At 60.5% G+C, this 114798-nt stretch carries 107 protein-coding genes and 2 tRNA genes (1 of these 109 only partly in view); 51 read left to right on the top strand and 58 right to left on the bottom strand.

The window, feature by feature from the left end:
- Window positions 1-2945 carry the 3' portion of an Ig-like domain repeat protein gene (locus tag DHV10_RS15520; protein WP_109487304.1) on the top strand. Its footprint begins 1474 nt before the window's first position, so only the last 2945 of its 4419 coding nucleotides appear in the window; the start codon falls outside the window, past its left edge; it ends in the stop codon at window positions 2943-2945.
- A 72-nt stretch (window positions 2946-3017) separates the two neighbouring features.
- On the opposite strand, the gene DHV10_RS15515 is transcribed toward DHV10_RS15520, so the two are convergent.
- From DHV10_RS15515 to DHV10_RS15505, 3 genes are all read right to left on the bottom strand, one after another.
- Window positions 3018-4775: an aminotransferase class I/II-fold pyridoxal phosphate-dependent enzyme gene (locus DHV10_RS15515; RefSeq protein ID WP_162601574.1), complete on the bottom strand. Its 1758-nt coding sequence runs from the start codon at window positions 4773-4775 to the stop codon at window positions 3018-3020.
- A 193-nt stretch (window positions 4776-4968) separates the two neighbouring features.
- Complete coding sequence (locus DHV10_RS15510) at window positions 4969-6489, bottom strand: phospholipase C (protein WP_162601573.1); 1521 nt, start codon at window positions 6487-6489, stop codon at window positions 4969-4971.
- 49 nt (window positions 6490-6538) lie between these two features.
- Complete coding sequence (locus DHV10_RS15505; RefSeq protein ID WP_109487301.1) at window positions 6539-8236, bottom strand: GH39 family glycosyl hydrolase; 1698 nt, start codon at window positions 8234-8236, stop codon at window positions 6539-6541.
- A gap of 81 nt (window positions 8237-8317) precedes the next feature.
- Between DHV10_RS15505 and DHV10_RS15500 the strand changes: the two genes are divergently transcribed.
- From DHV10_RS15500 to DHV10_RS15490, 3 genes are all read left to right on the top strand, one after another.
- Window positions 8318-8659, top strand: coding sequence for a PadR family transcriptional regulator (locus DHV10_RS15500; RefSeq protein WP_239461769.1), 342 nt, complete (start codon window positions 8318-8320; stop codon window positions 8657-8659).
- Window positions 8660-8670: 11 nt separating this feature from the next.
- A complete protein-coding gene (locus DHV10_RS15495) occupies window positions 8671-11184 on the top strand; it encodes an ABC transporter permease (protein WP_109487300.1) in 2514 nt (837 codons plus the stop codon).
- 62 nt (window positions 11185-11246) lie between these two features.
- On the top strand, window positions 11247-11990 hold the full coding sequence (locus DHV10_RS15490) for a methyltransferase family protein (protein ID WP_109487299.1): 744 nt from the start codon (window positions 11247-11249) through the stop codon (window positions 11988-11990).
- Here the strand turns inward: DHV10_RS15490 and DHV10_RS15485 are convergent.
- The 5 genes from DHV10_RS15485 to DHV10_RS15465 all read right to left on the bottom strand — a co-directional run bounded on the left by DHV10_RS15485 (window position 11968) and on the right by DHV10_RS15465 (window position 15952).
- Complete coding sequence (locus DHV10_RS15485) at window positions 11968-12408, bottom strand: DUF4260 domain-containing protein (RefSeq protein WP_109487298.1); 441 nt, start codon at window positions 12406-12408, stop codon at window positions 11968-11970. The genes DHV10_RS15490 and DHV10_RS15485 overlap by 23 nt on opposite strands.
- 133 nt (window positions 12409-12541) lie before the next feature.
- A complete protein-coding gene (locus tag DHV10_RS15480) occupies window positions 12542-12838 on the bottom strand; it encodes an HU family DNA-binding protein (protein ID WP_109487297.1) in 297 nt (98 codons plus the stop codon).
- A 357-nt stretch (window positions 12839-13195) separates the two neighbouring features.
- Window positions 13196-13939 carry a DUF2461 domain-containing protein gene (locus DHV10_RS15475; protein ID WP_109487727.1) on the bottom strand — a complete coding sequence of 248 codons (744 nt, stop codon included), beginning with the start codon at window positions 13937-13939 and terminating at the stop codon, window positions 13196-13198.
- Window positions 13940-14140: 201 nt separating this feature from the next.
- Window positions 14141-14731 carry a Holliday junction branch migration protein RuvA gene (ruvA, locus tag DHV10_RS15470; protein ID WP_109487296.1) on the bottom strand — a complete coding sequence of 197 codons (591 nt, stop codon included), beginning with the start codon at window positions 14729-14731 and terminating at the stop codon, window positions 14141-14143.
- Window positions 14732-14737: 6 nt separating this feature from the next.
- The gene (locus DHV10_RS15465) at window positions 14738-15952 is read right to left on the bottom strand and encodes a glycine C-acetyltransferase (RefSeq protein ID WP_109487295.1); all 1215 of its coding nucleotides are present in this window, start codon (window positions 15950-15952) and stop codon (window positions 14738-14740) included.
- Window positions 15953-16185: 233 nt separating this feature from the next.
- On the opposite strand from DHV10_RS15465, the gene DHV10_RS15460 reads away from it, so the two are divergent.
- From DHV10_RS15460 to DHV10_RS15450, 3 genes are read left to right on the top strand one after another with little or no spacing between them, the layout of a single operon-like run.
- Window positions 16186-16512: a PadR family transcriptional regulator gene (locus DHV10_RS15460; protein WP_109487294.1), complete on the top strand. Its 327-nt coding sequence runs from the start codon at window positions 16186-16188 to the stop codon at window positions 16510-16512.
- A 25-nt stretch (window positions 16513-16537) separates the two neighbouring features.
- Window positions 16538-19162, top strand: coding sequence for an ABC transporter permease (locus DHV10_RS15455; RefSeq protein WP_109487293.1), 2625 nt, complete (start codon window positions 16538-16540; stop codon window positions 19160-19162).
- An 18-nt stretch (window positions 19163-19180) separates the two neighbouring features.
- The gene (locus tag DHV10_RS15450; protein WP_109487292.1) at window positions 19181-21820 is read left to right on the top strand and encodes an ABC transporter permease; all 2640 of its coding nucleotides are present in this window, start codon (window positions 19181-19183) and stop codon (window positions 21818-21820) included.
- Window positions 21821-21965: 145 nt separating this feature from the next.
- Here DHV10_RS15450 and DHV10_RS15445 read toward each other — a convergent pair whose 3' ends face one another.
- From DHV10_RS15445 to DHV10_RS15430, 4 genes are all read right to left on the bottom strand, one after another.
- Window positions 21966-22436, bottom strand: a complete 471-nt coding sequence (locus DHV10_RS15445) for a hypothetical protein (protein ID WP_162601572.1) — start codon at window positions 22434-22436, stop codon at window positions 21966-21968.
- Window positions 22437-22444: 8 nt separating this feature from the next.
- Entirely contained in the window at window positions 22445-23077 is a 633-nt protein-coding gene (locus tag DHV10_RS15440) for a DUF4252 domain-containing protein (protein WP_109487290.1), read from the bottom strand.
- A gap of 107 nt (window positions 23078-23184) precedes the next feature.
- A complete protein-coding gene (locus tag DHV10_RS15435) occupies window positions 23185-23553 on the bottom strand; it encodes a hypothetical protein (RefSeq protein WP_109487289.1) in 369 nt (122 codons plus the stop codon).
- The gene (locus DHV10_RS15430; protein WP_109487288.1) at window positions 23543-24061 is read right to left on the bottom strand and encodes an RNA polymerase sigma factor; all 519 of its coding nucleotides are present in this window, start codon (window positions 24059-24061) and stop codon (window positions 23543-23545) included. Before DHV10_RS15430 ends, DHV10_RS15435 begins: the two co-directional genes overlap by 11 nt.
- Window positions 24062-24283: 222 nt before the next feature.
- Here DHV10_RS15430 and DHV10_RS15425 point away from each other — a divergent pair, with 222 nt between their 5' ends.
- The gene (locus DHV10_RS15425) at window positions 24284-25435 is read left to right on the top strand and encodes a lactonase family protein (RefSeq protein ID WP_109487287.1); all 1152 of its coding nucleotides are present in this window, start codon (window positions 24284-24286) and stop codon (window positions 25433-25435) included.
- A gap of 63 nt (window positions 25436-25498) precedes the next feature.
- Here DHV10_RS15425 and DHV10_RS15420 read toward each other — a convergent pair whose 3' ends face one another.
- From DHV10_RS15420 to DHV10_RS15410, 3 genes are all read right to left on the bottom strand, one after another.
- On the bottom strand, window positions 25499-26878 hold the full coding sequence (locus DHV10_RS15420) for a DNA polymerase Y family protein (protein WP_109487286.1): 1380 nt from the start codon (window positions 26876-26878) through the stop codon (window positions 25499-25501).
- Window positions 26879-27208: 330 nt separating this feature from the next.
- Window positions 27209-27601 carry a nuclear transport factor 2 family protein gene (locus tag DHV10_RS15415; protein WP_109487285.1) on the bottom strand — a complete coding sequence of 131 codons (393 nt, stop codon included), beginning with the start codon at window positions 27599-27601 and terminating at the stop codon, window positions 27209-27211.
- Window positions 27601-29814, bottom strand: coding sequence for a S9 family peptidase (locus tag DHV10_RS15410; protein WP_109487284.1), 2214 nt, complete (start codon window positions 29812-29814; stop codon window positions 27601-27603). Before DHV10_RS15410 ends, DHV10_RS15415 begins: the two co-directional genes overlap by 1 nt.
- A gap of 153 nt (window positions 29815-29967) precedes the next feature.
- Here DHV10_RS15410 and DHV10_RS15405 point away from each other — a divergent pair, with 153 nt between their 5' ends.
- Window positions 29968-31287 carry a DUF2252 domain-containing protein gene (locus tag DHV10_RS15405; RefSeq protein WP_109487283.1) on the top strand — a complete coding sequence of 440 codons (1320 nt, stop codon included), beginning with the start codon at window positions 29968-29970 and terminating at the stop codon, window positions 31285-31287.
- On the top strand, window positions 31284-32174 hold the full coding sequence (locus DHV10_RS15400; RefSeq protein WP_109487282.1) for a hydroxypyruvate isomerase family protein: 891 nt from the start codon (window positions 31284-31286) through the stop codon (window positions 32172-32174). Before DHV10_RS15405 ends, DHV10_RS15400 begins: the two co-directional genes overlap by 4 nt.
- Before the next feature lie 173 nt (window positions 32175-32347).
- Here the strand turns inward: DHV10_RS15400 and DHV10_RS15395 are convergent, their stop codons facing one another.
- The 3 genes from DHV10_RS15395 to DHV10_RS15385 form a co-directional block, all read right to left on the bottom strand.
- The gene (locus DHV10_RS15395) at window positions 32348-33109 is read right to left on the bottom strand and encodes an outer membrane lipoprotein-sorting protein (protein ID WP_109487281.1); all 762 of its coding nucleotides are present in this window, start codon (window positions 33107-33109) and stop codon (window positions 32348-32350) included.
- 115 nt (window positions 33110-33224) lie between these two features.
- Window positions 33225-33770, bottom strand: coding sequence for a cupin domain-containing protein (locus DHV10_RS15390; protein ID WP_109487280.1), 546 nt, complete (start codon window positions 33768-33770; stop codon window positions 33225-33227).
- A 161-nt stretch (window positions 33771-33931) separates the two neighbouring features.
- A complete protein-coding gene (locus DHV10_RS15385) occupies window positions 33932-34804 on the bottom strand; it encodes a pepsin/retropepsin-like aspartic protease family protein (protein ID WP_109487279.1) in 873 nt (290 codons plus the stop codon).
- 251 nt (window positions 34805-35055) lie between these two features.
- Here DHV10_RS15385 and DHV10_RS15380 point away from each other — a divergent pair, with 251 nt between their 5' ends.
- From DHV10_RS15380 to rplI, 8 genes are all read left to right on the top strand, one after another.
- On the top strand, window positions 35056-36177 hold the full coding sequence (locus DHV10_RS15380) for a 4-(cytidine 5'-diphospho)-2-C-methyl-D-erythritol kinase (RefSeq protein WP_109487278.1): 1122 nt from the start codon (window positions 35056-35058) through the stop codon (window positions 36175-36177).
- Between the two features lie 84 nt (window positions 36178-36261).
- Window positions 36262-36335 (top strand) — tRNA-Gln (locus tag DHV10_RS15375).
- Window positions 36336-36401: 66 nt separating this feature from the next.
- Complete coding sequence (locus DHV10_RS15370; RefSeq protein WP_109487277.1) at window positions 36402-37505, top strand: ribose-phosphate diphosphokinase; 1104 nt, start codon at window positions 36402-36404, stop codon at window positions 37503-37505.
- Window positions 37506-37735: 230 nt separating this feature from the next.
- Entirely contained in the window at window positions 37736-38434 is a 699-nt protein-coding gene (locus tag DHV10_RS15365; protein WP_109487276.1) for a 50S ribosomal protein L25, read from the top strand.
- Window positions 38435-38446: 12 nt separating this feature from the next.
- Window positions 38447-39070: an aminoacyl-tRNA hydrolase gene (pth, locus tag DHV10_RS15360; RefSeq protein WP_239461766.1), complete on the top strand. Its 624-nt coding sequence runs from the start codon at window positions 38447-38449 to the stop codon at window positions 39068-39070.
- 195 nt (window positions 39071-39265) lie between these two features.
- Window positions 39266-39703, top strand: a complete 438-nt coding sequence (rpsF, locus tag DHV10_RS15355; protein WP_109487275.1) for a 30S ribosomal protein S6 — start codon at window positions 39266-39268, stop codon at window positions 39701-39703.
- Window positions 39704-39822: 119 nt separating this feature from the next.
- Complete coding sequence (rpsR, locus tag DHV10_RS15350; RefSeq protein ID WP_109487274.1) at window positions 39823-40188, top strand: 30S ribosomal protein S18; 366 nt, start codon at window positions 39823-39825, stop codon at window positions 40186-40188.
- A 196-nt stretch (window positions 40189-40384) separates the two neighbouring features.
- Entirely contained in the window at window positions 40385-40870 is a 486-nt protein-coding gene (gene rplI, locus DHV10_RS15345) for a 50S ribosomal protein L9 (protein WP_109487273.1), read from the top strand.
- 338 nt (window positions 40871-41208) lie between these two features.
- On the opposite strand, the gene DHV10_RS15340 is transcribed toward rplI, so the two are convergent.
- Entirely contained in the window at window positions 41209-41616 is a 408-nt protein-coding gene (locus tag DHV10_RS15340; RefSeq protein WP_109487272.1) for a hypothetical protein, read from the bottom strand.
- A gap of 107 nt (window positions 41617-41723) precedes the next feature.
- Window positions 41724-42302, bottom strand: a complete 579-nt coding sequence (locus tag DHV10_RS15335) for a hypothetical protein (RefSeq protein ID WP_109487271.1) — start codon at window positions 42300-42302, stop codon at window positions 41724-41726.
- A 321-nt stretch (window positions 42303-42623) separates the two neighbouring features.
- Here DHV10_RS15335 and DHV10_RS27215 point away from each other — a divergent pair, with 321 nt between their 5' ends.
- The 3 genes from DHV10_RS27215 to DHV10_RS15320 all read left to right on the top strand — a co-directional run bounded on the left by DHV10_RS27215 (window position 42624) and on the right by DHV10_RS15320 (window position 44917).
- Window positions 42624-43052 (top strand): hypothetical protein, encoded by a 429-nt coding sequence (locus DHV10_RS27215; RefSeq protein ID WP_162601571.1) that lies wholly within the window; start codon window positions 42624-42626, stop codon window positions 43050-43052.
- A 201-nt stretch (window positions 43053-43253) separates the two neighbouring features.
- A complete protein-coding gene (locus DHV10_RS15325; RefSeq protein ID WP_109487269.1) occupies window positions 43254-43868 on the top strand; it encodes a hypothetical protein in 615 nt (204 codons plus the stop codon).
- Window positions 43869-44059: 191 nt separating this feature from the next.
- Window positions 44060-44917 (top strand): aldo/keto reductase, encoded by an 858-nt coding sequence (locus tag DHV10_RS15320; protein WP_109487268.1) that lies wholly within the window; start codon window positions 44060-44062, stop codon window positions 44915-44917.
- Between the two features lie 60 nt (window positions 44918-44977).
- Here the strand turns inward: DHV10_RS15320 and DHV10_RS15315 are convergent, their stop codons facing one another.
- Window positions 44978-45160, bottom strand: coding sequence for a hypothetical protein (locus DHV10_RS15315; protein WP_109487267.1), 183 nt, complete (start codon window positions 45158-45160; stop codon window positions 44978-44980).
- Between the two features lie 251 nt (window positions 45161-45411).
- On the opposite strand from DHV10_RS15315, the gene DHV10_RS15310 reads away from it, so the two are divergent.
- Both DHV10_RS15310 and DHV10_RS15305 read left to right on the top strand, forming a co-directional pair.
- Window positions 45412-46173: a PIG-L deacetylase family protein gene (locus tag DHV10_RS15310; RefSeq protein ID WP_109487266.1), complete on the top strand. Its 762-nt coding sequence runs from the start codon at window positions 45412-45414 to the stop codon at window positions 46171-46173.
- A 167-nt stretch (window positions 46174-46340) separates the two neighbouring features.
- Window positions 46341-46733: a hypothetical protein gene (locus DHV10_RS15305; protein WP_109487265.1), complete on the top strand. Its 393-nt coding sequence runs from the start codon at window positions 46341-46343 to the stop codon at window positions 46731-46733.
- Window positions 46734-46742: 9 nt separating this feature from the next.
- Here the strand turns inward: DHV10_RS15305 and DHV10_RS15300 are convergent, their stop codons facing one another.
- Entirely contained in the window at window positions 46743-47243 is a 501-nt protein-coding gene (locus DHV10_RS15300) for a thioredoxin family protein (RefSeq protein ID WP_109487264.1), read from the bottom strand.
- 117 nt (window positions 47244-47360) lie between these two features.
- Between DHV10_RS15300 and DHV10_RS15295 the strand changes: the two genes are divergently transcribed.
- Both DHV10_RS15295 and DHV10_RS15290 read left to right on the top strand, forming a co-directional pair.
- Entirely contained in the window at window positions 47361-47798 is a 438-nt protein-coding gene (locus tag DHV10_RS15295; RefSeq protein WP_109487263.1) for a hypothetical protein, read from the top strand.
- A 193-nt stretch (window positions 47799-47991) separates the two neighbouring features.
- Entirely contained in the window at window positions 47992-48225 is a 234-nt protein-coding gene (locus DHV10_RS15290) for a twin-arginine translocase TatA/TatE family subunit (protein ID WP_109487725.1), read from the top strand.
- Between the two features lie 129 nt (window positions 48226-48354).
- Here DHV10_RS15290 and DHV10_RS15285 read toward each other — a convergent pair whose 3' ends face one another.
- Window positions 48355-49674, bottom strand: coding sequence for a tRNA (adenosine(37)-N6)-threonylcarbamoyltransferase complex transferase subunit TsaD (locus DHV10_RS15285; protein WP_109487262.1), 1320 nt, complete (start codon window positions 49672-49674; stop codon window positions 48355-48357).
- 83 nt (window positions 49675-49757) lie between these two features.
- Between DHV10_RS15285 and DHV10_RS15275 the strand changes: the two genes are divergently transcribed.
- Entirely contained in the window at window positions 49758-51338 is a 1581-nt protein-coding gene (locus tag DHV10_RS15275; protein ID WP_239461764.1) for a CCA tRNA nucleotidyltransferase, read from the top strand.
- Here DHV10_RS15275 and DHV10_RS15270 read toward each other — a convergent pair.
- Both DHV10_RS15270 and DHV10_RS15265 read right to left on the bottom strand, forming a co-directional pair.
- Window positions 51296-52546, bottom strand: coding sequence for an MFS transporter (locus DHV10_RS15270; protein WP_109487723.1), 1251 nt, complete (start codon window positions 52544-52546; stop codon window positions 51296-51298). The two genes, DHV10_RS15275 and DHV10_RS15270, sit on opposite strands and share 43 nt — an antisense overlap.
- A gap of 176 nt (window positions 52547-52722) precedes the next feature.
- Window positions 52723-54063 (bottom strand): hypothetical protein, encoded by a 1341-nt coding sequence (locus DHV10_RS15265; protein WP_109487261.1) that lies wholly within the window; start codon window positions 54061-54063, stop codon window positions 52723-52725.
- Between the two features lie 109 nt (window positions 54064-54172).
- Here DHV10_RS15265 and DHV10_RS15260 point away from each other — a divergent pair, with 109 nt between their 5' ends.
- The 3 genes from DHV10_RS15260 to DHV10_RS15250 all read left to right on the top strand — a co-directional run bounded on the left by DHV10_RS15260 (window position 54173) and on the right by DHV10_RS15250 (window position 57219).
- The gene (locus DHV10_RS15260; protein ID WP_109487260.1) at window positions 54173-54781 is read left to right on the top strand and encodes a hypothetical protein; all 609 of its coding nucleotides are present in this window, start codon (window positions 54173-54175) and stop codon (window positions 54779-54781) included.
- Between the two features lie 179 nt (window positions 54782-54960).
- Complete coding sequence (locus DHV10_RS15255; RefSeq protein WP_109487259.1) at window positions 54961-56142, top strand: BaiN/RdsA family NAD(P)/FAD-dependent oxidoreductase; 1182 nt, start codon at window positions 54961-54963, stop codon at window positions 56140-56142.
- 90 nt (window positions 56143-56232) lie between these two features.
- On the top strand, window positions 56233-57219 hold the full coding sequence (locus tag DHV10_RS15250; RefSeq protein WP_109487258.1) for an MBL fold metallo-hydrolase: 987 nt from the start codon (window positions 56233-56235) through the stop codon (window positions 57217-57219).
- 35 nt (window positions 57220-57254) lie between these two features.
- On the opposite strand, the gene DHV10_RS15245 is transcribed toward DHV10_RS15250, so the two are convergent.
- The 3 genes from DHV10_RS15245 to DHV10_RS15235 form a co-directional block, all read right to left on the bottom strand.
- On the bottom strand, window positions 57255-59726 hold the full coding sequence (locus tag DHV10_RS15245) for an endonuclease MutS2 (protein ID WP_109487257.1): 2472 nt from the start codon (window positions 59724-59726) through the stop codon (window positions 57255-57257).
- Window positions 59727-59760: 34 nt separating this feature from the next.
- Window positions 59761-60126 carry an FmdB family zinc ribbon protein gene (locus tag DHV10_RS15240; RefSeq protein ID WP_109487256.1) on the bottom strand — a complete coding sequence of 122 codons (366 nt, stop codon included), beginning with the start codon at window positions 60124-60126 and terminating at the stop codon, window positions 59761-59763.
- A gap of 88 nt (window positions 60127-60214) precedes the next feature.
- Window positions 60215-60757: a DUF2911 domain-containing protein gene (locus DHV10_RS15235; RefSeq protein WP_109487255.1), complete on the bottom strand. Its 543-nt coding sequence runs from the start codon at window positions 60755-60757 to the stop codon at window positions 60215-60217.
- Window positions 60758-60908: 151 nt separating this feature from the next.
- Between DHV10_RS15235 and prpB the strand changes: the two genes are divergently transcribed.
- The 7 genes from prpB (at window position 60909) to DHV10_RS15200 (ending at window position 68587) form a co-directional block, all read left to right on the top strand.
- Window positions 60909-61811, top strand: a complete 903-nt coding sequence (prpB, locus tag DHV10_RS15230; protein ID WP_109487254.1) for a methylisocitrate lyase — start codon at window positions 60909-60911, stop codon at window positions 61809-61811.
- 47 nt (window positions 61812-61858) lie between these two features.
- Entirely contained in the window at window positions 61859-63022 is a 1164-nt protein-coding gene (gene prpC, locus DHV10_RS15225) for a bifunctional 2-methylcitrate synthase/citrate synthase (protein WP_109487253.1), read from the top strand.
- A 45-nt stretch (window positions 63023-63067) separates the two neighbouring features.
- Window positions 63068-63565, top strand: coding sequence for a hypothetical protein (locus DHV10_RS15220; RefSeq protein ID WP_109487252.1), 498 nt, complete (start codon window positions 63068-63070; stop codon window positions 63563-63565).
- A gap of 33 nt (window positions 63566-63598) precedes the next feature.
- The gene (locus DHV10_RS15215; RefSeq protein WP_109487251.1) at window positions 63599-65047 is read left to right on the top strand and encodes a bifunctional 2-methylcitrate dehydratase/aconitate hydratase; all 1449 of its coding nucleotides are present in this window, start codon (window positions 63599-63601) and stop codon (window positions 65045-65047) included.
- Between the two features lie 172 nt (window positions 65048-65219).
- Complete coding sequence (gene glpK / locus DHV10_RS15210; protein WP_109487250.1) at window positions 65220-66710, top strand: glycerol kinase GlpK; 1491 nt, start codon at window positions 65220-65222, stop codon at window positions 66708-66710.
- Between the two features lie 9 nt (window positions 66711-66719).
- A complete protein-coding gene (locus DHV10_RS15205; protein WP_109487249.1) occupies window positions 66720-68300 on the top strand; it encodes a glycerol-3-phosphate dehydrogenase/oxidase in 1581 nt (526 codons plus the stop codon).
- A gap of 26 nt (window positions 68301-68326) precedes the next feature.
- Window positions 68327-68587 carry a UBP-type zinc finger domain-containing protein gene (locus DHV10_RS15200; RefSeq protein ID WP_109487248.1) on the top strand — a complete coding sequence of 87 codons (261 nt, stop codon included), beginning with the start codon at window positions 68327-68329 and terminating at the stop codon, window positions 68585-68587.
- A gap of 21 nt (window positions 68588-68608) precedes the next feature.
- On the opposite strand, the gene DHV10_RS15195 is transcribed toward DHV10_RS15200, so the two are convergent.
- A complete protein-coding gene (locus DHV10_RS15195) occupies window positions 68609-70474 on the bottom strand; it encodes a 30S ribosomal protein S1 (RefSeq protein ID WP_239461761.1) in 1866 nt (621 codons plus the stop codon).
- Between the two features lie 72 nt (window positions 70475-70546).
- Window positions 70547-72295: a coagulation factor 5/8 type domain-containing protein gene (locus DHV10_RS15190; RefSeq protein ID WP_162601570.1), complete on the bottom strand. Its 1749-nt coding sequence runs from the start codon at window positions 72293-72295 to the stop codon at window positions 70547-70549.
- A gap of 172 nt (window positions 72296-72467) precedes the next feature.
- Here DHV10_RS15190 and DHV10_RS15185 point away from each other — a divergent pair, with 172 nt between their 5' ends.
- Complete coding sequence (locus DHV10_RS15185; RefSeq protein ID WP_109487246.1) at window positions 72468-73331, top strand: TIM barrel protein; 864 nt, start codon at window positions 72468-72470, stop codon at window positions 73329-73331.
- A 107-nt stretch (window positions 73332-73438) separates the two neighbouring features.
- Here the strand turns inward: DHV10_RS15185 and DHV10_RS15180 are convergent, their stop codons facing one another.
- The gene (locus tag DHV10_RS15180) at window positions 73439-76075 is read right to left on the bottom strand and encodes an ABC transporter permease (RefSeq protein ID WP_109487245.1); all 2637 of its coding nucleotides are present in this window, start codon (window positions 76073-76075) and stop codon (window positions 73439-73441) included.
- A complete protein-coding gene (locus DHV10_RS15175; RefSeq protein ID WP_109487244.1) occupies window positions 76072-76437 on the bottom strand; it encodes a PadR family transcriptional regulator in 366 nt (121 codons plus the stop codon). Before DHV10_RS15175 ends, DHV10_RS15180 begins: the two co-directional genes overlap by 4 nt.
- Window positions 76438-76579: 142 nt before the next feature.
- Here DHV10_RS15175 and DHV10_RS15170 point away from each other — a divergent pair, with 142 nt between their 5' ends.
- Window positions 76580-76864 carry a hypothetical protein gene (locus DHV10_RS15170; protein WP_109487243.1) on the top strand — a complete coding sequence of 95 codons (285 nt, stop codon included), beginning with the start codon at window positions 76580-76582 and terminating at the stop codon, window positions 76862-76864.
- 27 nt (window positions 76865-76891) lie between these two features.
- On the opposite strand, the gene DHV10_RS15165 is transcribed toward DHV10_RS15170, so the two are convergent.
- Window positions 76892-76968: transfer RNA gene (locus DHV10_RS15165), tRNA-Arg, on the bottom strand.
- Between the two features lie 135 nt (window positions 76969-77103).
- On the opposite strand from DHV10_RS15165, the gene DHV10_RS15160 reads away from it, so the two are divergent.
- Window positions 77104-77883 carry a hypothetical protein gene (locus DHV10_RS15160; RefSeq protein ID WP_109487242.1) on the top strand — a complete coding sequence of 260 codons (780 nt, stop codon included), beginning with the start codon at window positions 77104-77106 and terminating at the stop codon, window positions 77881-77883.
- A gap of 589 nt (window positions 77884-78472) precedes the next feature.
- Here the strand turns inward: DHV10_RS15160 and DHV10_RS15155 are convergent.
- From DHV10_RS15155 to DHV10_RS15130, 6 genes are all read right to left on the bottom strand, one after another.
- Window positions 78473-79981, bottom strand: a complete 1509-nt coding sequence (locus DHV10_RS15155; RefSeq protein WP_109487241.1) for an RNB domain-containing ribonuclease — start codon at window positions 79979-79981, stop codon at window positions 78473-78475.
- 111 nt (window positions 79982-80092) lie between these two features.
- Window positions 80093-81532 (bottom strand): NapC/NirT family cytochrome c, encoded by a 1440-nt coding sequence (locus DHV10_RS15150; protein ID WP_109487240.1) that lies wholly within the window; start codon window positions 81530-81532, stop codon window positions 80093-80095.
- Window positions 81533-81631: 99 nt separating this feature from the next.
- A complete protein-coding gene (locus DHV10_RS15145) occupies window positions 81632-81940 on the bottom strand; it encodes a c-type cytochrome (RefSeq protein ID WP_109487239.1) in 309 nt (102 codons plus the stop codon).
- A 266-nt stretch (window positions 81941-82206) separates the two neighbouring features.
- Complete coding sequence (locus DHV10_RS15140; protein ID WP_109487238.1) at window positions 82207-82530, bottom strand: c-type cytochrome; 324 nt, start codon at window positions 82528-82530, stop codon at window positions 82207-82209.
- A gap of 162 nt (window positions 82531-82692) precedes the next feature.
- Window positions 82693-85035, bottom strand: a complete 2343-nt coding sequence (locus DHV10_RS15135) for a hypothetical protein (protein ID WP_109487237.1) — start codon at window positions 85033-85035, stop codon at window positions 82693-82695.
- A 76-nt stretch (window positions 85036-85111) separates the two neighbouring features.
- On the bottom strand, window positions 85112-86032 hold the full coding sequence (locus DHV10_RS15130; RefSeq protein ID WP_239461758.1) for a DmsE family decaheme c-type cytochrome: 921 nt from the start codon (window positions 86030-86032) through the stop codon (window positions 85112-85114).
- Window positions 86033-86676: 644 nt separating this feature from the next.
- On the opposite strand from DHV10_RS15130, the gene DHV10_RS15120 reads away from it, so the two are divergent.
- The gene (locus tag DHV10_RS15120; RefSeq protein ID WP_162601569.1) at window positions 86677-87426 is read left to right on the top strand and encodes a Crp/Fnr family transcriptional regulator; all 750 of its coding nucleotides are present in this window, start codon (window positions 86677-86679) and stop codon (window positions 87424-87426) included.
- Window positions 87427-87567: 141 nt separating this feature from the next.
- Window positions 87568-88122, top strand: a complete 555-nt coding sequence (locus DHV10_RS15115; protein ID WP_162601568.1) for a nuclear transport factor 2 family protein — start codon at window positions 87568-87570, stop codon at window positions 88120-88122.
- Between the two features lie 341 nt (window positions 88123-88463).
- Here the strand turns inward: DHV10_RS15115 and DHV10_RS15110 are convergent, their stop codons facing one another.
- On the bottom strand, window positions 88464-89648 hold the full coding sequence (locus DHV10_RS15110) for a DmpA family aminopeptidase (protein WP_109487232.1): 1185 nt from the start codon (window positions 89646-89648) through the stop codon (window positions 88464-88466).
- A gap of 253 nt (window positions 89649-89901) precedes the next feature.
- Here DHV10_RS15110 and DHV10_RS15105 point away from each other — a divergent pair, with 253 nt between their 5' ends.
- A complete protein-coding gene (locus DHV10_RS15105; RefSeq protein ID WP_109487231.1) occupies window positions 89902-90240 on the top strand; it encodes a hypothetical protein in 339 nt (112 codons plus the stop codon).
- Window positions 90241-90436: 196 nt separating this feature from the next.
- Window positions 90437-91066 carry a hypothetical protein gene (locus DHV10_RS15100; protein WP_162601567.1) on the top strand — a complete coding sequence of 210 codons (630 nt, stop codon included), beginning with the start codon at window positions 90437-90439 and terminating at the stop codon, window positions 91064-91066.
- Window positions 91067-91126: 60 nt separating this feature from the next.
- Here DHV10_RS15100 and mnmG read toward each other — a convergent pair whose 3' ends face one another.
- From mnmG to mltG, 3 genes are all read right to left on the bottom strand, one after another.
- Entirely contained in the window at window positions 91127-93148 is a 2022-nt protein-coding gene (gene mnmG / locus DHV10_RS15095) for a tRNA uridine-5-carboxymethylaminomethyl(34) synthesis enzyme MnmG (protein WP_109487229.1), read from the bottom strand.
- A 130-nt stretch (window positions 93149-93278) separates the two neighbouring features.
- Window positions 93279-94166, bottom strand: coding sequence for a DUF4292 domain-containing protein (locus DHV10_RS15090; RefSeq protein ID WP_109487228.1), 888 nt, complete (start codon window positions 94164-94166; stop codon window positions 93279-93281).
- Window positions 94163-95200 (bottom strand): endolytic transglycosylase MltG, encoded by a 1038-nt coding sequence (gene mltG / locus DHV10_RS15085; RefSeq protein ID WP_109487227.1) that lies wholly within the window; start codon window positions 95198-95200, stop codon window positions 94163-94165. The genes DHV10_RS15090 and mltG overlap by 4 nt, the downstream gene beginning before the upstream one ends.
- A 132-nt stretch (window positions 95201-95332) precedes the next feature.
- On the opposite strand from mltG, the gene ruvX reads away from it, so the two are divergent.
- Window positions 95333-95788, top strand: coding sequence for a Holliday junction resolvase RuvX (ruvX, locus tag DHV10_RS15080; protein WP_109487226.1), 456 nt, complete (start codon window positions 95333-95335; stop codon window positions 95786-95788).
- 133 nt (window positions 95789-95921) lie between these two features.
- Here the strand turns inward: ruvX and DHV10_RS15075 are convergent, their stop codons facing one another.
- The gene (locus tag DHV10_RS15075; RefSeq protein WP_109487225.1) at window positions 95922-96740 is read right to left on the bottom strand and encodes an anti-sigma factor; all 819 of its coding nucleotides are present in this window, start codon (window positions 96738-96740) and stop codon (window positions 95922-95924) included.
- Window positions 96737-97348, bottom strand: coding sequence for a sigma-70 family RNA polymerase sigma factor (locus tag DHV10_RS15070; RefSeq protein WP_239461756.1), 612 nt, complete (start codon window positions 97346-97348; stop codon window positions 96737-96739). The genes DHV10_RS15075 and DHV10_RS15070 overlap by 4 nt, the downstream gene beginning before the upstream one ends.
- 194 nt (window positions 97349-97542) lie before the next feature.
- Here DHV10_RS15070 and DHV10_RS15065 point away from each other — a divergent pair, with 194 nt between their 5' ends.
- The gene (locus DHV10_RS15065) at window positions 97543-98454 is read left to right on the top strand and encodes a ferritin-like domain-containing protein (RefSeq protein WP_109487224.1); all 912 of its coding nucleotides are present in this window, start codon (window positions 97543-97545) and stop codon (window positions 98452-98454) included.
- A 1400-nt stretch (window positions 98455-99854) separates the two neighbouring features.
- On the opposite strand, the gene DHV10_RS15050 is transcribed toward DHV10_RS15065, so the two are convergent.
- The 6 genes from DHV10_RS15050 to DHV10_RS15025 form a co-directional block, all read right to left on the bottom strand.
- Complete coding sequence (locus DHV10_RS15050; RefSeq protein ID WP_109487221.1) at window positions 99855-100223, bottom strand: hypothetical protein; 369 nt, start codon at window positions 100221-100223, stop codon at window positions 99855-99857.
- 185 nt (window positions 100224-100408) lie between these two features.
- Window positions 100409-101158, bottom strand: a complete 750-nt coding sequence (locus DHV10_RS15045) for an anti-sigma factor family protein (RefSeq protein ID WP_109487220.1) — start codon at window positions 101156-101158, stop codon at window positions 100409-100411.
- Window positions 101155-101673, bottom strand: a complete 519-nt coding sequence (locus DHV10_RS15040; protein WP_109487219.1) for a sigma-70 family RNA polymerase sigma factor — start codon at window positions 101671-101673, stop codon at window positions 101155-101157. The genes DHV10_RS15045 and DHV10_RS15040 overlap by 4 nt, the downstream gene beginning before the upstream one ends.
- Window positions 101674-101693: 20 nt before the next feature.
- A complete protein-coding gene (locus DHV10_RS15035; protein WP_109487218.1) occupies window positions 101694-102113 on the bottom strand; it encodes a c-type cytochrome in 420 nt (139 codons plus the stop codon).
- On the bottom strand, window positions 102110-102607 hold the full coding sequence (locus tag DHV10_RS15030) for a heme-binding domain-containing protein (RefSeq protein WP_109487217.1): 498 nt from the start codon (window positions 102605-102607) through the stop codon (window positions 102110-102112). The genes DHV10_RS15035 and DHV10_RS15030 overlap by 4 nt, the downstream gene beginning before the upstream one ends.
- Window positions 102607-103614, bottom strand: a complete 1008-nt coding sequence (locus DHV10_RS15025; protein ID WP_239461754.1) for a metallophosphoesterase family protein — start codon at window positions 103612-103614, stop codon at window positions 102607-102609. The genes DHV10_RS15030 and DHV10_RS15025 overlap by 1 nt, the downstream gene beginning before the upstream one ends.
- Before the next feature lie 247 nt (window positions 103615-103861).
- Here DHV10_RS15025 and DHV10_RS15020 point away from each other — a divergent pair, with 247 nt between their 5' ends.
- From DHV10_RS15020 to DHV10_RS15010, 3 genes are all read left to right on the top strand, one after another.
- Window positions 103862-104374, top strand: coding sequence for a GreA/GreB family elongation factor (locus tag DHV10_RS15020; protein ID WP_109487216.1), 513 nt, complete (start codon window positions 103862-103864; stop codon window positions 104372-104374).
- 10 nt (window positions 104375-104384) lie between these two features.
- Window positions 104385-105014 carry a CDP-alcohol phosphatidyltransferase family protein gene (locus DHV10_RS15015; RefSeq protein ID WP_109487215.1) on the top strand — a complete coding sequence of 210 codons (630 nt, stop codon included), beginning with the start codon at window positions 104385-104387 and terminating at the stop codon, window positions 105012-105014.
- Between the two features lie 261 nt (window positions 105015-105275).
- The gene (locus DHV10_RS15010) at window positions 105276-106091 is read left to right on the top strand and encodes an SDR family oxidoreductase (protein ID WP_109487214.1); all 816 of its coding nucleotides are present in this window, start codon (window positions 105276-105278) and stop codon (window positions 106089-106091) included.
- 132 nt (window positions 106092-106223) lie between these two features.
- Here DHV10_RS15010 and DHV10_RS15005 read toward each other — a convergent pair whose 3' ends face one another.
- On the bottom strand, window positions 106224-106685 hold the full coding sequence (locus DHV10_RS15005; RefSeq protein WP_204101433.1) for a hypothetical protein: 462 nt from the start codon (window positions 106683-106685) through the stop codon (window positions 106224-106226).
- Between the two features lie 151 nt (window positions 106686-106836).
- Here DHV10_RS15005 and DHV10_RS15000 point away from each other — a divergent pair, with 151 nt between their 5' ends.
- Window positions 106837-107247, top strand: a complete 411-nt coding sequence (locus tag DHV10_RS15000; protein WP_109487212.1) for a DUF3592 domain-containing protein — start codon at window positions 106837-106839, stop codon at window positions 107245-107247.
- A gap of 396 nt (window positions 107248-107643) precedes the next feature.
- On the top strand, window positions 107644-107898 hold the full coding sequence (locus DHV10_RS27210; protein ID WP_162601563.1) for a hypothetical protein: 255 nt from the start codon (window positions 107644-107646) through the stop codon (window positions 107896-107898).
- Between the two features lie 79 nt (window positions 107899-107977).
- Here DHV10_RS27210 and DHV10_RS14990 read toward each other — a convergent pair whose 3' ends face one another.
- Window positions 107978-108658 (bottom strand): hypothetical protein, encoded by a 681-nt coding sequence (locus tag DHV10_RS14990; protein WP_162601562.1) that lies wholly within the window; start codon window positions 108656-108658, stop codon window positions 107978-107980.
- A 233-nt stretch (window positions 108659-108891) separates the two neighbouring features.
- Between DHV10_RS14990 and DHV10_RS28310 the strand changes: the two genes are divergently transcribed.
- On the top strand, window positions 108892-109242 hold the full coding sequence (locus tag DHV10_RS28310) for an energy transducer TonB (protein ID WP_109487209.1): 351 nt from the start codon (window positions 108892-108894) through the stop codon (window positions 109240-109242).
- 84 nt (window positions 109243-109326) lie between these two features.
- Here DHV10_RS28310 and DHV10_RS14980 read toward each other — a convergent pair whose 3' ends face one another.
- The 5 genes from DHV10_RS14980 to DHV10_RS14960 all read right to left on the bottom strand — a co-directional run bounded on the left by DHV10_RS14980 (window position 109327) and on the right by DHV10_RS14960 (window position 114574).
- Window positions 109327-109878, bottom strand: coding sequence for a CbrC family protein (locus DHV10_RS14980; protein ID WP_162601561.1), 552 nt, complete (start codon window positions 109876-109878; stop codon window positions 109327-109329).
- 127 nt (window positions 109879-110005) lie between these two features.
- Window positions 110006-110368 carry an Lcl domain-containing protein gene (locus DHV10_RS14975; RefSeq protein WP_162601560.1) on the bottom strand — a complete coding sequence of 121 codons (363 nt, stop codon included), beginning with the start codon at window positions 110366-110368 and terminating at the stop codon, window positions 110006-110008.
- A gap of 592 nt (window positions 110369-110960) precedes the next feature.
- Window positions 110961-113543: a glycoside hydrolase family 2 TIM barrel-domain containing protein gene (locus DHV10_RS14970; protein ID WP_109487206.1), complete on the bottom strand. Its 2583-nt coding sequence runs from the start codon at window positions 113541-113543 to the stop codon at window positions 110961-110963.
- Complete coding sequence (locus DHV10_RS14965; protein ID WP_162601559.1) at window positions 113540-114265, bottom strand: TetR/AcrR family transcriptional regulator; 726 nt, start codon at window positions 114263-114265, stop codon at window positions 113540-113542. The genes DHV10_RS14970 and DHV10_RS14965 overlap by 4 nt, the downstream gene beginning before the upstream one ends.
- A gap of 18 nt (window positions 114266-114283) precedes the next feature.
- Entirely contained in the window at window positions 114284-114574 is a 291-nt protein-coding gene (locus tag DHV10_RS14960) for a hypothetical protein (RefSeq protein ID WP_109487204.1), read from the bottom strand.
- Window positions 114575-114798 lie beyond the last annotated feature (224 nt).

Here is a 114798-nt window from a genome sequence, read left to right as displayed (position 1 = left end):
GGTGGAATGCAACCAACTCCGCTTCAACCGGAGCCAGCGCCGCAAATTACGTCCCTGAAGTCCCCTGGAACGACACCTGCGCCAGTTCGCCCGGAGCAGCTTACCTGGAATCTCTCGCAAAGTATCTTGGCTACGCCGGCGTGACCGATCCCGAGACGGCCTGCAACTTCGTCGTCAACAACTACTCCTCCATCTACCAGCGCTACGGCATCAACCTCTCCTTCTTCGTCAACTCCGTCGGCGGGGGCGGTGGCGCGAGCACCTGCACCACCAGCAACACCAGCGGCACCACCACCACTCCCGATCCCTCCAGTTGTTCCGGCGGCTATGCCAAACCGAGTTGGCAGTCCGGCATCTCCGGCATGCCCTCAGACGGAAAGCGCGACCTTCCCGATCTCTCGTTCTTTGCCGGCAACGGCCTGTGGAACAGCGCAACTCTCGTCTGCGTCTCCGCCACTGGAAGCTGCGTCACCGGAACGACAACCTCGGGCGAGCCGGTCTCGCAGGAGGTTGGCGGAACATCGGTCGCAAGTCCGCAGATGGCCGGCGTAATGGCTCTCATCAATCAGAAAGCCGGTGTCAACCAGGGCAGCCCGAATCCCGAACTCTACGCGCTTGCCGCCAAACAATCCTGGACCGCCTGCACCGCTGAATCCGTAAAGACCAGCAGCGCCTGCTACTTCAACGACGTCGACTCCAGCACGATCTCCTCGCCCTGCCAGGCTGGCTCTCGCGACTGCACCGTGACGCACACTGGCGACACGTGGGGTCTGCTCTCCGGATTCAGCGCCGGCAGGGCTTACGACCAGGCCACTGGACTCGGCTCGCTCAACGTCGCCAACGTCGTCAACGGTTGGACATCGCTTCTCGGCACCACCCCCGCCAGCATCACCCTCACTCCCGCGCAGAACACCCTCGTGCTCGACCAGCCTCTGCAGGTCGCAATAACCGTCGCAGGATCGTCCGGCACTCCCAGCGGAAACGTCACCATCGTCGGCGGCGGATACGACGGCGGAGCACAGACGCTGGCCTCCGGCGCTTACACCTTCACCATCCCGCCTTTCTCCCTCGCTGCAGGCAGCTACAAGCTCACCGGAAGCTACCAGGGCGACTCCACCTATGCACAGGCCAGCGCCACTGCGTCCATCACGGTCAACAAAATCACGCCGACTGTCTCAGTGACCCTCAATCCCACCTCTATCGGCGCAAATACGCCCATCACTGCGAACATCACCGTGGCGGGAGCCGCGACCGATCCCAAGCCCACAGGAACAGTACAACTGAGCGGCGGAGGCTACACGTCCTCTGCCTGCACGCTCTCGAGTGGAGCCTGCTCGATCACCATCCCGTCCAACAGCCTTTCCAACGGAAATATCACCATTACGGCTACATACGCGGGCGACACCAACTATCAGACAGCGACCGCCACCGCAACCGAAACAGTCAACGCCCTCAAGCCTGCGGTGACAATCACGCCAGCGGTCAGCTCGCCAGATACAGTGACCCCACTCCCGATCACAATCACCGTCACCGGCAGCGGACCCACCCCGACCGGTTCCATAGGTCTCGCCGGTGCTCTCGGCGGTACTCTCGGCAACGGCCTTCAGCTCACATGCACCCTCTCCGGCGGCTCCTGCTCCATCACCATGCTTGCCGGTTACTTGTATGGTGGCGCAGATACGCTGACAGCCGCATACTCGGGGGATACCACCTATCTACCCCAGACTGCGACAACCGTAGTCACCGTAAACAAAGCGAACCCGGTATTCGATGTCACTCCTTCCTCGGCCAGCATCTTCACGAACAACGCGCTTACGCTGACCGGATCCATCGCTAGCCCCGTGCAACAGCCCGTCGGAGCCCCGTGGGTGACACCCACCGGATCGATCTCTGTCACTGGCGGCGGGTACTCCGGTAGCTTCGGGGGTGTTGGACCTTGGACCCTTGACTCTCCGTACACCTTCATCATTCCCGCGGGAAGCCTCGCCGCGGGAACCGATATGATCACTCTCACCTACTCGGGCGATCGATTCTTCAACGCGGCCACAACATCGACAACCCTGGTCGTCAATCAGTGGACTAAGGTTGCATCCACTCTCTCGCTCACACCGGCATCCCCATCGTCAAATACCGGACAGTTGCTCAACGTAACAGCAGTCGTGACCGGCGGGAACGGCCCCGCTACTGGAACCGTGACTCTGACCAGCGGAACCTACAACTCCGGTCCGTGGCCGGTATTTGCCGGCACCGTCACCATTCCCATCTATCCCAATTCACTTACGGCTGGCGACGACACCATCAACGCCACCTATAGCGGCGATCCCACGTATCTCTCCTCCACCGCTGCCTTACCCATCACCGTCACCGCGTCAACATTCTCGATCGCGGCACAACCACCGGCTCCTTCCATCAAGGCGGGACAGTCGGCTGTTGTGAACATCGGGGTCAACACAACGACTGGCTACACTGGGACGGTCAGCTTTACATGCGCACTCACAACCCACCCAACGAGTGCGATCAACTTGCCTTCCTGCACTCAGGGTATATCCGCTTACCTGGACAACTCTCACATCACCACGATTGGCGAAGTGCAGATCACCACGACCGCTACCAACGCGTTCCTCACTCGCCCGGTCTTTCCCGGTTTCGGCGCTGTCAGCGGTGCAGCATTCGCAACCTTTGTGTTTTGGTTCCTACCCGTGCGTCGCCGCAGCTCGCGCGCTTTCCTGGGCCTCACCGTCGTTCTCTTTGTCTTTGCAGGACTCAACGCCTGCGGCGGAGGCGGAGGCTCAAACACTACTGGAAGCACAGGAAACTCCGGTAGCGGAGGAGGCACGAACGCCACCGGCACCACACCCGGCGTCTACACCTTTACCGTGACCGCGACGGGCAACCCCGCCGTTTCCCCAGCACCCACCACTACATTCAACGTCACCGTGAACTGATGCGCCCCCTCCGGTCTGACTCGGGGCTGTGCCCCGTTCGTCGCGAAGCGATGAACGGGCGCGCATCCCCCTTCATCTGGCGATCGCTATCGCTTCCCCGACCGGCCCTGAAACCTTCTTTCGCGACAGAATTCTTTCGAGCACCTGCAGCACCCGCTCATTGCTCGCACGGTCCTTGATTGCGATCCGCAGCGCCCGCTCACCAAGCCCCGTACCCATGCCGGCGACATCGCGCATGAATACATCCGCCTTCTTTGCGGCCTCGATCACCGCCTTCGCGCTAAGCTGCGAATCATCGAGATGAAACATCAGGAAGTTCGCCTCGCCCGGCACAATCTCGTTAATCCCGAGCCTCCGAAGGCTGTCCTTCATCTCTAGCCGCAGCCGATGCGTCTCCGCGTAGCGTTCCGCGTAGTAGGCTGGATTCTCCAGCGCGCGAACCGCTGCCACTTGCGCTGGCAGACCGACAATCCACGGCGGCGTAATCGTCTCGAGTTCCGCCAGCTGTCGCGGAGATCCGCACATATACCCCACGCGCATCCCGCTCAGCGCATATCCCTTCGACATGGTCTTGCACACCACCACGTTCTCGCTCTCCGCGGCCAAACGCTCCAGTGACTCCGCGGAGCCGACGTAATCGATATAGGCTTCGTCAATCCACACGCGCGTCTCAGCCGGCGCTCTTCTGACTACCCGCTCCAACTCTGCCCGCTGAACATGCCGCCCCGTTGGATTGTTCGGATTCACCAGCACCACGAGATCGAAGCCCTCACGGATCTTCCATGCAAGTTCGTTCGCATCGACCTGGTATCCATCGCGGCGCGAAAGCATCAGCCGTTCCACCCGGCATCCGATTACTCTTTCAAGCACGTGCTGATACTCGCCGTACATGGGATCGAGAATCAGCACGCGCGATTTGCGATCGAGCCAGTGCCGGAACGCTCTATAGATCAAATCCGATGACCCCGCACCGGGAAGCACGTTCTTTGCTCTCACTGCCCGATACCTGGCGATGGCATCGCGCAATCCCTCGCACTGCGTCGGCGGCGATGTCCGCATCAGCCACGGAAGATGCTCGTCGAGCGTAGCCAGAGCGCGCGGCGATGGCGGGAACCACGCATCCAGAACATCGGCGTTCATCACCTCTGCACGGCGGCTCAGCGTTTCGAATCCCGCCCCGATCGACTCGAAGAATGCTCCGCCATGAAAACAGCAGGGCGCCTTCGAGAAAGAAAAACCGAGCTCCCACTCGACCCGCGCTTGAAGCCGCTCAAGCAGCGCGCGCTCTCGCATCGAGAACCTCTGCAGCTCGGACACCGACGTCTTCATCAGTTCGTAGTAGACCGAGCCCGCAACAATGCGCCGCCCGAGAAGCTGTGCACCAAAATTCTGATAGATGCTCAGCACCTCGTCGCGGCCCATGGCGATGATCTGTTCACCGCCGTGCTCTTCGACCCACCGGAATGCGCCGTACATCAGGTAGGACGCGATGCCGCTGTTCCGGTGTGCCGGCGAAACCGTGAGTACCCTTACCTCATACGTGCGGTCATCCAACATAAGGGGTAACTCGTCGCGTCGCACGTACTTCTCAATCGAGTACCTGCCTAGCTCCGGCGGTGTGATGCTGATAAAGCCGGCCAGCTCTCCAGCGATCTTCGCGACGATGTAGACGTTGCCCCCGTCCAGCCCGTCAGACAACATCCCATCCTGCCGCACCTCGCACTGTCCCAGTTCGGCGGCGTACACATCGTGCCGCATGCGATAGATCAGCGGGCGATCATCTTCCTCCGCCAGCGCGATGCGGACCTTCTCCGCGCTTTCCTTACACACTGAGGGCTCTCTTCCGTCCTTACCGATTGACCTCTGCATGTGCCTAGAATAAGAGCCCTAACCGCCGCGAAGAACCCCTCCTGTGTCACTTCCCAAAGTGCTCGCATCCTCAGTGATCAGACGGCAGAGGTACACCTCTGGAGGACTTCACGTCCCTCACTGACAACTGAAAACTGGCAACCGACAACTGCTTCTAGCAGCTCCCGTTCGGCCGTACCGGGCTACCCGCCTCTTGCGTCGGCATTGTCTGCTGCGCCGGCAGCTGCGGCGGTGAGAATCCGAGCAGGTTCCCTGCGCATTCCGTAATGGTGCTTGCAGTTGCCGTCTTGATCGGCGGCAATGAGGGCACGGACGTATCCACCTTGCTGAAGTTGAATGCCGTCGTAAGATCTCCCACAGCCGATCTGCGCCACGCCGACAGGTTCGGCACCTCGGCCCCGAACCGCGTCTCTAGAAACCGCAGCATCGACGTATGGTCAAACACATCCGACGACACCAGTCCGCCCCGCGTGAAGGGCGACACGATGATCATCGGCACGCGGAACCCAAGCCCGATCGGTCCCGTAAGAAGCGGCGTTCCACCATACGAAGGGTCCGGTACCGGCGCAGCCGTCAGGTACTCCCCGGCAGTTCCCGCCGGCGCAGTCGGCGGCGGCACATGGTCGAAGAAGCCGCCGTTTTCGTCGTACGTAATAAACAGCACCGTCTTGGCCCACGCGGCCGGATTCGCAGTCAGTGCCGTGATCACGGCCGAGACCGTCCCCTCTCCAAAGAGCGCGGGCGACGGTGGATGATCCGAATCCACCACCGATGGAACGATCCACGACACCTGAGGCAGATTGCCCTTCGCGGCATCCGCCACGAAATCCGTTGGAAACTGCGGCACGAACGCATTCTTGTAGAGCACACCGCCTGGATCTTGAAAGTTCTTGAAATACGGCAGAACGTTGTCGCTGTAGACACCGTTCAGCACGCTCGCGTCCGGTGAGTTATACACCTTCCACGAAATTCCCCGGGCCTGCAGCTGCTCCGGCATGGTCGTATAGGTCAGCTTACCGATCATGGAAGAACGAGTAGACACCAGAGTCTGCACAATGGGGCCGCCATTCTTGCCATCGGGATCAATCGACGCGGCCATCGTGTATAGCCGGTTCGGATCCGTGGGCCCAATCACGGAGCAGAAGTAGTTGTCACAAAGCGTGAACGCATCGGCTAGCCCGTAGTAGTACGGCACGTCGTCGCGCGTGTAGTAGCCCATCGACAACACAGCATCGTTCGCATTGATCGCCAGGCGCGACGTGACAAACCCATCCATCTTTCCGCCGTCCCAGCTCTGGTGCTGCGGAACCCAGTCATGCGTAATGTCGTGCGTACAAGACGCATTGGTCGTCGCCGTATCCAGGTGATACGGCAGCAGCACGCCCGCTGGCGCACTCGAAGTATTGTTCGGATAGGGCTGGTTGTAAGCCGCGCTCTGATCGTTGAACCCGCGCACGCCTTTGTACGACCCAAAATAGTGATCGAACGACCGGTTCTCCAGAACCATGATCACCACGTGCTCGATATCCGTGAGCTTCCCGCAGGAACTGGTGCCCGGCAGCCCGATTTTCGTGCCGGCCTTTGATCCGCATCCCGGAATCAGCGAGCCGGCTAACCCCGCTGCGCCCGCGATCGCCCCTGTTCTCAGTACTTCACGCCTTGAGACTCTCTTCATAGACATATGGACGTTTGGATGCCGATTCCATACCCTTCGCGGCGTATCCTCACCACGAGAACCGAAGCAGCGAAGTGGCCTGCCGCGGCAACTCCATCTCGATCAGCAGCTTGCCATCGCGAACATCCACCCACTGCGGCGAACTCAGCAGTTCCAGGTGCCCCGCTGCCGTCAGACGTGCATACTGCTCCGGGGTCGGCGATTGCGGCGACCCCATCTGCTTCCACACCGTGTACGCATTGCTGTGTGTCTCATCGATGCGGTAGTGCTGCAGCAACACCCGGCTCACACCCGCCGGTATTCCGGTCACCGAAACCTTCACAGAAGCTGGCGCAGCCGGTAGATCGTCGTCGTGATAGTTCCACAACATCACAGCTGCCTGGCGCTCTGCCTTCGTGGCCTGCGCATCCACATCGGCCTCGCCGCGCACGCCGTTCTTCAGGACATCGTCCGTCGGCACGCGTCCTGTGCTGCTCACCAGTACGCGGTCACCTCCCATCAGACCCGCCATCCTGAAGACATTCAGCACCGGCTTGTCGATCCCATTCGTCGCCAGCGTCCGAAATCCCTCGAAGTAATCCTTCCCCTCGAACTCGAACGACCACGACAGCATCCCCGCCAGATTTACATGCGCCTCATCCTCCAGATCGAAAATTCCCTTCATAGCCGCCGCCGTATACGTCGCATACAGCGGCCCATTACGGTAGGCATTCGCCGGGTTCTCCTTCATCGAACATGCCGCGCACCCCTCCGGATCCGCTTCGCTCAAAACGATCGGAAGTCTGCGCAACCGCGGATATTTCGCGACAATCTCGAAACCTGCTTTCGCCGCTTTCAGCTCCGCCGCAAAGCCCATTCGCACGTGGCCGTCCACCGTCTCCGGATGCCCCTTGGGATGGAACGAAATGAAATCGAGCGGCACGGGCCTGCCATCCGCAGCGCTCTTATCGTTCAAGCAATGCCGCAGAAACGCATCCAGATACGCCGAGTTCTTCTCCGAACCCGGCCCCGTGGTCGCCGGACCGCCCACCTTCGCCTCCGGCAACACCCGCCGCACCCCCGCCACCGCATAGTCATAAAGCTTCAGATACTCGGCTTCCGTTCCATGCCAGTAGATGATGTCCGGCTCGTTCCACACCTCGAAGTACCACGTCTTTACCTGCTCTTTCCCATACCGCTGCACCAGGTGCTCCGTGAACTTCCGCACGAGCTCGCCCCACATCGCATAGTCCTTCGGGGGATTGTTCGACGACCCGCCCATGGTGGGCTTCGGATAGTGCAGCTGATATTCGCTGATGCCCGGCACCTCCGCCGCCAGATCCTTCGGCATAAAGCCAAGCTCAACAAACGGACGAACGCCGGCCTTCTGATACTCGTCAAAGGTCTGGTCCGTGATCGTAAAGTCGTACACCGGCTGCCCGTTCGCATCCAGCCGGAACACGTTCGACGAGCTCCACTTCAGCTCCGCGACGCCATTACCCGATGTCAGCAGATGATGCGCGCGGATATACACCGGCTCGGGACTCAGATCGTGCAGCTCCCGCAGCAACTGCTTGCCGTACTTCATCGTCGTGTAGTTCGACTCGTCGTAGCCGAACCACCGGTACATCGGCGTATACGGCCCCACGCTCTTCGCCAGATCCACCCGAACAAATACCGGCTCATTCGGTCCGCCCTGCGCCGTCGCGCCCGAAACACTCAACATTCCCGCAATCACCGCAACCAGAAACGTCCCCATCAACCTCATCCCCTCATCGCTCCGTTCCCGCTCCACTCGTCACATCAGCACCTTAAACCCTTGACTCTCCTCAAGAGGCATAAGATCATTATGCCTATGTCCTTTAGGCCTAAAGAGGGAATGCCTCCCGGCGCGCTTCCTATGCTCATCCTCCGCGTCCTCCAGTCAGGCTCGCTTCACGGCTACGCCATCGCCCAGCGCATTCACGTTCTCTCCAGTGAAGTGCTTGCCGTTGAAGAGGGTCTGCTCTATCCCACGCTTCAGAAGATGCTTGTCAAAGGCTGGGTTGTCGCGGATTGGGGCACCTCCGAGACCAACCGCAAGGTCCGCTTTTACAAACTCACCCCACAGGGCCGCGCTCAGCTCAAAGCCGAACTGGCAGGCTACGACCGCATGACCCAGGCCATTCAAGACGTTCTTCGCACTGCCTAGGAGGCTTCCCCATGGGCGAACTATGGCGCCGCATCTCGTACCTTTTTAACCGCCGTCGTCTCGACTCCGAACTTGAGTCGGACATGGAGTTCCACCGCGAGATGGCCACCCGCGCAGGCCGGAACAATTTCGGCAACACCCTCCGCATGCGCGAACAAGCCCGAGAAGCCTGGGGCTGGACCTGGCTCGATCGCCTCCTGCAAGACATTCACTACGGCGCCCGCATCCTCGCCCGCTCCCCCGGATTCACGGTCCTTGCAGTCCTTGTCCTCGGCATCGGAATTGGCGTCAATGTTGCCGCGTTCAGCTTCTTCAACATGGTCGCGCTCAAGCCTCTCCCTGTACGCGATCCCGCATCCCTTGTGCGTCTCGAGCGGCGCTCTTCCGATTCCTACACCAGCGAGATGGCCTACCCATCCTTTGCTTTCTATCGTGATCACGCCCGGACCCTTTCAGCCGCGATGGCCATCCTTGGCGTGCCTCCCATGCAGATCGATGACGATCTGCAGCCCACCAGCGCCTCCTTTGTCACGCCGAACTACTTCACCGAGCTCGGCACACCTGCCGCATTCGGACGCCTGTTCACGCCCGCTCTCGACGACTCGCCGGCTTCGCAGCCCTCCGTCGTCCTCAGCTACGAGCTATGGCAGCACCGCTTCTCCGCCGACCCCGCCATCATTGGCCGCACCATCCGCATCAGCAAGCGGCCCGCCACCGTCATCGGCATACTCCCGTACGACTTCGCCAGTCTGGGCGGGCAGCACCCCGCGCTCTGGATGCCGATCGCCCAGCAACCATATTTCATTCAAGGCAGTAAGGTACTCACCGACTGGAACGATTCCACCCTCCACATGTGGGGCCGTCTTGCTCCGGGCATCAGCTCGAAGGTTGCGGAACAGGATCTTCGCGCACTCACAGACGAGATCCGCAAGCAACATCCCAATGCCGTCTGGGATAACGAGTTCATTCAGAGCTCCCCCGGCGGTCATCTGCAGATCATGCAGCCCAGAATGTACGAAGCGGCCGTGATCGTAGGCGTGCTCACGCTCCTCATTCTCGCGGTCTCCTGCGCCAATCTCGGCGGTCTCATGCTGGCCCGTGCAGTTGCCCGCGAGCGCGAGATCGGCATTCGCATCGCCATCGGAGCCGGCCGCTCGCGCATCCTCCGCCAGCTCTTCACCGAGAGCCTCATGCTTGCTTCGCTCGGTTCCGCGGCGGGCCTTGCCCTCGGGTGCGTGACCATGCGCGTACTCCTCTCGCTGCCCGATACGCCTCAATGGGTGAGCGCAGTTCCGGACTGGCGCATCCTGCTCTTCACCGCAGTGCTTACCTTCCTTGCAGCAACTTTCTTCGGTCTGGCTCCGGCTTTGCAGATCGCCCGCCAGCGTCAGCAGAAGACCATCGTTCGCCAGATCCTCGTCGCTGCCCAGGTCGCTGCCAGTTGCGTTCTGCTCATTGTTGCCGCGCTACTCGTTCGCGCCACGCAACACCTCATCTACACCGATCCCGGCTTCGGGTACGAACAACTCATCTCCATCGATTCACAGCTTGGCAGGCATGGCTACTCGCCCGAGGCTGCTCGCGCTTACCTCCAGCAGATGCAGACCCGTCTCAGCTCCGTTCCCGGAATCACCTCAGTCGCACTCGTAAGACTGCCGCCCCTGGGCCACACCATTTCCAACAGCACCACCCAGATCAACGGCCGCACCGTCACCATCTACCAGAATTGGGTGGAACCCGGGTTCTTCACCACCATGAGGATCCCACTTATCACGGGCCGCGACTTCATGCGAGGAGAGAAGCGCGCAGTCATCGTAAGCGAATCCTTCGCCCGGCAGCAGTGGCTAGGCCAGAATCCGCTCGGAAAAGAGATCGGCGAGGGCGCCGCGAAAGATACCGTCGTCGGCGTAGCTGGTGATGCGCACATCAACGCACTCAACGACGACGATGCCGCCGAGCAGTACTGGTCCGCGCAGCCGGACGACATGCCCGGCATGGTCGTGATTGCACGCGCTTCCGGTGAACCCGGCTCATTCACTCCCGCGATCAAGTCCATCAGCCAGAGCCTCGATCCCAAAACACTGCCCGAGATACGCCAGATCAAATTGCTCTACCGCGAGAGCGTGTCGCATCTTGAATTGATCGCAACCGCGGTCAGCGCCGTCGGCATCGTCGCGGTCGCCATGGCCGGCATCGGCCTCATCGGCCTTGTCGCGTTCACGGTATCGCAGCGCACCAAGGAGATCGCCATCCGCATTGCTCTCGGCGCACGCCCGGCCGCCGTACTCGCCGCAGTCCTCCGCCAATTCTCGTGGCCGGTACTGCTCGGCCTCATTGCCGGAACCGTCGCGGCAGGTTTCGGCTCGCGTCTGCTACGCATCGTGCTCTACGGCGTCAGCAACCTCGATCCGATCGGCTACGCCGCCGCACTCATCGTCCTCGCTGCAATCGTCGCAATTGCTGCGCTGCTGCCGGCGCGCCGCGCACTCCGCCTCGATATCGCACGCACCTTGCACTACGACTAGCCATCCACTCAGCCGCTCAACGATCGCCTCTCGCCGGATGGTACACTCCGGCGAGGAGCTGCATGCAGGCAACAGCCATTGAGTTTCGCCTTCGCATGGCGATCAATTCCGTCATCATCATTCTCGGCTTCTGGGCGCCGTGGATCGAGGGATGGAATTTCGGCAGGCGCAGCCCGGTGATTGAGTTGCTCGCACTTCAGCTCAGCCGCTTTGGCATCGGCAGCTTTAGCGCCGGCACCACCGCTCTTCTGATTATCGCCCTCGTTCTCGCGCTCATCGCGGCGCTCCTGCGCATCTCTGGAGCAGCCTGGCTCAGCCCCGGCGTCGTCAACAGCATCAACATGGTTGCGGGTCGCGTGATGGCCGACGGCCCATATCGCTACGTCCGCAACCCGCTCTATATCGGACTTTGGTGCATGGTTGCTGCACTCGCGTTTCTCATGCCTGCCACCGGCGCGATCTTCTCGCTCGTGCTGATCACCGTGTTCATGATCCGGCTCACCTTGGGCGAAGAAGCTTTCCTATCCACGCAACTCGGCGAGCCGTATGAAGCCTACCTGCGTGCTGTCCCGCGCTTCATTCCGCGCCTACGCGGTGCTCCGACCTCATCCGGCGCCACGCCGCAATGGCTGCGGGCTTGCGTGGCGGAACTCATCCCCATCGGCACCGTCGTCGGCATCATCGTATACGCGCGCAACTACGATCTGGCGCTCGCCGGACGCATCATCCTGATCGGATTCGGCGCCTCAGTGATCGTGCGCGCCTTCCTGCCCGGAAGCGTCCTTAGCTCTGCGCCGCAGAAATAGAAGTGGACGCTTCGCGTTTACCAAGACGACCTAGGTGCGTAAACCCGAACCCATCCGAGTACTTCAGCCCATAGCCCAGCAGCCGATCCACTCCAATGTGATTCACCCAGATCAGCGCGATCGGCAGCAGAGCGTACGCGTGCAGCAGCCACCCCAACAGCGCAAGTACGCCCGGCAGCAGATAGGTATGCGCCACGTTGTAGTAGCGCGCGCCAAGGCACGGCCGCTTGAGATAGGCCAGCATCGAAAGATCCGGCGCAAGCCATAGGCCGGCAAATAACCACCAGCTCGCACCCGTCCGCGCATACAGCACTGCGGACGCCCCCGCTGCCACCAGGCCCTCGAGCCGGAGCAGTATCGCCACCGACCCCGTCACCGCTCCGCCCGTAGCCGACAGATTTTGAACCTGCGTCGCCATGCTCTTTGGATGTCCTCACATATAAAAGTTGCGCAAACTTTCCGTCCGGGCTGCGCCTCATTCCAACGCAGCGAAAAAGGGGAAGAGCTTTCGCCCTTCCCCCAGCTTGTACTGCACCCCTCAGGAAATGAAACTACTTCTTCGGCGGCGCAATGGTGTCCTTGGCCGACTTCGCCACGCGGAACTTCACCACGGTCTTCGCCTTGATCTTGATTGCCTCGCCCGTCTGCGGGTTGCGGCCCATGCGCGCCTTGCGCTCTGCCTTTACGAGGCGCCCGATCCCGGGGATCACGAATACGCCGTTCTTCTTGGTCTCCTTGATCGCGGTCTCTGCCAGAAGATCAAGGAATCCTGCTGCCTGCTTGTTGGTCAGTTCGAGCTTCTCGGCCATATGCCGGGTCAGCCCAGTCTTCGTCAGTCCTGTTGCCATGTGATGTTCTCCTTCGCTGGTTGTTGCCTGGTATCCCGCCGCCCTGCCCTTTCAGCAATCCATCTGAGAGCTTTAAGCGACCGCATGGGGGAGGTGCGACCTCGGGCGTTTCTCAGCCTCTGTTCGAAGCGCCCGGAGGCAACGTAGTGCACGAAACCCCTTTATTCATGCGGGTTCTCGAGAACCCTGTCGTTCGTAACAATGCGGCCTGGGATGGCTCCAAGTCAATCGAAATCTTCGGCTTTTCCACAGTTTTCTTGGGTTTTTGGCCGTTTTGAGCCGAAAAAGCCTGTTTTTATCGGGTTTCTAGTACCTTTGGGTCAGAAAACCCTCGTAAAACCGCCCTCCCCCGCTTCTCTAGTGCAGCCCGAAAAGCACCTTCCGCTTCGGCGCAACCGACGCGGCTATCGGCGTATTCAACGCGTCCACCATGGGCGCCAGCAGTTTGAAGTGCTTCACCAGCACCTTTGCGAAATCCTTCCGCTGCGCCGCCCCCGCAGGCAGAGTCGTGCTCATCCCCCACTGCTTGCAGCGGATCAGATCCATCCCCGGATGCTCCGCGGGAAATCCCTTCGGCGGCCTCGTCAACGCCTCGCCCTCGAAATCGCTGAACGTCTTCCGCACCGACGGCTTCTTCAGAATCTTGCGAAATTCGTCATGGTTCTCCAGCAGCCAATGCCGGATCGCGGCCAGCTGCTCTTTCTCCGGCATGTATGCGCCCGCCGCAATCACCACTCCCTTCGGACTCACCTGGAAGTAGTAACCCGCTCCTGACGTCTTATCGAAACCCGTATGCGTCCACCACGCAGCAACGTGTGTCTTGTACGGACGCTTGTCATGGCTGAACCGCGTGTCGCGATAGATCCGGAACAGGCTCTTCTCCGCCGGTCGCACATGATCCGGAGCGAAGTCCAGCATCGCCTCAGTCACTTTACGCACAATCGCCAGCATCGGCTCCTTCAGCAACGCGTCGAAATCCGCCTTCCGCGGCTGAAACCAGTCGCGATCGTTGTGCTTGGCAAGATTGCGCAGAAACGTAATCGCTTCCGGCCGCAAATACGCCGCCGGTGCTGCTGCAGAAGCCTTCTTTGTGCTTGGCATACGATTGCCAGTGTAGAAAAGCGCAAGCCCCAGTGCATGCACAGCCGGCGTAATTCCTGAGGAAATCGGATTGACTGTTGATAAGCAATAGAAGCGGATGCCCCAGAGCCTGCTCTGAGCAAAGTCGAAGCGTCTCGCTTCTGAAACCTGGGACGATCGTGCGTTGTGGATGCTGAAAGCTGAGAGCTGAAGGCTGACAGCTCAACGAATGATCTTCAACGCCGCCCTGAACAGCCCGTCGAAATCCGCAGCCAGTTCCTTCTCCTTCGCCACGGACTGCTCGATCGCCTTCTCCGCGGCAGGCCTCTGATATCCGAGATTCGTCAGCGCTGAAAGCACATCGTCCACTGCCGGTCCAGCCACTGCGCTCGGCGTCGGAGCCACCGCGAAATCTTCCAGCTTGTCTTTCAACTCGACGACAAGCCTCTCCGCGAGCTTCTTCCCCACCCCTGGAATCCGCGTTAACTGCGCATGATCCTGCGATCGAATTGCCTGCACCGTGCGCTCCGGTGACAGCCCGCTGAGAATCTTGATCGCCAGCTTCGGCCCAACGCCGCTCACCGTAATCAGCCGCTCAAAGAGCCGCTTCTCCTCGCGATCGAGAAACCCGAACAGCGCAATCTGGTCTTCGCTCACCTGTGTGTGAACGTGCAGCGACGTATCCGCGCCAACGCTCGGCAGCGCCGTAAACGTCGGCACCGAAATCGCAACGTCGTAGCCAACGCCGGCGCACTCCACAATCGCCTGCCCCGGTTCTTTCTGAATCAGCTTGCCCCGCAGATGCGCGATCATTGCGTTCTATTGTAGAAGTCCCATCCGCTTCGCAACGCGCTCCAGTGTCTCTAGCGCGCGATCCATCTGCGCCATCGTGTGCTCGCTGGTCAGGATAAGCCGAATGCGCGCCTTCCCCTCCGGCACCGTCGGAAACGCAATGCCCGTCCCCATCACGCCTTCCTCAAACAGCGCGCGCGAGTACTCCATCGCCGCACGACCCTCGCCGATAATCACCGGCGTGATCGGCGTCTCCGTTGCCGGAGTATTCACCCCGCCGATGTTGAAGCCCGCCTGCTTCAACTCGCCCTGGAAGTACCGCGTATTCGACCACAGCCGCTCGATCCGCTCCGGCTCCTGCTCCAGAATGTCGAACGCCGCAATGCAAGTCGCCGCCACCGACGGCGGATGCGAAGTCGAAAACAAAAACGGCCGCGCGCGATGATACAGATAGTCAATCAGGTCCTTCGAACCGCATACATATCCGCCCAGCGCTCCGATTGCCTTCGACAGCGTGCCCACCTGCACATCCACACGCCCGTGCATTCCAAAGTGATCAACAGATCCGCGCCCGTTTCGCCCCAGCACGCCCGAAGCATGCGCATCATCCACCATCATGATCGCGCCGTACTTCTCCCCCAGCGCCGCCAGCTTGTCCACCGGCCCAATGTCGCCGTCCATTGAAAACACGCCATCGGTGATCACCAGCTTGTGCCCCGGCTCATTCTCGATCTCTTTCAGCAACTCCTCGCAGTGCGCGACGTCCTTGTGGCGAAACACCTTGATCTTCGCCCGCGACAGCCGCGCTCCATCAATAATGCTCGCGTGATTCAGTTCGTCCGACAGGATGAAGTCTTCCTTGCCAAGAATCGCGCTGACTGTCCCTGCATTCGCTGCGAACCCGCTCTGAAAGACAACGCACGCCTCAACGTTCTTGAAGCGAGCAATCTTCTCCTCCAGCTCCATGTGGATCCGCATCGTCCCGGCAATCGTTCGTACCGCGCCCGACCCCACACCCAGCTCCCGCGTCGCCTTCAGCGATGCCTCAATCAGCTTAGGATGATTCGCTAGTCCGAGATAGTTATTGCTCGCCAGGTTGATGACTTCCTTGCCGTCGTAGTGGCACACCGGTGCCTGCTGGTCATCCAGCACGCGCAAGCGGAAGTGCGTTCCTTTCGCCTTCAGTTCATCCAGAACGCCAGTCAAATAAGCAAGCTGCGGACGCGTAGCAGTCTCAGTCATATTCCTCACCCCAACCCCAGAAGAATACCGCGCCGACCATTCATCGCGCGCAACGCAAACAGGAACCACCCGAAACTGATTTCTGCCTCTAGTCCCTAAACCTCAGTCCTTAGTCCCTAGTCCCTAGTCCCCTGACAACTGATTACCAGCCCGCTCGTCACTACTTCCTTGACACCCCTATCTATCTAGGCCTAGGTTTCTATGTACAAAGAAATCTAGGGGTCTACCCGCACATGGCCAAAAACGATCTTCAGGGAACGCTCGACCTCCTCGTCCTCAAAACGCTCGACCAGAACGGCACACTGCACGGCTACGGCATCGTCCTCCACATCCAGAGCGCGTCGAACGACCTCCTGCGCGTCGAAGAAGGCTCCCTCTACCCCGCTCTCCACCGCATGGAGCAGAACGGCTGGATTTCCTCCGAGTGGTCGCTCACCGAAACCAATCGCCGTGCCAAGTACTACAAGCTCACCCCGCAGGGCCGCCGCCAGCTCGAGGCCGCACAGGAAAGCTTCGACCAGCTCGTCCGCGGCGTTCGCGCCGTCCTGCGTTACGCCTGAACGCCCACCAATCCGGAGTCCTCCCATGGCCCTCTTCCGTCGACTCACCAATCTTTTCCGACAGCGCGACCTCGACCGCGATATCGCCGACGAGCTGCAATCGCACATTGACCTCCGCGTTGAATCGAATCTCGCCGACGGCATGTCGCCTGAAGAAGCCCGCCGCGACGCACTCCTCCGTTTCGGCAATCCCACCAGCACCCGCGAACGCGTAGCCGCCTTCGACGCCAGCCTCGCTCTCGCCGGCTTCGGCCGAGACATCCGATATGCAGCCCGCCAGCTTCGCAAGTCACCCGGCTTCACCTTCACGGTCATCGCTACCCTGGCCATCGGCATCGGCGTCAACGTCGCCATCTTCAGCAGCATGGACGCAGTCGTTCTCCGCCCTCTCGCCGTTCCCGCACTCGATCGCGTCATGGTCTTGTCCGAGCAGCAACAGCGCGGCAAGCAGCCAGTCACCCTCGCCGACTTCACCGATCTCCAGCGCCAGAACCGCTCCTTTGAAGATCTCGCCGTACTTCAGGGCGCGGACTACACCCTCTCCGGTGCAGGCGACGCCGCGCAGATCAACGCCGATCTTGTCTCCGCTTCGTTCTTCAGCGTCCTTCGCACGCAAGCCTTTGTCGGCCGCGTGTTCGACCAGAGCGAGTGCCAGCCCGGCCGTGATGCCGTTGCCGTCCTCAACTACGGTTTCTGGAAGCGTCACTTCGGCGCAAACTCCAGCATCATCGGCCAGAAGATCCAGCTCGACCAGCACGACTACACCATCATCGGCGTGCTCCCCCGCACCATGCAGTACCCGCCCGCCGTCGATATGCTCTTGCCCTTCGCTCCGACTCCTGCTCAGCTCTCCGACCGCACTGATCACGCGTACCTCGTCATCGGCCGTGCGCGCGATGGCGCCACGTTGAAATCTGCGCAGTCCGAAATGCAGATCATCTCCGAGCGACTTTCGAAATCCTACCCCGCAACGAACCAGGGCTGGACCATTCACATTGAGCCGCTTCTCAACGACATCAATGGCGACCTCACGCCGCTCTATTACAAGCTCATCATGGGCGCCACCATGTTCGTGCTCCTCGTCGTCTGCGCCAACGTCGCCAACCTCCAGCTCGCCCGGGGCGTCGCGCGCCGATCCGAGATCGCCATGCGCACCGCTCTCGGCGCGACCCGCAGGCGCATCATCCGACAGCTGCTCACAGAGAACATCCTGCTCGCGCTTGCAGGCGCTGGTCTCGGCATCGCCTTTGCGGCGATCTACCTGCACCTCACGCTCGTCCTCATGCCCGCGCGCGTTGCCCGCTACATTCCCGGCTGGGACAACATCTCCGTCAACGGCCGCGCTCTGACCTTCTCCGTTCTTCTCGCCGTGTTCTCCGGCATTGTCGCCGGGCTGGCACCATCAATCGAAGCGCTCCGCATCCGGCTTGTCGACCAGCTTCGCTCCGGCTCGCGTCAGGCAACAGGCCACAGCCGTCTCCGCAGCATCTTCGCCGTTGCCCAGATCTCGCTCGCCGTTGCGCTTGTCATCGGCGCCGCGCTCATGGCCAAAGGCATGAGTTCCATGTTCCATCAGGCCGACGTCTACTCGCCCGAGAAGATCCTCACGCTGCACCCCGAATTGCCCGCAAAGCGCTACGACACTCCCGAAAAGCAAGCCGACTGGTATTCGAACGCGCTCGATCGCCTTCGCTCCCTTCCCGGCACCTCGCGAGTGGAACTCGCCTCAGCCCTCCCCTACACCGACTCCGGCTGGCAGCTCGACCTCACTATCGAAAACCGCCCCACCGCTCCCGGCAAGCTTCAAACTGCCGTTCGTCTCGCCGTCACACCCGGCTACTTCGACGCCTTTCACATTCCCATCCTCGATGGCCGCAACTTCACGCAGGGCGACTCCATGCATTCCACACCGGTCGCGATCGTAAGCCGCCGCTTCGCCGATCTCTACCTGAGCGGCGCCAGTCCCATCGGTCACCGCATCAGGCTGGGCGACAACAAGACTCCGCAACCCTGGCTCACCATCGTCGGCGTTTCACAGGAAGCAAACTACGGGCTCTGGGAGAATGATCTTCCCCCTGCCGTTTACACGAGCTTCGCCCAGCAGCCTCTCTCTGGCTCAGTCATCACGGTGTTCGCAAAGAGCGAGCCCATGTCTCTCGCCACACCCGCTCGCAAAGCTCTCGCATCGATCGATGCCGCCGTGCCTCTCGACCCTGTCCTGACGTATCGCAATCTCATTCGCGACAACCTCGTCGGCCTCATATATGCAGACTCGATGCTTGCGCTCGACGCGTTCATCGCACTGCTTCTCTCCGCCATCGGCATTTTCGCCGTAATGGCGAACCTCGTAGGCGAGCGCACACGCGAGATCGGCGTAAGACTCGCCATGGGTGCAACCAAAGAAGACGTGCTCCGCATGATTATCCGGCGTGCCTCATGGCTCACCGGCACGGGGCTTGTCATCGGCCTGGCCCTCGCTTTCGCACTCGCTCGCCTCGTCGCTAATCTTCTCCGTGGTGTTCGCCCCGACGATCCCATGACATTTGCCGCCGTCACCATCACCGTCGTCGGCATCGCTCTCGCTGCGAGTTGGTTCCCGGCGCGTCAGGCATCGCGCGTCGAACCCATGAAGGCCCTGCGCTCCGAATAACGAAACAGGAGATTCCCCATGTCCGTCCTCCGCCGTTTCACCAATCTCTTCCGCCGCTCCGCAATGGACCGCGACATCGCCGATGAGCTTCAATCGCACATCGACCTCCGCATCGAATCGAATCTCGCCAAAGGCATGTCGCCCGCGGATGCGCGCCGCGAAGCCCTTCTTCGCTTTGGCAACCGCACCGCGACTAAGGAACACGTGACAGCATCCGACACGACGTTGAGCCTCGCCGGTCTTACGCGCGACATTCGTTACGCATCGCGTCAGCTTCGCCGCTCTCCCGGCTTTGCCTTAACCGCGATCGTCACGCTTGCTCTCGGCATCGGCGCCAACGTCATCGTCTTCGGCGTTCTCAACGCCATGATCCTGCACCCGCTGAACATTCCCAATCCTGACCGGTTGATGGAAATAGCCAACGAGCAGCCCGGCGACGACAACCAGTCCTACCCGGACTTCCTCGACTACAAAGCGCGCAACTCAACCTTCTCCGACATGGCCGCCTATCGCATGGGCTTGACCGGCCTGAGCACCGCGGGCAGCGCGCAGATCACATGGAACTTCGAGGTCTCAACCAATTACTTCGATATGCTGGGCGTTCAGCCGCAGATCGGCCGCTTTTTCCATCCCAACGACGAACACGGTCCCAACTCCGCCCCGTACATCGTGCTGAGCGACTCGCTCTGGCACAACCGCTTCAACGCCGACCCGCGCGTGATCGGAACCACCGTCGACCTCAACAAACACCCCTTCACCATTCTTGGCGTTGCGCCGAAAGACTTCCACGGAACCGAGCTCTTCTTCTGGCCTGAATTCTGGATGCCCATGGTGAACGAAGAGCAGGTCGAGGGCTACAGCTTCATCACCAGGCGTTCAAGCCACGGCATCTTCGTCATCGGCAGCCTCAAGCCCGGCGTCAACGCGCGACAGGCACAGGACAACCTCAATGCAATTGCCCATCAGATGAAGCGCGAGAACCCAACCGACGATGACACGCTTGTCGCTCGCCTCGTCAAGCCAGGTCTGCTCGGCGACACCCTCGGCGGACCTGCCAAGCCTTTTCTCGCCGCGCTCATGGGCCTCGCCCTGCTTGTTCTCGCCGCCGCGTGCGTCAACCTCGCCGGTGTCTTCGCCGCGCGGTCCGCAGATCGCAGCCGCGAACTCGCCATCCGTCTCTCTATCGGCTCTTCTCGCTGGCGCATCCTTCGCCAACTGTTAACCGAAGCCGTTTTGATTTCCCTCGCTGGCGGCCTCCTGGGGACTATGCTCTCCGTCTTCATGCTCCGCGCTCTGAGCCACTGGCAGCCGATCTCCGAGTACCCCATCCACGTCACCGTTGCCGCCGACGCTACCACCTACGCGCTTGCTCTGGCACTCTCACTCGCAGCCGGCATCCTGCCCGGTCTCCTGCCTGCACGACAGGTCTGGCGCACGGATGTCAGCGATGCTCTAAAGAGCGGATCAAATTCCGCAAAGGCAATCCATCGCATCACGCTCCGTGATCTGCTCCTCGGAATACAAATCGCTCTCTGCGCGCTTCTCGTCACCGCCTCGCTCGTCGCTGTCCGCGGCATGAACCGATCGCTGCACGCCCCGTTTGGCTTCGTTCCCAGCGGCGTGATGATCGCTCAAACTGACATGCATATGGCCGGATACGCAAACAAATCAGCTCTTCCCGTTCAGCGACAGATCCTCAATTCCGTTTCGCAGATACCGGGCGTCACCGACGTCGCAATCATCAATGCCCTTCCACTCAGCGGCAGCGGCAGCAACTGGTCCGTTTACAAGGAAGGAACAGCAGACCTGCGCGCCTCCAACAGCATCATGACGCCCCGCGTCTACCAGGTCACGCCCGGCTACATCAGAGCTGCCCGCACCGCCCTGCTTCAAGGCCGCGACTTCACCTGGGATGATGGCCCGCAGAAGCCCAATGTCGCGATCGTCAACAGCACCTTCGCCCGCAAGATGTTCGGTGACCGGCCCGCCGTCGGACTTCACTTCCTCGGTGGAGACAAAACCAAATACGAGATCGTCGGCGTCGTTGAAAACGGCAAGTACGAGATGCTCACGGAGGACCCAAGCCCGGCCATGTTCTTCCCGCTCGCCCAAATCCCAGACGCGACAACAAACGTGCTCGTTCGCTCCAATCTCTCCTCCGCTGAAAGTGCCTCCGCCCTCAATCGCGCCCTCACGAGCATCGACCCCAATCTGCCATTCAACTTCCGCGGCTGGAGTGACCGCCTCTCCCCCGTCCTCTTCCCCGCACGCATCGCCACCGCCTCTCTCGGCGTCATGGGACTGCTCGCCGCCATGCTCGCCATCACCGGAATCTTCGGCATGGCTGCCTACACCGTCTCGCGCCGCCTGCGCGAACTTGGCATTCGCATCGCACTCGGCGCACTGCGCGGACAGCTCATCCGAGCCGCCCTTGCCCGTCCATTCCTGGTCCTCATCTCCGGATCGCTCGCCGGCCTGATCCTCGGCGTTCTCGCCAGTCGCCTGCTCGCCGCGTTGGTCTACGAAGCATCCCCGCGCGACCCGCTCGTACTCCTCGGCGCCGTGGCGTCGATGGTCCTTATCGGCCTCATCGCCACCTGGATCCCCGCCCGCCGCGCCCTCTCCATCAACCCCGCTCAACTCCTCCGCCAGGACTGAAGAACGAACCAAGACAAACGGGCTCGCCAAGCCATCCGCTCGACGAGCCCTTCCCTGCTCACTACTCACTACTCACTACTCACTACTCACTACTCACTACTCACTACTCACTAATCCCTAATCCCTAATCCCTAATCCCTAATCCCTAATCCCTCTCATGATGTTCATACTTACCAATCCTCTCGCTCAAATGCTCCGGATCCACCGACATCTGCACCACGTCCATCTCGTGCCCGCCCAGGTCAATCACAAACATCCCCATCCGCGAGCCCTCAGGCCGCATGAAGATCAGCGTCTGGTCGCCGCCGTTGCGGCTGGTCTCGCGAATCACGCGCTCCCAACCCGAACCCAGCTGTTGTGCGACGAGCTTGTTCAGCTCCTCTCCATCTACATCGGCATGGAAGTCCTCGATCTCGGCCACGTGCAGGCCGCGAACTCCGTCGTGCGTTGACGCCTGCGCTACCAGGCTGACGAACCCCAGCACGGGGATGCGATCGGCGTGCACGTGATAACGCGTCTCAATGGAATTCACCACCTGGTCGAACCCGCCCGACACTCCTTTCGCCAGCACCACCACTGGAACCGCCAGCGCCAGGAAGCAAATCGGAATCAGCACCAGCTCTCTCATTCCTCACCCCCGGTCTTCCCCTGCGGGGACTTCGCCTTCGACTTGTCCTTGTCCTTATCCTTGTCTTTGTTCTTGTTCCCGTTCGCGTTCCCTTCCACATCGCCCAGCACGCCAAGGCCGCCGATCCCCGACAGCTTGCTCAGGTCCTCCATCTTCACGGGACCGAGAATCAGCACGATGCTCAGTTCCTTCGGCTCTGCATCCAGAACAAACAATCCATGCGGCTGGCCGTTCACCATCTTCATCATCACATCGGTGCTCTCACCGCTCTTCTTGTCGCGCTCCCGCACAATCGATGACCACTCGCCGCCCGTCTCGAAGTACGACCGCAGCTTCTCCACGTCCACAGCCGTGAACTGCCCTTCTTTATCGAACTCGTACTCCCGCACGTAGATCCCGTCGAGACCCTCGATCAGGTGCTTCGTCGCTTGATCGTCCTTATCCTTGCCGTCCAGAAACTTCGCCGCGAAGCCCAGCATGTTCTTTCCCAGCGTCACCTCGGTCACGTTGGAGGCACGCGCAGCGAGTTCCTTCTCGATCGGCGACGGCATCGGCAACCCGCTCTGCGCCATCGCCGGAACCGCCATCGCCGCCAGCGCCAACACCCAACCTCCCACCCTGTTCTTCATCGAGCTCTCCTTAACTTCCAATCCACTCACCGCGTCCAACCTTCATCTCTGGGTGCCCCATCCTAACCGCGCTTTTGCAGTTAGGGTGGGATACGAAACAGTTCGACCTACTTGTCGTCCCGGTCGTGCTCCACCAGCTTCCGGTTCATATTGTTCAATACCTGATTCGTAATCCGCAGCGCCGTCATCAACTGTTGTTTCGCTTCTTCACCCTTGCGCCGCTCTTCCATCTGTCGCCACCCAAATCCGCCTGCCAGCACCGCGCCGGCAACCAGCGACGCCGCCAATCTCTGCCACCAGATCATCGTCGTGTGGTGACGCTCTGTCCTGCGCGCGCTCCGCTTCTGCAGGATCCGCCGTTTCAATCCCGGAGGAGCGGGCCGCCGCACCATCGCCTGCGTCAGCTCCTTCTCGAACTCCCGGTCCTGTTCGGAGCCGTCGATTCTTTCCGGCCGATCAGTCCAATCAAAGTTCACGGATGTACTCCTTCAAATGCGTTGTCGCCTTCGCCCGCAGCAGCTTCAATCCCCGGTGCAGATTGCTCTTCACCGTTGCAACCGGAGCTTCCACTGTCGCCGCAATCTCCTCCGGCGTCATGTCCTCCTGGTACCGCAGCACAAGCGCCGCACGCTGTGCCTCCGGCAACGTCGAGAGCAATTGCTCCAGCCGCGTCTCCAGCGGGGACTGCCTCTCTTCGATTGGCGCCCCGTGCTTATCCTCAATCTCGATCCACAGGTCAACGCCTCTCACCCGCTGGCGCCGCAGAGCGTCGGCCGACCGGCTCATCGCCACGCGCCGCAGCCAGTTCAACGCGTGTTCCGGGCTCTCGATCCGCTCCATATGCCTGTCCAACTCCAGAAAGACGTCCTGCGCAACCTCTTCCGCCAGTCCACGGTCGCCGGTCATGCGCCACGCCAGCGAAAACACCATGGACTGGTGTTCATCCACCAGCTGCTCGAACTCCGGCTGCCATCTCTGCGCCATCGGTTTCGCTTCTACCTTTTAATCCGCAGAACATCGCGGAACGGGATGCAGAAACTACGCGAGCGAAAGAAAAAATGTTCAGGTGAACTTTTCTGGGAACCTCTTCCACTTGGCGGGACGCTCCCGCCTCTGCATACAACCACCAGTGAGCAAAATGTTTCGAATGAGGTGAGTAGTACCCGGGCCAGTGTGCGGGTCTGCCCTCCAGAGGAGACTCCCCCCATGAAACGCAGTTTGCAGTTCTTTGCCTCCCTGAGCTTTGCCTTGGTCGCCAGCAGCGCATTCTCCCAGGCAGTGGCTTACGTTTACGTCGCCAACAATCCTAGAAACAGCAGCACCAACGAAGTCACCGCTTTCACTGCTGAAGCCAACGGAAAACTCAAGCCAGTCTTCGGCTCGCCCTTTCGCGAAGACGTTGTGAACATGGCCGTCGATGGAAGCCACCTCGTCGCGGTCAACCGCTCCAAGCCCAGCCTCGAAACTTTCACAATCGAGTCCGACGGCACGCTTCACTATCAGGCTTCCACCAACTACGCGACTCATGCGCCGCACGAAGATTGCCCCGCAGCCAACCAGATCTTCTTCGACCACACGGGCTCTTCGCTATACGTGCAGGAGTTCAGGGCGGACTGCTCCAACACGGGTGTCGCTTCGTTCGCTCTCAATAAGAGCACTGGAAACCTCCACTACCTGGGCGTAGACATCACCGGCGCCTTCCCCGGCGACAACAACGCCGCCTTCTTCACCGGCAACAATAAGTACGCCTACACCGCCGTGAACTCCGACTGCATGTACTACACGATCTACGGGTTTAAACGCGGCAGCAACGGGCTTCTCATGGATCTGCCCAATTCGTTCGGGAACCTGCCCACCCCGCCTCCCAACTTCCGCGGGTTTGTGCCAGACCTCATCGCCGCTGACCCCTACAACAACCTCGCAGTGCTCATGCAGCCGGCCAACCCTCCGGGATGCAGCAACGAACCGCTGCAAATCGCAACCTACACGGCCAGCTCGTCAGGCGTCCTCAGAACCAAAAGCACCTATGCCGACATGCCCTCGACGCTCATCGCCAATCCCACCGACATGAAGATGTCCCCCTCGGGCAAGCTGCTCGCCGTCGCCGGGCAGGAAGGCGTTCAGGTCTTCTTCTTCAACGAGAGTGCCGGTGCGGCCAGGTACACAGGCCTGCTCACCAAAGAACCAATCAGCCAGATCTTCTGGGATAACAGCGATCACCTCTACGGCATCAGCCAGGCCACCAACAAGCTATACGTCTTCACCGTGACCCCGACGCACACTTCGCACGCGCCCGGCTCGCCCTATGCCGTCAGCGGCCCTCAGTCCCTCATCGTCCAGCCGCTCGTACGCCGTTAATCTCCACACTCCACTCAACCGAGAGCCGCGCCCTGCGCGGCTCTTCTGCTTTCAAGCGGACATTCAGAACAAGTCCGGAATACTATGAAACGCGATCCGCGTCGGCGCAGCCTTGTACGCCGCCAGCATCGTCGCGGGAGCCAGCGTGCTCATCCCATACTTCTGATTCAGCCGGTCCATCTCCTGCAAAAGTTTCGCCCGGCTCTTCGCGTTCTCCAGCGAGTCGAACAGGTTCAGCGAGTGCAGCCTGTCCGGCACCAGCCCATTCAGGCTCACCCCGACAAAATATGGTTGGTCGTAACCCTTGCCCTTCGGCTTCTCGTTCCACAATCGGCACAGCGCTCCGATCAGCGTCTGATTGTCCTGGCACTCCATCAGCCGGATCTCGTGGTGCCACCCACGCGTCGGCACCCCAAACCGGCTCACCGGCGCATTCATGTTGCGCGGCACCGAGAACCCGACCGCAAGCCCGATCGAACTTGCCCACAGCTTGTGCGACCGCAGCCGCATCGCCGCCTTGTGCAGCAGCTTGTGCGCCACTGCCCATGCCTTCTCCGGCGTCCGCATCTCCGGCGAGAGCACATGCGAGTGGCTGATGGAGTTCAGATGCTCCGTCTCCGACATCTCGAAGTCTTCGCCCCGAAGCCAGTACCACAGCCGCTGCCCCCACACCGATCCCCACATCTCACCCGCCTGCTCGCAATCGAGCTCCAACAGGTCATCCATCGTGTGGATGCCCTTCTCATTCAGCCGTTTCTCCGTCTGCACGCCGATCCCTGGCAGATCGCGCAGACCCAGCCTGCGCAGCGCGTCGGGAAGCATGTCGAGGGTCAACGCCACCAGCCCGTCCGGCTTCTCCATGTCGCTCGCCACCTTGGCCAGATAGCGGCTCGTCGCGAGGCCCACCGAACTGCTCAGCATCGGCCCCACCTTCTCCTTGATGGTGGCCTTCACCTTGCGCCCAAGCTCCAGCGCTGACAGCAGCGGCCGCTCCCGCCCCATCAGCCGGCACGCCATCTCATCGATCGACATCACCGCGGTCACCGGGACGCAGCTCTCCACCGCCTCCACAATTCGGTGGTGGTAGTCGACATAGAGCTCATGCCTTCCCTCGACGAACACCATGTTCGGACACATGCGCTTCGCGTCTGCGACGATAGTCCCCGTCTTCACTCCATGCGCCTTCGCTTCGTAGCTCGCCGCAATGCAGCACGTCGTGTCCGCCAGCATCGGTACCACGCCCACCGGCTTGCCCCTAAGCTCCGGCCTGTCCTGTTGCTCAACCGACGCGAAGTAGGAATTCAGATCGACGAAAAGCCAATTGACCGCCGGGGCTCCCCCGTTCCTATCCGGCACATTCCTCTCGCCCGGATGAGGCACCGTCCCCTCGGGCCAATCGTCCCGTGTCGATTCAGTTCCCGGATTTCCACTGCCTGATTCCATAGATCCTTTATATTCGCTCTTTGTTCTCCCATTTACAACTAACGGTCACGTCTTGGTCATCTCAATAAGTGGTAGACTTGGGCTGCCACAAATCTGACAACGAAACCGTTTTACTCGCCAAGGGTTCTAAGTTTTAGGCTGTTTCGGACAGCCCAGCTGGGGATATGCACTCGATTACTCAAATCATCGGTTCTTACGCGAGTGTGCTGGCCATTCTGGTCACACTGGGTGTAGCGGTGTTACTCGTCTGCTGCCTTGAATGCACCAACTGCCCAAAGCGCGACAAAGACGAGTTCTTCAGCCGCCACGAACTATAGCGGCTCCCTCAGACTAAGGAGTCGCCGTCATTCGCGTTCCCTGGTGGAAGCAGATGCGCCATCCCGCACCATCTTTCCTCCAGATCGAACTCCGCACAACTTCTTTCGTCTCGCGCGCGTCAACGCTCGCATGAACGGTCCTGTAAGTAACCAGAGCGACCGAATCGCATAACATCCGGCATACAAAATCCCTCACATCGGGCCGACTGTAAATTACTTCCATCTCGAGAAGCGAAAGTATCCCGTCGCGGCTCCAGATGGTCCCAGACGAGCCGAACTCCACAAAATCGGGCGCAAGCAGTTCTGCCACTCGATTCCGATCGCGGCGGAACTCCGGCTCCATCAGCTGTAACTCCAGTCGGAGGAGTTCTTCCCGCGCGTCTTCTTCGCTTTGTTCGCTGCTCATCAGTCCTGCGCCTCCTTGAGGTACTCCTCGAAGTGCGCCAGGATGCGTCCGTACAAATGTACGCGCACGTCGCTCCCCGCAAACGAGTGCGTCTTGCGCGGATAGATCTGCAGATCGTAAGGCACGTTTGCCTCAATCAGCTTCTGCACAAACTGCACAGTGTTCCCCAGGTGCACGTTATCGTCCCCGGTCCCATGCACCAGCAGAATCCGCCCCTTCAACTTCGCTGCCGCATTCACCACTGAAAAGTCTTTGTAGCCCTCCGGATCTTCCTGCGGCCTGCTCAAATAGCGCTCTGTGTACACCGAGTCGTAATCGCGCCAGTCCGTCACCGGTGCCAGCGCCACGCCGGCCTTGAAGCGGTCCGAGTGCGTCATCGCATATAACGTGAACGTGCCTCCCCAACTTCCGCCCCACCAACCCAGCCGCTGCCCGTCCAACTCCGGATGCTGCGCCAGCACCGCGTCAATCATCGTCAGCTGATCTTCCAGCTGCACCGGGCCGAAGTTGTGATACGCAGCCTGCTCGAACTCGCGTCCACGAAAACCCATTCCGCGATTGTCCCCGTGCAGCACCGCAAACCCATGTTGAACCAGCAGCTCATCGAACAACACCGAATCGTTCCAGCGATCCACAACCGTCTGCACATACGGACCGCCGTAGGGATTCACAATCAGCGGTACGCTCCCCGGCCCCGCAGCATCTGCGGGCATCAGAAGCGTCCCATACAGAACCGTTCCGTCTTTGGTCTTCGCCTCGATCGGCGTCGGAGCGCGCAGAGCGAGCCCCTCCACTGGGCTGGAGCCCCAGAATGCCACGCATGCCGTTCCCACACCGCACATCTTCACGACTGGCGGGCTTTTTCTCGTTGAGAACTTATCAACATAATTTCCGCCCATCGACGCAAACTGCACATCGTGAAAACCCGCGCCCTCCGTCAACTGCTTCCGTTCTCCATCGAAGCTTGCGCGCCACGCCTGCCGCTCCTGCGGATCGCTTTCGTTCGACGAGTACAGCACCTCTTTACGCGATGGATCGACGCGATAGATCTCCGCGACATCGAAGTCTCCCTTCGTCAGCTGCTTTTCCAGCGTCGCGCGCGTCGAATCCGTTTTCCCCTCGTCATACCGGTACAGATAAATGTGGTTGTGCCCATCCTCCCAACTCGTCAGCGCAATGTACCCGTGCGCGACAAACACATCCATATACTCATTCACGAACTTCTCATCGTTGATTTCGAGAACCAGGTGCGCCGTACCCATCCGAGGATCAGCGAAATAAATCCTGCGATGCTTCTGGTCGCGGCTCAACGCCTCGGCCCACAGCGTCTTCTGATCCACCCACCCAAACCGTGGAATGTAGTCCTGGCCCTGCTCGATCGGGATGTGAACCCAGGCCGTCTTGCCGCCCTTCACGCTCACTACTCCCAGTCGCACGTCGGGATTCGGATCTCCCGGCTGGGGATACCTCTGTTTTTCAACACTCGCATGAGTAGGGATCCAATCCGTGAGCGGATACTCCGGGACGTTCTCTTCCAGCGTCTGCAGGTAGGCGATGTTCTTCGAGTCAGGCGACCAGAAGTAATTGCTGCGCGTTCCCAGTTCCTCCAGGTACACCCAGTCCACCTCGCCATTCAGCACATTCGCATTCGGAGATCCTGCCAGCGTAATCGTCGGCGTATCTGCGCTCCGCAGCGGCACAATCGCCAGCCCGTGATTGCGCACAAACGACACAAACTCTCCGTTCGGCGAGAACTTCGGATCGTCCCCCGCCGCCGAACCCGTCGTTCCAATATCGACGCCCGTCCCATTGCCCAATTCGTAGTACCAGAGGCTTCCATTCGAGTCGAAGAGCAGATGCTTCGAGTCGGGAGCCCACAGATAGCTGGCCATCCCGTACCGTTGGCGGTGATCCTTGTCCTCTTCGTTCACATCGCTTTTGGCGCGCAGCGTAGCCAGCTTCGAGTGGCCTACCAGAATGTGCGGCTTTCCAACTCCCGCATCGATCTCGATCAGCTCGCGATTATCGATGTACGTCAGGTGCTGCGCGTCGGGCGACCACGCAACACCGCTCGGCGGCGTCCCGGTCATCGGCCCGTGGCCGAAGATCTTCTCCACCGTCAACTCATTTGCAGGCTCCTGCCCCTGTGCTCCGAACCCAGGCAACACCACCGCAGTCGAAGCAATCGCAAGCCAGCAGAGAAGAGACCTCAAGGAACCTCCTTCAGGCGGCCACCACCCTTGGGATCAGGTCTGTGAGCTGTGCCGGGCTCCAGTTTACCCGAGCAAATCCGTACCGATTGTCACCACATTTCATCCCGTCGAACCCCGCTTCAAGCGACTATCCTTCCTTGTGGAGAGGTGACGATGTCCTGGGCAACACCCGAAGAGCGGCGCAATCTCGGCCACTCGCGCCGCAAGCAACTCGGCCGCCAGCAGAACGGCCAGCTCAATATCAAGGCCCGCAAATCACCCCTTGCTCTGCTCGATCGCGCCGAACGCGGCCGTGTTCCGGCGCTCCTAAAGCTCAAGCACCAGCTCATGGCGCAATCGCCCTTCGTCTTCTTCCGCGGAGCAGCGCCCATCATGGCCGCCGATCTTGCTCTCGTCCCAAACACCGGCATCGAAGCCCAGATCTGCGGCGACGCCCACGTCCGCAACCTCGGCGCCTTCGCCGCGCCCGACGGTCGCCTCGTCTTCGACATCAACGACTTTGACGAAACCATCCGCGGCCCCTTCGAGTGGGACCTCAAACGCATGGCCGCCTCCATCGTCCTCGCCGGACGCGAATCGCGCCACAAGGAAGCCTCAGCCCGCGATGCCGTTCAGCACTGCATTATGCGCTACACCGAGCAGATGCGCGCCTTCGCCCGCCTGCCCCTGCTCGAAGTCGCCAGGTTCCAGGTGCATCGCATCGGCAATGTCGTACCAGTGCACTCAGCACTCGTCAAAGCCGAACGCGCCACTCCCCTCCACAGCCTCGACCTGCTCACGGAGCCCGTTCCCGGCAAGCCCGGCACGCGCCGCTTCAAGGAAATCAAGCCGAACCTCACGCGCATCACCGGAACTCAGGCCGAAAAGATCCTCAACTCCCTCGCGCCCTACCGCGAAGTTCTCGAGCCCCAGCGCCAGCATCTGCTCTCCCTTTACCGTCCCGTCGATGTCGCTTTCAAAGTTGTGGGTACCGGCTCCGTAGGCCTGCGCGACTACTGCATCTACTTCGAAGGCAACGGACCGAACGATCCCCTTTTCCTCCAGATCAAGGAAGAAGCACCCTCCGCTTACACCCCTTATCTTCAGCACGCGCACCCCGCCAATCACAACGGGCAGCGCGTCGCCACCGGGCAGCGCGCCATGCAGTTGCAATCAGACCCCTTCCTCGGCTGGACGCACATCGGCTCGCGCCAGTTCCTCGTTCGCCAGCTCAACGACCACAAAGGTTCCATCGACCTCACCGATCTTGCCGGAACCGGCCTCACTGCATTCGCTGAAGTCTGCGGCGAACTCCTCGCTCGCGGCCACGCCCGCTCCGGCGACCCGCTCGTCATCTCCGGCTACCTCGGCAACGGAGAAGCATTCGCCGAAGCTCTCACCCACTTCGGCTCCCGTTACGCCGACCAGACCGAAAAAGACTGGCAGACACTGCGCCGCTCCGGCAAGGTTGAAGTACCAAAGAGGACACGATGAATCGTCGTCAATTCGCTCAGAGAATCGCTTCCGCCGCCCTCGCTGCCTCGACCCTTCCTACCGAAGCTGCCGCCGCTACCGAGAGCACCGCTCCACCCTTCCCGCTCTCCATCATGCTCTGGACCGTCTTCACCGACCTGCCCTTCGAGGAGCGCCTCGCCAAAGTGGCCGAAGCCGGCTACACCAATGTGGAACTCGTCGGCGAATACGCGAAATGGGCCGAAGCTGACTACCCGAAGGCTATCGCGGCCGCGAAGCAGCACGGCATACGATTTGACGCAACCGCCGGGTTGCACAATGGCGTTGCCAATCCCGCCGTGCGCGATGCCTTCCTCGCCGAACTGAAGGACGCCCTCACTCCGATGAAGCGGCTCTCCTGCCCGGCCATGATCATCCTCTCCGGCAACGTCGTTCCCGGCCTATCCCGTGACGACCAGCACGCCAGCTGCATTGAGGGCCTTAAGCGCGCTACTGCTCTGGTTGAAGGCAAGCAGATCGACGGCCAGCCTGTCCGCCTTCTACTCGAGTGCATCGACCCCGAAGAGAACCCCAAATACTTCCTGACCTCAGCCGCCGAGGCCATCGAGATCGTCCGGGCCGTCAACCACCCGCAGGTCCAGTTCCTCTACGACCTCTTCCATGAACAGATCGCCGAAGGAAACCTCATCGAGAAGCTCGACAATCACATCGACGTCATCGGCCTCATTCACATCGCCGACGTCCCCGGGCGCCACGAGCCCGGCACCGGCGAAATCAACTTTGCAAATGTCTATTGGAAGCTCGCACAGCTCAAGTACCGCCACCACGTCGCGATGGAGTTCAAGCCGACTGGCGACCCGGTAGCCTCCCTTCGCAAGGCCAGAGAGATGGTCGCGAACAGCCTCTGAGATCGAGGTACTGTTGAGCTTGCGCGAGAGCGAGACGGGCACTCCGGAGGGAGCGGCAGCCTTCAGGCTGCCGAATCAGACCTCAACGACCAGAGCGCCTTCAGCCTCGGATCCTTCACAAAAACATCAGGGCGCGACCGAAGCCGCGCCCCATACATTCAACCCCACAAAGATTACATCGCCGGCTTCGGCGCTTCCGCCGCCTTCGGCATCTGGAACACCGCCGGATCGATCGTCTTGTTTACTTCCACCTTCTTAACCGCCACGGACAGCTGGAACTGCCCAAGATCGATGTCCATCGCGTAAGGAATCATGTACCCCGCATCGGTCTTCCGGTAGTCGGAGAACTTCGTCGTAATATCCACGTCCTGGTCCTGCATCTTCGCCTTGCCCATGGCTGCGGTGATTAGGTAGCTCGTCCCATCGATCAGAAACGTCGTCTCGGCATTCTCTTTCGAGGTCAGCTTGATCTTGTACGCATTCCCGTCTTTGCCCATCAACTCGACCTTGCTGCCCTTGGCCGCATAGTCGTAAAGCGGACCGCCAACGTAGATCTGCCCCTTGCCCTGGTTGTACTGGTCCTCCGGCATCGGCGTCGGATCCGAAGCACCCGCCATCGGGTTCACCATCCAGCCGCCCTTGTCGTTGTAGCACTGCACAATCTTCGTGCCGTTGAAGTCGGTCTCGTTCTTGTAGCCCACGCCATCCACAACCGTGGTCACCGTGGGAGCATCATTGCCCATCACTGAGGTCGAACTCTCAATCGTGAGCGACTTCACTTGGCTGATCGCGGCCTTCCCGCCGATCGCCTCAATGTGCTTCGCCACAATCTCATCTGCCGTAGGAGTGCTCTCCGCCGCTGCCGGTGCCTGCGCCTGCAGTGCAACCGCAGCGCCTAAGAATGCGACCGCTGCCATCCCGTGAATGATCTTCATTGTCCTGTAACACCTTTCCGTGCCCGTAGACACAGGTCTCCTGTGCGGCACCAGTGTAGCTCTACCACCAGTACGCGCAACATGTACACTTTGTTTCAGTAATCTTCAGTTCGATTCAGCTTGCGAACGGCGACTGTCCCACCAGCTCGATATCAAACGTCCGCCAAAATGCCGCATCCTGCTTCGGCGGGTTCGGAACCGCCGTTGCCCGTAGAAACTCCTCCATCTTACCCGCCGGCGAGAATGCAATCAGCATATGGCTCGGCTTCCCCTCTACAGCCGCAAAAGTATGCGGTATCCCGCGAGGCCCCAGCACGGAATCACCGGCCTTTAGGACCACGCGCTGATCTCCGAGCGCAAAACGCACCTCGCCCGAGATCACGTAGAAGTACTCCTCCTGGTGCGGATGAATGTGAAGAGGAGGCCCTCCATTCACCAGGTTCATGTGCTCGACCACGAACAGCCCGTTGTTTGTCTCGCGCGGTAGCACCTTGAACAGAATTGAACTGTATCCGCGAGAATGGGCCTCTCCAAGCCTGTCCTGGCCGGCCGCGATCACATGTTCTTGCCCCAGTGCCGGCGCCGCTGCAATCGATAAAGGATCAAACCCAACGGCCGGCATCAACGCCGCCGCACTCTTTAGGAAAGAACGCCGCCTCATCAAATCTCCGAATCTTCAAGAAGGAACAGAAGAATACTGCCAAGCCTAAGCAAAGACGCTAACCACCCGCAAACAAAATCCGGATGCGGTCGGAAGGCAGTTCCGACAGACTGGAAACTGAGAACTGAGAACTGTGGACTACGAACTGCAGACTGCTTTCCTCAACCCACCGGCACCAGCTTCGCATCCGACGCCTGATGCCGCGGCTCATTCTGCATCTCCACCAGTACTGGCGAGGCATCCAGGCGCATCACGCGATCTTTGCTGTATAGCAGCATCACGCCTTCCGCCTGGTCGAACGTAATCACGAAATTCTTCAGCGGCGTCGACCCGATATTCACCAGCGGAAACGCCGAGTTGATTTCGACAAACGCCCTCCTGAAGACATAAGGCCCGAACCACACATCGGGCTGCAGCCTCGCCGCCCTCAGTGAGAACCGTGTAGCCAGCGACTCCGCTGTGCCGTACTCCACCGGCGTCGTCTGGAACCGTATCTGCACCGCTACCGCATCGGGAAGACTCAACCCATTCCCGCCAGTATCGACCTGGGCGTCCACACCCAGCCCATCGATCTGCAGCCTCGCGATCGGCACACCGTCCTTCATTTGAAACGGGAGCACCGATCCGGCAGCGCTCTTCGGCAACGTCCCCGCACTCAACACCATCTTCCGCCCCGGATAATCGAGGGTCAGCAGATAATCCTCAAACAGCGGAAAACCCAGCACGCCCTGACAATTCTGCTCTTCGCGGAACAGCCGATGCTCCACCGCCTGCACCTCTTCGAACTCGACGCCGCCGATCTTCAGCGACTCGACCCAGACCATATCCGACCGCTGTTCGCCCTGGCCGCTCGGGTCCGTCAGCCGTGCATGCCCCACCGTCGGAATCCCCAGCTCGTGCACCAGCTCCGGCGAAATCAGCGCCTGCGTTCCCGTTCCTGTATCGACCAGAAACCGATACGGTCCACGCCCGTTCACCATCACTTCGACATACGGCTTATCGTGGATCAATTCAATCGGCGCGGTCGCAGCCATCACCCCGGGCCGCTCTTGTGCCCAGCTCGATAGTGCAAAGAGGAGCCCGCACACCCCCGGCAGGAGCGACAAGCCAATGCGAGCCCGGTTTCCTAGAGCCCAGCTCAAAGGAGTCACAACGACCTCCCGATCCGCGCACCTGCCATGCCGGAATTCACTCGATACTACGCCCGCCTCATCCGAGATGTTCAGCTTTCGTGACCGGCCGCGCACCCGGCTCCCCAACCGGCCCGCCTCTACAATGGACCGGTATGCCCACCACCGTCCGCTCGCACGCCAAGATCAACCTCGGCCTTTACATCGGCGCGCCTCGCTCGGACGGCTTCCACCCCCTTGCCACCGTCTACCAGACCATCGAACTCCACGATTACGTCACCGTAACCGCCCATCCCGCCTCCGAAACCTCCATCCGCCTCACCTCCAACGACCCCCGCGTCCCTACGGACAGCCGCAACACCGCCTGGAAGATGGTCGCCCTGGCCCTTGAGGATCTTGCCACCCCCGCCAGCGTGTCCATCTTTATAGACAAACGCCTCCCCATCCAGGGCGGACTCGGAGCGGGCTCGGCCAACGCCATAGCAGCTCTCGTCGCCCTTGAAACTGAACTTCGCCCATTCCGCGAGGACGTCTTACCCGACGGGGCTGGCAGAACGAGCTGGCTCGATATCCGCCAATTTGCTGAAAAGATGGGAGTTCCAGAGCTTGACTCTCCCATGTTCAACGTCGAGAACTGGCCCTCAAACCAGATCAATCTCGCTGCCAAGGTAGGATCCGACGTCCCTCTCTTCCTCATCGGTGGCGCCGTACTCGGCCGCGGCCGCGGCGAAGTCGTCTACCCGCTCCCCGACTTGGACCCCACCTGGTGCCTCATCGCCACCCCGCCCATCGGCGTTTCCACCCCCCAGGCCTTCCGCGACTGGGACGCCCTCTGCGCCAGAGAAGGTTTGACCGTTGATGCGTCAGAAGATAGACTGGAACAGTTGAGCCGCGCCTATGCCAGCGCCTTTTCCGAGGCAATGCATGGCAAAGGCTCCTCCGGTGTCCCTGGCAATGACAGGGACCTCGCCGGACCTCAAGAGTCCGCGCTTGTCCGCACCGGGATCACGAGCTGGATCCAGAACGACTTCGAACGAGTCGTCTTTCCCCAGCATCCCTCCCTTGCTCAGATCAAGCGTCTTCTTGCGGCCGACGAAACCCCGGAGGCAGCCCTCCATGCTTCGCTGTCAGGGTCCGGTTCCGCACTCTTCGGGTTGTACCTGACCCGGGAACATGCACAGGCAGCCCAGCAACGGCTTACCGCGGCAGGCGTCCAGAGCCAGTTGACGCAGACACTCCCGCGATCGAAGTACTGGTCTGAAATGATTGTGGAATAGTCCCTGTGTAATCGATTGACAGCGCTTCACGGCGGGATTGACACTCGCCATCGGCTGTCAATCAGCGACAAGCAGAAGCGGAGTTGGGCGATCGTTCAATGGTAGGACAATGCCCTTTGGAGGCATTTATCCTGGTTCGAATCCAGGTCGCCCAGCCAGTACTCCTCTCCTGTCCATCGCAAGCCTAAATGCAGCCAAAGCCAACCAGCTTGGAGGTATTGGAGATGGAAGTGGTAACGACGACAGCAACACTGGAAGAAAAACAACCCGGCTCGTCCGACTCGAACAAAGACGGCGGAAAGGGTCCAACTCCGCCCAGCGGCTCCGATTCGAAGTCGAATAGCGGCAAGCCAAGCCCCGAGCGCAAGCGCTCCCGCAATCTCAGCGAGGATCGCCGCTTCAAGCTCTTCAGCGGCACCGCCAATCGGCCCCTCGCCGACGAGATCGCGCGCCACATCGGCGTCACTGTCGGTGAAGCCAAGCTTCAGCGCTTCGCCGATGGCGAAGTCTACTTCCAGTTGCTTGAGAATGTCCGTGGCGTCGACGTTTTCGTAGTTCAGCCCACCTGCTATCCCGTCGACCAGAACCTCGTCGAGCTCCTCATCATCATTGACGCCCTCAAGCGCGCCTCCGCGGCCCGCATCACCGTCGTCGTTCCTTATTACGGATACGCTCGCCAAGACCGCAAAGATCGCCCTCGCGTTGCCATCAGCGCCAAGCTCATCGCAGATCTGCTCACCACCGCCGGCGCCAACCGCGCACTCTTCGTCGATCTCCACGCCGCGCAGATCCAGGGTTTCTTCAACATCCCAGTCGACCACCTCTTCGCCAGCCCCGTTCTCGTCAGCTACTTCCGCGAACTCAATCTCCCCAATCTCATCGTTGTCTCGCCCGACGCCGGTGGCGTGGAGCGCGCGCGCTTCTTCGCGCAAAAGATGGGAGCCCCCCTTGCCATCGTCGACAAGCGCCGCACCGACATCAACGTTGCCGAAGTGATGCACGTCGTCGGCGACGTCCACGGCAAGTCCTGCCTCATCATCGACGACATCATCGACACCGCCGGAACCCTCGTGAAGACCGTGGACGCACTCTATGCGAACGGCGCGGCCACCGTGCACGCCTGCGCCAGCCACGCCATCTTCTCCGGTCCGGCCATTGAACGCATTGCAGCTTCCCGCCTCGAACAGGTCGTTGTCACCAACACCGTTCCGCTGCGCGAAGCCGCCCAGAAAACCCCCAAGATTAAGGTGCTCTCCATTGCCGGCCTGTTAGGCGCCGCGATCGAGAGCATTCACATGGAGACCAGCGTCAGTACGCTGTTTAGCTAGTCTCCAGTCACCAGTTTTCAGTCGTCAGTTTTCAGGGCGACTCAACATCAACCGGAGTTGGAAGTCAGTTTCGATATCGAGTTCTCAACTGAGAACTGATGACTGGTAACTGACAACTGGCTTTTCACAAAGGGAGCGGAGCAACTCAGCCAGTTCTTCGATACCGATCTGAAAGCTGAGAGCTGACAGCTAAAAGCTGTCTCCCCCGTGCCCGAATACAGAAAAGAGAGATGCACATGCCTGAAGTTGTCGTAGCTAAGCCCCGTGAGGGCAAGTTCAACAAGAATGCCGCGCGCCGCGTGCGTGCCGCCGGAAAGATTCCTGCCGTCCTTTATGGAGCGGGCGCAGATGCCATCGCTGTTGAAGTCGATCCCAAGCAGATCACGCGGATCCTCTTCTCCGAGACCGGCCACAACACCATTTTCGATGTCGAAGTCGCCGGCGTTCCCTCCGCCAAGGCCATGATCGTCGAGTGGCAGCGCGAGCCCATCAAGGACCGCCTCATCCACATCGACATGAAGCGCATCGCGCTCGACAAGCTCCTCCAGGTCAGCGTTCGCGTCAAGCTCATCGGTACTCCGGTCGGCGTCAAGACTGAAGGTGGCATCCTCGATCAGGTTCTGCGTGAAGTCGAAATCGAGTGCCTCCCCGCCGACATCCCGAACCACATCGATGTCGACGTAACCGGCCTCGGCCTGCACGGTGTGCTCCGCGTCAGCGATCTGCCGCACAGCGACAAGATCAAGTACCTCGATAATGAGGACGCGACCGTGGCTCACGTGGTCAGCATTAAGGAAGAAGTTGCAGCTCCCGCCGAGGGCGAAGCAGCAGCAGCCGGAGAAGCCGGCGGCGCGCCTGCCGAACCCGAAGTGGCCAAGAAGGGCAAGGCCGAACCCGCAGCAGAAGCCGCTGCACCGGCCAAGAAGTAGGAACAGGACAAGGTGCTCGAGAACGAAAACAAGCGCGGGCCTTTTCTGGTTGTGGGGCTCGGCAATCCCGGACTCGAGTACCTCCGGACACCGCACAACGCGGGGTTCATGGCAATTGACCGCATCGCCGAACAAGAGGGCGTTGTGGTGCAAAATCGGCGATGCCGGGCCGTTACCGCAACCTGCCGTCTGGCAGGACGCGAAACGATCCTGGCCAAGCCGGAGACATTTATGAATCTAAGCGGTGTTTCCGTTGCCGCTCTGATTCGCGAGTTCGAAGTAGACCCGGCACGAGACCTTCTCGTGATTTACGACGAGTTGGACCTGGTGCTGGGGACATTCAAGATCAGGGAGCGGGGTTCGCCCGCGGGACACAACGGAGCCCGCAGCGTAACCAGCGCTCTCGGCAGCCAGGAGTGGCTGCGGTTGCGCATAGGAGTTGGGCTCGACCTGCCGCCGGAAGCCAAAGAGGCTGGCGGCAAACGACCCGGCAGAGATTATCTGCTCTCGCCGATGCGCAAAGGGGATCTGGCCAAACTGGATGAGGTGCTCGACAAGGTGGCAACCGCCACCAGGCGCATCATCCAGGACGGTCCCGGCCCTGCGATGAACGAGTTTAACCGCAAAGAGCAGTGATCAGAGATCAGTGTTCAGTGGTCAGGGGTAAACAGCTCCCGATCATCGTTGCGGAAGCAAGTGTACGGACTGCCGCGAGTGAAACTGCCCGGCCGCCCAACAGCAGATGGTGAACAGTGGATCGCGAGTTCTGACCACTGATCACTGATCACTGACAACTGACCCCTGCCGTTTACGCGGCGAAAGGAAACACGGATGTCTCGCTTATATGAGGTAATGTTCATCGTTCGGCCCGATGCGGTCGACGAAGACGTCGACAAGCTGATCGCCGGCTTCACTACCAGCGTCACCAATGGCGGCGGCGTGGTGAAGAACGTCGAGAAGATGGGCCGCCGCAAGCTGGCCTACCTTGTCCGCAAATTTAACGACGGCAATTACATCTTGATGACCATTGAGGCCGGTGGCGCCGTGGTTCTCGAGCTGGAGCGCCGTCTCCGCGTCTCTGAGCCGGTGATCAAATTCATCACCGTGCGCATGGACGAAGAAGAGAAGCGTCTGGCCAAGATCAAGGCCATCCGCGGCACCCGTCGCAAGGTAAGCGCCGAAGCGCCTGCCGCTGCTCCGGCCGCCCCGGTTGCCCATCCGCCCGCCCCCGAACCGGCCGCTGCGGAAGCCGCCCCCGCCAGCGCCTAATCGATCCTCGCGATGTCTTGAAAGGGCACGGCTTCAGCGTGCCGCAAGCTTGGCAAGAATTCAACTGGGCTTTAGCCCCTGTTGGCCGATAAGCCCGACAGAACTGAAGAGGAAACAACATGTCTGATGAGAACCAGGTAAAAGCACCCGAGGCGCCAGCCGCCCCAGCCGCTCATAGCGGTCCCCCATCCGATCGCCCGGCAGGCGGTCCCGGCGGACCTCGCGGACCCCGCCCCGGTGGCCCCGGCGGTCCCGGCGGACGCGGCAAGTTTTTCCGCCGCAAAAAGGTCTGCAAGTTCTGCACCGAGAAGATCGATGCCATCCCCTACCGGGATGTCCGTCTGTTGCAAGGCTTTGTGGCCGAGCGCGGCAAGATCGTACCCCGCCGTCTCACCGGCGTCTGCACCACGCACCAGCGTCGTCTGACCCGCGCCATCAAGCAGGCTCGCAACATCGCCTTGCTGCCCTTCGCGACCCGGCACTAAATAGCCCGCTCCGGCTTCGGCGTCCCCGTTACTAAAATGACGCCTTAGTTGTAGCGCTCTAACAATCTGGCAGGCGACGGCCGCACTCGATTCGCGATAGAATCTGCCGCGGCGCAACTGAAAGATGTACGCCTGTGTCTAACACAACGGACGGACGGCCTATCGTTCAGCTGCCCGTGATTTTGGAGAGTTTCACATGGAAGTCATCCTGAAAGAAGACGTAGCCAATCTCGGCCACCGCGGCGACGTGGTGAAAGTTGCCGACGGCTACGGACGCAATTTCCTTCTTCCCCGCAAGCTGGCCCTGCAGGCAACACTGGCAAACAAGGCTGTCATTGAACAGATGAAGGCCGCTGCCGCCCGCCGCTCCGCCGAAGAAAAGGTTCAGGCGCAGGCCCTCGTTGCCAAGCTCGAGCCCCTCACCCTCAACTTCACCCGCAAGTCCGGCGAAAACGGCCAGCTTTTCGGCTCCGTCACCACCGCCGACATCGCTGCTGAACTCGCCGCCAAGGGCTTCGACATCGATCGCCGCAAGATTCAGCTCTCCGAGCCGATCAAGAGCCTCGGCAACTTCACCGTCTCCGTCAAGCTGCATCGCGAAGTCACCGCCCACGTCGGCGTGCACGTCGTCGCCGATGCCGCCCAGGAAGCCGCTGAACCAGCCGCCGCCGTCGCCGACTAAGCTCAGCCTCTGGCTTTCAGCTTCTGGTTACTGGCTACTGGGAACTGGCAACTGTTTTTCGTGACCGCTCCGCCTCCCGATCCAACCCGGGAGGCGGTCGTGTATCTACACAACTCCATCCCGATCACACCTGTCGATAACTCCGATTCCCACGCAAAGAAAGAAGAGTGTCAGTTCGATCGAAGCCCTTCGCGCAGGGAAGGTCGAAGCGGAGAAACCCGCAGTTGTCTCTCTTGCGCTCCCAGACCATAAAGCCTGTCTTTCACAAGAAAGACAGGCTGGTCAGCAACATCTCGGATGAGCTTCCGCACTGCGGGCTAAAGTTCCCTCGCAGCTCGTCAGCGCGCTGCACCGCTCACACTGCATGCCCCGTAGTCCTTCGTCACTTTCTTCACAGCGAAAGTCCTCTGCTTATTCGCACCCTTGCCCGGCTTGCCCGAAATGCGCACGCGCTCACCCGGCTTGATTGCCGCGGTTTCGCCTTGCAGCACGTAATGTTTGGTTCCCTGCTCATCCGTGAGCTGAAGTCCGCCGCCCTCTTCTGACGCACACCCGGTAACGTTGTGCGGCGCGCGCACAAGGAAGTACACCCCAACTCCGATGCCAACACCCACGCCGATCAGGACACCGAATATTCCCGCAGCCTGTTTTCCGCTGACGGGGATCTGTGCATCTGCTTTCGTCGCATGAGTCAGGAAGGCGAGACACAGCGCGGCGACAACGAATCGAACAATCAGCTTCTTCATCAACGATGACTCGCTTCGGTTCTAAATTGTGGGTCGATTTGGTCGGTCCAGCCTAATGAATGGTTTCAGCGGTGTCAATTGCAAACATCGGATGGGCGACGCCGTAGCTACTTGAACAAACTCACTTCCGCCCCGCCCCCGCTCTGCGTGATCAGCTTCTTGAACGCCTTCGTGAACTTCGTCTGAAATCCCGACCCCTCCGGAATCTTCTCCCATGAGAAAAGAATTCGCGCGCGCGTCGCCGACGGCGCAGGATCGATGTTGTTCTCCACGTCGTAGCACGTCCGCGCCTTCTTCCCCGCGACCGACACCACATTCAGACGTGCCAGTGGCGCGCGGGTCTGCATCGAGTCGGTCGCGTCGTACACGTCCCACGCAACCGTATTCGCGTCGAGAGCATTCAGGAAAATATCGCAGTGACCATCCGGCTGCTTGATCGTCAGCACCGTCTTCGTGGGATCGATCGACACCTCAAGGTTGTCGTTCACCCCATCATCAGCGCTGTACTGCAGCAGCGCCCCGCGCAGATAGGCGAACAACTCCTCGGCCGTGGGTTCCTTCACCGGCACAGCCTTCTTGTGCGCCGGCTTCGATTGCGCAGCACAGAACGGCGCAGTCCACGTCATCGCTCCAGCGCAAAGCACTGCAACGAGCCCAAGACCCGCCCATCTCTCGACCCTGTTCATGAGGCTTAAGCTCATCTTAGGCCAGACCCACCGCACTGAATCCCAGCAGCGCCTCACGACGACTCCCGCCAGTAACCTGACCTTCGTTTTCCAATCTGCATTGGGTGCCCCCGAGCCTGTCCTGAGCAGAGCCGAAGGATCCCCCGCACTTGGGGACCTGGGTTTAGATTCGGCGGTCATCGCAAACGAAGTGTTTCGGCAAATTTGCAGGTGCGTGTTTCTTTCCACACCAGGCAACCCATCGAGGGCAACTGGAGACCTCTCCCTCCCCATCTGAATGCGTTATACGTGGAGCTCGCTCCCGTGGAGGTTCCTTATCTTATGAAAAACATAAAGTGGTTCTCAGTCCCCGCTCTTGCTCTCTGTATGGCCGCCCCACTCACCATCAAGGCCGCCGCTCAGGAACAGTACCCCGCCAACCCGCAGTACAGCCAGCCTCAGTATCAGGACCAGGATCGCGGCGACTGGCAACGCTACCCCGACGACTATCGTGACGCCCAGCGCCAGGGCTTCCATGAAGGTATGGAAGCTGCCCGCCACGACTACATGGACCGCCGTCGTGCTGACGCCGACGACCACCAGATGTACAAGCATCCTCCTGTCCGCGGCGACGAAGCCAAGCGCGACTTCCGCGAAGGATTTAAGGAAGGCTACCGCCGCGCCATGGATCACATGCGCAACGGTGGAGACCGCGATCGCGACCGTGACCGTGACGACCGCCGCCGCGACGACGATCAGCCACACTTCTAACACTCCATCCTGATGCAAACCCGAATGCCCGGCCGCACAGGTCGGGCATTCTTTTGCCTTCCCGCAAAACTCCGAAGTAATCCACATCGATGCCCGTGGCAGCGCATTGCGCTGGCGCATTCACCATCCGCGATTTAGCATTCCTGCTGAGTTCTCCGGATCGCAGGAGCACCAACTCGATTTGAAAAGGAGATTTGCTCGATGAATCTCAACTGGCTCCGCATCGCATCTCTTGGCGCCTGCGCCGCACTCATAGTGCTCTCTATTCCTCACCTTCGCGCCGCATCGCCATCGCCTCTCGCTCCCGGCTCCTCACAGTATCGCGATCGCGATGATTGGAATCGCCCCGACAACGCATGGAACGACATCCAGCGCCGCGGCTTTCGCGACGGCATTGAGGGAGCTCGCCGTGACGCTGAGAATCACCGCCAGCCCAATGTCGAAAACCGCGATGAGTACCGGCATCCCGACGACGTTCCTCCCCCCATGCGCCGCGCCTACCGCGAAGCCTTCCGGCGCGGATACGAGCGCGGCATCGCGCACTTCATGAGCGGTCCCATGGCGCCGGCTCCAGTCATGCGCCCCTGGGACGCTGTGCCCGATGAGTTCGATGCCCTGCGCCGTCAGGGCTTTCACGACGGTATCGAAGGCGCGCGCCGGGACTACGAGAATCACCGCCGCCCCGATGTCGACAATCGTGAAGAGTACCGCCACCCTCACCTGCCCGCAGAGCAGCGCGAAGCCTACCGCGAAGGGTTCCGTCGCGGCTACCGGGTCGGCATCAATCACCTCATGGGCGGATACGACCGGCAATAGCTTCCGCTCAATTCCGATCGAAAACAGGAACACAAGAAACGATGCCCGGCGCTCCTACGCCGGGCATTTCCTTTCTCCGTCACAATCCGTAGTCAGCCACTCAGCTTCGGCGTAGAATCTCCCCACCTGGCTGCCCTAGGTCTCCCGTTGTTGGAGACCTGGGATACGTCACCGCCAACCCCGGAGGTCGCATGAATCGCCGCAAATTCCTCTCCACCGCCGCAGCCGGACTCGGCGCATCCTGTCTCACGCCGCGCGCCATCGCCGACCTGCTCGTCATCGACACGCCACACCGCGCAGAGGCCACCGACACCGTCGTCCTCGGCAAAACCGGCATTCGCACCAGCCGTCTCGCCATGGGCACCGGCACCGTCGGTTTCGGAGGCTCCTCCAATCAGACCCGCACCGGCGGACTCACGCGTCTCCTGCGCACCGGCTACGATCGCGGCCTCACGCTGTTCGACACCGCCGACTCCTACGGCTCGCACCCTGAAGTCGGCGAAGCCATCTCCAAGCTCCCGCGTGACAAGGTCGTCTTGATGACCAAGTGCGACGAACGCGACCCCAAGCAGGCCAAGGCCGACATCGACCGCTACCGCCGTGAGCTCAAGACCGACTACATCGACATCCTGCTCGTGCACTGCGTCACTGAAGGCGACTGGACCACTCGCTATCGCGGCGTGATGGACGTCTTTTCTGAAGCCAAGCAGAAGGGCATCATCAAGGCGCACGGCGTCTCCTGCCATAGCATCGAAGCGCTCCGCGCCGCGGCAGCCTCGCCCTGGGTCGACGTCGATCTCGTCCGCCTCAATCCCGTCGGCGCGCACATGGACGCCGACCCGCAAACCGTCATCAGCGTTATCAAGCAGATGCGCTCGCAAGGAAAGGGCATTATTGGGATGAAAATTCTCGGACAGGGCGCCATGCGCAAGCGTCAGGACGAAGCAATTCGCTTCGCTCTAGGCACCGGCGTGCTGGACGCCTTCACGATCGGCGCAGAAAACGACACCGAACAGTCCGACCTCATCAAGCGCGTCGCCGCGGCCTGACTCTCTTAGCAGCGGATTTACCGTGCTCTATCGACGTGGCCCTCAGTCAACCCGCGTTCATCAGGCGTCGGCTTGCACAGATGCGTCAATGAATTCCTTCGCAAACTCGTCCCACGCATCCACCACTTCCGCGCGGACTCCTCCGGCTTCGGGCCCTTGCGGGTCTCCGCCCTGGTTCACGAACATCTCTGCCTTTGAAATCGCAGTCTTCAGCCGCTCCACCTTCTCATGAAAACTGGCCATGCGGATCCCCCTGACCCCAATACAGTGTTGGGTCTGCGAGCGACCGCTCCGGCGAACATCCGCAGATACCACTGCACTTTGGATGCTTGCTGATCTACGGACACAGCCGGAGACGGGTGGAAAAGTGACGAAATCTTAATCTGTGCTGCTCCCCGAACAGCCAACTCTTCCTGAGCGCACCTTTTCGACGCCAGCTTTATTTCACTCTGAAGCAAGCTCCCGCTTTCTCGCACCCGCATCACAACACACGCATGGACCCTCTTGCTCCCCTTCTCGGACGCACCCTCGTGATTGTCGCCCACCCCGACGACGAAGCCGTCGCCTGCGCCGCGCTCATGCAGCGCATGCGCGAACCGCACGTGCTCTTCTGTACTGACGGCGGTCCTCTCGATCCCTACTTCTGGAAACCGTACGGCTCGCGCGAAGCCTATAGTCAGCTTCGAGAGAAAGAAGCTCGAGCGGCTCTTAAGGAGGTCGGAGTCAGCAACGTGGAGTTCCTGAAAACCCGCTCTGGCCAACCGATCATCGATCAGCAGCTGTTCCAGAACCTGCCCGAAGCCGTTCCCGCCGTCTCCGATGTCGTCGCCCGCATCCGCCCCGACGTGCTGCTCACCATTGCCTACGAAGGTGGCCACCCAGACCACGACAGTTGCAGCTTCATCACGTCCGTGATCGCACGTGAGCAGCATCTTCCCTCATGGGAGATGCCCATCGAGCCTCTATTCAAGAAAGTCGAGCGAAAATGGCAGACCTTTCTGGCACCCGCACACCCTGCCATCACGCTCCATCCCACACCCGGCGAAGTCGACCGCAAACGCCGCGCTCTCCGGGCCTATGCGTCGCAGGGTAACTTCGACAGCATCGCCGGCGTCGACGAAACCTTCCGCCCCATGCCCCAGTACGACTACGCGCGCCGCCCTCATCAGGACGAGCTGAACTATGAGTCCTGGCAGTGGAAGATGACCGGAGACGAAGTCGCGGCAGCCTTCAAAGCTTTCATCGACTCCCATTGACTCCATCCAGCGGAATTCCCGTTTCTCGAAATTCGATAAATCGATTCATCATGCTCCGCACTTATCGATGAGAGGCTCCACAGGCGAAATCGCTTGCAATGCACAGCGAATTCCGCTTTACTATCCCCTCATACCCAGGTCTTCAACTCTGCTTTGATGAGGGCGCGATGTCTCGCAAGATCCTGACTTTCGGCTATGACGCTTGCCATCGCTGGGCGGTGCTGCGGCTCGCCGGGTTCACCGTGCAGGTCTGCGAATCCATCAGCGAACTTCGCGACCGCCTCATGAAGGGCTCTAAGCCCGACGCTGTACTCATGGTCGAGGACATCGTCAGTGTTCCGCCCGAGGCAATCGCGGCCGCCCGGTCCTACTTCCACGGACCACTCGTCCTCTTTGAAGCCCGGTCAGGATCGGCCTACAAGAACGCCTTCGATCTCTGCGTTCCCATTCTCAGCGGCCCGTCAGTATGGCTGCCCAGGCTTGAGAGTCTTCTCGACTCGAAACAAGCCGAACCAGCCGCGACGCGCACGCCCGTCAAACACCCCGCCGTCCTCCCCTAGGCCCGGTCCTCAGCAGGTCACCATCGTTACGCTGCATCCCGGACGCGTCGGCTTCCACTGCACCAGGAAGCTCGTAACCGAGTTGGCCTGCATCCGCCGCATCGCTTCAAACTCCCCGCTCTTCTGGCTGTAGAGCAGCTTGCCTTTATCGCTCAGAACCGCGAGCGCGGGAACGCCCTTGTTCAACGGAACGCCATAGCGCTCTGCGATGTCGACGTTCTCATCCATGTGCCCGATGTTGATGTGCACCAGCACGTAGTTCGCGTCCAGAATCGGCCGGTTCTCAGGATTATGGAAATAAATGTCGAGCACCTGGCAGTCGCCGCACCAATTACCGCCAAAGTCGATCAGAACGCGCTTGTGTGTCGCCGCAGCCTGCTTCAGCGCATTTGCAAGATCCGTCTTGGCCTGAGCCGGGTCAGGATAGATGTCGCGCGTGCCGGCCACCGCCGTGCCCACAATCACCAGCAACAACCCTGCGGTCAAGCTCAACAGCTTCGGCGTTTTCATGAGCAGTCATCCCTCCAGCGCGCTGAATAAAGTCTGTCATAAGGATGCGCGAACCCGGGAGCCCGTTACAATTCGTCGCGCGCTACCCCATCCGCGAAGAGTTAGTCTTTATGAGATATGAATAAGCTTCGTCAGAAGCTCGAGTCTCACGCCTTCCCCACCCTCGCAGCCATGATGGAGGGCTACGCGCACGCCGCCGTCGACACGGCAAAGGGCGAGTACCGCCAGACCCTGGACTACTCCGCCGATTCAATCAACGTCCTCGATGAGGTCGTCGTTCTCGTCAGCGAGACGGTCGACATCGACCTCGACTTCGAGTCCCGCCTCTGGGGCAGCTATCTGGGAGAGGTCATCCGCTCCCGCTATGCCGGCATGTGGGAGATGACCCAGTATCCCGGCGGACAGGTCGCCGTGCCCGCCGTCGAGATCCGCGGCTCCCGCCTCTTCCCGCTCATGAAGGTCTACCGCCGCCTCACGAATGGCGAAGAAGAGGACCTACGCACCTTCTACAACATGGTGACCGAACGACTCGGAAACCCGGCTCAGGTCAACTAAAGTCTGCGAGCAGAGCCCCTTACACCCCTGGTTCAGGAAGGATCTGCTGGCACACCGGCCTTCCGGCGCACCCTTTCACCGCACGGAAACCTTCCTCACCCCCGGAGTGCGATCAATCACACCGGCATTCTCGCTTTGTGCGACAATGGAGCTTGATGAGCGCGCCGCACTCCTGCGCGCGGAAGGATCCCAAATGGGCGATTTACTACAGCCAACTCACCTGATCATCCTCGCGGTCGTTGCTTTTCTGCTCTTCGGCGCCAGACGGCTGCCCGAGCTCGGCAAGGGCCTCGGCGAAGGACTACGGGGCTTCCGAGAAGGCATCAAAGGCGTGACCGAGCCTCCGCCAACCACTACCCAGCAGAACACGCAGGCTCAGCCCCCGGCTCCTCCGGCCAGCAACACCGAGCCACCTCGCCAGGCGTAACCTCCGCCACCACCTCTACGCCAACCGGCGTACCAGGCCTGTGCCACCCGCACAGGCCTTTGTATTGGTCCACTGACTCCACGACTTGCTACTCACTAATCGCTAGCCCCTCGTCCCCTTGTCCCCCTGTTACCTGGTCCCCTGTCTCCCAAGCACCATTCCCGGCTCCGCCGTCAGTTCCGCACCCGCAAACTCCCCAGCCACAAACCGCGGCCACGCTGCCGCCGCGATCATCGCCGCATTGTCCGTCGAGAGCGCCAGCGTCGGAAACGCCACCCGCACGCCCCTCCGCCCCGCCTCCGCAATGAAACGCTCCCGCAACTCCCGGTTCGCAGCCACTCCCCCGGTCACCAGAATTCGCTCAGCATCCACCGCATCCGCAGCCGCGAACGTCTTTCGCAGCAGGTCTCCGATCACGGCATGCTGAAAGCTGGCGATCAAATCCAGCGTCCCCTGGGGGCGCAATTCCAGCGCCTCCTCTTTCGTCTTCGGAGGCTTCCCGACCTCCAGCATGCGAGGAACCCGAGCCGCAGCTTCCCCCCTGAGCCCATGCAACTCCACGTACCGCAGCACCGCCGTCTTGATGCCGGAAAACGAAAACAGAAAGTGCGGATCGAGTTCCGCAATCGGCGCAGTCTTCGCTCCCTTCGTCCGCGGAGCCTTCCCGCCCAGATGCGCCTTCGTCTTGATCTGTGCAAATGTGAACGGCACCGCCTTCGGATCCCCAAACCCCGCCAGCGCATCAATCCACGGCCCGCCCGGATACCCCAATCCCAGCAGCTTGGCCACCTTGTCATACGCTTCGCCCGCCGCATCATCCAGCGTCCGCCCCATCAGCGAATAGCGCCAGGTTCCATCCCTGGGCTCCGCGAGATAAAGGTGCGTATGCCCTCCCGACACCACCAGCGCCAGCGCCCTCTCCACCCCGCTGTCATCCGGATCAGCCGTGGGTGCCCCACGTCTTGATTCTGAGACGTGGGATTCGTGGGGTGCCTCCAAGCCGGGTGCCCTCAAGCCTGCCCTGAGCTCGCCGAAGGCTCCCTCGCTTTTGGGGACCGGGGAACTCTCCCTCTCCTGCAGCAACACCGCGTGGATATGCCCCTCGAGATGATTCACCGCGATCAACGGCAACCCCTGCGCAAACGCCAGCGCCTTCGCATACGTAATCCCCACCAGCAGCGCTCCCGCCAGCCCCGGACCCGAAGTCACCGCAATCGCATCGAGATCCCCCAGACCAACTCCCGCCTCCGCCAGCGCCGCCCGCACCACGGGCACGATCGCTCGCAGATGCTCCCGGCTTGCCAACTCCGGAACCACCCCTCCATACCGCAGGTGCGTTGCGATCTGCGAAGCCACCACCGACGACAACGTCTTTGCCCCGCGCTCCACCACGGCCGCAGCCGTCTCGTCGCAAGACGATTCAATGCCGAGAATGAGCCCTGGCCCCATATCTCAAGTCTAAAAGGCGCAACAGCTGCCCCTGCCAACCCATCCCGCCGGACTATCCTCGAACTGAGCGAACGCAAAGCGCAATGCCGTCATCGCCCCAATTCGAAGCCGCTGTCGAGATCATCCGCACTCTGCGCTCCAAGGGCCATGAAGCCTATCTCGCCGGCGGCTGCGTTCGCGATCTTCTCCTCGGCCGCGAACCGCAGGACTACGACGTCGCCACCTCCGCCACCCCCGACGTCGTCCTCAATATGTTTCCGCGCACCTTCGCCGTCGGCGCCCACTTCGGCGTTGTCCTCGTAGCCTCAGACATCGGCGCAGACTGTGACGATGGCAATGTCGCTGCCCGATGCGTCACCGAAGTCGCCACCTTCCGCAACGACGGCGTCTACTCCGATGGCCGTCATCCCGACGAGGTCCGCTATACCAAAACCGCCGCCGAAGACGTCCAGCGCCGCGACTTCACCATCAACGGCCTCCTCCTCGATCCGCTTCCACTCACATCCGGCAAACAATCGTTACACCAGAACCAGGAAGCGTCATTCCAGAACCAAGAAGCATCAGCCCAGAACCAGGAAGCACCAGAGCAGAAGCAGCAAGCGTGCGGCCAGGACCAGGAACCGTCACGCAAGATGCAAGAAGCGTCAGGGCACGACTTCAGTCGTGCCGTTTCAGCCGAAATGGTTGCGCGGGCTTTAGCCCGTGCAAAACTCCGCTCCGCCGTGCTCGACTACGTCGGCGGCCTCGACGACCTCGACGCCCGCATCATCCGCGCCATCGGCCACCCCGAAAAACGCTTCGAAGAGGACCAGCTCCGTCTCCTGCGCGCTGTCCGCTTTGCCGCGCGCTTTGGCTTCAACATCGAACCCGCCACCCTCGCGGCCATGCGCAAACTCGCCGCCCGCATTCACGCTGTCAGCCGCGAACGGATCCGCGAAGAACTGAGCAAGATGCTCACCGAAGGCCATGCACGCCGCGCCTTCGAGCTCCTCGACGAAACCGATCTTCTCGTGCAGGTACTTCCCGAGATCTCCAGAATGAAAGGCGTCCAGCAGCCGCCGCAGTACCACCCTGAGGGCGACGTCTTTGTACACACCCTCATGCTGCTTGAACAGCTCGAACCCGGCTGTCCCATGACACTCGCCTGGGGCGCGCTCCTCCACGATGTCGGCAAGCCTCCCACGTACCGCGAAGCTCCCGACCGCATCCGCTTCGACGGCCACGTCGAGGTCGGCGTCGCCATCGGCGCTGACATCTGCCGCCGCTTTCGCTTCTCCAACGACGAAACGCACCAGATTCTCGCCCTCGTCGACAACCACATGCGATTCGCCGACGCACCGCGCATGAAAGCCTCAACCCTCAAGCGCTTCTTCCGCCTCAACAACTTTCCCGAACACCTTGCGCTGCATCGCATGGACTGCATGGCTGCCCATCGCAACCTCGACATCTACAACTTCATGCGCGAGCGCTACGAAACTCTCCCCGAGCAGGAAGTCCGCCCCGCACCCCTCCTTACCGGCCGCGAACTGATCGCCGCCGGCTATCAGCCCGGCCCTGCATTCAAACAAATTCTGCAAACAGTCGAAGACGCCCAACTCGAAGGTGCGATCTCCACGCCCGATCAGGCCATGTCGCTCGTCCGCGAAAGATTCGGCCCGGCCTGAGCGCAACCCGTCTCCGGCACACCAACCCACAGCAGCCCAACCGCCATCACTGCAACTCCCGCCAATCCCAGAAACGACGCCGAATACCCAAACCTCTGTACCAACACGCCTCCGAGAGTGGTGCTCAGCGCTGCACCGATCCCCACCATCGTTGCCAAAGCTCCGGACGCCAGGTTGAAACGCCCCGTGCCTTCGGTTCGGTCCTTGATCACCAAAATCGAAACAATCCCGAAGATCGCATTCGCTACTCCATCTAGAACCTGAATTCCGATCAGCGCAGGTGCGGCTCTCGCCAGCGTGTACAGCACTCCGCGAATGGGCAGCACACCGAAGCCAACCAGCAGCAGCGGCTTGCGTCCTCTCGTCTGCGCACGTTTCCCAAGCCATGTCGCAGAGACCGTAATGACCAGCTGCGTCACGATCACGCACGCCGACATGAACGGAGCAGCGGCCTTCGGATTGCCCTTTGCCAGCATCTCCCCCAGCTCAGGTAGCATGGCCGCATTCGCAAGATGAAACAGAAATGCGCACACCAGAAACAACAGCAGCACCTTGTCCCTGAACAGGCCCCCGATCCCCTCCGTGTGCGCTGTCGCCGCGTCGCCCGATGAGCCCCGAGCCCTCTCGTAATCGATCTCCTTACCATCGATGGCCAGAACAGAAAAAACAGCTGGAGCCGAAAGCGCAATCGGCACGACAAAGATGGCTCTATACCCGAACTTGTAGCTGACGTAAGCCACCAGCAGCGCCGTTACGACGTTCCCCGCTGCGTTGAACGCCTGGTTACGTCCGAACTGCTTGTCGAATGCCGCTGTGCCGACCAGCCCAAGTGTGATCGCCGCCAGGCTCGGTGCCAGGAACGGTGCGGATCCGCCAATCAGAAATTGCGCGACATACACCGTAAATGTGCGGAGCGGCGCCAGCAGCAACATGGCTCCCACAGCCAGCACTGCGACGCTCACTCCGACCAGAAGCCGTTTGCGCCGCGCCGCATCCACCACCGCCCCGGCCGGGGTCTGCAGCGCGACCGTCACCAGTCCGCCAAAAGTCAGCGCGTACCCGACTCGCGCCGGATTCCACCCGCTCGCCGCAAGATAGGCCGCCAGAAATGGCCCAAGCCCGGTCTGCACATCGGCCACGAAGAAATTCAGCCACTCGAGTGCGCGCAGCGTCCGATTGCCCGGTTGAACTGATTCGGCCAAGACCACCTCAGAGCAGCGGAAGCTAGTGGCACAGCAGAGTACGAATCCAGTTCGATGCTTGCAGGCGCGCTGGCGCACACGCCGAAGCTCCGGTCTCACGCTGAATTTTCACGCGGGTGCAATATCCCCCGGCTTCGAAGGACAAGACGAATAAGTGGCTTTGCGTAGGCTCCGCTGATGATTTAGCCAATCGAAGCCGCGAGCCTTCGCACTCTATTCAATCGGACATCCGCGGGAGTGCCCATCCAGCTCTCCGGCGCCGGCAGATCGCTCAAATCAACATCAGCGCTCTCCAGGAATGATTCGAAGAGAACTCGATACAACCCTCGCCGTCCCGACAGCCGCTTGCTCCGTGCACGCAGAAAACCAAACCGGAATGGCGACTGCATCTCCACCTCATCTAGAAATCCGCGCGTGAAGTAATCGCGCGCTCGCGCCACAGCCATCACAATCAGTGACCGCCAGCTCATTCTCAACAGATTCTTCAGCGCCGCATCCCCATGCGGCAGCGCGTCTGCCTGATCTGCTACACGCTCACTGAACGCCAGCAGCTGCCGAACCACCCCATCCAGCGGCATCCCGGACTCCACTGCCCGCGTAAACAACGTCGCCGACCGCTGCTTTAAATCTTCCTCGACATCCTGCAGATCGTCGCCGAGTTGCAGCAGCACTCCCCAGTTGAACGCAAAGCTGGCTTCATCATCCGAAAGATATCCGTGACACAGACAGGCATCCGCCAGCACCGACGTCCCACCCTTCGCGCAGCTCAACCGCAGAACCTCGGCCTGCGTGAGCAAACCGCCGCGTCTCTGCTGAGCCATGCTGTCCTCCTGCGCCTGGTGAATCGCCAGCAAGCTCTCATACACGCGCTGAAACTGCCACCGTGGATATTGCCCCTCAATCAGCCTCACCATGGCCCAAACGGCAGCTTCGTGCCGGTCTCGCGGTGCAATCTCTAACCCGCACAGCCTGTTTCGAAATCGCGCGCTGAACTCCAGCTTCCGCTCCTTCGCAATCCTCCGGTCATCAAGGTAGTTGTCGCTATACGGATAGAGCAGGCTGTAGCCGATGATCGCCGGAGTCATCTGCATGCAATCCCCAACCAGCGGCTGAATCCCGCACACCGTCCACGCATTCCGGCACGACTGCACCACATCCGCCATCGCCAGTGCTGGATCGAAGCGCGTAGCCCATTGCGCAAATTGCGTCCCGAGCGGAATGAACCGGTCCGTTAGCATCTGCACCGCTTCATCTTCGAGACCAAGCGCAACCGTCGCGAACCTGGGAAAAACCTCCCTCACGCGCCCCTGCGCCTCGGCTCGTGATTTCCCTCCGCGCCCGGCAGACTTCGCCTCTCGCTCCACCCGATCGAGCGCCTCATCGTAAGCCGCTTCTCTCTTCCGCTGCTCTTCGGAAGAGAATCGCGGGCCGCCCCCACCGCTTGCTCCCGCACACGCGCCCCACTCCCCAACCGCGTCCGCTATCCGAGATTGAACCCACGCCGAGTTGAAGCACCGCTCCATGCTGTCGAGAACTACGCAATCGCAGCGGCAGCAGTTCCGGTGACTCCCGGAATCCCCGCGCCCGAGAGAATTGCTGAGTTTCGCGGGCTTTCATGCCATATTGAAGCCCATGCACGTTGCCCGCAAGACAAACCAGGAGTTGGTAGTAGTCGACAGCAGCGTCTGGCTCTCCGTCGTCTACCTCTGCATTGTCTGTTTCTTCGTCTATCTGGGACTCGCTCACAACATGCGAAACTGGTGGGCTGCCGCCGGATTCTTTTCGCTCTTCGCATTCCTGACATGGCGGCGAGAGACCGTCACCTTCGATCTCGCCGGCCAGCAGGTGCAATGGGTTCGGCGACGCGCGTTCAGGCTGGCCAGCGGAACCTTGCCGTTCAGCGAAATGCGCGGCATCACCGTGGAGGAGATGGCCGGCAGCAGCAACGTACCCCACTGCAGACTCACGATCCTCACGACAGGCGACCCGGTCCCGATGTCCGACGGGTACGGAGGCAGATCCGCTTATTATGAGAAGCTTCGCAAGCAGATTCTCGAATTCCTCCACATGGACAAGACCGAATCTCCCGGCCCCGATGATGAAGCCTCCATCCGCGCACTCCTGCAGCAGGGGCGCAAGATCGATGCAGTCGCTTTCGTCCGTTCGAACTACCAGCTCGACCTGACCGAAGCCGTAGACCGCGTAAACGAAATCGACCAGAAGATGAAGGCCGCTCGGTGAGCCGCTTCGCTCGATATCTTGGTGAGAACTTCGTCGAAGCTGCTCAGTGAAAGGGCACGACGTTTAGTCGTGCTGCTTGAGCCGCTAAAGAGTCCCGGGCATTAGCCCCTGAGATAATTCCTGCGCCGAATCTGCCTCTCACGCACACTCGCAGCCACACCTTCGACGACAATGGAGAAGTGTCCGCCGCACCGCGCCAGTTCGACATCATCATCCTCGGCGCAGGTGCCGCCGGGCTCATGTGCGCCTCAGTCGCCGGCCAGCGCAGCAAAGGCGTCCTCGTCCTCGAACACAATCCGCAGCCGGGCCGCAAGATCCTCATCTCCGGCGGCGGTCGGTGCAACTTCACCAACATCCACACCACCCCCGAGAACTTCATCTCCTCCAACCCGCACTTCGCGAAATCAGCCCTCGCTCTCTACCAGCCCCGGCACTTCCTCGAACTTGTCGAGCGCTACCGAATTCAATGGCACGAGAAGACACTGGGCCAGCTCTTCTGCGACAACTCCTCCCGTCAGATCCTCGACATGCTCCTCGCCGAGTGCGACCGCGGCCATGTCGACATCCAACTCAACGCGCGCGACATCTCCGTCGAGCACACGACCGGCGAGTTCCACATCCGCTCAAGCGCGGGCGAGTTCAAATCTGCTGCGCTGGTCGTCGCAACCGGCGGCCTCTCCATCCCCAAAATGGGCGCAACCGGCCTCACATACGATCTCGCCCGTCAGTTCGGCCTCCAAATCATCGAGCCCCGGCCCGCTCTCGTTCCCCTTCTCCTCAGCGGCGTGGAAAAAAGCTGGACCGAACTCACCGGCGTCTCCGCTGACGTGACCGCACAAGCACCGCGCGGCCCCGCCTTTCGCGAGAAACTCCTCTTCACGCATCGCGGCCTGAGCGGCCCGGCAATCCTCCAGGCCTCTTCTTACTTGCGCCACGACGAGCCAGTCGAAATCGACTTCGCTCCCGCAATCTCGAGCCTCCTCAGCCCTTTGCTTAAAACAGGCGCTCGCCGTGACAACACCGCCTTCCGTTCGGCTCTGCAGTCAGCCCTGCCGCATCGCCTCGCTGCTCACCTCGCCGACGTCGCCGCTCCCCAGCGCTGGACCAACCCTGCCCTCGAATCAGCCGAGCGCAGCCTGCACCATTGGCGCTTTCACCCCACCGGCACAGAGGGCTTCGAAAAGGCTGAAGTCACCGCGGGCGGCATCGACACAGCCGGCCTCAGCTCCCGCACCATGGAAGCTCGCACAATCCCCGGCCTCTTCTTCATCGGAGAAGCCGTCGACGTCACCGGCCACCTCGGTGGCTTCAACTTCCAATGGGCCTGGGCCTCCGCCGTTGCCGCCGCCCGCGCTCTCTGACGCACCAGGCACGTTCCACGGTTCCGCGTCTTTTCCCTCGCTCACACATCTATATTCAAGGTGGCAAACACGCTCAGAATCCCGTTCTGGATGAGAAAACTTGGCCAACTCTGGCGTCTGGTACGCGAGAGCCACGCTCAGCCGCTCGCCGGCGCCCCGTCAGCTCCGCCCATCATCAACGACGGCCAGACTTCAATCACTTTCATCGGGCACTCGTCCTTCCTCATCCAGACCGCAGGCAAAGCTCTGCTCATCGACCCCGTCTTCGCCACGCGCCTCATCGTCCTACGTCGCCAGCGCCGTCCCGGCATTCGCATCGCCGATCTCCCTCCAATCGACGCCGTCCTTCTCACCCACGCGCACATGGACCACCTGAACCGGCCATCCCTCCGTGCCATCACGCGTGAGATGCGCCGTCGTGGGCTGGCTACTCCCGTCGCAATCGTGTCTACGGGAGTCGAAGACCTCGTGCAGGATCTCGGCTTCTCTCGCATCGAGACTCTCCAGTGGTGGCAATCAGCTCAACTCGGAGAAGATTCTCAGCCAGCCAGCCTCAAGCCGCGCCTCATCGATTTAGCTGCTGGCAACTCGCGCCATCAGAATGCCAGCTCCGCGGCCATCACCATTACCGCAACACCCGCTCGCCATTGGGGTGCACGCATGTTCAACGACACGCATCGCGGCTTTGGCGGATATGTAATCGCGTCGGCAAGCGGCCCCACCATCTACCACTCCGGCGACACTGCATACTTCAACGGCTTCACCGAAATCGGCCGCCGTCTTCGTCCCGAGATCGCGCTGCTTCCCATCGGCGCCTATTTCCCGGACAGCTATCGCTCCGTCCACACCAGCCCCGAAGAGGCTTTCCGCGCGTTCATCGATCTCAAAGCCGAGGTCATGATCCCCATGCACTACGGCACGTTCCGCCTCGGCCGCGAGCCCATGGACGAGCCGCTCCCGCGCCTGCTCAACGCAGCCTCTCATGCTGGACTCTCCCACTCGGTTGAGCCGCTTACAGAAGGTCAAAGCTGGACCTCGGCATCATCCAAAGCAGTAGAGCGAGACGGCACAGCCTGATCCGCTGATCGCCGCAGCTGAGATCGGTTCGAAAACTACTGCCTCAGCTCCACCACCGTAGCACCCTGGCCGCCCTCATTCTGCGCAGCCTCTGCAATTCCCGCCACGTGCGGATGCGACTTCAAAAAATCCCGCACCCCGCGCCGCAGAATCCCCGCGCCGTGCCCGTGGATTACCCGCACGCGCGGCAACCCCGCCAGAAACGCCCGGTCGAGATATTTCTCCAACTCCTCGGTCGCTTCATCGACGGTGCGCCCGATTAGGTTGATCTCCATCCGCATATCGTCGGTGTTCGCGCTGCTCACCGAAACATGCACGCCCTTCTGCTTTCGCGCCGCCGCTAGCGGGTCCGGCCGCTCCGCTTGCTGTACCGCCAACTTTACCACCTCGGAGATATCGTCCCGCTTCACCCGCATCTTGATTGGCCCGAGCGCAACCTCGAACACGTCCTTCTCCACCTCGCGCTGCACCACGGCGATCTTCCCCATCGACTTCAGCCGGACCTGGTCGCCCGCCGAGACATGCCGCACCACATGCGGCTGTGCATTCGCATCTCCCGCATCCGCACCGGTCCGATGCGCAACCACCGTCTGGTTGAAGCTCTCCTGAAATTCCCGCCGCAGCCGCGTAATGCGCCGCTCCGCTTCCTTCGACAACTTCTGCTGCGCTGCGCGGTCCTCCACGGCCCGCACATTCTCGCGCATCTGAAACTCAAACTCCTTCATGAGCGAAGCGAGTTTCTGCTCCAGTTCGCGCGTACGGTTCCGCACCTCCACATCACCCTCGCGCTCCAGCCGCTTGCGCTCCCGGTTCAGCGCGTACTGCTGCTCCCGCGCAGCCTTGCGATCCTCCTCGAGCTGCGTAAGCTCCTTGTGGAGCCGGTCGAGAAATCGCGCAATGTCCACCTGTTGCGATCCCAGCCGCTCGCGCGCCCCCGCAATGATCGTGCGATTCAACCCCAGCCGCTCCGCCGTCTGAATTCCAGCCGAAGCCCCCGGCACTCCCAGCCGCAGCTGGTAATTCGGCACCAGCGTCACCTCATCCACGCCCGCCGCCGCGTTCAACACGCCCGGCGTGTTCGCCCCATACACCTTGAGCGAGGTGTGATGCGTAGAAATCAGCGTCCACGCGCGACACTCAAGGAAGTGCGCAGCTACTGCTACGGCTAGCGCCGATCCCTCTTCCGGATCCGTCGCCGATCCAAGCTCATCCAGCAGCACCAGCGCCCGCTCATCCGCAAGCTGCGACAGCCGGTTCAGATTCACGATGTGCGCCGAAAACGTCGACAGCTCCGCCTCGATCGACTGCGCATCTCCAATATCCGCCAGAAACGCCGAGAACACCAGAAACGCCGCCCGCGCCGCCGGCACCGGCAACCCCGCCTGCGCCATCATCGCCAGCAGAGCCGTCGTCTTCAGCGTCACCGTCTTGCCCCCGGTATTCGGCCCGCTGATAATCAGTTGCCGCTTATCCGCCGTCAGTTCCAGCGTCAACGGAACCACGCTCCCTCGGTTCGCACGTAGATGCCGCTCCAGCAACGGATGCCGCGCCTCTTCAAGCCGCAATTGAGTCGGTCCAAAAGTAGGAACAACGGAGTTGTAGTCCCGCGCAAACCGCGCGCGAGCCGCCATCGTGTCCACAACCGCGAGCACTCGCGCGCCTTCCACCAGCGATTGCGCGTATCCGCCCACCTGCCGCGTCAACGCGACAAAGATCCGGTGTATCTCCGCCTGCTCCTCTTCAATCAGCCGGACAAGCTCGTTGTTCTGCTCGATCGTCTCCAGCGGCTCCACGTACACCGTCTGCCCCGACGAGCTTGCCCCGTGCACCACGCCCGACACGCGCCGCTTCAACTCGCTTCTCACCGGAATCACAAACCGGTCTCCGCGAATCGTGATCACATCGTCCTGCGTCGATCCCTCACCCGAAAGCCTGCGTAGCGCCGACCGCAGCGACTCCTCAATGGCCCGCTGCTGCCGCTCCTGCTCGCGCCTGATGCGGTTCAGCTCCGGCGAAGCATCGTCCGCCAATGTTCCATCCGGCATGATCTTGCGTTCGATCGACTCGGCCAGCGCCTTCAGCGAAGATCCCGCAAGCGGCGCCGACAGCTCGGTCAACCCCGGCAGCTTGTCCGCAAGCCGCGCCGGAGGTTCGCGCAGCAATGCCTGCCACGCCCCCACATCATGTGCCAGCCGCGCCACGGACTGCAGCTCAGCAGCCTCAAGCGCAGCGTCGGGAATCTGCGCCTTCGCCGCTAGTTGTGTTGGATCGAAGAGCCCGCCCAGCGGGATTGACACCTGCTCCTGCAGCAGCAGCGCGACCTCGCTCCAGAGCTGATGCTGGCGCGTCATCCACGCCTCGTCCGTCGAAGGACGCAGATTCAGAATGCCTTCTCTGCCGACCTTCGAAGCCGCATACCCGGCAACAAACGCCAGCAGCGGCTCCCATTCCAGGGAAACCGTATCGGCATTCTCAACCGGAAACGGAATGGGCTCGATGAGCGGCATCTACAGCCCTGATTCTAATTGGCGCAGTGAGAGCCTACTTGCTGTCAGTGCTGCTCTTCAGCGTAGACGAGCTTGGAGCGGGCGCGGCTGCCGGAGCAGGCGTCGCAGGAGCAGATGCCGTCCCGCTTTCACTCGGCGCATCGGCCGTCTTTGCCGCATCCTTGCTCTCCGCCGGCTTGCTCTCCGTCGAAGTCTCCGACGAGCCCTCCGAGCCGCCCTTCGGCGCGTAGTCGTTGATATACCAGCCCGATCCCTTGAACTGGAAACGCGGAGCCGTCAACGGCCGCACCAGCGTCTCCTTCCCGCAGTTCGGACACACCTTCTCCGGCTCGGACGAAAAACTCTGGATCTTCTCAAATCGATGGCCGCACGACGTGCAGCGGTATGGGTAAAGGGGCAAGGCTCTTCTAGTCTCCTGGAACGATCGACCTCTATCTCTATCTTAATGGCAGGGTGGATGCCCTCTCCACCCCGCCTTCTTGTTCAAGCTACTTATGAGCCATTACCGGCACCGATCCCTCGTGCTCTTCCCACGCCAGCGAGATCGTGCCCTTGCTGCCTTCACCCTTGACCTCCCACTTCAGGTTCTCGACCATCGATGAAGGCTTGCTCATATGCATCTTGGTCTTTCCCAGATCCTGCGACCCGTCGTATGCAAGGCCCCACTCGCCCGTCTTCTTGTTCACGATCAGCGTCCACTGATCCGGATCCGAAATGTCGACAAACAGCGTGTACTTCCCTGCAGGCACATGCAGATCGCCGATCATCAGATCGCCCGCAGTTTCCAGCGTCGTTGCCGCGTTCGCTCCGGCACGCCACACCGGGTAATGCGGGTTATGGCTGATCAATCCGTCCTTGGTGAAGATCTTGCCCTCGCGCCCCTTCACACCCGGCGACGAGTAAGTAATTGTTACCTCATGTCCGCCGATAGTTCCAGTCGCCTTCTGCGGAGGGCTGGCTGGCGCTTTCTGCTGAGCGATAACGGTGGTTGCTGCAAATAGAAGTCCGGCACAAACGAGAAGATGCTTCATAGGTTTCGTTTCTCCTCCAGCGGCGATGGGAACAGCGGGCCGCGACGGCAATGATTGTCGCACCGCCGGCTCACCCCCGCAAATGAGCCAACCCGATTCCGCCGTATTGCCAGGCTGCTATGATGCCCCCGAGACATCAAACGGAAAGCCCATGGCAGCCTCCGCAAATAACGCAACCCCCGGTGCCCGCTTTCGCGCCGCAGTCGCCGAAGAAAAGCCCCTCCAGATCGTCGGCGCCATCAACGCCTACAGCGCCCGTATGGCCGAGGCCACCGGCTACCGCGCCCTCTACGTCTCCGGCGGCGGAGTCGCAGCCAACTCTCTCGGCATGCCTGACCTCGGCATCAGCACCCTCGAAGACGTCCTGACCGACGTTCGCCGCATCACCGATGTCACCTCACTGCCCCTCCTCGTCGACATCGACACCGGCTGGGGCAGCGCCTTCAACATCGCACGCACCATTCGCTCCATGATCAAAGCGGGAGCAGCCGCCGTGCACATGGAGGACCAGGTCGGCGCAAAACGCTGCGGTCACCGCCCCGGCAAAGAACTCGTTCCCGCCGAAGAGATGGTCGACCGCATCAAGGCTGCCGTCGACGCCCGAACCGACAATCACTTCGTCCTGATGGCCCGCACGGACGCCCTCGCCAACGAAGGTCCTCAATCCGCGATCGAACGCGCCCAGGCCTACGTCGCCGCCGGGGCCGACATGATCTTCGCCGAAGCCGTCACCGAGCTCGACCAGTACACGCAATTCCGCAAGGCCGTCGGCGTCCCCATCCTCGCCAACATCACCGAGTTCGGCCAGACCCCTCTCTGGACGCGCGATGAGCTCGCCCGCGCTGGCGTCGACATCATCCTCTACTGCTGCGCCGCGTATCGCGCCATGAACGCCGCTGCCCTTCAGGTCTACGAGGCCATTCGCAGCGAAGGCACGCAGAAGCACCTCGTCCCGCAGATGCAAACCCGCGCCGACCTCTACAAATTCCTCGACTACCACGCTTACGAACAAAAACTCGACGCGCTCTTCGCCCGCAACAAGGACGCGAAGTAGACACCCGTTCCTCTGATCCGATAGCTTCAAGCTCTGCGGAGATCCCCATGAGCAACGAATCCACCTCAACGCCGCCCGCGTTCAAGCCCAAAAAATCCGTCGCGCTCTCCGGCACACCCGCCGGCTCCACCGCGCTCTGCACCGTGGGCCACACCGGCAACGACCTGCACTACCGCGGCTACGACATCCACGATCTCGCCGCGCATTGCGAATTCGAAGAGGTCGCCTACCTTCTCATTCACGGCAAACTCCCCACAGCGCCCGAGCTCGCCGCATACAAGGCCAGCCTGCGCCCGCTCCGCAGTCTTCCCGCCGCCGTCAAGCAGGCGCTCGAACTACTCCCGCCCTCCACACATCCCATGGACGTCCTCCGCACCGGCGTCTCCGTCCTCGGCTGCGTGTTGCCCGAAGGCGAAGCCCACAAAGAATCCGGCGCGCGCAAAATCTCCGACGCTCTCCTCGCCTCGCTCGGCTCCATGCTCATCTACTGGCACCACTACGCGCGCAACGGACGTCGCATCGAGGTCGAACGCTTCGAAGACTCCATCGCCGCTCACTTCCTCCATCTGCTGCACGGCACCGCCCCCAGCCCTGAGTGGGTCCAGGCCATGCAGACCTCGCTCATCCTCTACGCCGAGCACGAATTCAACGCCTCCACTTTCACAGCGCGCGTCATCGCCGGAACGGGCTCCGACATCTACTCCTGCATCGCCGGCGCCATCGGCGCGCTCAAAGGTCCCAAGCACGGTGGCGCCAACGAAGTCGCTCTCGAAATTCAAAAGCGCTATCGCCGCCCTGACGAAGCAGAAGCCGATATGCGCTGGCGCGTAGGCGAGCGCGAGGTCATCATCGGCTTCGGCCACCCGGTCTACACCATCAGCGACCCACGCAGCGACATCATCAAAGAAGTCGCCCGCCGCCTCTCAACCATCGCTGTAGACATGCGCCTCTTCAACGTAGCCGAGCGCATCGAGTCCACCATGCACGACGCCAAGCGCATGTTCCCCAATCTCGACTGGTACAGCGCCGTCGCCTACGACCTGATGGGCATCCCCGTCGACCTCTTCACCCCGCTCTTCGTCATCGCCCGCACCGCCGGCTGGTGCGCCCACGTCATCGAGCAGCGCCAGGACGGCAAAATCATCCGCCCCTCAGCCAACTACACCGGCCCCGAACCAAAACCCTTCGTTCCCATCGACCAGCGCACATAAGGCCATGTCTCGCTTGTGACCAGACGGTGCCTGCCAGGAGAGACCTTGGCCAAAGTACGGTCCTTCCTCATTTTCATATTGCTAGTTATCCTCAGCCATTCATCGATGGCGCAGCAGGGTACAGATGGACGCGCAAAAACATGCGTTGCGCCGCAAGCCGCCACGGACCCGAAGTTCAGCCCCGGGCAGGTGTGGTCCTACCGAACGCGCAGGGGGGAAGAGTCCTCAACGATCACCGTTCTTCGGATTGAAAGACTTCCGAACGCCGGCGTCATCGTCCACGTGCGGATATCCGGAATCCATTTAAAGAACTGCTCCGGCGGGCCGAGCCCAACGAACATCGGCCACACACCGATTTCCCGAGAAGCATTAGACCGCAGCGTGACAAAGCTGATCGAGCAAGGACGTACTCTCCCTGATTACGAGGAAGGCTACAACCAATGGAGGCAAGCCTGCGGTGGTGTCTACACTATTGCTGTGGCCGATCTAGTCAAAGCAGACGAAGAGACTTTCAACTCTCAATGGAATTGCTCTTCGCCATAAACCGTCACAATCCCTCGCTCCGGAGAAACACCGTTGTCCTCGCACATCAGCAACGAACGCCCCGTCCCCGACCAGGTCATCGCCGACATCGCCGACTACGCCCTCGGCTACCAGATCAAAAGCGACCTCGCCTACGAGACGGCCCACTACTGCCTGCTCGACACCCTCGGCTGCGGCCTCGAAGCTCTCGAATACCCTGCCTGCACTAAACTCCTCGGCCCCATCGTTCCCGGCACCGTAGTCCTCAACGGCGCCCGCGTCCCCGGCACCAGCTACCAGCTCGATCCCGTGCAGGCCGCCTTCAACATCGGCGCCATCATCCGTTGGCTCGACTACAACGACACCTGGCTTGCCGCCGAGTGGGGCCATCCTTCCGACAACCTCGGTGGCATCCTCGCCGTTGCCGACTGGCTCTGCCGATCCGGCGCGGCCTCTCTGACCATGCGCGACGTCCTCACTGCGATGATCAAAGCGCACGAGATCCAGGGCTGCATCGCTCTCGAGAACTCATTCAACAATGTCGGCCTCGACCACGTCGTCCTCGTCAAAGTTGCGTCCACCGCTGTCGTCTGTTCTCTCCTCGGCCTATCGCGCGAACAGACCATCAACGCCGTCTCGCTCGCATGGGTCGACGGCCAAAGCCTCCGCACCTATCGCCACGCTCCCAACACCGGCTCGCGCAAAAGCTGGGCCGCCGGCGACGCCACCAGCCGTGCCGTTCGTCTCGCCCTCATGGCCAAAGCCGGCGAAATGGGCTACCCCTCCGCGCTCACTGCAAAAACCTGGGGCTTCTACGACGTATCCTTCCGCGGGAACGCATTCAAATTCCAGCGCCCCTACTCCAGCTACGTCATGGAGAACGTCCTCTTCAAAATCAGCTACCCCGCCGAATTCCACTCCCAGACCGCCGTCGAAGCCGCGATGAAGCTCCACGACGAACTCGCCCGCCGCAACCTCAACGCCTCATCCATCAAATCCATCACCGTTCGCACCCACGAAGCCTGCATCCGCATCATCGACAAGAAGGGCCCGCTCTCCAATCCCGCCGATCGCGACCACTGCGTTCAGTACATGATCGCCGTTCCCCTCATCCATGGCCGCCTCACCGCCGCCGACTACGAAGACGCCGTCGCGCTCGATCCCGTCTGGGGCAAGCGCATCGATGCTCTTCGCGATCGCATCACCTGTGTCGAAGAGCCGCGGTTCACCCGCGACTACCACGATCCCGACAAGCGCTCCATCGCCAACTCGCTCCGCATGGAACTCGAAGACGGCACGGTCCTCGAAGAAACCGTCGAATACCCCATCGGCCACAAGCGCCGCCGCGCCGAGGGCATGCCTCTCCTCATCGAAAAGTTCAAACGCAACCTGGCCCGCCGCTTCTCATCACAACCGCAGCAGCGAATTCTCGACGCCTCGATGGATCGCTCCGCCCTCGAACACAAGCCCGTCAGCGAATACGTCGACCTCTACGTCGCCTAGCTCGATTCACCTTCAATCGGGTGCCCCATTCTAAATCGGTCGTAAGACCGATTTAGGGTGGGATACAACCAGGCTCGTTCCTCCCCTCTACAATCCTCTTTGTTCTCTGTAAACGCTTGCAGCCCCGTGGGCACGCGTGTTTGACTTGTGGCCTAAGGAAGACTTCCCGCTCATGGCCTACGTACTCGCTCTGGACCAGGGGACCACCAGTTCCCGGGCCATCCTCTTCGACGAATCCGGCTCCATCGCCGCAGTCGCACAGCACGAGTTCCAGCAGTTCTACCCGCAGGCCGGCTGGGTCGAGCACGATCCCTTTGAAATCCTCACCAGCCAGGTCTCCTGCGCCGTCGAGGCCCTCGGGAAAGTCGGCGCTCGTCCCCGCGACGTTGTCTCCATCGGCATCACCAATCAGCGCGAAACCGTCATCGTCTGGGAACGCGCCACCGGCAAGCCCATCCATCCCGCAATCGTCTGGCAGGACCGCCGCACCGCTGCCATGTGCTCCTCGCTCGAACAGCAGGGTCTCGGTGACACCGTCTCCACCAAAACCGGCCTCGTCCTCGATCCCTACTTCTCCGCCACCAAGATCCGCTGGATTCTCGACAACGTAACCGGCGCCCGTGAGAAAGCCCAGCGCGGCGAACTCGCCTTCGGCACTGTCGACTGCTGGCTCATCTACCACCTCACCAGCAGCATGCGCCATGTCACCGACGTGACCAACGCATCGCGAACGCTCCTCTACAACATCGTCGAAGGCAAGTGGGACTCCGAACTCCTCCGCATCTTCGACATCCCTGAGAGCATGCTGCCGGAAGTCCTCTGGTCCAGCCAGATCGTTGGCGACGTCACCACCACCCTCGGCCTCGGCGGCATCAGCATCGCCGGAATAGCCGGCGATCAGCAAGCCGCGCTCTTCGGCCAGCTCTGCTGGTCTCCCGGCGAAGCCAAGAACACTTACGGCACCGGCTGCTTCCTGCTCCAGAACATCGGCACAAAATTCATCCGCTCGAAACACAAGCTCATCACCACCGTCGCCGCCAGCGCTCAGAAGCGTCTCGAATACGCGCTCGAGGGCAGCATCTTTATCGGCGGCGCAGTGGTCCAATGGCTTCGCGATAATCTCCGCCTCATCGGCTCCTCTGCCGAAGTCGAAGCCCTTGCAGCAGGAGTCCCGGACAACGGCGGGATAGTGTTCGTACCCGCCTTCGTCGGCCTCGGTGCTCCCCACTGGGATCCGCACGCCGGCGGCCTCATCATCGGCCTTCGCCGCGACACCAAACCCGGTCACATCGCCCGCGCAGCCCTCGAAAGCATCGCCTTCCAGGTCGCCGATGTTCTCGAGGCGGTGCACAGCGAAACCGGCACTCCACTCAATGCACTGCGCGTCGATGGCGGCGCCGCCGTCAACGATCTGATGATGCAGTTCCAGGCCGATCTCCTCGGGGTTCCTGTCGTCCGCCCCCGCGTCACCGAAACCACGGCGCTGGGAGCCGCCTATCTTGCTGGCCTCGCCACAGGCTTCTGGCCGAGCCCGAAAGAATTACAAGCGAAGCGCCAGGGCGATACCCGTTTCGAGCCGCACATGCAACAACCCGAGCGAAACGCCCTGCGCGCGCGTTGGCAGCGCGCCGTCGATCGCTCCAAAAACTGGGTAGAAAGTTAGGAGACACACATGCGCAGGGAAGAAATGCTGCGCAGGATTCGTGAACGCGCACAGCGCAACGAGCCCTGGGATATCGCCGTCATCGGCGGCGGAGCAACCGGAATGGGCGTAGCCGTCGATGCGGCCGCTCGCGGTTTCCAAGCCGTTCTCCTCGAAGCACACGATTTCGGCAAAGGCACCAGCAGTCGCAGCACCAAGCTCGTGCACGGCGGCGTACGCTACCTCGAGCAAGGCAACATCCCGCTCGTCATGTCGGCGCTCAAAGAACGCGGCCTCCTTCGCCAGAACGCTCCTCACCTTGTCAAAGACCTCGCCTTCGTCGTCCCCAACTACTCCTGGTGGGAAGCGCCCTTCTACGGCATCGGCCTCAAACTCTATGACCTGCTCGCCGGCAAGTACGGCTTTGGCGCGTCAAAGCTTCTCACCAAAGAAGAAACCCTCCAGCGCCTGCCTGCGCTCGAGCCCGAAGAGCTCCGCGGCGGCGTCGTTTACTACGATGGCCAGTTCGACGACTCGCGCCTGCTCATTCACCTCGCCATGACCGCCGCCGATCAGGGCGCCACTGTCATCAACTACTGTCCTGCAACCGGTTTGTTGCGCGATGACGAGGGCTACGTTAACGGGCTCATCGCCCGCGACGATGAATCCGGCGAAGCCTTCTCGATCAAAGCTAAGATCGTCATCAACGCCACCGGCGTCTTCACCGACCAGATCCGCCGCATGGCTGATCCAGCCACTGAACCTCTAATGGTCACAAGCCAGGGCATTCACCTCGTCTTCGATCGCTCCTTCCTTAAGGGCGATACCGCGCTCATGGTTCCGCGCACCAGCGATGGCCGCGTTCTCTTCGTCATCCCATGGCACGGCCATGCCGTTGCCGGTACCACCGACACTCCCGTCGATGGCCCAAGCCTCGAGCCCAAGCCTCTCGACGAAGAAATTCAATTCATCCTCGAAACTGCCGGCCGCTATCTCACGCGTCCTCCCAGCCGCTCCGATGTTCTCGCGGTATACGTAGGCCTTCGTCCGCTCGTCAAATCCGGCGGCGCCTCCAGCACTTCCGCCATCTCGCGCGACCACACCATTCACGTCGACACCTCAGGCCTGCTCACCATCACCGGCGGAAAGTGGACCACGTACCGCCACATGGCCGAAGACACCGTCGACCACGCCATCACCCTCGGCCGCCTCCGCGACGAAACCTGCGTGACGAAGAATCTGCGCATTCACGGCTACGCAGAACCGCCCGCGGACCGCAATGGAGACGAAGATCCGCTCGAAGTCTACGGCTCCGACTCCGCTGAGATACGTTCCATCGCAGAACAGAATCCCGACCTCGCCAAGCCCCTCCATCCCGCACTGCCCTACATCGGTGCGGAAGTCGTCTGGGCCGCTCGCGCAGAGATGGCCCGCACCGTGGAAGACGTTCTCTCCCGCCGCACCCGTGCTCTCTTCCTCAACGCGCATGCCGCAATGCAAATGGCCGAGCCAGTCGCCAAGTTGTTAGCTCAAGAACTCCACCACGATGACGCATGGGTCGCCGCCCAGCTTCAGGAATTCTCCGCCCTGGCAAAGCAGTACACTGTTTAAACCCGCTTCCCCGGGGAGGTCCATCGATGGCAGCACAGTGCACCCACGTCAAAGATCACGCGAAGAACGTAAAGCCGAACAGCAAGGGCTGTGAGGACTGCTTAAAGACTGGCGATACTTGGGTGCATCTCCGCATGTGCCTCGAATGCGGCCATGTCGGCTGCTGCGACTCCTCAAAGAATCGCCACGCCCGAGCCCACTTCCACTCGACGCAGCACCCGCTCATCCGCTCCGCAGAGCGCGGCGAAGACTGGCGCTGGTGCTACATCGACGAAGTCTACATCTAGCCAGCAGCACACGCGGCCTGCTCAGGCCACCTGCACCTCAATCGACTTCGCGTCGGCATCCAGCTTCGTGATCTTGAAGCTCCGAATCTGCCCCGCCTTCAACGGCTCGGGCCCAGCAGAAGGAGCCGGCGCGCTCCCCTTCCATCGCGCCGACAGCATTGAACTCAGCGACGACAGATCCGCCTTGCCACTTCGCAGCGGTGACGCCGCCTCAGGCTGAGCCGCCTTGCTCAAGCGGCACATCGCGAAGATATTCTCGCCCAGCTCAACCGATGCTCCACTCGCGGACTCGTCGACAACACGCCCCGACACAACATCGCCCGCCTTGTGTTCCGCGATGTATTCGTCGATACTGGTCGGCACCAGCTGTTTCATGCTCAGCTTGATCTGCCTCTTCTCCGGCGCAATCCCCAGCACCTGCGCCTTCACCACCTGACCAACGCGCAGCACGTCCTGCGGATGATGAATGCGTTTCTCCGCGCTGATCTCGCTCACATGCACCAGCCCTTCAACGCCCTCAGCAATTTGAACGAACGCGCCGAACGGCATCATCTTCGTCACAGGGCCCTCAACCTGCGATCCCACCGGAAACCGCTGCGTCACATCCGACCACGGGTCGGTCAAAGTCTGTTTGAGCCCAAGCGAAATCCGCTTCTCCTCCGGCTTGATCGCCAGAATCACGGCATCCACGCGGTCGCCTTCCTTCACCACGTCCGACGGATGCCGCACCTTCTTGCCCCACGACATCTCCGAAATGTGAATCAATCCCTCTACGCCCGGCTCGAGTTCCACGAACGCACCGAAATCCGCCAAACGCGTCACCGGACCCGTCACCCTCTGTCCAACCTGATACTTCGAAGGCGCTGTCTCCCACGGCTCCGGCTCAAGCTGCTTCAGCCCCAGAGAAATCTTCTTCGTCTCCGGATCGATCTTCAGAATGCGGACGCGCACCTTTTCCCCTGCCGACAGCACATCCTCCGGCTTGCTCACGCGATTCCACGAGATGTCGCTCACATGCAGCAGCCCATCGAACCCGCCCAGATCGATAAAGGCCCCATACGGCATCAAGCTGCGCACCGTTCCATCCAGCACATCCCCAGCCTGCAGCACCGCCAGCTTGCCTTCCTGCGCCGCGCGCGCCTGCTCCTCCAGCACCACGCGCCGATCCACCACGACATTTTCGTCCGTGACATCGAGTTTCGTGATCCGGCAGGTGATCTCCGTCCCCACAAGCTGCTCCAGCTCCGCCGCATCGCGCGTGCCGCTCCGGCTTGCAGGCATAAACGCGCGCACACCCACATCGACGGTCGCTCCCCCTTTAATAACGCCCGTCACGGTGCCGACCACTGCGGTCTTCTGCTTGAACGCCTCTTCCAGCGCCGTCCAGTCGTGCGGCTGCGCCACCTTGAACCGGGTCAGGTCGTAGTAGCCCTCTTCATTCCGGCCCTTGATCGAAACCGGAACCTTCTCGCCCGGCTTCACGCCCTCTGCATTGTTGCGGAACGCCGACCTCGGCAGCACGCCCTCAATCTTGTAGCCGATATCCAGGAACACCTGCTCGGCCGAAACAGAAATCACCGTTCCTTCAATCTGCTTCGCCCCGCCGCCCTCCTGCTTGCGGGCATGCCCCCGCTCAAACTCCCTCAGGATGTTCGCGAAGTCCTCCATCGGCTCCACAGATTCTTCCGCCGGGGCGGCTTCAGGCGTTGATGGAACAGCCGCCTTCGCAGCGTTTTCTGCCGTCGTGCTTTCAACCGCAGGTGCGCTCGTGAACTCGGCCATTCCGTAGCCAACCGGAATTTGAATTGCCGGTTTCTCCGAAGGCTCGCTGTTCGTAGAAGAAGCTTCTGACGTGGGGTTGGACTCTGGAACGCTCTCGTTGCTCATAGGTCTACTCTTCCATTCTCCCACGCATCGTTCGCCAGCAACTCACGTCCCGCACTCCGCTGGATCGGCCAATCACTGTTCCGGAAACTCCGCGACCTTCGGATCCACACGGTGCGGCGCCAGCTTCGTCGGACCGCCCTTGTCATCAATCACGTTCGAAATCTCTCCCTTGTCATCCAGCGCCACCGTGATCATGTGATGGAACCGCATTCCCGGCTTCACCGGCACCTCGATCGCCCGCGTCAGATTCACATTCGGATGCCGGAACACGCTGTAGATCCCCAGCCCCCACGCCTCGTGACTCGCAACGCCTTCCGCCACCTTGTACGACGCCCACCCATTCACGCCCGGCCCCGACGTATAGCTCTGCTGATCCGGCGGATCATAGGGAATTTCAGACTGATAGAAATACGTCCGCCCGCGCTCGCCCTTCCACAACACTTGGAACTGCTCGTGATGCTCCACAAACAGGCCATAGGCCGTCACATTGCGCCCATTCACTACCAGCCCGTTGTCGCTCACATTGCTCGTCCATCCAACGCCCGAGCCGTGATCTGCTCTCCAGATCCACGTGTGATCGATGATGGTGTCGTTCGCGTTCACCAGCAGATTCACCTTCGCCCGGCCCACCGCCGCTCCACCATCCCGGAAGAACACATCATGGAGCAGGATCGGATTTCGCGCATGCGAAGCGTGACTGCCCTCACGCCCCACCTCCATCAGCACCGGCGACGTCTTCTCTCCCGCATCGATCAGCACCCCCGACACATCCACCCCATCCACATCCGCCACAGAAATCGCCGCCGTCCCAGTCACGAGCCGCAACGTCGCAAACCCCAGGCCCATCACCTCCGTATCCGCCCGCATCACCTTGATCGGCTCGTCCAGGTCGTAGATCCCCGGCGTCAGCAGCAGATTTTTCCCCTTCGCCAGCTCCGTATTCATCTTCTCCGCGCTGTCCCTGCCCGCCTCTGCGATGAAGAAGCTGCTCACCGCCACATCCCGCCCCGGCGTCGACCCTCCGTGCCACGTTACCCCCGCGCTATCCTTGCGCAACTCCGGAATGCGCACCCACCACTTCCCCTTCGCATCCACCGTTAGGAACGGCTTCTCCCGCACCACGGGCGTCTTCGCCACCTTCGTATACGGAGGCTGCGGCCACTCGCCCTCCGGCGGCTTCGGCACACCCACAAACACCATGTTCCAGTTCGCGCCCGTCCAGCTTCCCCACTCACTGTTGCGCGAGATCCACTGCTGCTGCGAGCCCGACCCGACATTCCCATCCACCACCGAGTCCGACATCCACCCGCCGCTCGCCCAGCCGCCCTTCTGGTTCAGCACCACGTCGCCCTTTACATGCATCCGCCGGAACGGCGCAGCCTGCGACACCGCCCGCTGCATCGTCCTTCCTGTGGGAGTCACGCTGAACCCCTCCACCGCCCGCCAGAACGTACACGTCGCGTTGTTCCGCGGCAGGCTCGCGTCCGCATGAACGTTGCCGATAATGTGTACCGCATCCGGCGTCGCACCCAGTCCGATCACCTCTGTATAGAACCCGACCGGCACATCCACGTGATACTCCCCGGGCATAAACAGCAGCGCATACCGTTCTTTGCCAAACTCAGCGTGCTGCTCCGCCGCATACACCCTGTCGATCTCAGCCTGGATCTTCTCCGCCCCCATCGACGGATCGAACACCAGCACATTCGCCCCAAGCTCCGGACGCGCGTTACTTCTCCCGCTCGCTGCGGCCTGCGCTATCGCCGCACTAAAACTCGCCGCCGCCATCACACCCAGACACGCCGCACAGCGCAGCCCCACTCGAACCTCTCCGCCCATCGCCATCCGTCAACTCGCCCCCGCTCGTCACATTCAAACTCCCAAGCATCCTATGACATCCATCGCACATCACGCCCGTACGGTGGACACATAACTGCCAATCAAGCGAGAATTGCCCACGCATGGCCAATGTAATGGCGGAGAAATTGATTCGATGAATTCCTGCTCTCGACGCTCCTTCCTCAAAAAGTCCACCGCACTCGCCGCCGCATCCGTTCTCGGCATTGACGCTCTCTCCGCAGCCACCCTCAAGCAGCCCATCGGCCTGCAGCTTTACTCGGTCCGCAACCTCCTTCCTAAAAACTTCCAGGGCACGCTCGACCAACTCGCCGCCGCTGGATACAAGGAAGTCGAAGCCGCAGGCTACCTCGGCAAAACCGCCGCCGACTTCGGCAACGCCCTGCAGAAGGCCGGCCTCAAGTGCATCAGCACGCACCACGCGCTCACCGAGCTCAAGTCGCAGCTATCTCAGCTCATCGAATATAGCCAGGCCCTCGGCCTTGAGTACATGATCTGCTCCTGGGCCGGCGTTCATCGCGACCCGTCTCGCACCGGCGAACTGAATCTCGACGACTGGCGTTATGTCGCCGACCAGTTCAACGCCATCGGCCAGAAGATCAAGGCCGCCGGAATGACCTTCGGCTACCACAATCACACCATCGAGTTCGGCACCGAAAACGGCGTCGTCTTCTTCGACGAACTCCTCAAGCGTACCGACCCCAAGCTCGTCTGCTTCGAAATGGACTGCGGCTGGGTCGTCGCCGGCGGCCACAACCCCGTCGAGTACCTCAGCAAGTCGCCAGATCGCTTCCCGCTCTTCCACATCAAGGACCTCGTGAAAGGCCCCGACGGCAAATGGCGCAACGTCGTCATGGGCAAGGGCAGCATCGACTACAAGCCCATCCTCCGCGCCGCCACCGGCCTCAAGCACTACTTCATCGAGCAGGAAGAATTCCAGGAAGATCCCATGACCGAGCTCCGCCAGGACGCGGACTTCATCAGAAGCCTCAACTTCTGACGACTTGAACTTCCGAGAGCTTCGTCACGCATCGCACAGAGAAGCCCTGCGATCAAAATGCCGAACCGTGCTCCGGCGCACACTTCTGGTCGACTCACCCCTGCAGCTTACAAGTCGCGAATCGCCGAAACGGGGTTCCGCCGCATCGCTCGACGAGCAGGAAAGTAGCAGGCCAGCAGCGACATCGCTCCTAGAATCGTGACAACCGAAGCAACAGTGGCCGGGTCGTTGGCGCTGATTCCATACAACAGCCCGGCAATGACGCGCGTCATCCCCAACGCAAACGCCAATCCCAGCGCCAGCCCAATGCCTGTGAGCCACGCTCCCTGCAGCAACACCAGTCGCATCACATCTACGCGGGAGGCACCCAGAGCCACGCGCACGCCGATCTCGTGGGTGCGCATTTGCGTTCGATAAGCCACAACTCCGTAGATCCCGGTCGCCGCAAGAACCAGCCCGATCAGCGCGAACATTCCGGCAAGGGCGCTCTGTATTACGGCAAAGATGCTCGCCATCTGCGTACTCTCCCGCATAGGACGAACATCGAAGACCGGCAGCTGTGTATCGATCTCGTGGATGGCCTTTTCCACTGCCGGCGCCACGTCCGCCGGATTTCCCTCGGTCTTTACCTGCACAATCGTCTCGTACCCCACCTGGAAAAAACTCATGTAGACCATTGGCTCCGGTGTCTCGTTAACCATCATGTGTGTTGAGTTCTTCGCAACGCCCACCACCGTGAAGGGGCTGCCCCACACCATCAGTTTCTTTCCCAGCGGATCCTGTCCCGGCCAGTAGCGCCTCGCCGCAGTCTGATCTACGATGAGCACCCTCGGTGCTTTTTCCTTGTCATCCGGCGTAAACTCGCGTCCCTCCAGGATAGGTATCTGCAGGGATTCGAAATACCGCGGGCCTACCTCAGCGTGGTACACCTGCAAAGCTTCATGCGGGTGCGGCACATATCCTTCCGGATACGCATCTTCCCCCTTGTGGCTCAGGGTCATCGGAACCCAGTCTGTAAACGACGCCACCTTCACGCCGGGCAATGCCGAGACGCGATCGAGTATCTTGCGACGGATCACCTGCTCCTCGTCGCCGCTGTAGCCGGAGCCATTCAACCCCACAGAAGCAGTGAGAATATGGTCCTGTTCGAATCCAAGGTTTGCGCCGGCAAGATTACGCAGTGTCCGCAGGAATAGCCCCGAGCACACCAGCAGCGGAAGTGAGAGCGCGATCTGCGCCACCACCAGCGCGCTAAGCAATCTCCGATTGCGCGACCCGCCGGAAATACTTGCCGATTCTGCCTTCAGCACCTCAATGGCCGGAGCGTTAGCCGAGCGCAGGGCAGGCAGCGCGCCGCAGAGCATCCCCGCCAGCAGGCTGGCCACGGCTATCCCGATTACCACCTTGTAATCCATGCTTCCATTGAGTGCGACGGGGTTCGAGTTCGGCGGAAATAACCATGCGAACGTCTTCGACGTCCACGATGTCACCGCCAACGCCGCGACTCCAGAACCGGTGGAAAGCATCGCTCCCTCCAGCACCATTTGCCGCACCAGTTGCATGCGATTCGCCCCGAGCGACTGCCGGATCGCAAGCTCGCGCCGCCTGGATACGAATCGCACCAGCGTCAGCGTGGCCACATTCGCGCAGGTCAGCAACAGCACTACACCGGCGAAGGCCAGCAGAATGGGCAGCGTCGCCGCCATATATCCGTTGGCCCCAAAGGGCGAGCGCCACATCGGATCGAGCGTGATCCGGTTGTCGCCCAGATGATCGTTCGGATACGCCGCCACAATGTTGTGCATCAGCGTGTCGAGGTCCTGGGCTGCCTGGCCGCGGCTCACGCCGGGACGCAACCTCCCTACTACATTCAGCCAGACCGCGCCGCCGCTCCGGTGCGTCATCCGCCACGCATCCGTCCCCAGGGGATCGAGCGTAACCCACAGATCCTGACGGATCCCGGGCATTGCTCCCACAAACCCCTCCGGCGCCACGCCGACCACCGTTACCCGATGCCGGGCAATCTCGATCGGCTTGCCCACAATTGCCATGTCTGCGCCATAGCGCGTCTTCCAGAGCGAGTAGCCCAGCACCACGCTGGGAACGGCATAGCCGCGCGCCTCTTCTTCAGGAAGAAAGAATCGCCCCAGCACCGGCTTGATCCCGAGCACATCGAAATAGTTCGCCGACACATTCGCAATGTAGGCACGTTCCGGCTGTGCGCCGCCCGTCAGCGTGATCCAGTCGTGATGATAGGCAAGTATCCCCGCGAAAGTGTGGTTCTGCTCGCGCAGATCGCGATAGTCAAGATACGAGAAGGGCGGAGTCGGAGAGAAACTCCTTTCGCCGCGCTGCAGGCTCACCAGGTCGCCCGCGTCGCGCGCGCCGGGGATGGGACGCAACATCGTGCCGTCAATCCAGCTGAATACTGTGCTGTTGGCGCAAATCGCTACCGTCAGCATCGCTGTTGCTGTGATCGTATAGCCGGGACTCTTGCGCAGCTGCCGTAGCGCATAACGGAAATCCCGGCCCAGCTGTTCAAGCCAGCCACGGCCCCACATCTCGTGCGTCACCTCCTGCACCAAAGGGATATTTCCAAACTCCCGCGCCGCCGCTTGCCGCGCGGCCTCTGGCGTTTCGCCTCGCGCCACTCGATCGGCAATCGCCATCTGCAGATGAGCATCGATCTCTTCCTGCAACTCGTTCTTGCGCCGCTGAAAACCGAAGCTGGAAAACCACTTCATGACTCGCTCTCCTCCGGCTTGACGTACATCACCGATCCGATAGCTTCGACGATCCGCTCCCATCTGCCCAGATCCGAAGCCAGCTGCTTCTTCCCCTTGGCCGTGATCCGGTAGTACCGCGCTCTTTGCTTGCTCTCGGACTGCTTCCACTCCGACTGCACCCAGCCCTGGCGCTCCAATCGATGCAGAGCCGGATACAGCGATCCGGTCTCCACCTGAAGCACGTCTCCCGACCGCAAACGTAAAGCCTGGACGATTCCGTATCCATGCTGCGGCCCCCACTGCAGGGTCTGCAGAACAAGCATGTCGAGTGTTCCCTGCAGCAGCTCAATTCTGTTTTTGTATTGATCCTTCTCGCTCATGGGTGTAGACACTCTACCTGCACTGGAAGTAGATTGTCTACTCCCTCTCGCCCGGGACCCGTAAACCCGATCCTCGCCGGCCGGCTCTTCCCGTCTGCGAAGCAGCTCCGCACGCTATGCCCGCATCCTTTACGCTTGCCTCATGAGCATCTTCGACGAAAAACGCGCCGACCTCGAGAAACACGAATTCATGATGGGCCCGGAGCGCGGCAGGCTCGCGGTCGCCCTCGACCTCCTCACCGACTCCCTCATCATGGTTGGTCAGCACGGCGTCTACTGCACCTCCAGCCGCAACCCAAACGTCCCCGCCCTCGACCTCCAGGCCGTACTCAGCGGAATGGAAGGCGCCAAAGCCCTCATCCAGTCCGTCATGGAAGAGCTGCGCACACGCCGCGAGCAGGAATTGACCCGCAGAGAGAACACCTAGGTTGTGCAGAGGAGAATCGGAGAAGGATGGTGCGCCCGGAGAGATTCGAACTCCCGACCTAATGCTCCGGAGGCATTCGCTCTATCCAGCTGAGCTACGGGCGCGCATGATCAGGATACCCTATCTGGACCTCAGCTCGCCCGCAAGCTCTCGCCGGACAATTACGAAGGGTGCCCTGGTCCAGCCCAATGGCCTAGACTGAATCTTCGGCCCGCTTCGAACCCATCTTTAAGGAATCCATGCACTTCAACTACCATTTCACGGCCGTCCAGATCCTGTGGACGCTGACTTTCGCCGCCCTTCTCGTCCTCCTCGTCGTCCTGCTGGGCCGCGACCGCATCCGCCGCTTTCCCTGGTTCACCACCGGCATCGTCCTCGTCACCCTCCGCCTGCTGATCAACCGCCTTCTTCACGATCGCCTGCCGCCCATCACCATGGGCAAGATCGCCATTTCCCTGGCACTCGTGTCCGCCCTCGTCAGCCTCATCGTCCTTGTCGAGATGGCACGCCGCGCCTTCCGCCGTGCCTCCGCCCGCGCATGGCTCGCCTGGACCCTCGGTCTTCTCGTTATCGCCGGTCTCGTCGTCTGGAAGTGGGGCCCCTGGCCAAACCTCCGTACCCTCGCTTTTGACACCCTTATCGCCAAGCTGCAGTTCATGCAGTTCATCGCCGTCAAGCTCGGCCTGCTCACCGACGTGCTTTCCGTTTGCCTCGGCCTCCTCGTGGTCGCCGTCGGCAGCCGCTACGCCGCCGGCTGGCGCAGCCACGTCCAGCGCATCATGATCGGCCTCTCCACCGCCTCGCTTGCGCAGATGGCCGCGCAAGGAATCTGGCAAACCATCGCCCGCCACACCACCCCGCACTCCCAGGCAGAGTACGAACACGTCATCGGCATCCAGGAAAAGCTCCTCAACACCAACAGCGCCGTCTACGTCCTCGTTATCATCTGGTGGATCGTCTGCCTCTGGCCCGACGAACCCAGCGTTGACCAACCCGAAGCCCCGGGTGCCCCGTCCTAGCTCTGCTAAGGCGGGAACAACGACGTTTCACGAAGCAAGAACAAGCTCATACTCGACATTCTCGGGTGCCCCGTCCTAGCTCTGCTAGGGCGGGAACAACAACGTTTCGCGAAGCAAGAACAAGCTCATACTCGACATTCTCGGGTGCCCCGTCCTAGCTCTGCTAGGGCGGGAACAACGACGTTTCACGAAGCAAGAACAAGCTCATACTCGACATTCTCGGGTGCCCCGTCCTAGCTCTGCTAGGGCGGGAACAACGACGTTTCACGAAGCGAGAACGAGCTTATACTCGAAACCGCGGGTGCCCCAGGTCTCCCGACTCTGGAGACATGGGAACGATTCAGCTTCGTAGTGAACTCACCGCTGTGCCCCCATTCATCGAGGGGTGCCCCCGAGCCTGCACTGACCAAAGTCGAAGTGTCCCTCGCACTCGGGGACCGGGGATAGAACTCCACCGAAAACCAGCTGCACTCCGTTCATCGCGCTTTTGCGATGAGCGGGCGTAAGCCTTCTCACAGATCCCCGCGGGCCTATCCCCCAATACACAATCCCTAGAGATAGGTCTGGGCTAGCAGCTAACAGCTAAAAGCTAGTTTCTATCCACTCCGCCCCCAGCCCCCTGCAGCGCAAAATCAATAAAACCCCGCTGCGGGTCGGTATTGATCAGCTTCACTGTAACCCGATCGCCCACGTCCAGCTTGCTCGATCCCGGCTTGCCGCCATTCACCAGCATCCCCTCAACGTGGGGATCCAGCGCGCGCACAAACGTGCCGTACTGATTCACGCCCGTAACAATCGCCTGGAACGTCTGCCCGATACGCGGATGCAGAACCACCGCCGCAATGCGCTTCTGCATCACGCGCTCCACCTTCCGCGCTGCATCCTCCATCAGCGTGCAGCGCTGCGCAATCGCGTTGAGATCGCCCTCCGAGTAAGGCTGCTGCGCCTTCGTCAGATACGCCTTCATTAACCTCTGCGTCACGATATCGGGAAACCGCCGGTTTGGCGCGGTCGAATGCGTGTAGTCCTGCACCGCCAGCCCAAAGTGCCCCGGCGACTCCTCGTGCGGCTTCACCAGCACATATTCGCCCGGCCCCATCAGCTTCACCACCGCCAGCGACAAATCCGGAAAGTGATCAGGATCCTTCTGCTTCTGCGCCAGCAAGAAATCATTCAGCGCCTTTGAATCCGGCTCCTCCGGCAGCTTCGTCCCGAGCCCATTCGCCAACTCGACGATGCGATCCCACCTCTTCGGTGTCCGCACGATGCGCCGGATCGACGCCACGCCGCCGTCTTCAAACGTCCGCGCGATCACCCCATTCGCCGCTACCATAAACTCCTCGATCAGCGACGTGGCTCTGTTCTTCTCGAGCTTCGTGATGTCGACGGCCTCATCCTTCACCACGACTGGATGCGTCTCAATCGTCTCCAGGTCCAGCGCTCCGTGCTGGAACCGGCTCCCCAACATGCTTTGCGCCGCTTTGTCCTGCAGCTTCAACTGCGCCGCAAGATCCGCATTTGCCGCCACCTTCTCCGGCGCCGGCCCATGCCCCTCCAGCCACGCACCCACGCTCGGATACGCCAGCTGCGCCTGATTCCGCACAAGCGCCCGGTACGCCTTCCCATCGGACACAGCCCCCGACGCATCCACCACGTACTCGATCACCAGTGCGACCCGGTCCTCGTTCTCATTCAGCGAAGTGATGCCCTCCGACAACTCCGTGGGCAGCATCGGAAATACCTTCACGCCCGTGTACACCGACGTCGTCTCCGACTGTGCATGCTTGTCCAGCAAGCTTCCATGCGGCACCCGCACATCCACATCGGCAACGCCGATCAGCACGCGAATGCGCCCATCCGACAACTGCTCCGCCCACTCGATCTGATCCAGATCCTTCGACGTGTCGTTATCGATCGAGGACCACAGCAGCTTACGAAGATCCTGCACGTCGTTCCCGGCCGGCAACGCTCCCTCGGCCTTGATCTTTGCCAGCTCCGTATCCGCACCCGGCGGAAAATCCGGCTGAAAACCATGCTCGATCATGTCGGCGTGCGCTGCCGCAATCAGATTGAAGTTAAAACTCTTCGTGGAATGCATCCGGTCGGACCCTCCTGGCGCGAAAAGCCAGCCTACCACGCTCCCTTGCCGATCCTGCAAAAGCACCAAGGGGCGGCAATCAGCCGCCCCTTCCCCAACGGTGCACAACACCTATTTAGCTGCTGCCTGAATGCCGAGATCCGCCAGCACCTTCGGCTTCGCTTCATCGACTGCCAGCAGGTTGTGGCACACCGCGCAATCCTGCGTGAGCGACTTGCCATTCTGCGCAACGTGGTCGCCATCATGGCACCGGAAGCATCCCGGATAGCTCATATGCCCGATGTGGTTCGGATGCGTTCCCCACGTCACCTTCATATCCGGGAATGCATTCGTCGTGAAGACTCGCACCAGCCCCGCACCCGCCGCTTTCACCAGGTCAGGATGTTGCGCCAGCACCTCTGGATGCTCGTTGCGATAGAACTGCGTGAGCCCCTCGGGAATCTTCTGCCGCGCCTCATCTTCTGTCTTGTAGTCGGCTTTCAACAGCGCCAGGCCCTGCTTGTGGACCCACGGCAGCTCCGGACTGATCGCGCCTTCCGCCATCGCCCGGTTCAGCGCATCTTCCGCAGTTTGCATTGTGTGCGCAGCGCGATTATGGCAGTCGATACAATCCATCACCCGCCGCTCGCCCTGCGGCACAGCGCCCTTCAGCGTCGAAGTTCCGAACGCCGTCTTCGATCCATCCGCATACGTCCGCTCCACCCAGGGAATCGTCGTCCTTGTCGGATCGGTCGCAATGTACTCGATATGCCCCAGATGCACGCCGTGAATGCCGGTCAGATGCGACAGCGAATCGATTCCGCCCAGGTGCAGCAGCACTACGCTCTGCGTCTCCGTGTTCTTCTCATCATCCTCAAACGTTGACTTCACCAGCAGCTTCTCGCCCACAAACTTCGCCGGCGTATGGCAGCCTTCGCAGATCTCGCGCGCCGGGCGCAGATTCATCACCGGCGACGGAATCGGCTTTGGATACCGGTTGAACGAAACCTCGATCAGCTGCTTCGTCCCGTTCACCTTGGCCTTGAAATACGACTCAGCTCCCGACCCTATATGGCACGCCACGCAATCCACATGCGAGTGCGCCGACACCTTATACGCCGAATACTCCGGATGCATGACGTGGCAAGACGAGCCGCAGAACTGCGGCGAATCCATGTAAGCCGCACCACGATAACTCGCCATCGATACCACCAGCAGGTTCACGATCGTTGCCACCAGCACAATATCCAGCCCGTGCCGGAACACCCGGTCGTTCAGATCGATCTTGGGAAACTCCGCCGGAATCTCCCCTACCTGCTGCAGTTTTCGTCGCCTCAAGAACACGCCGACCGGGATCAGCAGCAATCCCAGAATGAACACCGCAGGCAGAATCAGAAAGAAAATGATCCCGAGATAGGGATTGTCATTCGGCCGGCCGAACAGCTCCACCAGCCAGTAACCGATCATGGTCACGCCGGCGGCGCTCGTGATCGCTCCGCCCGCCAGGCTGATTGGATTGTTGCCGAAGAACAGTGCCGGCCGCACCCAGTTCTCACGGAATCGTTGCGTCATTGTCTTCCTCCCAGACAAAAGAAACCCGCTTCATCAACCCGGCACGTGTCCGGGACCCGTTTCCAACAACGAGGCATGAAGCGGGTCAGTTACTTGCGACTACTTCAATGTGCGGAAATATGTGACGACGTCCTTGATTTGCTCGTCCGTCAGCTTGCCGGCAAACGCCTTCATCTTGCCCTTGCCGTTCTTCACGGACTCGATCTGCTCTTTCTCCGTTGTCTTGTACTCCGCCGCGGGCTTCACGCCCATCATCTTCGCGATTCCCGCACTCGGGGTGCCGGTGCTGCCGTGACAGCTCTGGCAATTCGCCTTGTAGATCGCTTCACCGGATTCCGCGAAGCCCATGGAACCGGCCAGACATACCGTCGCAGCCAGCACCGCCATCGATCGCATCGTCTTCGTCATTGCAAGACTCCTTCAAAAATGCATTATGGCCAGATCGTTGGGGGCCACGCCCAATCATGTTCCAAACTGCTTAAGAACCTTACTTCCTTAAACACCGGCGCTCAATGAAAGTAGCTCATTGTGACAACTCGCCGATGCTCGTCTGACTGGAGCCGGCGCATTCTCCCCAAGAGAAAAATGCGCCGGACCCGTTCTTCATTAACCGCAACTTACTTCTACTGCTCGACACTGCTTTAGGACTTCTCTAGCTCTACTGCTGTGCCGGCCTACTTCACGAAAGTCCTGAAGTATCCCACCACATCCTTGATCTGCGCATCGGTCAACTTGCCCTGATACGGCTGCATCTTGCCCATGCCGTTCTTCACCGCTTCGATCATCTGCGCTTCGCTCATCTTCTTCACATCAGGATCGGTCGCCGGCTTCACCTTCATCGATTTGCCTGCACCCGAATCCGCCATGCCCTTCTCGCCATGACACATCTGGCACTTCGCCTTGTACAACCCTTCGGTTGCAGATTGCGCGAAGCCCGCGGAGCGGGCAATCATCACTGCCATCAATGCCGCTCCAACATTGCGAACCATGTGACTCATCTCTTGCTCTCCCAGAGTTCTCCCCGCCTACCGGGGGAAGATCGCTGCGAGGGGACGTTGTTGTTGGCGCCGCAATTCCGTCCCAGGCAACTCTACGGCGTCATGTTCACTGCAACCGCGTGGGCCGGCGATACTCCGCTTTGCCCGGCCCACCCGGATCACTCAGAATGCGTACCGCACACCCAGAGTCACAACATCACCATGGAAATTCCGCGCAGCCGGCCCAGGCCCGCCTGCCTCTTGGTACCCATGATGAACCCAGTTCCCGTGCCACGCCCATTGCGGCGCGATGTTGATAACCAGATCGCTAAACGGCGAAATCACCTTCGAATTCAGCGCTCCCGGAACCATCAACGGATTGAGCATCTCAGCGCTGCCGGTATTGTTCGTCAGCCGCGCGCCGCCGTTGAACCGGAAATACTTCGAAGGCGAGTACGTGAAGGCTCCCGAAAAGAACGTCGCCGGAGCGTTGTACGTGCCATTGCCCAGATACAACTGCGTTGCGGCAGTCTGCGTCGGCAACGTCCCGCCCGGATTATCCGGGGTCTTCAGGCATGTTCCCGCCGATCCCTGTGCTCCCGCAGGCAGCGGAAACGCCGCAGTCGGCGCGAAGGCGTAGCAGAGATCCGTCTGCGAGAACACATCGTCATGCGAGTAGTTGAACTCGAAGCTCACCTGCTCGTTCGCAATCACCTGAGTTGCCAGGCTGAAGTTGCGGTTGTGCTCCTTGTGATTGACCAGAGGATCGTCGTTCTTTCCCTCAAAATCATTTCCCGTGATCGCAAAATTCACCCACTTCGCCGGAGTAGCCACAGCGCGCGCCCGCACGTGATAGACCTTGTTCGGCGCTTCCCGCGTGTAAGTGTTTGCGGTCGTCTCCGAATTGGCTGACTTCCAGCTCAGCGTATCCAGATTCACGTTGGCACGGAAGGTTCGCGACGGCGTAATGGCTACACCCGCAACGAGCCCGTTCTGGTGCCACGTGAAGTTCTCGTCGGTATCTGTAATATGCCGGTTATCGAAGCGCCATCCGCCAGAAATCTTGATCTCCGGCGAAATCGTAAACACTCCCAGCACAGTGTTGCGCTCGATCTTCTGATTGATCGTGTCGCCATCCGCCGTCGTCGTCGTCTTGTTCGTCAGTGCGCTCAGCGGCGTATTGACGTTGAAGCTCGCCGGCGGCACAGGTGCCGTACCGCCGGTTGTCGCAGCCACGTTCGCCCACGTCTGCGCAATCAGAGTCTTGTTCCCTTCGGTACGGAAATAGCGGTAGTCGAACGAATCCGAAATCGAGAACCACTTCGTCAATTCAGCCTCGATCCCGAAGTCTCCATTCAGGCTGTTGCGTTTGTTATGCGCGAGCCGCCCATTCTCGAGGCCGCCCGTGTCGATCTCCTGGCGAAGCGACGTGCGTGCCAGTAGTCCAGTGAACGTCTCGTTGAAATGGTTCACGTTTGACACACCGCCGCTATAGGCCACGCGGCCGTTGAACGACACCCTGTCCCAGTAGTGCGAGCTGAACCTCAGCTGCTCCGTCGGAAACATCGTCCGCGTCGGCGCAACCTGGCTCTGCACCAGCGTCTGCGTGCAGAACGGATTCGCAATCCCGTTCACCACTTCAGCCGTCTTCGCCGCCCCGGATCCGCACGTAGTCGTCGCCAGCGTGTTCACACCCAGCGTTGTGGGAGTGCCATTCGCCAGCGTAAACGGCGTCGGAGCAAGCACGTACGACGAATCGCCCTTGTACAGCGCGAACAGCTCGTCGTAGCTCAGCGTCGTACGCCTTGCCAGCTTGTAGTCCACTCCGCCGGTGTACGTATCCAGCCCGTTTCGGAACCACTGCAGCACCAGCACATCGCCCGCTTCGTGCACGGTCGAGTACGTCGGGCCCTCGCTCGTGTTGTGGTTGTATCCCACGCGGAAGCTCAACCGCGACAGCGGTAGCAGTGTAAACAGCGTGTCCGTGTTCCGCCGCACAGTATTGAAGACGTGCAGTGAACTCGGCTCCGGCACCAGCGCCGGTGTCGCCGCCGTTGCCGTCGACAATAGCGAGTTATCCAGCAGGTTGTAGTCGAAGTAGTTCCGGTCGCGCCGGAAGTTTCCGGCAAAGTCGTACCAGCGACCCTTCGAGACATTCAGGAACGACACGTTATTCGGCTCGCCGCCGTAGCCAAAGCTCGCCGTCGACAGCCTGTCAAAGAACGGCGTCTTGCGCGTGTCGATGCTGCGCAGCTCCAGCGACTGGTTCAGCACGCGCATTCCCGTGCCCTCATTCACCATCGTCGCCCACATCGCGCTGCTGCCATCTTTCTGCGTAATCACGCCGCCCAGCTCCACGCTGGAGTGCATCGTGTAGTTGCCGGCAATCCTCTCCTTCACCTCGGGTGCCGGCTTCTTTTCCGCTGCTGGTTTCGCAGCCTCCGACTGAACAGCCTGGGGCTGCTGCCCTAACCCGCTCAGTACTCCGCCAAACGCCAGAATCGTCGTTGCAGCCAGGGCGCTCAACCGGCAGAATCTTCTCCCGGCCGACGACCCAACCAGACTGTTTCCGTATTCAATCTGTCTCGTCATCGCTCGCCCCTTATTGCGCAATGTTGAAGAACACGTGGCTCGTGTTCGATCCGTGAATACTGGTATGGCACATCGTGCACGCTTGGTACTGCGTCGCCTGGTTGTGCGCCGGTCCTGACGGCAATCCGCCCGTCGTGAAATTCGGCGATGGCGAATGGCACTGCAGGCAGATCGTGTTCACATTCGCGCGATTCAGCAGCCTTGGATTCGGACCGCCGTGCGCGAAGTGGCAGGCCGTGCAGCCCTCCGTCTTCACCACAAAGTGCTCATACGTAAACGGCCCTGCCGTCTCGCTGTGGCACTTGGTGCACACCGCATCCATCTGCGCCGACGCCCTCAGGTTCTTGCGATTGAACGTGCCGTGCGCATCGTGGCAGTCCGTGCACTTCATCAGCCCCTCTTCCACCTTGTGATGGAACGGCATGTTGAACTGCGACTTCGTGTCCGAGTGGCACTGGAAGCACAACTTCGGCTGTTCGACCTTCAGCAGCTTCTCCGGGGTCGCGCTGTGATGAACGCTGTGGCAGCTGATGCAGCTCACATTGTTTTCCCCATGCGCCGTGCGTTCGAAGTTCGCATGCTGTCCCTGGTGGCAGCTCAAACAGCGCGCATCGATCTCCTTCGCCGATGCCTTCGCCGGATTGAAGATCTTCGCCACATCCCCGCCGCCATCCACGTGCGCTTTGCCCGCTCCATGGCAGCTTTCGCAGGTCGCGCCGGACTTGCCGTGCATCTCCGCCAGCTTCGTATGCGGATTCGAGGCGAACCCCTTCGCCGCCTCTTCATGACACGTCGCGCATGTCTCCTGCCCCACAAAATCGCCCGGTGCGGAGGCCGCCGCAGCCTGGCTCTTCGCCGCCGGCGTTGATCCCTTCCCGGTCGCCGCATGCATCAGCACCGGAATCATCAGGCACAGGACGAGCCAAACCATCCTCATCCCAGGGCCCGTACTGCATTTCTTCCCTGCAAATAGCCGTTCTTTATGCATCAAGGTCCACCTTGGTGTGCTCCTGGCCACCTCAGTACCAGTTCGGCAATCTTTCGGCCCGATGCATCCCTCGCGGGAATCTTTCTGTCGAACGATTTCCTTGCTCGTACTCGGCTGCGCCTGTGCGGAGCATCACCTTATGGGCGAATCGTAACCCGCTCGGAACTCACCTTACGGTGACATCCATCACATCCAGATTCCGGCCTTCCCAAAGTGAAAACAGGGCTCAAAACACACCGCAGCCGGCAGACCGCCCGCAAAACCCCCGGCCTCCTCGCGTTCCCTCATCAACTTGATTTCCAGAGACATACAACCGCCAACGCGCTGCGAACGGTTTCGCAAAACTCCAGTCCCAATTCGGTTCCCCTTCTCAAACCAGACCGCCCCCGCCGCAACAACTCTTATGCCGCTCGTCACACCCCGGAACGCCGCTGAACTTTCCTCCATCTCCATGAGACTTCGCCCTCAAATTTCTTCTCAGGAATCCTGTACCCGCAACTTGGCACTGGCTTTACTGCACTCGCGAGCGTGAGCCCCATCACATCGGTGAAACAGCAACATCGGCACACTGTATGCAAGGCAAGAACATGGCGGATTTGGGAATTTCCACGGCCACACCGCGGCGGCAGAAGACCATTGGTCGTCAGTCTCCGATCGGTTGTGCAGCCTGCTCCAATCGCCGGCCCGGATGGTTCTGCTCCCTCGGTAGCGCAGTCCTCGCCGACCTTGAACTCGTCACCAGCACCATCAGCCTGCCCCCGCAGGCCGCCCTCTTCAGCCAGGGCGAAGACGCCCGCTGCCTCTACCTCATCTGCGGCGGATACCTCAAACTCACCGCCGGCCGCGCCCAGGACCGCCAGATGATCGTCCGCGTCGCGGGTCCCGGTTCCGTCCTCGGACTCTACGCAGCCCTCTCCCACGGCGTCTACGAGGTCTCAGCTGAATCCCTCACCGCGGCCCAGCTCCGCCCCGTCGAACGCGAGCGCTTTCTCACCTTCCTTCGCAATCATCGCGAAGCCCAGATGCGCGCCGTGCAATGCCTCTGCCAGGAATACCGCTTCGCCCTCCAGGACGCATGCCGCATCGCTCTCGCCGAAACCGTCGCCGGACGCCTCGGCCGTCTCCTCCTCGAACTCGCCCACCAGATCGGCGAACACGTCAACGGCGGCTACCGCTTCCCGCTGCTCCTCACCCACGAAGAGATGGCCTCCATGGCCTGCACCACCCGCGAAACCGTGACCCGCACCCTCGGCCAGTTCCGCAAAGAAGGCTCCATCACCATCGAAGACTCCGTCATCACCCTCCACCAGCCCGACCGCCTCCAAAACCTCATCTAGCCCGTACAGCAGACCAGCAGCCGTCATTCACTCCTCACTACTCACTCGTCCCCTATTCCCTAGTCCCTAATGCCTAATCCCCAATCCCTGCCCTTCCCCGTCCAAGAGATATCATCGTATCTGGGAGTTTCCCGCACGCTCATGAACCGAATTACCTGCTTCACTGCTCTTCTTCTTCCCTGCTTCGCGTTCGCCCAGGCCCCGAGTAGCACCACCCCCCCGGCCCAGGCACCCGTCACCTCCACTGCCTCTCCCGAGATCGCGCAGTTCCAGAAAATCGAAGACGGCTGGGATCAGGCCGTCAACCGTCGCGACCAGTACGGTCTTGAGAACGTGCTCTCTCCGCTCTTCCTCGACGTCTCAGGCTCCGGCGACATCACCACCCGCAACCAGCAGCTCGCCTTCATCATCGCCACCGAAGACAAGTCGCTCCACCTCGAACAGAAAGTCATCACGGTCCGCATGCTCGGAGACACCGCCGTCGCCAACGGCACCTACACCCTGCATCACCGTGGCACATCCGGCGAGGTGAACGAAAAGGGAGTCTTCACGCACGTCTTCGAGCGCGCCCACAACGGCTGGCTCTGCATCAACTCCCAGCGCACGGTCCTGAAAGAAGACGGCGGCAAAGGCAAAAAGAAGTCCGACGCCGAACTCCCCTTCCACATCCCCATCTTCGGCAAATCCGACAAGTAGTTTTCCGAGAAACTCCTCGGCCCGTCGAAGCCTGGCACTGCGGACCTGTCGCGCCGAAGCCTTGGCGAAGTGGACCTGTCACGCCGAAGCCTTGGCGAAGGCGGAATCTTCGGCAAATCCGACAAGTAGCCGGTCCCACCAGTCGCGCGGGTGCCCCATAGCTTGTCCTGAGCGAAGCGAAGGATCTCCCGGTGCTGGAGACATGGGAAGCGACGATTCCGATCTCCTGATCCGTCTCACCACCACGCGGGTGCCCCAGAGCCTGCACTGAGCGAAGCCGAAGTGTCTCCCGCTTTTGGAGACCTGGGAGACGATACAGTACGTGAAAATTCTCATACTTCTCACCGCCCGTACTTCTTCAGCACCTGCTGCAGCCTCTCATGCGGCAGAGCAACAACCGTGCGTCCCTCAACCCCCGTCATCGTCTTCGCTCCCACCATCGCATTCACAATCGCTTCTTCCGTCGCCTCCACCGTCGCTTCAAACAGCGGACTGATCCGCTCCGTCGAAACCGTCTGAACCGCATTCGGCCCCGGCGCGTCATCGGCATGCGGATTGGCCGTCGAGAACGCAATAAAAATATCCCCCGACCCATTCCCCGACACCGACCCCGTCCTCGCCAGCCCCAGCGAAGCCCGTCGTGCAACGCGTTTCAACTGATGCGGCAGCAGCGGCGCGTCCGTCGCGACCACGATGATGATCGACCCCACATCCCCCTTCTGCTCGTTCCCCGGCACCTGCTGCAGCTCCGCATAGGGCACGTTCTCCGTCAATTCCTTCCCCACCGGCACGCCTGCAATCGTCAGCTGAGGACGCCTTCCGCAATTGCACTGCACCAGCACGCCCACCGTGTATCCGCCGCTCTCCTTCGGCAGCACGCGCGAAGCCGTGCCCGTGCCGCCTTTGAACCCGTAGCAGACCATCCCCGTTCCGCCGCCCGTATTGCCCTCGGCCACCGGCCCCGCTTCCGCCGAATCCAGCGCCGCAAACACATCCGCCTGCTTCACATGGAATCCGTTGATGTCGTTCAACCATCCATCCCATGTCTCTGCAACCACAGGCAGCGACCACTCATCCGCCTTCATCAGCTTCTGCCGCACAGCCCATGCGATGATCGAATCGCGTACCACTCCCACGCTGTGCGTATTCGTAATCCCAATCGGCCCCTTCAACAGCCCGGCCTCTTCCACCCACGTCGTGCCCGTCATCTCGCCATTGCCGTTCAGGCTGAACCACCCCGCATAGACGTTGTCGGTATTCTGTTTGCCGCGCGGGAAGATCACCGTAACCCCGGTCCTCACCGGGCCCTCTCCCACCTTCAGCGGCCCATCTCCGCGAATCAGCGTGGTCGCGCCGACCTCGACACCCGCCACATCCGTAATCGCATCGAGCTTCCCCGCACTCCCCTCAAACGGCACTCCAAGATCGCGCGCCCGCGCATCGGCTTTGACCGTCGTCTGGCTCAGCCCACAGGCCGCCGCCGCCACGCCAAGCAGAAAAATGGCAATCCAGCTTTGTCTCCGCATGTCGAAGAATCTAGCAGTTCCACGGGCCATTTCAGCGAATTACTCTCTCCGAACTTCCGAGCGCGACTCTCCAGCCACTTCACTTCGCCAAACCAATCTTTCAATCATCAGAGTGTCATTTCGACCGGAGGTCGCCAACGGCGACCGCAGCGGAGAAACCCGCAGTTGCTTTCGAGAGCAGCGCCTTCGACGATCTTTTCGCATTCGGGACTACACATGCGCGCAACCGGGAGATGGTGGGAGAGAATGGATCGTGGGCCAGATGATTCCATTTCGTTACGGTGGCTTTTGGGACGTCCCACGGTACATTCTGCTACGCTATCGCGGGAAAGCTCTGCTTCTCGAGAGCCCGTTCGACGAAAAACTTGATGAGTATCCGGATGACTTCACAGTTTATGAATTGCCGTGTGCGACGGAGTGGTCGGCCGAGACTCGAGGGGATTGGATACCGAAAGAAACTCGACGAACCCTCATTGGTTATCTACCCATTGGCGAGGTTGTGTTCGATCCCACGATGCGCGAAAGGCTTGATGCCGACTGCCTAAACCGCTTTTTCTCCGATGACCCAGATCATCGAAATCAGCGGTTCTGATTCTTACCATCCGACCTGCCCTTTTCTCATTCAGACTGTCATTTCGACCGGAGGTCACCAACGGCGACCGCAGCGGAGAAACCCGCAGTTGCTCTTCAACAGTTCGCGCCACCACAGGTCCAAGTTGACGACGAATACGGCCACAATGCCGACTGAGCTACAATTCGAAGCACTTCATCGATTTGAGAACAAGAGCATGGCCGAGGAAGCAGGCAGGTTCAGCAGGAGAAGTGATGAGAATCTTCTTCAGCTTTGGAGAGCACGTGACTTGCTGAAAGATGAGGACATCGATCCTCTCCGCGACGAGCTTGAGGCACGTGGCTTGTCAAAACAGGTCGCAGAGATATCTGAGCTTGCCTCGGTAAGAGATTTGTACGGTGCTCTGCCGACCGCACCGTTTACGTATTTCAATTCATCCGTTCCTGCTTTGTGGATCCGAGAGCTTTGGCTTCGGTATAAGACAAAGGATGGCAGCTCATTGAATGCAAGAATTGAGAAGGTTCAGCGTACGGGTTTTGGCTCTCTAGGCGGCGCGGCGAGAGCGGAAATCAAGTACTTCTATGAGTTCCAAGGTCACCAGTATGTCGGGCGGGTACTTCGTGATTTCAAGGTCGATGCCGCCAGCGCCGATAAGCTTGTTTACGATCATCACGTTGGCGAGGAAATTCAGATTAGAGTCAGTCGAGAAGCGCCAGAGCTGTCGTACTATCCCTCAGGCATGGGGTTCCTCGATCCCATTTCCCTCGGTCTTCAGTCTCTGCTGAGTGGGGCACTCGTATTTGGATTCGCATGGCTTTTACTTCGATCGATCACTCATGCCATTTAGGTTAGTGTCGACAACAAATGCCGTTGCCCCGAACTCCGACACCGGCGATCGAAACCCAGCCTAACTCGCCACCTTCGCTCTTCCAGCCCCCTGCACCCTTATCGACACATGCACCAGCGACAGCGCCGCCGGCGTCACTCCCGGAATCCGGCTCGCCTGCCCAATCGTTCCCGGCCGCACACGCTCCAGCTTCTCCCGCATCTCGCGCGACAGCCCGCTGATCACGCCATAATCAAGCCACTCCGGGATCGCAACCGACTCCGCCGCCTTCAGTTTCTCGATCGCCTTCTTCTGCTGATCGAGATACCCGGCAAACTTGATCTCCGTCTCCACCGCGCGCGCCTCATTGTGCAGAACCGCCCGCCGCACCGCCGCATCCTCATCCACATGCGCCAGCTCCGCCAGCAGCGGATCGCCCGCAAGCTCATCGCGCAGCGCCTTCAACACCGGTTCAATCGACACCTCGGGCCGCTTCAGCAGTTGCGCCCACGTCGAGCCAACCGTACCGCTCAAATCTCCCAGCCCCGTCGCAGCCAGCTTTTCAGCATCGACCTTCCGCGCATTCAGCAGGTTCGCCAGCGCCCGCATCCGCGCCTGCTTCTCTTCGTACTCCGCCCACGCCTCATCGCCGATCAGCCCCAGCTTCCGCCCATACGGCGTCAATCGCCGGTCCGCATTATCGATCCGCAGATGTAGCCGGAACTCCGCGCGCGACGTAAACATCCGGTATGGCTCGTTCGTCCCCTTCGAAATCAGATCGTCGATCAGAATCGCCGTGTACCCCTCCGTCCGATCCAGCGTGAACGGCGCCTCGCCCTTCACATAAAGCGCGGCATTGATCCCCGCCATGATGCCCTGGCACGCCGCCTCTTCGTATCCCGAAGTCCCATTGATCTGCCCGGCCAGATACAGCCCTTCCATGCACTTCACGCGAAGGCTGCGATCCAATTCCGTCGCATCCACCGAGTCATACTCGATCGCATACCCCGGCCGCAGCATCTCCGCTTCATCGAGCCCGGGGATCGAATGCACGATCTGCCATTGCACCTCCATCGGCAGCGACGTCGACATCCCGTTCACATACACCTCGTGCGTATTCAGCCCCTCCGGCTCCAGAAAAAACTGGTGCTGCGTTTTGTCCGGGAACTTCACTACTTTGTCTTCAATCGAAGGACAATATCGCGGCCCGATCCCCTCGATCTGCCCCGAGTACATTGCCGATCGGTGCACATTCTCGCGAATCAGCCTCAACGTCTCCGGCGTCGTGAACGCGATGTGACAGCTCACCTGGGGCTGCACGATCTTCTTCGTCCTGAAGCTGAACGGAGTCGGCTCCGCATCGCCCGGCTGCTCTTCAAACATCTCCCACTTGATCGTTCGCCCATCTAGCCGCGGCGGCGTTCCCGTCTTCAACCGGCACGTCCGCAACCCAAGTCTGCGCAGAGCCTCGCCAAGCAGAACCGACGCCGGCTCCCCGCTCCGCCCCGCCGGATACCGCTCCTCCCCGCAATGAATCAGCCCATTCAGAAACGTCCCGGTCGTGATGATCGTGGCCCCCGCCATCAGCCGTCGCCCATCCCTAAGCTTCAGACCCAGCACCATCCGAAACGGCCGAGTAGGCCTCGGCAGCTCCGGAGCATCCAGCACTTCGTTAGTCCCTAAGTCCCTAGTCCCTGGTCCCTCGATCTCGTCGAAGACGAGATCGACCACCTCCGCCTGCCGGATATGCAGCCCCGCCTGCCCCTCCAGCACCTCGCGCATCTTCACGCGATAGAGCTGCTTATCGCACTGCGCCCTCGGACTCCACACCGCCGGCCCGCGTGAAGTATTCAGAAGCCTGAACTGAATCCCCACCGCATCGGCCACCTCGCCCATAATGCCGCCCAGTGCATCCACCTCGCGCACCAGGTGCCCCTTCGCCACGCCGCCAATCGCCGGATTGCAGCTCATCTGCGCAATCAGGTCCAGGTTCATCGTGATCAGCGCCGTCTTCAGCCCCATGCGTGCAGCCGCCATCGCCGCCTCGCACCCCGCGTGCCCCGCGCCCACAACGGCAATATCGTATTGTTCCGTAAAAGCCATCAATCCTATTCTACGGATTCTTCATTTCCCGCACGAACCGCCCCGGTCCGCCCCGCAGCGGCACATCCGGATCATGCGCTTCTCTCAGGTGTTCAGGGAATCACGCCTTAGTGAGCTACGGCGCCCACGGCTACTCGAGGTGCTGGACCTGCGTACCCTCTGGGATCTTCACCGTGAATTCGTCCGTCGGCAGCTTCATGTCGGTGTGGACGCTGTCCACGCTCAGCGTCAGCTGGATCCCCTCCAGCGGCCGTTTGATCACCACCTTCGACGGAAACTGCTTCCCGTTGAAGTCCCGGTACTCCGAGTAGCTCACCTGGCTCTCCAGGTTTCCCTGCTCGTCATACAGGTCCTGGTTCGAGGGCAGCAGATCATCGCGGTGAAACGTAATCACGCGCACCGGCTTGTCCCGCTTGCTGCCGTTCGTCGCGTGTTTCGTGATGCTCAGAACGTACTCCGGCATCAGCGTCAGATGTTTCTTGGCCGCATCTTCAATCGTCTCAGTGTCCGAAATCGCAGCGTAGAAGTCCTCGGGATCGAGCCCGCGCACCATCATCGCGTCGAAGAAGAATCCCGGCCGCAGATTCTCCATCTGCTTATCCGACTTCTTCGTCAGCTTATTCGGACCCTCAATCGCCCGGCTCTTCGGCGGAATCACAATCGTGAATCGGTTCCCGTCGCTCGCCATGTCGAACACTTTGACGGTCCCCAGCAGCTGCCCCACGACGCGCATCTGGTTGGGCTTCTGCATGATGATCCATCCATGCACAGACGGATAGTCGGTCGCCAGCCCCTCTTGCTGCTTCAGCAGCGTGGCCCGCATCTCTACCGTCGCCGTCAGGTTTTGGAACTCGTTCCACCGCCGGTCGAGTTGCTCTACCAGTTCTTCCGGCGTCGCCGCCTCCACCTTTGCCGGCGGCTTGGGAACCGGCAGATGCCGCTTCATCGGCATCAGTCCGCACCCGCTCAGCACCAGCGGCAGCGCCAGTGCGGCATGCAGGCCCGTACGCCGCCTCACCGCTGTCCCGCCTTCTTCATGGCGCGCCGGTAGCCCGACACATTCCTCGTATGCTCTTCAAGCGTCGCAGAAAACAGCGACTTCCCCTGCGGATTCGCGCCTGCCGCTACAAAATACAGATAATTCGTCTGCGGCGGATTCATCGCCGCCTTCAGCGATGGCAATCCAGGATTCGCAATCGGCCCCGGCGGCAAACCTGCATGCAGGTAAGTGTTGTAGGGCGTGTCTTTGCTCAGATCGCTCTTGTAGATCGCGCCTCGCCACTCCTTGCGCGCCTCCAGCCCGTAGATCACCGACGGATCGGTCATCAGCGGCATATGCTTTTCCAGCCGGTTCTCAAAGACGCTCGCCACCAGCGGCCTCTCCGCCTGCAGAGCCGTCTCCCGCTCCACCAGCGACGCCAGTGTCACCACGCTGTGCACGTTCGCGCTCAATCCAATCTCAGCCGCCGCCGTCCTGAACCGCCGCACCATCGCCGACGCAACCTGCGTCGCGCTCGCTCGCCGGGGAAACTTGTATGTATCCGGGAACAGGTATCCCTCCAGCGTCTTCGCCTGCGGATCGAGGTCTGCCACCATCGCCGCCAGCTTCGGCTGCTCGTTCAGAAAATTCTCCCTCGTTGAGATACCCGCCTGCTGCAGCCGGTTGGCAACCTCAAACACCGTCGCTCCCTCCGGCACCGTTACCGCAACCGTGAACACCTCGCCGCGCGCGATCTCTTCATACACCGCCGTCAACGGCATCGGATGATCGAACCTGTACTCGCCTGCCTTCAGCCTTCCCCGCCGCACCCAGCGCCACAGATCGAACGCCAGCTGGTTGCGAATCACCCCTGAAGCCTGCAGTTGCCGCGCAATATGTGTCGTCGATGAACCCGGCGGTATATCGACAAACGTCTCAGTCGATGGACCGTACGGCGTGAAGATCGCCCAGCCTGCCACCCCGGCCGCCGCCAGTGCGATCAGCAAAAGCACCAGCAGAAACCCCGCAGCGCCAAGCCCTTTCCGTTTTCGTTTCCCGCGGCCTGACGCCATCCGTTTCAGAACACCTCTGCAATAGGACGCAATGCTAACCCTATTGGATTCTCAACCTTTCCTTATTCTAATTGTCCGGCCAGCGATCACCCGCGCCCTCGCCCCCGGGTTTACCCTGAACCCAGGCCAGCCATGCCGGACCAGCCCCGCCCACCTCGCTACCTCGCGCTCGATGTCGGATCGAAGCGCATCGGCGTCGCTGTCTCCGACGAGTTCGGCCTCACCGCGCAACCCGTCCTCACCCTCGAACGCCGCCGCAACCCGCGCGAAGACCTCCGCTCCCTCGCCCGCCTCTGCCGCCGCTACGAAGTCTCCGCAATCGTCGTCGGCAACCCGCTCGGCGCCGACGGCCAGATCACTCCACAGGCCGCCAAAATCCAATCCTTCGCCACCCAGCTAGGCGAGCTTGCGCAACTCCCCATCCACCTCTGGAACGAGCGCCTCACCTCGCACGAAGCCCACCAGATCCTCTACGAAGCCGGCCACCAGCGCCAATCCCATCACCGCCTCGTCGACCAGGTCGCCGCCACCCTCATCCTGCAATCATTCCTGGACGAACAGCGGGCACAGCAATCGAAAGAAAACTGACTCGCTTAAGCTTGACTCCCTATTATGGGTGTCATTTCGACCGGAGGTCGCCTGCGGCGACCGGAGTGGAGAAACCTGCAGTTGCTTTTCGGATGATTTGATCTGCCCACGAACTTCGTCGAAGATCTCGCCCCTACTCCCCGCTCGCCTGCACAGCCCCCGCCAGCAGAATCGGCGCGGTCGGCGTCTTCGATCCCGCTGCATCCTCCAGCGTCACTCCGAACGCCTTCGCCTGCACGCCTTGCGGAATTTCCGGCAGCACCACCGATCCATTACCCGCAAGATCCGGCTTGAATACTCCAGCGGGAATCGGCGCTGACCCATCCGCCGGAATCACCCACAGCTCATACGCCTTGCCCGCAGGAACCGGCGCCAGATTGCTCGCCTGCAGAATCAGCCCGCCCCGCGCCGCGAGATACACCACCCGCCCCGTCGGAGCCGGCGGAGTTTTAGGCGCAGTCAACACCACCTTCTGAGCCGCAGGAGCCGTCAACACCTCAGCCACCTGCTTCTCCCGCGACTCGCTCGTCTGCAGCGCCGCCATCCTGCTTTCGCTCTCTTGCAAACGCGCCTTCAACGAACTCACTTCAAATCCCAGCGCCGCAGCCACAATCAACGCCGCAGCCGCAGCCAGCCAGCCGATCCACCCCGTGCTTCTGGACCTCGGCGCTCGATCAATGGCGATCGGCTCAGCACGTCTGTTCTCAACTGCTCCAGCCTTCGACTCGCTCTTGATCCTCTGTACGAACCGCTCGCGCGCACCCGCCGGCAGCGGCTGCTGATCGACGCTCAGCGCCAGCATCGCCAGATCGCCTTCCGCCCTGGCAAGCTCAGCCCTGCACACATCGCATCCCGACACATGCGCGCGCACCGCCGCCATCTCCTCCGGGGAGAGAGCCTGCAGCGCGTACAGCGCGAGATCGTCCGGCGATATGTGTTGCGCGTCCATCATGCTTCGAGTCTCTTTCTTAAGCTGCTCAGCGCCGACCGGATCCGGGTCTTCACCGTTCCCAGTGGCTGTCCTGTCCTCTCCGCTATCTCCGAGTGAGATAGCCCATCAAAAAATGCCAGCTGTAACGACTGCTGCTGCTCCTGCGGCAAATCTCCGACAATCCCGCGCACCCGCTGCATCAGGATGCTGCGCTCTGCCTCGCTCTGCAGATTCGTCGTCGAAGCCACCACCACTTCGTCCACCGGCTCTGCCGGCCTGCGCTGCCGCAGCTGATCGATCGCCCGGTTCCGCGCCACCACAAGCAGCCACGTCCCCAGCGTCCCTCGCGAAAACGAGAAGCTGTCAGGATTGCGCCAGAGCTGAAAGAAAATCTCTTGCATCACATCTTCCGCCTGGCCCGCATCCTTCAGCACCCTCAGCGCAACCGAATACACCAGCCCCGCATAGCGATCGAACACCTTCGCCATTGCCTGCTCGCCACCGGCGCGCACCTCAGCCATCAGCGACTGATCGCTGCCCATTTCGCCTGCACCAATAGCGCGCGAACTCACGGTCTCACCATGAGTACGCCGCTCGGGCGGAAACGGATTGTTCGATTCAGTCGACATCGCCTGGGGATTGACCTGACCAGCGCAATTCTATCCCGCCGGGCACGGGTCCTGATCCGCCATTCCATTCCTCGCAGGCAATTCACCAATCCAATTCCGCTCCAGCCACGTTCTGCTAGTGGCAACGCTCGGTTCGCCTGCGGCTCTCCCCGGATCCGCGCATTCAAAACTCGACTAATCGCTCAGGAGGTCACATGAATCATCCAGCTTCGCCCCACTCTGCAGACGCGATCATCACGCAGCGCCTTGCTCGCCGCAAATTCCTCGCCCAGGCCGGCATTTTCACGCTGGGAGGCGCAGCAGCCCTCGCCACCTCCACCTCTGCCTTCGCCAAAGAACACGACTCCGCAGCCGAAGCCGCACAGGAAGCCGCGCAGGGCATGGATACCGTCAAGGAAATCTTCACCGCCGCCCTCATCGCTGAAGATCTTGCCTCCACCTTCTACTACAACGCGCTCGTCGGCTCCGTCATTCAGGATCCAAACCTCGCCGGCCCCGGAGGCACAGCCACCAACGTCAGCAGTTCCGGAAACTCCGGCAACGTCGCTTACCTTCGCGCCGCGCTCACGCAGGAATTGCAGCACGCCGCGCTCTTCCGCTCGCTCCTCGGCATTCCCTCCGCAGCGCAAGACCCGGTGCAGACCTTCTACTTCCCGGCCGGCACCTTCGACTCCCTTGCCAAGTTCACCGGCTTGCTCGATGCCCTCGAGAACGCCTTCATCGGCGCGTACCTCAACGCCATCCAGGAATTCGCCGCCAAGTCGGCCAACGCCCATCGCGGCGACGGCGCATGGCGCGAACCCGCAGATCGCGCCTACTCCAAAGAGCAGCTCGACTACTTCGCCAAAGTCTCCGCATCCATCATGGGCGTCGAAGCCGAGCACCGTGTCCTCGGCCGCGTCATCTCCAGCACCGATCCCGCCAACAACCTCAACTACGAATCGACTGACGGACTCAACGCTGTCTACAACGGCCCCCACTCCGCCGTCGCCGCGCTCACTCCGTTCCTCACCTCGTCCACCGGCCCCGGCTTCACGCTCGAAACCGCCGTCATGCACCAGGCCGACGTCTCCCTCCCCATCGCCGGCGGCCCCCCCGCGTACTAACTCGACAAGCAGTTTCCTTCATCAATAAACACGTCCGACTGTGCCCCGTTCATCGCGCTTTCTGCGATGAGCGGGCTTACCTTCTCCAACACTGTCTGTCATCTCGACCGGAGGTCGCCTCCAGGCGACCGCAGCGGAGAGACCCGCAGTTGCTCTCGCTTGGTGTCCAAAAATCTCTCAAGTTCCGAGTCGCCGACCATCCGCTCACAACTCAAAAGAGTTGAGGTTTGGAACCGGAAATCTTTCGTCCTGTTGCAACTGCTCGAATTGTTCTTTCGACCACGTCCTCGACCAGAATCCGGCGTAACCCGTTGCAACCTGGGTATACTCTCCTACCTTTGAGGCCAATAGGGTCTTGAATTGTGCAATCACATGTTGCTCAACCAAACCCGACTCGCGTTCGACCTCTTTTTTGTCGGTCCATTTCAGCGATCGAGTTCCATGATCGTAGTCATCTACCTACCAGACGCCACCGATGCTAACCGTGGTCTCGCTCTCTTGGCAGATGTCTATTTTGGCGAACCCACCCTGTGGCGGAGAGAAGCCTAGGCTCCAACAAGGAGCATCGTGGTAGTACTTCTCAATGAACAAATTGTAGCGCCGAGCAAGATCGACGAGTGTTGGACCGATCGGTGCGAAAAACCTATCGTTCTCGGCCACAATTTCATCCTGCGAAAGCATGTTCCGCCGCCCATCCAGCATCGAATCTCGCGCCCCCTTTTCAACACGATGATAGAGCCGAGCGAAGTAGCGATGGACGGAAAAGAGCGATCTAGGTCGAGTGACCGGGGATGCTGAACTTGAGAGCAAAAGATTGTTAAGTTCCCCATGGCCGACCACTGGCCCATATCTTGTCGACAGGGATATAAACTCGTCTATGCGATTGGGTGCTGCAGGCTTTTCCTCGCCGCAGCGGCATTAGAATCTGACTCATTTGTGCCCGACAACACTGTGGAGAGCGACGCGCACCGGTATCAAATTCAGTGGCGAGCCTATAGGGACCGCCGCATGTGGCTTGCCGTCCTTATCTGCGTCGAGTTCGTCGCGTTCTTTCCCTTCATTGCCTTAACAGAGAGAGCATTGAAACACATTTTTCCTACAGGCGATACCGCATTCCTTGCCGCTTCAGGATTACTTGGGGCCATGTATCTCTTTACAGTCTCGCGGCTTCGAAGTTATCCCTGCCCACGCTGCGGGAAGAATTTCTTCGGAGGATTCATTGCCACGCCAAGAAACGTATTAGGGAGAAAGTGTGACAATTGCGGCCTGCGCATATATGAGGGCGAATAGCCTTAAAAGAGCCGCTCTCGGGCGAATAACCGGCCACCATCGCTTTGAGAGCAAGATGTTGCCGTTATCAGCGCGACGAGGCTGTCTGAGGAGCGTTCTGTTCGGCTTTGTTACTGAGCAGAATCGCAGCGGAAATGGTGTGCGCAGACCCAAAATCTACAGCCATCAATAAGCGCGATGTCCAGGAGGTGATTGCCAACGGCAGACCTATCTTTGGCACCGTTCGCCGGAAGAGATATCAATCTCTTCTCGCACTCGACAAGGAAGGGATGATCCGAAAGCACTCTCGCTGTCTCCACGATAACTTCATCCCAGAAGCCGATCATCTGGTAGCCAATGTATCCGGCGCACGTGACGATCTTCTTTGTTCCTGACCCCTCCTGCACAAGGATGCTGAAGTTGTCATACCCAGCTTCAATTTGAAGAAGGCTTGAATCGGCCCAGCGAATGCAATCGCCGTCGATTTTCGGATCATGCATCACTCGAGCCTCTCTGTGGGCAAGCCGGACGCGCCGCTCCAGTGTAGCTGCTTGACCCAGGTGATCCTTGTTCCCATTTTTGAGGAGGCGGTGACGATCTAAGGGCAACGGAGCCAATCACCGGCCATCCGGAACTTGAGGGCAAAAACTTGTAGAACTTCCCCACAGCTGGCATGGAAACATCCCTACCCATTCGCCCCCTGCAGCGCCTGCGCCAGCCGGTGAATCGCTCCCTGCTCCGCATCCCCAATCACATAAAACCGCAGCCCATTCTTCTCCCACGTCTCCACATTGAACGAATCCCGCACCGACACCCCGCCCGCAAACGGCAGCGCCGTCCCGAACTTCGCATCATCCTGCACGATCATCACCGAAATCTTGTGCTTGCCCGTGCCCACCACAAGCTGCGCCGTCGCCTGCTGATGCAGATACACCAGCTTCCCGCCCAGCAGCGTGAACTCACTCCCCGCAAACTCCGGCAAGTTAAACGCAAACGGAATCTTCCCCTGAAACCACGGCTTCACCGTGTGCCGGTCTGAAGACACCACATCGTAAGGGTTCGCGCTCGCCATATCCGCCACGTGCAAATCAGCCACCTCTTGAAACGCCTCGTTTCTCGCCGCGCTCTGCCGCGTCCACACCACGGCCAGCACCATCATCGCCAACGCCGCAACCGCAGCCGGCCACAACCACCGCAACCCCGCACTCCGCTTCGGCGCGATCTGCCCCTGCACCTTTCGCCTGAACTCCGCGCTCGGCGCAAACCTCATCGCCGCAGGCTTCATCGCCCGCCGCAGCCTCACCTGCGCTGCGACCTCCGCCGCGCATTCAGGACAGCTCCGCAGATGCTCCGCGAGTTTCCGCTCCTGCTCTCCCGCAAGCTCGCCGTCGAGATACGCCGCCAGCGCATTGCGATCCTGACCGCACGCCGTCATCGCACTGCCTCCCTCGCGCCCAGCGCCGCGCGCAAATTCCGCCGCGCCCGCGCCAATCGCGACATCACCGTCCCCGCCGGAACATCCAGCACCTGCGCGATCTCCCGGTACGACATCTCATCCACATCGCACAGCAAGATAATCTCGCGATGCGCCACCGGCAGCTTCTCCAGCGCCCTGAAAACCGCCTCCTGGCTCTCCGTCGCCAGCAGCAGCGCCTCCGGCGTCACCTCGTGCGCAACCGCCTCATCCAACCCCGTCTCCTCATCCTCCAGGTACGAGGTCTTCTGCTTCAGCCCGCTCCGCGAATTCAAAAACGCATTGCGCAGAATCCGGAACATCCACGCCCGCAGATTCGTCCCTTCCGCAAACGATCCAAAACCCTTCAGCGCCTTTGCGTACGTCTCCTGCACCAGGTCTTCGGCATCCGCGCGATCCCCAGTCAGCCAGCATGCGTGATTGTAGAGCTGATCGAACAGCGGCATCGCCAGCTGCTCGAAGAACGCTCGCTCCATCCGGAACCTTTCGCACCCATCTATTTGCCCGAGGATACCACTCGAAGAAATTCGATGATGTCGCCTCTCTCTCTTGGATCGGCCACATGAAAGGCCATATCGTTATCCTTCACCACCGCATCCGGATTCGCCAGCCACCGGTCCAGCATCGGCCCATCCCACGTGATCTTCGCCGCCTTCAACTCCGCGGAATAGCTGAAGTCCGCAACCGCCCCTGCCTTCCTTCCGTAAACTCCCGCCAGCCGCGGACCCTCCTTGTTCTTATCCAGCGAGTGGCACCCCGTGCATCGCTTCTCAAACAGCACCTTCCCATTCGCCGCATTTACCCTTGGTCCCACCTCCGTCACTCCCTGCGTTGGGTACAGCAAAATCGCCAGCGTGCACGCACCCCACGACCACCCCAGCACCACCCAGAACCGCCTCGCTCCCTTGCCGCTCATTGCCCGCTCTTCTCCTTCTGCCCTTCCATCGCCGCTCTCACCCGCCGTCGCTCAGCGCGCGCCCACGCCGCCACCGCCTGCTTCTCCGCATCGCTGATGTGCCGCGTCGGATGCATCATCGTGTACGCCGTCGGCGGCATCTCTTCGCTGCGAATCTCCGCCGCAATTCGCGACAGCGCCTCGATCTGCTGGTCCGCGCGCATCTTCTGCCATCGCGAAAAGTTCAGCGCCTGCCTCCCATCGCTCACGTCGTGCTCCATCACCCACGACCCCGGAGCCAGCCTGCTGTACACCGGCCAGTGCGTCCGGTTCGAGTGGCAATCCCCGCACTTCTGCTCCAGCACCTGCCTTACTCCCGGCGAAATCTCGCTCCCTCCCAGCAGTTCGCCCCCCGCGTCCACATTCCGCACATCGCCCCACGGATGCACAAACGACAATCCCAGCGCCGCGGCAAACACAGCTCCCGCAAATCCAGTCGTAATCTTCCCCACCATCACAGCCCCAGCACCCGCTTCTCCGCGTTCTCCTGGGCCAGCGTCGCATCCACCACAGCCAGCTCTCGCCGCTGTGCCACGAAGTTCACATCTGTAATGCCCAGCACGCTCTCCAGCTTCTCCGCCGCCACCTTCATCGGCCCCGGACTCGGCGCCGCTCCCGGCGCGGGCTGCGGAAAGGCCGTCGACATCGCTGTATGGAACGTCACGTTCCCCTCCACCTTCTGCATTACTTGGTGGATATGCCCGTTCAGCACCGTCACTGACCCAAATCGCTTCAGCGCCCCAAATGCCTGCTCGCTGTCCGACGTCCCCCATCCCCACTCCGGATACACCGCCCACAACGGGATGTGCGCAAACACCACCACCGGCGTACTGCTCCTCACCGCGCGCAGATCATCCTTGAGCCAATCGATCTGCGGCTGCCCCAGCTTCCCCATTCCCTCCAGCTGCACCACGTTGTTCAGCCCCACAAAGTGCACGCCCTTGTGGTCGAAGCTGTACCAGCCGTTCCCCTTCGTTCCCTTCCCGTAGCGCTCCAGGTACATCTTTCCGTCATCGACCGACGTATCGTGCTCGCCCGGCACATAGAAAACCTGCCGTCGATTGACTAATTGCCCCAGCGTGTCGAACTCGCTCGCTTTCGACGAATGCGTCAGGTCCCCCGTATGAATCAGAAAGTCCGGCGTCTGCGCCGCCCCATCGATCTTCGTCAGCGCCTTCTGCAGCGTAGCCGTCACATCCGTATTCGCCGGCTTGTTGAACCCAATGTGGCTGTCGCTGATCTGCACAAAGCTGAAATCCGACTTCCCGCCTCCGCGCGCTCCTTCCCCAAACGCCCTTGACGTCGGCACGCCTGCCGCAAAGGTCCACACCAGCCCTGTTCCCGCCCACGCCATGCACTTCAAAAATCCACGCCGGTCGATCCCATCTGCGCTTACGCCTCCGTCCTCGCTCAAACCCTTCTCCGGCGCCATCTCCATCTGCTCGAATTGCAAGTCACGCATCATCCTCTCCTCGAACTCGGCTCATCCTTCACGCCCGTTCACAGTCGATAACCAGCAACCCGCCGCTTTATTCCCCCTCGCCACGAAAAAACTCATCCTGCCCCTCCGCCCACCGATCCTCCCGCGCACCCCGCATCCACCTGGCTCCGCCGCATTCAGCGTCCTCAACGGCGCGTATAATTAACCTTCTAAGGACGTTTCATCTCTCGCGGTTGAGCACTCCCCGCCCGCCGCCACGGATCACTGAATGCCCGACCACATCAGAAAGCAGCTCCTCAAAGAGATTGCTGCTCTCGAGCATGAACTCGCTCACGAACTGCCGGCCGAGATCAAAAAGGCGGCCTCCCTCGGCGACCTCTCCGAGAACGCCGAGTACCACATGGCCAAGCAGCGGCAGGAGTTCGTCAACGCCCGCCTCGGCCAGCTCAAGCGCCGCATGGCCGAGCTCTCGCTCGTCAACCTCGCCAACATTCCGCGTGACAAGGTCGGCTTCGGCTCCACCGTAGTAGTCTTCGACAGCACTAAGGACGAGGAGCTCGTCTACCGCCTCGTCACCAGCGAAGAGTCGGACGTAGCCAAGGGCCTCATCTCCACCACTTCACCCATCGGGCGAGGACTCGTCGGCAAGCAGGTCGGCGACACCGCCACCATCGTCACGCCTAACGGCAAACGCGAACTCGAAATCCTCAAGCTCACCACCGTCCACGACGAAGCGGACGAAGACGAAGAAGAAGAGGCCGGTACCGGCACGGATAAGTAAGGGAAGTACGATGACTTGGACCAGCGCTTTCGGCCGCGCCTGCGGCTGGCTACTTGACCGGATCGTTCATGGTCTGGCCCTTACAAAGATCTCTCCCAACGTACTCACCTTCATCGGCTTGGTCATCAACATCGTAGCGGCCTTCTTCTTCGGCCACGCCAACGCCTCCAACGCCGGAATCATGTTCTTCTACGCCGGCTGCGTCATCTTCGGCGCCGGCCTCTTCGACATGGTCGATGGCCGCGTCGCCCGCAAGACCAACCAGGTCACCGTCTTCGGTTCCTTCTTCGACTCCGTCATCGACCGCTACTCCGACGTCGTCCTCTTCTTCGGCCTCCTCGTCTACTACGGACGCATCAACCGCTTCCGCTATGTCGTCCTCGTCGCCTTCGTCATGGTCACCTCGCTGATGGTCAGCTACACGCGCGCCCGCGCCGAAGCTCTGATCGGAGCCTGCAAAGTCGGCTTCATGGAACGCCCCGAGCGCATCGTCCTCATCCTCCTCGGAGCCCTCTTCGAACGCTGGGGCGTCATGGCCCCCGTCCTCTGGGTATTAGCGGTCCTCTCCACCATCACCGTCATCCACCGCATCCAGTACACCTACCAGTTCACCAAATCCATGGCCCCCATCAGCGAGTAGCCCCAATTCGGCCGTAATCAGCAGGACCGAAAACCAAAGCTGTGCCCCATTCATCGCAGCACCGGGGTGTGCTGCGATGAGTGGGCGTCACCAGAGAAGACGAAAGCCTACTGCCATCCCGCGCACAGTGCGGTGATCTGCGCTCCCTGCCCGTGTTCCCAGCGCAACCAGAGTGCCCATCAGGGCACAACTTCTCCACGAACCTTCTGCATCGACATCCATCCAAGCTGAATCTTTTCAACTGCAGCAAGGAGACGAGTCATGGCAACAAAAACTGTACTCATCACCGGTGCTTCAACCGGAATCGGCAAGGCGACAGCGCTCTACTTCCAGCAGCAGGGTTGGAACGTGGTCGCCACGATGCGTAATCCAGCCGACGGCGCTGAACTGCAGTCCTTGGATCGAATTCTGGTTACGGCGCTCGATGTAACGAAGCCGGACACCATCCAGCAGTCAGTTGCGGCTGCCATCGATCGTTTCGGTTCGCTTGACGTCCTCGTCAACAATGCAGGCTTCGGTGCCTACGGCCCTCTCGAGGCCACAAGCATGGAGATCGTCCGCCAACAGTTCGACACCAATGTCATCGGATTGCTTGAGACCACCAGGGCGGTGCTGCCGCACATGCGCGCGCAGCACTCAGGGGTCATCATCAACATCTCCTCCATCGGAGGCAAGGTGACCTTCCCGTTCGGCACGCTCTATCACGGCACCAAGTTCGCCGTGGAAGGAATCAGCGAATCGCTAGCTTACGAAGCAGGCGCGATCGGCGTAAAAGTCAAAATCGTTGAACCTGGCGCGATCAAGACCGACTTCGCAACGCGATCGTTCAAGTTCAGCAACGATGAGTCTCTTGCCGAATACCAGCCGCTGGTTGGTGGACTGATGACCGTCATGGGACCCCTAATGGAAAAGGGCGCGGAGCCTGTCATTGTCGCAGAGGTTATCTATCGCGCAGCCACTGACGGCTCTGACCAACTGCGTTACGCCGCCGGAGATGACGCTCAGCCAATCCTCGACAAGCGCAAAGGCCAGGATGACCACACCTTCATGACAGAAACGCTTGCCATGTTCAGTTAAGATGCGAAAGCACCTCTCTGAAGCGAAGTGAGGATCACATCCTCGGCAACAATAGACGCGGCAAAAGAATACCCTCAACATCCCGTTAGCCGGTGATACACCAGCAGTATGCCTCGGCGACGTATCGAGGCTCTAGCGAATGGTGGACACCGATGTGTTGATTGTCGGCAAAGTGGCTTTTACTTCGACGAGCGTGTGACCAAGATCAAGGTCTGTGACGCGCATGAAATTGTTGGGCGAACTCACTTCCTCAGGTAGCATTCGATACTCAATCTCAGCCGTGTAGCTGCACGATTGGTGCTGGCCTCCAGTAACCCACCCGTATCGACGGCTCTCAAGGAAATCACGGCCGCTCACTGCAAACACTTGAAACGCGCCCTTACTTGGGCCATCCACAAATCGAACCTCGGAGTGGCCATCAGGGTAGACGATCACCGCAAAGTGGAAGACACCTTTCATGTATGCAGCACGGGCAATAGGCGGATAGATCGGCAGCTTGGACTCGAAAATCTGAATGCCTTTGCAGTCGGGCTGTTGAGCAAAAGCGCAGCTAGTAAAGCCCAGCAACAGCAGAATTCTCAAACCGTTTCGCATATCGAATATCCTACGGCCCCTGCGCAGAGCGGATCATTAGTCAGCGGTCGGCAATGGGGACTCTGAGGTCAAGAAAATACCCTCAGAGCGACAATCGCCGGTGACTCTACCGGAACCCGCTAAAATCGGGTTGCTCCCGGTTGACGGATCAATGATGAAGACATTTCAGTGGCGCTCACTAGTTCTTGCTGTTCCGTTTGCGGCTCTGCTGGCCATCACCGTTTACGACGGACGCAAGGAAGCTGTTCTGGCGGTCCGCGAACAAAGAGCTGAAGGTGTTGTAACCGGGTGCGACCCGTCCAATCACAACTGGTGCCATTACAAGTTCTCGTTTCGGGAGCGGACCTTTGAAGGTTTCGGCGGATGGGTAGGAAAGCATCCATCCACTGGACAACATGTCACCGTATTCTTCGATCCTTCAGACCCAAGCACAAGTTCCCTTGAGGACTATGCGTCTGAAGACCGGCGCGAAAGGGGCATCGCACCGCTCTGTTGGGCCGGGATTCTTACGGTGGTAATGATCATCGTTTCCGCACAGTTTCCTCGAAGGCAGCACGTCTAAAGGGTCTCCGATTTCCCGTGTAGTCGATGGGGACGTTGGCAATCTTTTGATCTCAAAGTGATGGTGGCCGGTTATAGGTCCAGAAGTCTCTCGTCAGGCCAATCCATCACACGTTTCAGTCGATTCGATTATTGTGAACTTAGGTGCCACAGGATGATGGATGGCCGTCGCAATATGCTTTCCCAAGATGACCTAGTGGCAGACTTGGAGAGATTCTTCGCGCCGATCGGGCCAACCCTGGTCGCGCTTGCTCACCAGTACAACCTATTCCTTGAGAAATACCGTCATGATGGCCCTTGTTGGATCTTGTGCTGCTCTCATCCTCAAGGGGGTATTTGTGAAGTACACATCTGTCCGGCCAGCAGCGCAACCGTCAGGCTCTCTGGAGTCTGGTTCATGTACGATTACGATCTCGGGACCATTTCAGTCAAAGACGCCGAGAAGCCCGAAATCGAACCACAGCCCGCGTTGGTCGAGAAGAGCGTCTCTGCAGCGTTGAAGTCGCTATTGAATTTCAAGCCTGGCGAGTGGACCCAAGTGTTTTCAGAAGGCTATCGCGGATTCTGGTCCAGGACGTGGACCAAGGAGCAATTCGAGGACTTTCATCGGGGGGATCGATACCCCGTTCCCAATGTGGATTCTCTTCTTTAGGTCTCGAGCATGCTGCTAGTCAAACGGAAAGAAACTTCCGTATTGCTGGTAACACGACCAGAATTGGCACACCCGAAGGCTACTCAAGCCCGAGTGACTTGCCATATTTGATAGCTAAATCTTCGGGAAGCACGCTCGATAACGGCCCTCTGGGAATACCGAAGTTCAGCGAACGCTTTTCTCTCTGAAGACTTTCAAACCCCTGTCCGAGGCAGAAGCTTCGGATGCCGCTGACCTCAAGCCACTTCGCTGCTCGCTCCGTGCACAGTCGATGTCCAGTCAAGGGCCAAACGAAAAAGAAGTCTTCTCCTGTCCATTGATCCCAGTCGATGACGTTATCGAAGTCTGCTATCGGTCCGTAATTCTTCCATAGACATCCAGAACAGCTTTCGAGAACGCGCATACCTGATTCCGGGCGAACGACTCCAGCCCAACCTGTGACAGTGAATTCCTTGTATTGATCGGATATTCCGCCATCTAAAAAACTCACCCTAGCCGGTTGAGTTCGGAAACCGGTAAAACCCTCTCTTTCGAGTCGTTCAACAACGGTCACATGAACTGTGATCTGCGGCCCCCATATGATGTGCTCTTCGCGATTGTTGTGCTTCACCGTGTAATGCAGAGGACCAATTCTTCGACCACTTTTGGGGTGCGTTCCGCCAGCAGGACAGGACCTATATTCCCATTGCTTGAACGTCGTTTCGGGATCGGCGAGTAGCTGGTGATTGCGAGGACTCTGAAACTGATAGAAGGAAGGCATGAAATCCATGTGAGAACAAGGTAAGTGTCTCATCCTCGAGTCGCAGAAGCCGTAATTGGTGAGTGGTCGGCTGTATGGACACTGAAGCCAAGAAATTGGCCTCAAGGTCCAGTCTGCCGGTGACTCGCCAACAGCCCTGATTTCCAGATAGTATTCTCGTTGAATCGCGCAACCCTGCGGAACACACGGCATGCAACGAACTACGATAACGGGTCCATTGGTCGGACTACGGCGTGATTGCCCACGCGCAGCAGAATCGTAACTGCAGACCTATACCCCTCGGTCAAGTTGCATCGCTCTGCCCGTCGAACCCGAACTCCCCGCCAATCTATCCTCCACAAGCAAAAGCCGCTGGCATAGAAGGTACCGTCAAAGTGTTTGCGCAGATCAACAGATCGGGTAGGGTCGATCTGCTTTGGGCGGTCAGCGGCCCTGAACAACTCCGGGAGGCAGCTCTCGAAGCTGTGAAAAGCTGGATTTACCGCCGATATCTGATCGACGGGCGAGCAGCCGGTTTTAGATCGGTGATCAACGTGAAGTTCACGCTCGAACGAGAATCCACTAAGGCGTTACCGCACAACTAGCGAATCGTCGCCAAAGTCGGCCCTAGTGCAAGAAATTGCAAGCTTCCGAGTAGCCGGTGATTCGACCCATACAATCAAGTTGGCTCAATGCGTATCAGAGTAACCGCCCCATGTGCCACAAACGCGACAGCAAAAAGCGTAAGCGGTTGGCCCCGAGTCCCTGTCGAGACTTTTCATGTATTGAGCAAGCTCATCGGTCGAGAAGCCCGATTCCTCCGCGATAGCCTTGTACAAGCTTGAATCGAAGTTCTGCAGTTCCGCTGATCCCACTGGCGCAATGAACTCGGCTGCATCACCGCAGTGAGTGAACCATCTCTCTTGTTGCCAACCATTGAATGATGGCGTGCGGAAACAAACTTCATCCATTACTGAGCCGGGTACCGCGTCCCAACGACCATAATCACCAACTGCTTTGGGATCGATAAACTCTGCTCCGAAAAGTCGATGTGCGGTTCCATCGAAGATGCACCACGGGCACAACGCGTCATCGAGTTCGTGGCTGGAATATACGGCTCCAATGTACATAAACCCGCGAGATTGATTGCATGCCTTACATTTCACGCCCGAGGCAACAATAGATCCTGACGAGATCGGGTCTGGGTGATACTTGAAGGTCGGCAGCAACAGTTCGCTCACATTTTTTCTCCGCATGTCAGGATACCGTCCTGACCACGCAGGTGCCCGTTAGCATCGGCAACCTGGCAACTTCTTGGCCTCACTGTCCAGATCGCCGGTGACTGGCTCGTCTCAGTCGCGTCCCGGCTTAGCTACCTGCCTTGCGAACACACAACGCACGCTTGAAGGTGCTGTACCCAAGGTTGTCATTGAACCTCTTCCCGCTGTTGAAATCGAAGCGCGGTGCAGACCCGGAAGGCTGTCCGCGATCATCGTGGTTGCGACTGCTGCTCCATTCAAGGCCCGTGAGAAACAGGTTTCCTTTCACATGCCACATAGCCCTGCCGGACCCAGCAAGTCCCGGGCTTTCGAGGTTCGCGTCATAGATATCCTGCAACTCGTAAATCGTCGCAAGTCTCCAGTCGGAGTACCCAGCTAGCCGGAGATCGCGGCAATACTTCATTGCCTTTTGCCAACTCACGTCTTTGCCGTTGTCCTTTGCGGCCCACATCAGGCCAGAGGTATCAACCCAATACGCACGCGATCGCGTTTCATTTGGAAGACGTTGGTCACCAATCGGCACTTGAGCACACGAGATTGTGACAACGAAAACAAGGAGGGCGGCGACTCTCATGCAAGTCAAAGTTAGCTCAATAGGCGACAATTCGTTCGCACTTTGTGACACATCCGAAACCTGCCACAGTGTCGCTCCCGATGCGTCCTGAGCGAGTGGTCGCCGACTGAGACACTGAAGCCAATTTTTGTCGATCTCTTCGGCTGGCAGCAATGTGACTGGAGTTGAAGAGTGCCCGTGTTGGCAGCGGAATTCTCTTCCCTATGGGTGAATGCCGGGTGTTGACCAACACCCCCACCACCCCCATCGAGGTTTCCGCTAACGCCGGTCAATCCCTCTCCACTTCACACCCCCGCAACTTCCTCATTCCAGAACGCAAAAAGACCTGCTCAGTTAGCGAATAAGCTCTCGACAACCACCCCGATTCGCCGGGTGCCCCCGATCCTCGCACTTGGGGATCGGGGAAACGACCTAATCTCACCGCACTCTTCTGGGAGACAAAACGGTTCCAACTCCGCACTTCCGTCCCTTATTTCAGCTCAGCCCGTTGAGCCCCGACCTTCGCTTCGACCGTCACATTGCCTTCGCTCAGTCCTGAACTGCGAGCCGTCAACACAATGTTTCCTGCCTGTCGCGAAGACCGGAGAACCACAAGCGCGCGCCCTTGATACAGCTTGCGGCGCTCGTTGTGATATGAATCCGGATCCTGCGCGTCCCCGTTCCCCACCGCTGCAATCACGCCCGGTCCGCTGATCGTAAACTGGACCTCCTGGTCGGCCCGCAGATCCGGCCGCCCATCAGCATCCACAGCTTCAACGGTCAAAAAAGACAGATCCTCCCCATTGGCAGCAAGCGTCTTGCGATCCGCCGTTACTCGCAGCTTCGTTGCCGGTCCTGCGGTTCTAAGCACGCTCTCAGCGACTACGCGATCTCCGCGCAAGCCGACGGCTTTCAGCACACCCGGAGCATACGGCACTGGGAACACTGCCTTGAATTCCTGATCTCGTCCCGTTGGCTTTTCCCCGATCAACTTATCGTTCAGAAATAGCTGCACCTTCTCTGCGCCCGAGTAGACCTCAACTTCCAGCGGCTTGCCTTCTTCCCCCGGCCATGTCCAGCTCGGCAGCGTCGGGTAGTCCGCCCACATAATCGCAATGATCTTCTTCTCGTCCGTCTCGGGCAGTCGCACCGTCGCATACACACGGTCGCCCCCATTCCATATGATGTCGCGGTAGTACGACTGCGGCTTCCTCCATCCCGTCAGATCAAGATCCCCGCACACCGCTGCATGCCACGGATACGGATGAAAGAACAGCTCCATCATGGCCTTCGAGGCCGGATCGGAGTTGTTCTTCGCCATATCTCCCATCACGTCCTTTCCGTTAGCCATCGCCGTGAACATCTGATCGATCATCCCCGTCCCGGCCATCATTCCTTCCATTCCCTTTGCCGCCTTCGCCTGCTGCGGCGTCCCATACTGCCACGCGCCGATCCCCGACTCTCCCAGGTAGTCCATCGCCGTCCAAGTCAGATCACCGAGCACGTACGGGTTGTCATGCGAAACCTCCCACAGCGGAAACACCTTCGATGGCCACGACTCCGTCGTCAGCATCATTCTCGATGGCAGCTGCTGGTGATCCTTCTTGTATGTCGGCAGAATGTTGTAGTTGTATCCCGTAATATCCAGTTGCGAAAACACCGCCTGTGCCGTCGGCTTCGTCGTCGTCCCCGGGAACGCCAGCGTCAGCGGCCGCGTGTCATCGAGCGCGCGAATCTGGTCCGCAAGCTGCTTGCCCAGCGCCGCTCCGCGCTCCACCTCAAGTTCAGGAATTTCGTTTCCGATTCCCCAGATCACAACAGACGGATGGTTTCGGTCCCGCAGCACCATCGAAGAGACGTCCTGCTTCCACCATGCATCGAAGTCGCTGCCGTAGTCGAACTTGACCTTGTGCGCCTGCCATACGTCAAACGGCTCATCCAGCACCAGCAAGCCAATGCGGTCGCATGCATCCAGAAACGCTGTTGACGGCGGATTATGCGCCGTCCGCACCGCATTCATCCCCGCCGCCTTCAATAATTCCACCCTGCGCTCTTCCGCACGATCAAATGCGGCTGCACCCAGCGGCCCGTTATCGTGATGTACGCTTCCGCCTGTCAGCTTCACCGGCTTGCCATTCAGCAGCAGCCCCTTCTCCGCCGACCACGACAGCGATCGGATGCCGAACGGAGTCTTCACCTGGTCGATAACCTTGCCGCCCTTGCGAATTGTCGCCACCGCGCTGTACATCTCCGGCGACTCGGGCGACCACAGCGCAGGCTTTGCCACCGTGATCTCCTGGGCCGCCTCCTCTTCCTTGCCGGCTCCAACGCTCAGCTTCGAGGCCGTGCCTCCAACCTTCCGTCCTCCCCTGTCCAGCAGAGCAGTCTCAACCGATACGTCCGCAGAATCGGCAGATTCGTTCATCACCTGTGTCCGGATCGACACCTTCGCCGAATCGCTCGTCGCCTCCGGCGTTGTGACAAACACCCCCCAGTGCGCAACGTGTACCGGCTCTGTCACCACCACTCGTACATGCCGATAGATACCCGATCCGCTGTACCACCGGCTGTTTGGCTGCGCGGAGTTGTCCACGCGCATCGCCAGCACATTGGCGCCGTCGAAGTTCAGCTCCGGCGTCAGATCGAACGTGAACGCCGTGTACCCGTACGCATGGTTTCCCAGCTTGTGCCCGTTGAGGTACACCGTCGCATCACGGTAGACTCCATCGAACTCCACGCTCACGCGCTTCGTCCTCCACTCCGCGGGTGCATGAAACGTCTTGCGATACCACCCGACTCCTCCCGGAAAAAACCCTTCGCCTGAGCCGCTCGGATTGTCCTTCTCCGGCTTGCTCTCAATGCTCCAGTCGTGCGGCAGATCGACATTGCGCCACGACTCCTCTGCAAACGACACAGCCTCGGCGCCTTTCGCGTCGCCCAGGTGAAACTTCCATCCCGCATCTGCGTCCAGTGACTGCCGGCCGGTCACCGATTTTGGCGCGCCCATCCCGTATTGCATGACACTTGCCGCTGCGGCAGCCAGAAAAATCATTGCGCGGAGTCTCGGCTTCATGATGATGACCTCTTTCTCGTTTTGCTCTTTGCAGTAGATTTGCGTTTGCTCGATCGCGCCTGAGCTGTATCGCCACGTATCCCAAGCAGGAGTATTCGGATGCTCTCGCGCAACAACTGGTCGATCGGTCGTCCGTACTCAGCCTCCACCTTGCTTCCTAGGGAGGCGAGTCGCCGCTGCGCACCGATCACCGCGTTCATAACAGCATGCATCGTCAGGTCAGGGTCGAGATCAGGCCTCAAAGACCCGTCCGCAATCCCATCTTTGATCAGTTTTCTGAAGAACTGAAAAGGCTCGGGGTGAATTTGCGACTCGAGAGCGAGGAGCCGCTCCACAGGCCAGTTGCGAGCATACATCGCATCGAACTGCGCCATAAACCGAACCTTCTCCGGATTTTGCGAGAGATCCTCGGCCATCAAACCCAGCAAAATAGTGATCCGAGCCAGCGCATTCGGCGCATCCTTCATCGCCGCGCCTGCCAGATTCCCTCTCTCCCCCATCAGCTCGCCGACGATCGCCCAAACGATGTCATCTTTGCTGGAGAAGTACTGGTAGATAGTCGAAGCCTGGACTCCGCTTTCCGACGTGATATCCGCCATCGTCACTCGGTCGATTCCTCGCTCATCGAAAAGCTGCGACGCAGCATCGAGGATTCGCCGGCGCTGCCGCTCGCGATGCGCCTGGTAAGTGCCCGCCGCTTTCCGTCGCTTCGGAGTCGCCAACTGAGCTTCCTTTGAAATTCAGCATACATGATCTAATTCGAAATGCTCCTTCGAATTAGAGATACCGAGAGGAAGAACGCTTGCCGGCACCTGTGGCTGGAGGTGCACATAAATCGCCGCAACCATCTGCTCTACCAGAAGTCCAGACGCAACCAGCAGAACCAGGTTTCTGCCGCGAGTGGTGAATTGCTTACCCAGCCATGGCAGCAGGAACAGGGATCCGGTGAGCATCTCTCCCAACTTGCCTGCGAGCATGGCCTGATGGGGTAGGTGACTCTGCTGGCCAAACGTTGGAACGTGGAGAGACATGAACGAGGCGATGCTTCTGCGGACCCCAATCTTCACGTACTCTGAGCAGACTGAAACGACCCAACCGCAGAAGTAGCCTTCGTCCGACGGCGAATCGTCAAGGTATTGGCCTCAATGTCTCAGTCGCCGGTAACACAGCCAGAGCGCCAAAAATGGGTGTCATCCTTGTATCTCTAGATCAGCAGCAGTTTCGGTGAGACTGTTGCAGTGGGGGAGTCGAGTGG

The sequence above is a fragment of the Occallatibacter savannae genome (genome assembly GCF_003131205.1).
GTDB lineage: Bacteria > Acidobacteriota > Terriglobia > Terriglobales > Acidobacteriaceae > Telmatobacter > Telmatobacter savannae.
Note: the sequence above shows the minus strand (reverse complement) of the source record. Positions and strands in the feature narration are given on the sequence as shown.

Coding starts and splice junctions, on each gene's coding strand:
- rpsF (WP_109487275.1), top strand. CDS start 39,266: ATGTCTCGCTTATATGAGGTAATGTTCATCGTTCGGCCCGATGCGGTC.
- DHV10_RS15250 (WP_109487258.1), top strand. CDS start 56,233: ATGAGAAAACTTGGCCAACTCTGGCGTCTGGTACGCGAGAGCCACGCT.
- DHV10_RS14975 (WP_162601560.1), bottom strand. CDS start 110,368: ATGTGGGCCGCAAAGGACAACGGCAAAGACGTGAGTTGGCAAAAGGCA.
- DHV10_RS15460 (WP_109487294.1), top strand. CDS start 16,186: ATGGCCAAAAACGATCTTCAGGGAACGCTCGACCTCCTCGTCCTCAAA.
- ruvA (WP_109487296.1), bottom strand. CDS start 14,731: ATGATCGCGCATCTGCGGGGCAAGCTGATTCAGAAAGAACCGGGGCAG.
- DHV10_RS15500 (WP_239461769.1), top strand. CDS start 8,318: ATGCCTATGTCCTTTAGGCCTAAAGAGGGAATGCCTCCCGGCGCGCTT.
- DHV10_RS15005 (WP_204101433.1), bottom strand. CDS start 106,685: ATGCGAAACGGTTTGAGAATTCTGCTGTTGCTGGGCTTTACTAGCTGC.
- DHV10_RS15160 (WP_109487242.1), top strand. CDS start 77,104: ATGCACTTCAACTACCATTTCACGGCCGTCCAGATCCTGTGGACGCTG.
- DHV10_RS15235 (WP_109487255.1), bottom strand. CDS start 60,757: ATGAAGCATCTTCTCGTTTGTGCCGGACTTCTATTTGCAGCAACCACC.
- DHV10_RS15145 (WP_109487239.1), bottom strand. CDS start 81,940: ATGACGAAGACGATGCGATCGATGGCGGTGCTGGCTGCGACGGTATGT.
- DHV10_RS15475 (WP_109487727.1), bottom strand. CDS start 13,939: ATGCCAAGCACAAAGAAGGCTTCTGCAGCAGCACCGGCGGCGTATTTG.
- DHV10_RS15030 (WP_109487217.1), bottom strand. CDS start 102,607: ATGGTGGGGAAGATTACGACTGGATTTGCGGGAGCTGTGTTTGCCGCG.
- DHV10_RS15065 (WP_109487224.1), top strand. CDS start 97,543: ATGAATCATCCAGCTTCGCCCCACTCTGCAGACGCGATCATCACGCAG.
- DHV10_RS15015 (WP_109487215.1), top strand. CDS start 104,385: ATGACTTGGACCAGCGCTTTCGGCCGCGCCTGCGGCTGGCTACTTGAC.
- DHV10_RS15115 (WP_162601568.1), top strand. CDS start 87,568: ATGAACCGAATTACCTGCTTCACTGCTCTTCTTCTTCCCTGCTTCGCG.
- DHV10_RS15300 (WP_109487264.1), bottom strand. CDS start 47,243: ATGAAAACGCCGAAGCTGTTGAGCTTGACCGCAGGGTTGTTGCTGGTG.
- DHV10_RS15290 (WP_109487725.1), top strand. CDS start 47,992: ATGGGCGATTTACTACAGCCAACTCACCTGATCATCCTCGCGGTCGTT.
- DHV10_RS15395 (WP_109487281.1), bottom strand. CDS start 33,109: ATGAAGATCATTCACGGGATGGCAGCGGTCGCATTCTTAGGCGCTGCG.
- DHV10_RS15110 (WP_109487232.1), bottom strand. CDS start 89,648: ATGCGGAGACAAAGCTGGATTGCCATTTTTCTGCTTGGCGTGGCGGCG.
- DHV10_RS15385 (WP_109487279.1), bottom strand. CDS start 34,804: ATGGCTGCGACCGCGCCGATTGAATTGATCCACGATAAGCCGTATGTC.
- DHV10_RS15180 (WP_109487245.1), bottom strand. CDS start 76,075: ATGAAGTGGTTTTCCAGCTTCGGTTTTCAGCGGCGCAAGAACGAGTTG.
- DHV10_RS15440 (WP_109487290.1), bottom strand. CDS start 23,077: ATGAAGAACAGGGTGGGAGGTTGGGTGTTGGCGCTGGCGGCGATGGCG.
- DHV10_RS15485 (WP_109487298.1), bottom strand. CDS start 12,408: ATGGCGACGCAGGTTCAAAATCTGTCGGCTACGGGCGGAGCGGTGACG.
- DHV10_RS15310 (WP_109487266.1), top strand. CDS start 45,412: ATGGACCCTCTTGCTCCCCTTCTCGGACGCACCCTCGTGATTGTCGCC.
- DHV10_RS15425 (WP_109487287.1), top strand. CDS start 24,284: ATGAAACGCAGTTTGCAGTTCTTTGCCTCCCTGAGCTTTGCCTTGGTC.
- DHV10_RS15380 (WP_109487278.1), top strand. CDS start 35,056: ATGCCCACCACCGTCCGCTCGCACGCCAAGATCAACCTCGGCCTTTAC.
- DHV10_RS15430 (WP_109487288.1), bottom strand. CDS start 24,061: ATGGCGCAGAGATGGCAGCCGGAGTTCGAGCAGCTGGTGGATGAACAC.
- DHV10_RS15025 (WP_239461754.1), bottom strand. CDS start 103,614: ATGCGTGACTTGCAATTCGAGCAGATGGAGATGGCGCCGGAGAAGGGT.
- DHV10_RS15070 (WP_239461756.1), bottom strand. CDS start 97,348: ATGTCGACTGAATCGAACAATCCGTTTCCGCCCGAGCGGCGTACTCAT.
- DHV10_RS15185 (WP_109487246.1), top strand. CDS start 72,468: ATGAATTCCTGCTCTCGACGCTCCTTCCTCAAAAAGTCCACCGCACTC.
- DHV10_RS15045 (WP_109487220.1), bottom strand. CDS start 101,158: ATGACGGCGTGCGGTCAGGATCGCAATGCGCTGGCGGCGTATCTCGAC.
- DHV10_RS15285 (WP_109487262.1), bottom strand. CDS start 49,674: ATGGGGCCAGGGCTCATTCTCGGCATTGAATCGTCTTGCGACGAGACG.
- DHV10_RS15510 (WP_162601573.1), bottom strand. CDS start 6,489: ATGAAGAGAGTCTCAAGGCGTGAAGTACTGAGAACAGGGGCGATCGCG.
- DHV10_RS15305 (WP_109487265.1), top strand. CDS start 46,341: ATGTCTCGCAAGATCCTGACTTTCGGCTATGACGCTTGCCATCGCTGG.
- DHV10_RS15010 (WP_109487214.1), top strand. CDS start 105,276: ATGGCAACAAAAACTGTACTCATCACCGGTGCTTCAACCGGAATCGGC.
- DHV10_RS15000 (WP_109487212.1), top strand. CDS start 106,837: ATGATGAAGACATTTCAGTGGCGCTCACTAGTTCTTGCTGTTCCGTTT.
- prpB (WP_109487254.1), top strand. CDS start 60,909: ATGGCAGCCTCCGCAAATAACGCAACCCCCGGTGCCCGCTTTCGCGCC.
- DHV10_RS15320 (WP_109487268.1), top strand. CDS start 44,060: ATGAATCGCCGCAAATTCCTCTCCACCGCCGCAGCCGGACTCGGCGCA.
- DHV10_RS15405 (WP_109487283.1), top strand. CDS start 29,968: ATGTCCTGGGCAACACCCGAAGAGCGGCGCAATCTCGGCCACTCGCGC.
- DHV10_RS15175 (WP_109487244.1), bottom strand. CDS start 76,437: ATGAGCGAGAAGGATCAATACAAAAACAGAATTGAGCTGCTGCAGGGA.
- DHV10_RS15340 (WP_109487272.1), bottom strand. CDS start 41,616: ATGAAGAAGCTGATTGTTCGATTCGTTGTCGCCGCGCTGTGTCTCGCC.
- DHV10_RS15400 (WP_109487282.1), top strand. CDS start 31,284: ATGAATCGTCGTCAATTCGCTCAGAGAATCGCTTCCGCCGCCCTCGCT.
- DHV10_RS15465 (WP_109487295.1), bottom strand. CDS start 15,952: ATGACTGAGACTGCTACGCGTCCGCAGCTTGCTTATTTGACTGGCGTT.
- DHV10_RS27215 (WP_162601571.1), top strand. CDS start 42,624: ATGAAAAACATAAAGTGGTTCTCAGTCCCCGCTCTTGCTCTCTGTATG.
- DHV10_RS15140 (WP_109487238.1), bottom strand. CDS start 82,530: ATGAGTCACATGGTTCGCAATGTTGGAGCGGCATTGATGGCAGTGATG.
- DHV10_RS27210 (WP_162601563.1), top strand. CDS start 107,644: ATGTACGATTACGATCTCGGGACCATTTCAGTCAAAGACGCCGAGAAG.
- DHV10_RS15170 (WP_109487243.1), top strand. CDS start 76,580: ATGAGCATCTTCGACGAAAAACGCGCCGACCTCGAGAAACACGAATTC.
- DHV10_RS15275 (WP_239461764.1), top strand. CDS start 49,758: ATGCCGTCATCGCCCCAATTCGAAGCCGCTGTCGAGATCATCCGCACT.
- DHV10_RS14960 (WP_109487204.1), bottom strand. CDS start 114,574: ATGTCTCTCCACGTTCCAACGTTTGGCCAGCAGAGTCACCTACCCCAT.
- glpK (WP_109487250.1), top strand. CDS start 65,220: ATGGCCTACGTACTCGCTCTGGACCAGGGGACCACCAGTTCCCGGGCC.
- DHV10_RS15495 (WP_109487300.1), top strand. CDS start 8,671: ATGGGCGAACTATGGCGCCGCATCTCGTACCTTTTTAACCGCCGTCGT.
- DHV10_RS14970 (WP_109487206.1), bottom strand. CDS start 113,543: ATGAAGCCGAGACTCCGCGCAATGATTTTTCTGGCTGCCGCAGCGGCA.
- rplI (WP_109487273.1), top strand. CDS start 40,385: ATGGAAGTCATCCTGAAAGAAGACGTAGCCAATCTCGGCCACCGCGGC.
- DHV10_RS15050 (WP_109487221.1), bottom strand. CDS start 100,223: ATGCATGATCCGAAAATCGACGGCGATTGCATTCGCTGGGCCGATTCA.
- DHV10_RS15450 (WP_109487292.1), top strand. CDS start 19,181: ATGTCCGTCCTCCGCCGTTTCACCAATCTCTTCCGCCGCTCCGCAATG.
- ruvX (WP_109487226.1), top strand. CDS start 95,333: ATGCCGGACCAGCCCCGCCCACCTCGCTACCTCGCGCTCGATGTCGGA.
- DHV10_RS15315 (WP_109487267.1), bottom strand. CDS start 45,160: ATGGCCAGTTTTCATGAGAAGGTGGAGCGGCTGAAGACTGCGATTTCA.
- DHV10_RS15040 (WP_109487219.1), bottom strand. CDS start 101,673: ATGGAGCGAGCGTTCTTCGAGCAGCTGGCGATGCCGCTGTTCGATCAG.
- DHV10_RS15490 (WP_109487299.1), top strand. CDS start 11,247: ATGCAGGCAACAGCCATTGAGTTTCGCCTTCGCATGGCGATCAATTCC.
- DHV10_RS15130 (WP_239461758.1), bottom strand. CDS start 86,032: ATGGTTTGGCTCGTCCTGTGCCTGATGATTCCGGTGCTGATGCATGCG.
- DHV10_RS15455 (WP_109487293.1), top strand. CDS start 16,538: ATGGCCCTCTTCCGTCGACTCACCAATCTTTTCCGACAGCGCGACCTC.
- rpsR (WP_109487274.1), top strand. CDS start 39,823: ATGTCTGATGAGAACCAGGTAAAAGCACCCGAGGCGCCAGCCGCCCCA.
- DHV10_RS15195 (WP_239461761.1), bottom strand. CDS start 70,474: ATGAGCAACGAGAGCGTTCCAGAGTCCAACCCCACGTCAGAAGCTTCT.
- DHV10_RS15150 (WP_109487240.1), bottom strand. CDS start 81,532: ATGACGCAACGATTCCGTGAGAACTGGGTGCGGCCGGCACTGTTCTTC.
- DHV10_RS15260 (WP_109487260.1), top strand. CDS start 54,173: ATGCACGTTGCCCGCAAGACAAACCAGGAGTTGGTAGTAGTCGACAGC.
- DHV10_RS15295 (WP_109487263.1), top strand. CDS start 47,361: ATGAATAAGCTTCGTCAGAAGCTCGAGTCTCACGCCTTCCCCACCCTC.
- mltG (WP_109487227.1), bottom strand. CDS start 95,200: ATGGCGTCAGGCCGCGGGAAACGAAAACGGAAAGGGCTTGGCGCTGCG.
- DHV10_RS15415 (WP_109487285.1), bottom strand. CDS start 27,601: ATGAGCAGCGAACAAAGCGAAGAAGACGCGCGGGAAGAACTCCTCCGA.
- DHV10_RS15420 (WP_109487286.1), bottom strand. CDS start 26,878: ATGGAATCAGGCAGTGGAAATCCGGGAACTGAATCGACACGGGACGAT.
- DHV10_RS15020 (WP_109487216.1), top strand. CDS start 103,862: ATGCCCGACCACATCAGAAAGCAGCTCCTCAAAGAGATTGCTGCTCTC.
- DHV10_RS15265 (WP_109487261.1), bottom strand. CDS start 54,063: ATGGAGCGGTGCTTCAACTCGGCGTGGGTTCAATCTCGGATAGCGGAC.
- DHV10_RS15480 (WP_109487297.1), bottom strand. CDS start 12,838: ATGGCAACAGGACTGACGAAGACTGGGCTGACCCGGCATATGGCCGAG.
- DHV10_RS15325 (WP_109487269.1), top strand. CDS start 43,254: ATGAATCTCAACTGGCTCCGCATCGCATCTCTTGGCGCCTGCGCCGCA.
- DHV10_RS15205 (WP_109487249.1), top strand. CDS start 66,720: ATGCGCAGGGAAGAAATGCTGCGCAGGATTCGTGAACGCGCACAGCGC.
- DHV10_RS15505 (WP_109487301.1), bottom strand. CDS start 8,236: ATGAGGTTGATGGGGACGTTTCTGGTTGCGGTGATTGCGGGAATGTTG.
- DHV10_RS15035 (WP_109487218.1), bottom strand. CDS start 102,113: ATGAGCGGCAAGGGAGCGAGGCGGTTCTGGGTGGTGCTGGGGTGGTCG.
- prpC (WP_109487253.1), top strand. CDS start 61,859: ATGAGCAACGAATCCACCTCAACGCCGCCCGCGTTCAAGCCCAAAAAA.
- DHV10_RS15120 (WP_162601569.1), top strand. CDS start 86,677: ATGGCGGATTTGGGAATTTCCACGGCCACACCGCGGCGGCAGAAGACC.
- DHV10_RS15155 (WP_109487241.1), bottom strand. CDS start 79,981: ATGCATTCCACGAAGAGTTTTAACTTCAATCTGATTGCGGCAGCGCAC.
- DHV10_RS15335 (WP_109487271.1), bottom strand. CDS start 42,302: ATGAACAGGGTCGAGAGATGGGCGGGTCTTGGGCTCGTTGCAGTGCTT.
- DHV10_RS15365 (WP_109487276.1), top strand. CDS start 37,736: ATGCACATGCCTGAAGTTGTCGTAGCTAAGCCCCGTGAGGGCAAGTTC.
- DHV10_RS15075 (WP_109487225.1), bottom strand. CDS start 96,740: ATGATGGACGCGCAACACATATCGCCGGACGATCTCGCGCTGTACGCG.
- DHV10_RS15200 (WP_109487248.1), top strand. CDS start 68,327: ATGGCAGCACAGTGCACCCACGTCAAAGATCACGCGAAGAACGTAAAG.
- mnmG (WP_109487229.1), bottom strand. CDS start 93,148: ATGGCTTTTACGGAACAATACGATATTGCCGTTGTGGGCGCGGGGCAC.
- DHV10_RS15370 (WP_109487277.1), top strand. CDS start 36,402: ATGGAAGTGGTAACGACGACAGCAACACTGGAAGAAAAACAACCCGGC.
- DHV10_RS15245 (WP_109487257.1), bottom strand. CDS start 59,726: ATGCCGCTCATCGAGCCCATTCCGTTTCCGGTTGAGAATGCCGATACG.
- DHV10_RS15390 (WP_109487280.1), bottom strand. CDS start 33,770: ATGAGGCGGCGTTCTTTCCTAAAGAGTGCGGCGGCGTTGATGCCGGCC.
- DHV10_RS14990 (WP_162601562.1), bottom strand. CDS start 108,658: ATGCCTTCCTTCTATCAGTTTCAGAGTCCTCGCAATCACCAGCTACTC.
- DHV10_RS15100 (WP_162601567.1), top strand. CDS start 90,437: ATGGCCGAGGAAGCAGGCAGGTTCAGCAGGAGAAGTGATGAGAATCTT.